This window comes from Vibrio atypicus (genome assembly GCF_009811315.1).
Taxonomy (GTDB): Bacteria; Pseudomonadota; Gammaproteobacteria; order Enterobacterales; family Vibrionaceae; genus Vibrio; species Vibrio atypicus.
In genome coordinates, this window is the sequence record NZ_BLID01000005.1 from 173,015 (window position 1) to 288,357 (window position 115,343).

General features: G+C 44.2%; 100 protein-coding genes, 4 tRNA genes, 1 pseudogene and 2 riboswitches (2 of these 107 running past the window's edge). Of the genes and pseudogenes, 59 read left to right on the top strand and 46 right to left on the bottom strand.

Annotated features, from left to right (window positions below):
• The 8 genes from uvrC to GVO60_RS12615 form a co-directional block, all read left to right on the top strand.
• Positions 1 to 339, top strand: partial view of an excinuclease ABC subunit UvrC gene (gene uvrC, locus GVO60_RS12580; RefSeq protein ID WP_159654536.1) — the end only. It extends 1,497 nt beyond the left edge of the window; only the last 339 of its 1,836 coding nucleotides appear in the window; its start codon lies beyond the left edge, outside the window; the stop codon is at positions 337 to 339.
• A gap of 72 nt (positions 340 to 411) precedes the next feature.
• On the top strand, positions 412 to 969 hold the full coding sequence (pgsA, locus tag GVO60_RS12585; RefSeq protein WP_159654538.1) for a CDP-diacylglycerol--glycerol-3-phosphate 3-phosphatidyltransferase: 558 nt from the start codon (positions 412 to 414) through the stop codon (positions 967 to 969).
• A gap of 243 nt (positions 970 to 1,212) precedes the next feature.
• Positions 1,213 to 1,286 (top strand) — tRNA-Cys (locus GVO60_RS12590).
• Between the two features lie 3 nt (positions 1,287 to 1,289).
• Positions 1,290 to 1,365 (top strand) — tRNA-Gly (locus tag GVO60_RS12595).
• 79 nt (positions 1,366 to 1,444) lie between these two features.
• Positions 1,445 to 1,531, top strand: a tRNA-Leu gene (locus GVO60_RS12600).
• A gap of 15 nt (positions 1,532 to 1,546) precedes the next feature.
• Positions 1,547 to 1,622: transfer RNA gene (locus tag GVO60_RS12605), tRNA-Gly, on the top strand.
• A gap of 202 nt (positions 1,623 to 1,824) precedes the next feature.
• Complete coding sequence (locus GVO60_RS12610; RefSeq protein ID WP_371862458.1) at positions 1,825 to 2,298, top strand: hypothetical protein; 474 nt, start codon at positions 1,825 to 1,827, stop codon at positions 2,296 to 2,298.
• Between the two features lie 18 nt (positions 2,299 to 2,316).
• Positions 2,317 to 3,807, top strand: coding sequence for a sensor domain-containing diguanylate cyclase (locus tag GVO60_RS12615; RefSeq protein WP_159654540.1), 1,491 nt, complete (start codon positions 2,317 to 2,319; stop codon positions 3,805 to 3,807).
• Here the strand turns inward: GVO60_RS12615 and GVO60_RS12620 are convergent.
• Positions 3,804 to 4,886, bottom strand: a complete 1,083-nt coding sequence (locus tag GVO60_RS12620; protein ID WP_159654542.1) for a PQQ-dependent sugar dehydrogenase — start codon at positions 4,884 to 4,886, stop codon at positions 3,804 to 3,806. The two genes, GVO60_RS12615 and GVO60_RS12620, sit on opposite strands and share 4 nt — an antisense overlap.
• Before the next feature lie 222 nt (positions 4,887 to 5,108).
• Between GVO60_RS12620 and GVO60_RS12625 the strand changes: the two genes are divergently transcribed.
• The 5 genes from GVO60_RS12625 (at position 5,109) to GVO60_RS12645 (ending at position 11,771) form a co-directional block, all read left to right on the top strand.
• The gene (locus tag GVO60_RS12625) at positions 5,109 to 5,897 is read left to right on the top strand and encodes a TetR/AcrR family transcriptional regulator (protein WP_159654544.1); all 789 of its coding nucleotides are present in this window, start codon (positions 5,109 to 5,111) and stop codon (positions 5,895 to 5,897) included.
• Positions 5,898 to 6,072: 175 nt separating this feature from the next.
• On the top strand, positions 6,073 to 8,451 hold the full coding sequence (locus GVO60_RS12630; protein ID WP_159654546.1) for an efflux RND transporter permease subunit: 2,379 nt from the start codon (positions 6,073 to 6,075) through the stop codon (positions 8,449 to 8,451).
• Between the two features lie 13 nt (positions 8,452 to 8,464).
• Positions 8,465 to 9,259, top strand: a complete 795-nt coding sequence (locus tag GVO60_RS12635) for an outer membrane lipoprotein-sorting protein (protein WP_159654548.1) — start codon at positions 8,465 to 8,467, stop codon at positions 9,257 to 9,259.
• Positions 9,260 to 9,266: 7 nt separating this feature from the next.
• Positions 9,267 to 10,448, top strand: a complete 1,182-nt coding sequence (locus GVO60_RS12640; RefSeq protein WP_159654550.1) for a hypothetical protein — start codon at positions 9,267 to 9,269, stop codon at positions 10,446 to 10,448.
• Positions 10,449 to 10,637: 189 nt separating this feature from the next.
• A complete protein-coding gene (locus GVO60_RS12645; RefSeq protein WP_159654552.1) occupies positions 10,638 to 11,771 on the top strand; it encodes a GGDEF domain-containing protein in 1,134 nt (377 codons plus the stop codon).
• Here the strand turns inward: GVO60_RS12645 and GVO60_RS12650 are convergent.
• Positions 11,757 to 12,239: a GNAT family N-acetyltransferase gene (locus GVO60_RS12650; protein ID WP_159654555.1), complete on the bottom strand. Its 483-nt coding sequence runs from the start codon at positions 12,237 to 12,239 to the stop codon at positions 11,757 to 11,759. The two genes, GVO60_RS12645 and GVO60_RS12650, sit on opposite strands and share 15 nt — an antisense overlap.
• A gap of 253 nt (positions 12,240 to 12,492) precedes the next feature.
• Between GVO60_RS12650 and pheS the strand changes: the two genes are divergently transcribed.
• Entirely contained in the window at positions 12,493 to 13,476 is a 984-nt protein-coding gene (pheS, locus tag GVO60_RS12655) for a phenylalanine--tRNA ligase subunit alpha (protein ID WP_004413586.1), read from the top strand.
• 18 nt (positions 13,477 to 13,494) lie between these two features.
• Positions 13,495 to 15,900: a phenylalanine--tRNA ligase subunit beta gene (gene pheT, locus GVO60_RS12660; protein ID WP_159654557.1), complete on the top strand. Its 2,406-nt coding sequence runs from the start codon at positions 13,495 to 13,497 to the stop codon at positions 15,898 to 15,900.
• 224 nt (positions 15,901 to 16,124) lie between these two features.
• Here the strand turns inward: pheT and GVO60_RS12665 are convergent, their stop codons facing one another.
• Both GVO60_RS12665 and GVO60_RS12670 read right to left on the bottom strand, forming a co-directional pair.
• Complete coding sequence (locus GVO60_RS12665; RefSeq protein ID WP_159654559.1) at positions 16,125 to 17,099, bottom strand: quinone oxidoreductase family protein; 975 nt, start codon at positions 17,097 to 17,099, stop codon at positions 16,125 to 16,127.
• Positions 17,100 to 17,149: 50 nt separating this feature from the next.
• On the bottom strand, positions 17,150 to 17,563 hold the full coding sequence (locus tag GVO60_RS12670; RefSeq protein WP_159654561.1) for a YybH family protein: 414 nt from the start codon (positions 17,561 to 17,563) through the stop codon (positions 17,150 to 17,152).
• Positions 17,564 to 17,724: 161 nt separating this feature from the next.
• Between GVO60_RS12670 and GVO60_RS12675 the strand changes: the two genes are divergently transcribed.
• The 3 genes and pseudogenes from GVO60_RS12675 to GVO60_RS12685 all read left to right on the top strand — a co-directional run bounded on the left by GVO60_RS12675 (position 17,725) and on the right by GVO60_RS12685 (position 22,667).
• Positions 17,725 to 18,051 (top strand): winged helix-turn-helix transcriptional regulator, encoded by a 327-nt coding sequence (locus GVO60_RS12675; protein ID WP_159654563.1) that lies wholly within the window; start codon positions 17,725 to 17,727, stop codon positions 18,049 to 18,051.
• A 377-nt stretch (positions 18,052 to 18,428) separates the two neighbouring features.
• A pseudogene (locus GVO60_RS22680) lies at positions 18,429 to 18,512 on the top strand (hypothetical protein); the annotation flags it as partial.
• A 444-nt stretch (positions 18,513 to 18,956) separates the two neighbouring features.
• Entirely contained in the window at positions 18,957 to 22,667 is a 3,711-nt protein-coding gene (locus GVO60_RS12685) for an AAA family ATPase (protein ID WP_225874930.1), read from the top strand.
• Here GVO60_RS12685 and GVO60_RS12690 read toward each other — a convergent pair.
• Together GVO60_RS12690 and GVO60_RS12695 are read right to left on the bottom strand one after the other, a co-directional pair.
• Positions 22,642 to 23,100 carry a hypothetical protein gene (locus GVO60_RS12690; RefSeq protein WP_159654569.1) on the bottom strand — a complete coding sequence of 153 codons (459 nt, stop codon included), beginning with the start codon at positions 23,098 to 23,100 and terminating at the stop codon, positions 22,642 to 22,644. The genes GVO60_RS12685 and GVO60_RS12690 overlap by 26 nt on opposite strands.
• Before the next feature lie 37 nt (positions 23,101 to 23,137).
• Positions 23,138 to 24,478 (bottom strand): MATE family efflux transporter, encoded by a 1,341-nt coding sequence (locus GVO60_RS12695; protein WP_159654571.1) that lies wholly within the window; start codon positions 24,476 to 24,478, stop codon positions 23,138 to 23,140.
• Positions 24,479 to 24,582: 104 nt separating this feature from the next.
• On the opposite strand from GVO60_RS12695, the gene GVO60_RS12700 reads away from it, so the two are divergent.
• On the top strand, positions 24,583 to 25,536 hold the full coding sequence (locus GVO60_RS12700) for a LysR family transcriptional regulator (RefSeq protein ID WP_159654573.1): 954 nt from the start codon (positions 24,583 to 24,585) through the stop codon (positions 25,534 to 25,536).
• A 205-nt stretch (positions 25,537 to 25,741) separates the two neighbouring features.
• A complete protein-coding gene (locus tag GVO60_RS12705; RefSeq protein ID WP_159654575.1) occupies positions 25,742 to 27,214 on the top strand; it encodes a C69 family dipeptidase in 1,473 nt (490 codons plus the stop codon).
• A 50-nt stretch (positions 27,215 to 27,264) separates the two neighbouring features.
• Here GVO60_RS12705 and pncB read toward each other — a convergent pair whose 3' ends face one another.
• A complete protein-coding gene (gene pncB, locus GVO60_RS12710) occupies positions 27,265 to 28,506 on the bottom strand; it encodes a nicotinate phosphoribosyltransferase (RefSeq protein WP_159654577.1) in 1,242 nt (413 codons plus the stop codon).
• 266 nt (positions 28,507 to 28,772) lie between these two features.
• Between pncB and GVO60_RS12715 the strand changes: the two genes are divergently transcribed.
• Both GVO60_RS12715 and GVO60_RS12720 read left to right on the top strand, forming a co-directional pair.
• Positions 28,773 to 29,486: an NUDIX domain-containing protein gene (locus tag GVO60_RS12715; protein ID WP_159654579.1), complete on the top strand. Its 714-nt coding sequence runs from the start codon at positions 28,773 to 28,775 to the stop codon at positions 29,484 to 29,486.
• A gap of 18 nt (positions 29,487 to 29,504) precedes the next feature.
• Positions 29,505 to 30,170, top strand: a complete 666-nt coding sequence (locus GVO60_RS12720; protein ID WP_159654581.1) for a cysteine hydrolase family protein — start codon at positions 29,505 to 29,507, stop codon at positions 30,168 to 30,170.
• Between the two features lie 123 nt (positions 30,171 to 30,293).
• On the opposite strand, the gene GVO60_RS12725 is transcribed toward GVO60_RS12720, so the two are convergent.
• Positions 30,294 to 31,979, bottom strand: a complete 1,686-nt coding sequence (locus tag GVO60_RS12725) for an amidohydrolase (protein WP_159654837.1) — start codon at positions 31,977 to 31,979, stop codon at positions 30,294 to 30,296.
• A 119-nt stretch (positions 31,980 to 32,098) separates the two neighbouring features.
• On the opposite strand from GVO60_RS12725, the gene GVO60_RS12730 reads away from it, so the two are divergent.
• Positions 32,099 to 32,992, top strand: a complete 894-nt coding sequence (locus GVO60_RS12730; RefSeq protein WP_159654583.1) for a LysR family transcriptional regulator — start codon at positions 32,099 to 32,101, stop codon at positions 32,990 to 32,992.
• 43 nt (positions 32,993 to 33,035) lie between these two features.
• Here GVO60_RS12730 and GVO60_RS12735 read toward each other — a convergent pair whose 3' ends face one another.
• The 7 genes from GVO60_RS12735 to GVO60_RS12765 all read right to left on the bottom strand — a co-directional run bounded on the left by GVO60_RS12735 (position 33,036) and on the right by GVO60_RS12765 (position 37,916).
• Positions 33,036 to 34,241: a carbohydrate porin gene (locus tag GVO60_RS12735; protein WP_159654585.1), complete on the bottom strand. Its 1,206-nt coding sequence runs from the start codon at positions 34,239 to 34,241 to the stop codon at positions 33,036 to 33,038.
• A gap of 23 nt (positions 34,242 to 34,264) precedes the next feature.
• The gene (locus GVO60_RS12740; RefSeq protein ID WP_159654587.1) at positions 34,265 to 34,819 is read right to left on the bottom strand and encodes a hypothetical protein; all 555 of its coding nucleotides are present in this window, start codon (positions 34,817 to 34,819) and stop codon (positions 34,265 to 34,267) included.
• Between the two features lie 228 nt (positions 34,820 to 35,047).
• A complete protein-coding gene (locus GVO60_RS12745; RefSeq protein ID WP_159654588.1) occupies positions 35,048 to 35,602 on the bottom strand; it encodes a hypothetical protein in 555 nt (184 codons plus the stop codon).
• On the bottom strand, positions 35,569 to 36,309 hold the full coding sequence (locus GVO60_RS12750) for a winged helix-turn-helix domain-containing protein (protein WP_159654590.1): 741 nt from the start codon (positions 36,307 to 36,309) through the stop codon (positions 35,569 to 35,571). Before GVO60_RS12750 ends, GVO60_RS12745 begins: the two co-directional genes overlap by 34 nt.
• Positions 36,310 to 36,420: 111 nt before the next feature.
• Positions 36,421 to 36,591, bottom strand: coding sequence for a hypothetical protein (locus GVO60_RS12755; RefSeq protein WP_159654592.1), 171 nt, complete (start codon positions 36,589 to 36,591; stop codon positions 36,421 to 36,423).
• Positions 36,592 to 36,674: 83 nt separating this feature from the next.
• Complete coding sequence (locus tag GVO60_RS12760; protein ID WP_159654594.1) at positions 36,675 to 37,700, bottom strand: hypothetical protein; 1,026 nt, start codon at positions 37,698 to 37,700, stop codon at positions 36,675 to 36,677.
• Positions 37,701 to 37,706: 6 nt separating this feature from the next.
• Positions 37,707 to 37,916: a cold-shock protein gene (locus tag GVO60_RS12765; protein ID WP_159654596.1), complete on the bottom strand. Its 210-nt coding sequence runs from the start codon at positions 37,914 to 37,916 to the stop codon at positions 37,707 to 37,709.
• Positions 37,917 to 38,121: 205 nt separating this feature from the next.
• Between GVO60_RS12765 and GVO60_RS12770 the strand changes: the two genes are divergently transcribed.
• The 4 genes from GVO60_RS12770 to GVO60_RS12785 all read left to right on the top strand — a co-directional run bounded on the left by GVO60_RS12770 (position 38,122) and on the right by GVO60_RS12785 (position 44,718).
• A complete protein-coding gene (locus tag GVO60_RS12770; RefSeq protein ID WP_159654598.1) occupies positions 38,122 to 39,471 on the top strand; it encodes a TolC family outer membrane protein in 1,350 nt (449 codons plus the stop codon).
• A gap of 26 nt (positions 39,472 to 39,497) precedes the next feature.
• On the top strand, positions 39,498 to 40,592 hold the full coding sequence (locus tag GVO60_RS12775; RefSeq protein ID WP_159654600.1) for an efflux RND transporter periplasmic adaptor subunit: 1,095 nt from the start codon (positions 39,498 to 39,500) through the stop codon (positions 40,590 to 40,592).
• Between the two features lie 5 nt (positions 40,593 to 40,597).
• Positions 40,598 to 43,714 (top strand): efflux RND transporter permease subunit, encoded by a 3,117-nt coding sequence (locus GVO60_RS12780; protein WP_159654602.1) that lies wholly within the window; start codon positions 40,598 to 40,600, stop codon positions 43,712 to 43,714.
• A gap of 212 nt (positions 43,715 to 43,926) precedes the next feature.
• Complete coding sequence (locus GVO60_RS12785; protein WP_159654604.1) at positions 43,927 to 44,718, top strand: hypothetical protein; 792 nt, start codon at positions 43,927 to 43,929, stop codon at positions 44,716 to 44,718.
• Positions 44,719 to 44,802: 84 nt separating this feature from the next.
• On the opposite strand, the gene GVO60_RS12790 is transcribed toward GVO60_RS12785, so the two are convergent.
• The gene (locus GVO60_RS12790) at positions 44,803 to 45,693 is read right to left on the bottom strand and encodes a LysR family transcriptional regulator (protein WP_159654606.1); all 891 of its coding nucleotides are present in this window, start codon (positions 45,691 to 45,693) and stop codon (positions 44,803 to 44,805) included.
• A gap of 160 nt (positions 45,694 to 45,853) precedes the next feature.
• On the opposite strand from GVO60_RS12790, the gene GVO60_RS12795 reads away from it, so the two are divergent.
• Complete coding sequence (locus GVO60_RS12795; RefSeq protein WP_159654608.1) at positions 45,854 to 47,791, top strand: amidohydrolase; 1,938 nt, start codon at positions 45,854 to 45,856, stop codon at positions 47,789 to 47,791.
• Positions 47,792 to 47,827: 36 nt separating this feature from the next.
• On the opposite strand, the gene GVO60_RS12800 is transcribed toward GVO60_RS12795, so the two are convergent.
• On the bottom strand, positions 47,828 to 48,781 hold the full coding sequence (locus GVO60_RS12800; RefSeq protein WP_159654610.1) for an AEC family transporter: 954 nt from the start codon (positions 48,779 to 48,781) through the stop codon (positions 47,828 to 47,830).
• Between the two features lie 221 nt (positions 48,782 to 49,002).
• Between GVO60_RS12800 and GVO60_RS12805 the strand changes: the two genes are divergently transcribed.
• The 6 genes from GVO60_RS12805 (at position 49,003) to GVO60_RS12830 (ending at position 55,047) form a co-directional block, all read left to right on the top strand.
• A complete protein-coding gene (locus GVO60_RS12805) occupies positions 49,003 to 50,538 on the top strand; it encodes an ABC transporter substrate-binding protein (protein WP_159654612.1) in 1,536 nt (511 codons plus the stop codon).
• On the top strand, positions 50,531 to 51,475 hold the full coding sequence (locus GVO60_RS12810; protein ID WP_159654614.1) for an ABC transporter permease: 945 nt from the start codon (positions 50,531 to 50,533) through the stop codon (positions 51,473 to 51,475). Before GVO60_RS12805 ends, GVO60_RS12810 begins: the two co-directional genes overlap by 8 nt.
• The gene (locus GVO60_RS12815) at positions 51,475 to 52,257 is read left to right on the top strand and encodes an ABC transporter permease (protein WP_159654839.1); all 783 of its coding nucleotides are present in this window, start codon (positions 51,475 to 51,477) and stop codon (positions 52,255 to 52,257) included. Before GVO60_RS12810 ends, GVO60_RS12815 begins: the two co-directional genes overlap by 1 nt.
• Positions 52,254 to 53,693: an ABC transporter ATP-binding protein gene (locus GVO60_RS12820; protein WP_159654616.1), complete on the top strand. Its 1,440-nt coding sequence runs from the start codon at positions 52,254 to 52,256 to the stop codon at positions 53,691 to 53,693. The genes GVO60_RS12815 and GVO60_RS12820 overlap by 4 nt, the downstream gene beginning before the upstream one ends.
• 242 nt (positions 53,694 to 53,935) lie before the next feature.
• Entirely contained in the window at positions 53,936 to 54,334 is a 399-nt protein-coding gene (locus GVO60_RS12825; RefSeq protein ID WP_159654618.1) for a DUF6232 family protein, read from the top strand.
• A gap of 158 nt (positions 54,335 to 54,492) precedes the next feature.
• Positions 54,493 to 55,047 carry a sugar O-acetyltransferase gene (locus tag GVO60_RS12830; protein WP_159654620.1) on the top strand — a complete coding sequence of 185 codons (555 nt, stop codon included), beginning with the start codon at positions 54,493 to 54,495 and terminating at the stop codon, positions 55,045 to 55,047.
• A gap of 29 nt (positions 55,048 to 55,076) precedes the next feature.
• Here the strand turns inward: GVO60_RS12830 and GVO60_RS12835 are convergent, their stop codons facing one another.
• The 4 genes from GVO60_RS12835 to GVO60_RS22445 form a co-directional block, all read right to left on the bottom strand.
• Positions 55,077 to 56,558 carry an SgrR family transcriptional regulator gene (locus GVO60_RS12835; protein WP_159654622.1) on the bottom strand — a complete coding sequence of 494 codons (1,482 nt, stop codon included), beginning with the start codon at positions 56,556 to 56,558 and terminating at the stop codon, positions 55,077 to 55,079.
• Positions 56,559 to 56,567: 9 nt separating this feature from the next.
• Entirely contained in the window at positions 56,568 to 57,578 is a 1,011-nt protein-coding gene (locus GVO60_RS12840; protein ID WP_159654624.1) for a Gfo/Idh/MocA family protein, read from the bottom strand.
• Between the two features lie 242 nt (positions 57,579 to 57,820).
• Positions 57,821 to 59,302, bottom strand: coding sequence for a carboxypeptidase M32 (locus GVO60_RS12845; protein ID WP_159654626.1), 1,482 nt, complete (start codon positions 59,300 to 59,302; stop codon positions 57,821 to 57,823).
• A 73-nt stretch (positions 59,303 to 59,375) separates the two neighbouring features.
• Entirely contained in the window at positions 59,376 to 59,549 is a 174-nt protein-coding gene (locus GVO60_RS22445; protein WP_167522340.1) for a hypothetical protein, read from the bottom strand.
• 219 nt (positions 59,550 to 59,768) lie between these two features.
• Here GVO60_RS22445 and GVO60_RS12850 point away from each other — a divergent pair, with 219 nt between their 5' ends.
• Complete coding sequence (locus GVO60_RS12850) at positions 59,769 to 60,407, top strand: LysE family translocator (RefSeq protein WP_174855889.1); 639 nt, start codon at positions 59,769 to 59,771, stop codon at positions 60,405 to 60,407.
• Between the two features lie 69 nt (positions 60,408 to 60,476).
• Here the strand turns inward: GVO60_RS12850 and GVO60_RS12855 are convergent, their stop codons facing one another.
• Positions 60,477 to 61,850 carry an alanine/glycine:cation symporter family protein gene (locus GVO60_RS12855; RefSeq protein ID WP_159654628.1) on the bottom strand — a complete coding sequence of 458 codons (1,374 nt, stop codon included), beginning with the start codon at positions 61,848 to 61,850 and terminating at the stop codon, positions 60,477 to 60,479.
• Positions 61,851 to 61,962: 112 nt separating this feature from the next.
• Positions 61,963 to 62,054: riboswitch (glycine riboswitch) on the bottom strand.
• A gap of 2 nt (positions 62,055 to 62,056) precedes the next feature.
• Positions 62,057 to 62,170: riboswitch (glycine riboswitch) on the bottom strand.
• Positions 62,171 to 62,465: 295 nt separating this feature from the next.
• Between GVO60_RS12855 and GVO60_RS12860 the strand changes: the two genes are divergently transcribed.
• A complete protein-coding gene (locus tag GVO60_RS12860; RefSeq protein WP_159654630.1) occupies positions 62,466 to 62,708 on the top strand; it encodes a hypothetical protein in 243 nt (80 codons plus the stop codon).
• Between the two features lie 80 nt (positions 62,709 to 62,788).
• On the opposite strand, the gene GVO60_RS12865 is transcribed toward GVO60_RS12860, so the two are convergent.
• Positions 62,789 to 63,127, bottom strand: a complete 339-nt coding sequence (locus GVO60_RS12865) for a YggL 50S ribosome-binding family protein (RefSeq protein ID WP_159654632.1) — start codon at positions 63,125 to 63,127, stop codon at positions 62,789 to 62,791.
• Between the two features lie 252 nt (positions 63,128 to 63,379).
• Between GVO60_RS12865 and GVO60_RS22450 the strand changes: the two genes are divergently transcribed.
• From GVO60_RS22450 to GVO60_RS12880, 4 genes are all read left to right on the top strand, one after another.
• Positions 63,380 to 63,538: a hypothetical protein gene (locus GVO60_RS22450; protein ID WP_167522341.1), complete on the top strand. Its 159-nt coding sequence runs from the start codon at positions 63,380 to 63,382 to the stop codon at positions 63,536 to 63,538.
• A gap of 18 nt (positions 63,539 to 63,556) precedes the next feature.
• Complete coding sequence (locus tag GVO60_RS12870) at positions 63,557 to 64,291, top strand: chromosome partitioning protein ParA (protein ID WP_159654634.1); 735 nt, start codon at positions 63,557 to 63,559, stop codon at positions 64,289 to 64,291.
• 186 nt (positions 64,292 to 64,477) lie between these two features.
• The gene (locus GVO60_RS12875) at positions 64,478 to 66,238 is read left to right on the top strand and encodes a putative bifunctional diguanylate cyclase/phosphodiesterase (protein ID WP_159654636.1); all 1,761 of its coding nucleotides are present in this window, start codon (positions 64,478 to 64,480) and stop codon (positions 66,236 to 66,238) included.
• Positions 66,239 to 66,361: 123 nt separating this feature from the next.
• Positions 66,362 to 68,137: a putative bifunctional diguanylate cyclase/phosphodiesterase gene (locus tag GVO60_RS12880; protein WP_159654638.1), complete on the top strand. Its 1,776-nt coding sequence runs from the start codon at positions 66,362 to 66,364 to the stop codon at positions 68,135 to 68,137.
• A 69-nt stretch (positions 68,138 to 68,206) separates the two neighbouring features.
• On the opposite strand, the gene GVO60_RS12885 is transcribed toward GVO60_RS12880, so the two are convergent.
• The 4 genes from GVO60_RS12885 to GVO60_RS12900 all read right to left on the bottom strand — a co-directional run bounded on the left by GVO60_RS12885 (position 68,207) and on the right by GVO60_RS12900 (position 73,254).
• Positions 68,207 to 69,316 carry a M20/M25/M40 family metallo-hydrolase gene (locus GVO60_RS12885; protein WP_159654640.1) on the bottom strand — a complete coding sequence of 370 codons (1,110 nt, stop codon included), beginning with the start codon at positions 69,314 to 69,316 and terminating at the stop codon, positions 68,207 to 68,209.
• 219 nt (positions 69,317 to 69,535) lie between these two features.
• On the bottom strand, positions 69,536 to 70,942 hold the full coding sequence (locus GVO60_RS12890; protein WP_159654642.1) for a YfcC family protein: 1,407 nt from the start codon (positions 70,940 to 70,942) through the stop codon (positions 69,536 to 69,538).
• Positions 70,943 to 71,016: 74 nt separating this feature from the next.
• The gene (locus tag GVO60_RS12895) at positions 71,017 to 72,126 is read right to left on the bottom strand and encodes an NAD/NADP octopine/nopaline dehydrogenase family protein (protein WP_159654644.1); all 1,110 of its coding nucleotides are present in this window, start codon (positions 72,124 to 72,126) and stop codon (positions 71,017 to 71,019) included.
• A gap of 192 nt (positions 72,127 to 72,318) precedes the next feature.
• Complete coding sequence (locus GVO60_RS12900) at positions 72,319 to 73,254, bottom strand: LysR family transcriptional regulator (RefSeq protein WP_159654646.1); 936 nt, start codon at positions 73,252 to 73,254, stop codon at positions 72,319 to 72,321.
• A 366-nt stretch (positions 73,255 to 73,620) separates the two neighbouring features.
• Here GVO60_RS12900 and hppD point away from each other — a divergent pair, with 366 nt between their 5' ends.
• Genes hppD through maiA form a run of 4 tightly spaced genes read left to right on the top strand, consistent with a single transcriptional unit; the run spans position 73,621 to position 77,502 of the window.
• A complete protein-coding gene (gene hppD, locus GVO60_RS12905) occupies positions 73,621 to 74,694 on the top strand; it encodes a 4-hydroxyphenylpyruvate dioxygenase (RefSeq protein WP_159654648.1) in 1,074 nt (357 codons plus the stop codon).
• Positions 74,687 to 75,820: a homogentisate 1,2-dioxygenase gene (locus GVO60_RS12910; protein WP_159654649.1), complete on the top strand. Its 1,134-nt coding sequence runs from the start codon at positions 74,687 to 74,689 to the stop codon at positions 75,818 to 75,820. The genes hppD and GVO60_RS12910 overlap by 8 nt, the downstream gene beginning before the upstream one ends.
• Positions 75,821 to 75,835: 15 nt before the next feature.
• The gene (locus GVO60_RS12915; protein WP_159654651.1) at positions 75,836 to 76,846 is read left to right on the top strand and encodes a fumarylacetoacetate hydrolase family protein; all 1,011 of its coding nucleotides are present in this window, start codon (positions 75,836 to 75,838) and stop codon (positions 76,844 to 76,846) included.
• Positions 76,846 to 77,502 (top strand): maleylacetoacetate isomerase, encoded by a 657-nt coding sequence (gene maiA / locus GVO60_RS12920; protein WP_159654653.1) that lies wholly within the window; start codon positions 76,846 to 76,848, stop codon positions 77,500 to 77,502. The genes GVO60_RS12915 and maiA overlap by 1 nt, the downstream gene beginning before the upstream one ends.
• Before the next feature lie 61 nt (positions 77,503 to 77,563).
• Here the strand turns inward: maiA and GVO60_RS12925 are convergent, their stop codons facing one another.
• The 5 genes from GVO60_RS12925 to GVO60_RS12945 form a co-directional block, all read right to left on the bottom strand.
• On the bottom strand, positions 77,564 to 77,746 hold the full coding sequence (locus GVO60_RS12925) for a hypothetical protein (protein WP_159654654.1): 183 nt from the start codon (positions 77,744 to 77,746) through the stop codon (positions 77,564 to 77,566).
• 169 nt (positions 77,747 to 77,915) lie between these two features.
• Positions 77,916 to 78,950, bottom strand: a complete 1,035-nt coding sequence (locus GVO60_RS12930; RefSeq protein WP_159654656.1) for a tetratricopeptide repeat protein — start codon at positions 78,948 to 78,950, stop codon at positions 77,916 to 77,918.
• Between the two features lie 117 nt (positions 78,951 to 79,067).
• Complete coding sequence (locus tag GVO60_RS12935; RefSeq protein WP_159654658.1) at positions 79,068 to 79,736, bottom strand: YiaD family glycine zipper/OmpA-like lipoprotein; 669 nt, start codon at positions 79,734 to 79,736, stop codon at positions 79,068 to 79,070.
• Positions 79,737 to 79,869: 133 nt separating this feature from the next.
• Positions 79,870 to 80,553 (bottom strand): DUF2786 domain-containing protein, encoded by a 684-nt coding sequence (locus GVO60_RS12940; RefSeq protein ID WP_159654660.1) that lies wholly within the window; start codon positions 80,551 to 80,553, stop codon positions 79,870 to 79,872.
• A gap of 165 nt (positions 80,554 to 80,718) precedes the next feature.
• The gene (locus GVO60_RS12945; RefSeq protein WP_159654662.1) at positions 80,719 to 81,399 is read right to left on the bottom strand and encodes a DUF3334 family protein; all 681 of its coding nucleotides are present in this window, start codon (positions 81,397 to 81,399) and stop codon (positions 80,719 to 80,721) included.
• Positions 81,400 to 81,600: 201 nt separating this feature from the next.
• Here GVO60_RS12945 and ydiJ point away from each other — a divergent pair, with 201 nt between their 5' ends.
• From ydiJ to GVO60_RS12960, 3 genes are all read left to right on the top strand, one after another.
• Entirely contained in the window at positions 81,601 to 84,633 is a 3,033-nt protein-coding gene (gene ydiJ, locus GVO60_RS12950) for a D-2-hydroxyglutarate dehydrogenase YdiJ (protein WP_159654664.1), read from the top strand.
• A 64-nt stretch (positions 84,634 to 84,697) separates the two neighbouring features.
• Entirely contained in the window at positions 84,698 to 85,159 is a 462-nt protein-coding gene (locus GVO60_RS12955; protein WP_159654666.1) for a methyltransferase family protein, read from the top strand.
• Positions 85,160 to 85,272: 113 nt separating this feature from the next.
• The gene (locus GVO60_RS12960) at positions 85,273 to 86,886 is read left to right on the top strand and encodes a S1 family peptidase (RefSeq protein WP_159654668.1); all 1,614 of its coding nucleotides are present in this window, start codon (positions 85,273 to 85,275) and stop codon (positions 86,884 to 86,886) included.
• Between the two features lie 57 nt (positions 86,887 to 86,943).
• Here the strand turns inward: GVO60_RS12960 and hutH are convergent, their stop codons facing one another.
• The 5 genes from hutH to hutC all read right to left on the bottom strand — a co-directional run bounded on the left by hutH (position 86,944) and on the right by hutC (position 93,358).
• Positions 86,944 to 88,476: a histidine ammonia-lyase gene (hutH, locus tag GVO60_RS12965; protein ID WP_159654670.1), complete on the bottom strand. Its 1,533-nt coding sequence runs from the start codon at positions 88,474 to 88,476 to the stop codon at positions 86,944 to 86,946.
• 25 nt (positions 88,477 to 88,501) lie between these two features.
• On the bottom strand, positions 88,502 to 90,199 hold the full coding sequence (hutU, locus tag GVO60_RS12970) for a urocanate hydratase (protein ID WP_159654672.1): 1,698 nt from the start codon (positions 90,197 to 90,199) through the stop codon (positions 88,502 to 88,504).
• 89 nt (positions 90,200 to 90,288) lie between these two features.
• A complete protein-coding gene (gene hutG / locus GVO60_RS12975; RefSeq protein ID WP_159654674.1) occupies positions 90,289 to 91,302 on the bottom strand; it encodes a formimidoylglutamase in 1,014 nt (337 codons plus the stop codon).
• Positions 91,295 to 92,536, bottom strand: a complete 1,242-nt coding sequence (gene hutI, locus GVO60_RS12980) for an imidazolonepropionase (RefSeq protein ID WP_159654676.1) — start codon at positions 92,534 to 92,536, stop codon at positions 91,295 to 91,297. The genes hutG and hutI overlap by 8 nt, the downstream gene beginning before the upstream one ends.
• A gap of 108 nt (positions 92,537 to 92,644) precedes the next feature.
• Complete coding sequence (gene hutC / locus GVO60_RS12985; protein ID WP_159654678.1) at positions 92,645 to 93,358, bottom strand: histidine utilization transcriptional repressor HutC; 714 nt, start codon at positions 93,356 to 93,358, stop codon at positions 92,645 to 92,647.
• A gap of 211 nt (positions 93,359 to 93,569) precedes the next feature.
• Here hutC and GVO60_RS12990 point away from each other — a divergent pair, with 211 nt between their 5' ends.
• Positions 93,570 to 94,313: a sporulation protein gene (locus tag GVO60_RS12990; RefSeq protein ID WP_159654680.1), complete on the top strand. Its 744-nt coding sequence runs from the start codon at positions 93,570 to 93,572 to the stop codon at positions 94,311 to 94,313.
• Between the two features lie 59 nt (positions 94,314 to 94,372).
• On the opposite strand, the gene GVO60_RS12995 is transcribed toward GVO60_RS12990, so the two are convergent.
• Positions 94,373 to 95,146, bottom strand: a complete 774-nt coding sequence (locus tag GVO60_RS12995) for a RelA/SpoT-related domain-containing protein (protein ID WP_159654682.1) — start codon at positions 95,144 to 95,146, stop codon at positions 94,373 to 94,375.
• A 326-nt stretch (positions 95,147 to 95,472) separates the two neighbouring features.
• On the opposite strand from GVO60_RS12995, the gene GVO60_RS13000 reads away from it, so the two are divergent.
• Positions 95,473 to 96,120 carry a thiopurine S-methyltransferase gene (locus GVO60_RS13000; RefSeq protein WP_159654684.1) on the top strand — a complete coding sequence of 216 codons (648 nt, stop codon included), beginning with the start codon at positions 95,473 to 95,475 and terminating at the stop codon, positions 96,118 to 96,120.
• A gap of 73 nt (positions 96,121 to 96,193) precedes the next feature.
• Here GVO60_RS13000 and purT read toward each other — a convergent pair whose 3' ends face one another.
• The gene (gene purT / locus GVO60_RS13005; protein WP_159654686.1) at positions 96,194 to 97,369 is read right to left on the bottom strand and encodes a formate-dependent phosphoribosylglycinamide formyltransferase; all 1,176 of its coding nucleotides are present in this window, start codon (positions 97,367 to 97,369) and stop codon (positions 96,194 to 96,196) included.
• A 375-nt stretch (positions 97,370 to 97,744) separates the two neighbouring features.
• Here purT and GVO60_RS13010 point away from each other — a divergent pair, with 375 nt between their 5' ends.
• Positions 97,745 to 98,950, top strand: a complete 1,206-nt coding sequence (locus tag GVO60_RS13010; protein ID WP_159654843.1) for a cyclic di-GMP phosphodiesterase — start codon at positions 97,745 to 97,747, stop codon at positions 98,948 to 98,950.
• 76 nt (positions 98,951 to 99,026) lie between these two features.
• Here GVO60_RS13010 and cdd read toward each other — a convergent pair whose 3' ends face one another.
• The 6 genes from cdd to GVO60_RS13040 form a co-directional block, all read right to left on the bottom strand.
• On the bottom strand, positions 99,027 to 99,914 hold the full coding sequence (gene cdd / locus GVO60_RS13015) for a cytidine deaminase (protein ID WP_159654688.1): 888 nt from the start codon (positions 99,912 to 99,914) through the stop codon (positions 99,027 to 99,029).
• A 258-nt stretch (positions 99,915 to 100,172) separates the two neighbouring features.
• Positions 100,173 to 100,850, bottom strand: coding sequence for a CidB/LrgB family autolysis modulator (locus GVO60_RS13020; protein ID WP_159654690.1), 678 nt, complete (start codon positions 100,848 to 100,850; stop codon positions 100,173 to 100,175).
• The gene (locus tag GVO60_RS13025) at positions 100,850 to 101,215 is read right to left on the bottom strand and encodes a CidA/LrgA family protein (RefSeq protein ID WP_159654692.1); all 366 of its coding nucleotides are present in this window, start codon (positions 101,213 to 101,215) and stop codon (positions 100,850 to 100,852) included. Before GVO60_RS13025 ends, GVO60_RS13020 begins: the two co-directional genes overlap by 1 nt.
• Positions 101,216 to 101,376: 161 nt before the next feature.
• The gene (gene sbcB / locus GVO60_RS13030) at positions 101,377 to 102,801 is read right to left on the bottom strand and encodes an exodeoxyribonuclease I (protein ID WP_159654694.1); all 1,425 of its coding nucleotides are present in this window, start codon (positions 102,799 to 102,801) and stop codon (positions 101,377 to 101,379) included.
• 149 nt (positions 102,802 to 102,950) lie between these two features.
• Positions 102,951 to 104,324 (bottom strand): L-cystine transporter, encoded by a 1,374-nt coding sequence (locus GVO60_RS13035; protein WP_159654696.1) that lies wholly within the window; start codon positions 104,322 to 104,324, stop codon positions 102,951 to 102,953.
• A 188-nt stretch (positions 104,325 to 104,512) separates the two neighbouring features.
• The gene (locus GVO60_RS13040) at positions 104,513 to 105,172 is read right to left on the bottom strand and encodes an NAD(P)H-binding protein (protein WP_159654845.1); all 660 of its coding nucleotides are present in this window, start codon (positions 105,170 to 105,172) and stop codon (positions 104,513 to 104,515) included.
• Positions 105,173 to 105,890: 718 nt separating this feature from the next.
• On the opposite strand from GVO60_RS13040, the gene GVO60_RS13045 reads away from it, so the two are divergent.
• The 9 genes from GVO60_RS13045 to btuD all read left to right on the top strand — a co-directional run bounded on the left by GVO60_RS13045 (position 105,891) and on the right by btuD (position 114,355).
• Positions 105,891 to 106,502: a flavin reductase family protein gene (locus GVO60_RS13045; RefSeq protein ID WP_159654698.1), complete on the top strand. Its 612-nt coding sequence runs from the start codon at positions 105,891 to 105,893 to the stop codon at positions 106,500 to 106,502.
• Positions 106,502 to 107,536, top strand: a complete 1,035-nt coding sequence (gene cobT / locus GVO60_RS13050; protein ID WP_159654700.1) for a nicotinate-nucleotide--dimethylbenzimidazole phosphoribosyltransferase — start codon at positions 106,502 to 106,504, stop codon at positions 107,534 to 107,536. The genes GVO60_RS13045 and cobT overlap by 1 nt, the downstream gene beginning before the upstream one ends.
• Complete coding sequence (locus GVO60_RS13055) at positions 107,536 to 108,312, top strand: adenosylcobinamide-GDP ribazoletransferase (RefSeq protein WP_159654702.1); 777 nt, start codon at positions 107,536 to 107,538, stop codon at positions 108,310 to 108,312. Before cobT ends, GVO60_RS13055 begins: the two co-directional genes overlap by 1 nt.
• A complete protein-coding gene (gene cobU / locus GVO60_RS13060) occupies positions 108,313 to 108,843 on the top strand; it encodes a bifunctional adenosylcobinamide kinase/adenosylcobinamide-phosphate guanylyltransferase (RefSeq protein WP_159654704.1) in 531 nt (176 codons plus the stop codon).
• Position 108,844: 1 nt separating this feature from the next.
• Positions 108,845 to 109,459, top strand: a complete 615-nt coding sequence (locus tag GVO60_RS13065; RefSeq protein ID WP_159654706.1) for a histidine phosphatase family protein — start codon at positions 108,845 to 108,847, stop codon at positions 109,457 to 109,459.
• A gap of 24 nt (positions 109,460 to 109,483) precedes the next feature.
• Positions 109,484 to 111,274, top strand: a complete 1,791-nt coding sequence (locus GVO60_RS13070) for a M3 family oligoendopeptidase (RefSeq protein WP_159654708.1) — start codon at positions 109,484 to 109,486, stop codon at positions 111,272 to 111,274.
• A 203-nt stretch (positions 111,275 to 111,477) separates the two neighbouring features.
• Positions 111,478 to 112,506, top strand: coding sequence for a succinylglutamate desuccinylase (locus GVO60_RS13075; protein WP_159654710.1), 1,029 nt, complete (start codon positions 111,478 to 111,480; stop codon positions 112,504 to 112,506).
• A gap of 111 nt (positions 112,507 to 112,617) precedes the next feature.
• Positions 112,618 to 113,613 carry a vitamin B12 ABC transporter permease BtuC gene (gene btuC, locus GVO60_RS13080; RefSeq protein WP_159654712.1) on the top strand — a complete coding sequence of 332 codons (996 nt, stop codon included), beginning with the start codon at positions 112,618 to 112,620 and terminating at the stop codon, positions 113,611 to 113,613.
• On the top strand, positions 113,600 to 114,355 hold the full coding sequence (gene btuD / locus GVO60_RS13085; RefSeq protein ID WP_159654714.1) for a vitamin B12 ABC transporter ATP-binding protein BtuD: 756 nt from the start codon (positions 113,600 to 113,602) through the stop codon (positions 114,353 to 114,355). Before btuC ends, btuD begins: the two co-directional genes overlap by 14 nt.
• 445 nt (positions 114,356 to 114,800) lie before the next feature.
• On the opposite strand, the gene GVO60_RS13090 is transcribed toward btuD, so the two are convergent.
• Positions 114,801 to 115,343: the 3' portion of a M48 family metallopeptidase gene (locus GVO60_RS13090; RefSeq protein WP_159654716.1), read on the bottom strand. The gene runs 1,302 nt beyond the window's last position; the window shows 543 of its 1,845 coding nt (coding positions 1,303-1,845); the start codon falls outside the window, past its right edge — the gene reads right to left on this strand; it ends in the stop codon at positions 114,801 to 114,803.

Here is a 115,343-nt window from a genome sequence, read left to right on the forward strand (position 1 = left end):
AAAGGGGTGACACGTAAACCAGGTTTGGAAACTTTGATTACCACTGATGGTGAAGAGTTTCATTTACCGAGTGATGCTCCTGCTTTGCACTTAATGCAGCATATTCGTGATGAGAGCCATAATCATGCGATTGCTGGTCACCGAGCTAAACGTGGAAAAACACGAAAAACCAGTGCTTTAGAAGGAATTGAAGGGGTAGGGCCAAAACGTCGCCAAGCATTACTCAAATATATGGGCGGCTTGCAAGAACTAAAACGCTCTAGCGTAGAAGAAATCGCCAAAGTGCCGGGGATAAGCCATTCTTTGGCAGAAAACATTTATCAAGCATTGAAACAATAACAAAAATCCCGCACCATAAGGGACTGTTTTCAAGCAGTAAACAGCGCGACACGATAAGAGCCACTAATAAATATGCGTTTAAATATCCCTAACATTCTATCTTTGATGCGACTTTTCCTTATTCCGGTATTCGTCGTTGTATTTTATCTCCCGTACAGTTGGGCTCCATTTGCAGCCGCTATGGTGTTTTGGGTCGCCGGATTTACCGATTGGCTTGATGGCATGCTGGCTAGAAAACTAGGCCAAACATCTCGTTTTGGGGCTTTTATTGACCCAGTGGCGGATAAAGTCCTTGTTGCCACGGCACTGATTCTGATTACAGAGCACTATCACTCGATTTGGGTGACGATTCCAGCAGTGACAATGATTGCCCGCGAGATCATCATCTCTGCACTGAGAGAGTGGATGGCAGAAATTGGTAAACGTGCAAGTGTTGCTGTTTCTTGGGTAGGAAAAGTAAAAACAGTCAGCCAGATGTTTGCTTTGTGGGTTCTGATTTGGCGATATGATGACTGGATGGCATGGCTTGGCTTCGGCGCTTTATATGTCGCGACATTCCTCACCTACTGGTCGATGGCTCAATATTTGATGGCAGCAAAAGATGATCTGCTTGATGAAGAACATCACTAAAAGATTTTAAAACGGGCACATGCCCGTTTTTTTGTATCTGAAGAAAGGTATAAATCAATAAACTCTCCCGGATTCAACAGATTAGCGCTATGAAATTGAACAATATGAAGCTTTTTGAACGTTAATTAGACAAACGGTTCAAAAAATTAAAAATAGTGTTGACTCATTAGTTCGAATCCGTAGAATGCATCCCGTACCCAAGAGGAACGCAGAGAAATCAGCGCTAACCTCAAGGGAGATGAAGGCGCCTTGGCAGAGTGGCTATGCAGCGGATTGCAAATCCGTGGACCTCGGTTCGACTCCGGGAGGCGCCTCCACTTGCGACACTAGCTCAGTTGGTAGAGCGCAACCTTGCCAAGGTTGAGGTCACGAGTTCGAACCTCGTGTGTCGCTCCAAATTTTAGATAGCGATATAATCGATATCAGATGGTGTTTTACTTACTTCAGTAAAGGCATCACAAATTTAGATTTGTGTGCCCTGGTGGTGGAATTGGTAGACACAAGGGATTTAAAATCCCTCGACGTTCGCGTTGTGCCGGTTCAAGTCCGGCCCGGGGCACCATCTAACCAAGCTTATGCGACACTAGCTCAGTTGGTAGAGCGCAACCTTGCCAAGGTTGAGGTCACGAGTTCGAACCTCGTGTGTCGCTCCAAATTGAAAGCCCAGCATCATGCTGGGCTTTGTCGTTTCTAGCATTCCACTCCCACGACCTGATGATAAAATACTCAAAAAAGTATTAATTCATTCTCAAATCAAATAAAATGCGCCAAAGTTTATAAATTGCTTATGAGATTATCACTGAGAAGTGAGAGGCGTGTATCAAAAAAGTACTACTTTCGTGTGTAACAGCGTTTATTGCGCTTTGGTCTTACACTGCAAATTCTGAATCTGTGGCAAGTTACCCTCACGGGTGGCAGGATTGGCCTGTGGTTAAAGAATCCATGAACTTACCTGCTGATACCGTTTTACCTGAAGATGCTTCCCTCTTTATTCAGGAATCAGTGAGCGCATATAGCTGGATCAATAATGGCGAGGGCTCTCCACTGACGATTCGGGTCAACCCTAAGAAACTAACTCAATACGAAAATCATGGCCCTTATTCGGATGGGCCAACCGCAGTTGCGATCTCTGAAGTCCAGGGGATAGTGTGGGTGACTGAGCATGTTGATGGGGAAGCAATTTATGGTAGTTACAATAGGCAAGGACAAGACATTAGCTCAACTCACCCAACATTGCAGCCAAGCTTTTGTCAAAGATGCCACACGACCTACAAAGATATCTGCGTCAATGGAACCTGCGCCGAACCTGTATTGAATATGTTTGAGTAGGAGGGAAATTGGTTGAGTATGTCTAGAAAGTTTTATTTTCCTGTACAAAAGCTGACTATCAACCAAATGCTGTTCATTTCTCACATGATTTTAGTTATTACTATCATTTGTGGGTTAAGTTACTCCCGCTATAACAGTGAATGGGAACGCCAAGTTCATTACTCAGCTCTTTTGGCAAAACAATCTATCAACGCGCATATTAACTTCTTCTCTGGGTCTGTCGCGGGCGTCAATTACGCGAATCTTACGATGCCGACGACCAAACAGACTATCTCTTCTTTTGAAGATATTTTGTATTTTGAGATCAACGGTATTTCTGATTACTCGAAAAGAGCCGTTAATATACGTTACCTAGCAGAAACTAAAGAGCTATGGCGTGGTGACGTTACCCTCCAAGAAATTGAGATTATTGAAGATAGAATAGGCGCGCTTGAGTCAAAATTGGCGTCACCTTCTATGGTCAATCCAGTGACTATCAAAAAGTTAAACTATTTACTGAATCGAAAGAAAACTGAGTATTCGTTATTGAGCAAAAGTTTTAGTTTGACGCAGACAACCCAAGTAGCCTGGGGAAAGCCCCATGTTTCGGCACTTCAGTATCAACTTGATACGGAGGATTGTGTACTTCACATTCAAATTCCTCTTACCAATGACAATGGCGGTTATATATGGGCAGTCATTGATGCGAGCAAGCTTTCAGAAATCCAGAATTCACTCATTGAAGAGCTATTGGTTGAAGCTTTATTAGCTTTGTTAGTGTCATTAATTCTTATCTGGTGGGTGACTCATTGGCTTGTTTCTCCCTTGAAAAATTTAGCGAAGAGTATGAACTCGGAAGAAGCTTATAAAAACATTAATAAACTGCCTGAGTTGCAACGAGTAGATGAAATAGGTCAACTTGCTCGAGCTTACAAAGGGCTTCTGACGAAAATTGAAAGCCAATTAAACATATTACGAACTAAGTCAGACACAGACCCTTTGACTGGTCTCGGTTCGCGTTACAAATACACACACACAGTTAGTCCTTTTCTGAAACGACATCTGAATAAAGAGCAATACATAGGAATGATTGTTTGTGATGTAGACAATTTTAAAGCGTTCAACGATCTTTATGGCCACACTGAGGGAGACAATGCGTTAGCGAAAGTTGGTGGGAAAATTGCGGAGCTTGCGAGGGAGAGCGATTTAGCTTACCGCTATGGTGGAGAAGAGTTTGTTATCTTGTGTGCGAGGCCGACGGAATCGCAGCTGTATTACTTTACTGAGCGTTTGAAACTAGAGATTGAAGGGCTTGGAATTGTGCATACCGGAAATTTACCTTATCGCGTAGTGACTTTATCAATTGGTAGCGCGATCGTAAGCGCCAAAGATCTTCCCTCTGTAGTGATTGACTATCGAGAACTCCAGGAGAGGATGTTTAACATTGCAGATAAAGCTCTGTACTCATGTAAAGAGCTTGGTCGAAACCGTGTTCAATGGCGAGAAGCAAAAGAAGATGAGTCGGATTAACTTGGCGGGATAAGCTTGTAGATGTTTCCCTGATCCGTACTAAATATGATGCTCCCATTCGACGTCGTTTCAATATCGCGAATCCTTTCTCCCAAATCTTCTAAAATACGTTCTTCTTTCACTGCATTGTTTTGTGCATCAAGGGTGATGATATTGATATGAGCGCCTTTTAACGCCCCAGCAACCAACTTACCGTTAAGTTGAGGATATGTGCTACCTCGATAAAGAAGGAGCGAGCTTGGTGCAATAGAAGGAATATAGACATGCTTTGGAGAACGGATCCCATCCTTTTCTTGCGCTTCTCCCACTGAAATAGGCCCCCAGTATTCTTTACCATGAGAGGTGATAGGCCAACCATAGTTTTCGCCTTTAATGATTAGGTTGATTTCATCACCACCGCGCGGCCCATGTTCAATAGACCATAGGTTGCTAGTTAAGCGGTCGTAAAAAAGCCCTTGAGGGTTGCGATGCCCATAACTCCAAATCTCTGCCAAGGCGCCTTTTTTGTCTATAAAGGGATTGTCACTAAGAGCAGTGCCATCAAGGTTGATGCGTAATATTGCACCTGCATGCGTTGAGAGATCTTGCCCATTGCTCCGTTCACCTCTATCGCCGACGCTAAAAAAGATGGATGTATCATCAAAAGTCACACGGCTGCCAAAATGTCGGCCACCATCAGAACCAGATCGTGTAACAACTAGGTCTTGCCATTGGGAAAGCTTATTGTCATCGAGTTTCGCACGACTTAACGTGGTTTCGATAGCGTCTCTAACTTGTTTGGCGTAGGTGAAGTAAATCGTTTGAGAGTCGAAAGGTGAACGCGCAATATCCAATAAACCACCTTGACCAGAGATGGTGACATTGGGATGTGAGGCAATCGGAGTATAGTGCTTGTTTGCTAAGTTAAGTATTCCGATTCGGCCATTTTTCTCGCTGATGATGACTCGGTCCTCGCCAATATCGCTTACCCCCCACGGAACATGAAGCCCTGAAGTAATGAGCTCGGCTTTCCATGCGTGTGCCAGAGTAGGGAGTTGAAGTAGAGCTAAGGCAAGTATCCAACGAATCGCGAGTTTCATTTTAGTCATCCTTTCTAAGCGTCTCTCTATCTTAGCATTGCGACATATAATAGCTGTAACAAATCTTTTTTATAAAAAGCCTTGATGTGATCAATAAATGCGCTATTATGACGAAGTGTCAAAAATGACGAGTCGTCATAAAAAGTGATTTATCACGTTATGACTATTCGTGTTACAATTAAGACGTTCAAGGAGTAACGGATAGAGACGGATTGATTCATCATGTTTGGCTTTGGCTGTAAAAAAAGTGATAAGAGTGAGCGAGCGGGTTGTAGTTTTGGTCGAACCAAAAAACAGCAAGCGATCGCAGATAGAGAAGTAGAGCTTACCCTGTTAGCTAAATCCTTAGTGCAAGAGCAGGGATGGAGCAACTTGTCTATGGATAAGCTGACATCTGCAAGTGCCTACTCTAAAGGAACTATCTACAATCACTTTAGTAGCAAAGAAGATGTGATACTCGCACTGTGTATTCATTCGTTGAAAAGCGAAGCGATATTGTTCGCAAGAGCCGCTGAATTTGAAGGCAGCACTCGTGAAAAGATTGTCGCGATGCATGTAGGTTATCGAATCTACGCACGAATGGAGCCGGTATTGTCTACCTGTGCGATCATGGCGAAGAGCCCTTGGGTTCTTGAGAAAGCATCGCCTGAGCGAGTCAAAGAGCTGAATCAATTGGAAGAAAGTGTGATAGGTAGCGCCGATCAATTAGTAAACTTTGCTGTTGAGCAAGGCGATCTCAAGTTTTCGCCTGGGATTGGCTCTGATGCGATTGTTTTTGCTAACTGGTCAATTGCCTTTGGTTCTAACGCATTAACGCAAAATGCGTCGAATAGTCACTGTATTAATCGTCTTCAAGATCCATTTTCAGTCTTACATAACGCGAATATGCTACTCGATGGTCTGAACTGGAAACCGCTTTCAACAGAATGGGATTACAGAAAGACATGGCAGAGAGTTGAAAAAGAGCTCTTTTCTCAAGAAGTAGAGTATCTCACGTCTGTCGGAAGATAAGTCACATGACAGAAAGCCCATAAAGGGCTTTTTAAATCAACGTTAGTGACGATTCGTCAAAAATGACATGCGAACATAAGTTCGATCGATTCATTTGAGTTTTGTTATTTAAATACCAGCATTTGCTGGTTTTTAAATAACAACTTTTGACGAAACGTCACAAACGGAGAGTGTGATGAATACAGAACAGACCAACCCCAATCAACCTTCCAAGTGGTTAACCATGCCAACTCGTGCTAGTTGGTGGGTATTGCTATTGACGATGCTATTGGTTGTTGCGGCAACCATTGGTGGAAAGAACCTCTATTTTAGAGGTGACTATAATATTTTCTTTGATGGCCAAAATGCTCAGCTTCGAGCTTACGATGAGATTCAGACAACGTTTGCCAAGTCAGACAATCTAGCCATCGTAATTGCGCCAAAAAGCGGCAATGTGTTCGAGCCAGAGACACTGACGCTTATCCAACAGCTCACTCAAGATGCATGGCAAATCCCTTTTTCGAGCCGCGTAGATTCCCTTGCTAATTATCAGCATACAGAAGCGTTTGAAGATGATTTGATCGTAGAAGATCTTCTGCTCGATGAATATGCATTTTCAGAGCAACGTATCGCGAAAATTAGGCAGATTGCGTTGTCAGAACCTGTCGTGAAACACTCGCTTATTTCTGAAAAAGGCGATGTCACGGTCATAAATATCACGGTTCAACTGCCTCAGTTAGATGAAACAGCCGAAGCGATGCAAGTAGTCGAGAGTGCGAATCAACTTATTGAGAAATACCAAGCTTTGTATCCAACGATGGAATTCCATAAGGCGGGCATCATTGCGATGAATTACGCGTTTATGGTTGCAGCGCAAGATGATAGCTCAACATTAGTTCCTACTATGTTGCTAGTTATCTTAGTCTTTTTAACCGTTATGCTGCGCTCTTTCCTAAGTGTTATTGCGACGCTGGTGGTGATCATTGGTTCAGTTGCAGCAACGATGGGGCTTTCTGGCTGGGCTGGGATGTTTTTAAGTACCGCGACGGTGAATATTCCAACATTGGTGATGACATTGGCAGTTGCAGACTGCGTCCATGTTATTGCAACGATGCGCCAGAATATGAAAAAGGGACATACAAAACAGTACTCAATTGATCAAAGCGTGACGATTAATTTCATGCCGATTTTGATTACTTCGGTGACGACGGCGATTGGTTTTTTGATGATGAACATGTCTGATTCACCAGTGCTAAGAGACTTTGGTAACTTGGCCGCTTTAGGCGTGATGATTGCGTGTTTCCTATCTGTCTCTTTGTTGCCAGCGCTGCTTAGGTTGTTACCAATTAAGGTCTATGTTGCGAGTGCCGAAGAGGAGAATTCATCAGATATTATGGATAAGCTGGGTGATTGGGTCGTGAGAAACCGTAAAGCTCTGCTACCTATCTCAGCTCTAGTGATCGCCGTTTCTGCTTCGTTATTACCTTTAAATAAAATTAACGATGAATCGGTTAAGTACTTTGATTCGCGTAGTGAATTTCGTCGCGCCGCTGATTTTATGGAAGAACGCATCAGCGGTATGACAAATATCAGCATTGCGATTAAAACCAATGAATCTCAAGGCATTGCCGATCCAACGTTTCTTCAAGCCGTGAGCGATTTTTCACAGTGGCTAAGAGACCAGCCAGAAGCGGATCACGTTGCAACATTGTCTGACGTATACAAACGTTTAAACAAAAACATGCATGGAGATGACCAGAATTACTACAAGCTGCCACTTGATCGTGAGCTTGCGGCTCAATATTTGCTGCTGTATGAGATGTCATTACCTTATGGCTTAGATCTAAACAATCAAATCAACGTTGATAAATCCTCCATCAAAATGGTTGTCACGATTGATAATTTAGGCAGTGTCGAGCTGGTTGATTTTGAAAATCGTGTGTATGAATGGTTTGCGACTCACGCACCACAATATCAAGTCGTGGCATCAAGCCCTTCTCTGATGTTTGCGCATATCGGTGAAACCAATATGGCGAGCATGTTATCGACACTCCCAATCACGCTGATCCTCATCTCTGCATTGATGATATTTGCGCTGCGTTCGATGCGCTTAGGCCTTATCAGCGTCGTGCCGAATATGGCGCCTGCCATCATTGGTTTTGGCTTATGGGCGGTGTTCTCAGGTGAAATCAATCTTGGCTTATCAGTCGTAGTGACCTTAACACTCGGCATTGTTGTCGATGATTCTGTTCATTTCTTATCGAAATACCAGCGTGCACGTCTACAAGGTCAATCTGCGGAAGAAGCAGTTCGCTACGCCTTCCATACCGTAGGTCGAGCATTATGGATCACAACCGTTGTGTTAGTTGCAGGGTTCTCAGTACTTGCTATGTCGAGTTTCAGACTCAATGCGGATATGGGCCAATTGAGTGCTCTAGTGATCTTTATTGCGCTGGTCGTCGATTTCGTCTTCTTGCCAGCACTGCTAATGCGTTTCGATACGGCTAGCTATGAACAAGCCGACTCCTCTCATGCAACGCATTCAGACGAACCAGCTACACAAACTCAAAGTTAATAAGGACATATCTATGAACACAGTTACTAAGACAGCAGTTAAAACCATCGCACTTTCAGTTCTATTAGCTTTGAGTTCTCAGGCTTTTGCTACGCCAGAAAGAGGATTAGAAATAGCTAAGGAACGTAAGAGCCGTGACCAAGGCTGGAAAGATTCCGTCGCAACGATGGAAATGGTATTGAAAAACGCGCAAGGAGAAAGCAGTACTCGCGCCATGCGTTTGAAGTCGTTTGAGGTGGCAGATGATGGCGACAAAGGTTTGACTATTTTTGATCAACCTAGAGATGTGAAAGGGACAGCGTTTCTCAACCATTCTCACACGGTTGATGCTGATGATCAGTGGCTTTATTTGCCAGCGCTTAAGCGAGTAAAGCGCATTTCATCACGCAACAAGTCTGGCCCATTTATGGGTAGCGAATTTGCTTACGAGGATTTGAGTTCGTTTGAGCTAGAAAAATACACTTTTAACTATCTGAATGATGAAGATATTGGTGGGTTATCGGCGTATTTGCTTGAACAAGTCCCAACAGACAAAAACTCAGGTTACACCAAGCAGTTGGTTTGGCTTGACAAGGAACACTATCGACCAATTAAAGTCGAGTTTTATGATCGCAAAGGGGCATTGCTTAAAACACTGCAGTTTAATGATTATAAGCAGTACCTAAATCAATACTGGCGCGCTCACACCATGGCAATGGTTAATCACCAAACGGGTAAAAGTACTCTTCTTACAACCAGTGACTTAGCATTCCAAACGGGTTTAAAAGAGAAAGACTTTGAGAAGAATGTCTTAAAGCGGGTTAAGTAGGGGCGATATGAAAGCAATATTAATCAACGCTGGTCGTCTATCGGCCAGCACAATACTGACAGTTGTTGCGTTACAATGTAACGCGGTTGAGTTGTCTGGCCAAATAAACTTAGAGCACCGGCAGTTTTTCTCAAAAGGCTTGCAAGGACAAGATCGATCGCAAAGTTCGCTGGTGGTAGAGCCAGAAGTCTATTGGGAGTCAGGTGATAGCGCGAGTTTTACATTTGTACCGTTTTATCGAATCGATAGTATGGATAAAGAACGGACCCATGGAGACATACGAGAAGCTCTCTATTTAAACTACTGGGATGACTATGAGTTGCGAGCGGGTATTGGCAAAGTCTTTTGGGGTGTGACTGAGTCAGCACATCTTGTCGATGTTGTGAACCAAGTGGATGCAATTGAGTCATTGGACGGTGAAGATAAATTGGGACAGCCTATGCTTCACCTCACCGCTATCAAGGATTGGGGGACGCTCGCCGCTATGGTTCTCCCTTATTTTCGCGAGCGAACTTTTGCTGGTGAAGATGGGCGCTTAAGGCCTACCGTACCGGTGTCTTCGGATGCAATTTACGAGTCTAGCCGCGAAGAGAAGCATATTGATTTTGCCTTTCGCTACTCACAAATGATAGGAGATTGGGATCTTGGCTTAAGCTATTTTCAAGGGACAAATCGGGATCCTTATTACCAGCTTCATGGAACAGAATTGAAGCCATTCTATGCTCAATCTAAGCAAGTGGGCCTTGATGTACAGGGGATTGTAGGTGATTGGTTATGGAAGTGGGAAAGCATCTACCGTGATAGTCTTGATCATCATACTGGTATCGTCACTGGTTTCGAATACACCTTTGTGGGTCCATTTGAAACGTCTTGGGATATTGGTCTCATTGCCGAGTATTTGTATGATAGCCGCGGAAACAATGCGCAAACTATAGGACAAAATGATGTTTTCTTAGGTACTCGATTTGCATTCAATAACGCGGACAGTACTGAGGTGTTATTTGGTGTGACACAAGACCTCGACAACAGTGATGTTTATAACGCGAAATTAGAAGCTTCTAGTCGTATAACGAACCATCTTTCATGGAAAGTAAATGGCTGGTTATTCGAAAATGATACACCTGACGACTTATTATACTTTGGTCGTAGAGACGATTTTATTGAGGCTTCTCTAGAGTACTATTTCTAAATTGATCGAGATCACCAATTTAAATAGTGATCTCGATTCCAAACGTTTGGGAGCTGATCAAGCTCCCTTTTTTGTTTTTTTATTCGCATTCTATTGAGGAAGATATGTAAAATCCCACATGTTAAGAATGGATATTATAAAGCCTTTGTATATAAGAGGTCTTATAGTCGAACAAGAAGGCTAATGTAGATGAAGTCATTTCAATGGGATACATGCTACGAAACAGGAATTGGTGATGTGGATGAGCAGCATCAATATCTAGTTGAAATTATCAACCGATACGGTGAGTTGATAGCTGAAAACAATATATCGCTAGCGGATATTCGCATGGCGTTATTTGAGCTTTCGCGTTATGCCGAGTTCCACTTCAAGGAAGAAGAGAACCTGATGCGAGAAGCGGGTTTATATGAGAAACATGTTGAGGCGCATATCAAAGTCCATCGCGCATTTATGTCAGACATAGTGAGCATGCAGGCGTTTATAAGCGAAGAGAACATAAAGGCATCTGAACACCTACTAAACTTCCTGATTCATTGGCTGGCGTATCATATTTTGGGCATTGATCAAAATATGTCGCGTCAAATGAAACAGATTGAGTTAGGCGTTGATCCTAAGGTGGCTTATGAGCGAGAGGAAAAAAAACAGGACAGTTCAACTGAACCCTTACTAAAAGCACTGAATGGCCTTTTTGAACAGGTTTCAGAGAGAAATAAAGAGCTACTAGAACTTAATCAATGCTTAGAAGATAAGGTTGAGGAACGAACGAAACAGCTCTCTCAAGCGAATAAACAACTAGAGCAGCTATCGCTGACAGACTCCCTGACCAAATTACCCAATCGACGTAGCGCAATTCGCCAGTTGAAAGCTTATTGGGCTGAGTCTACTCAAAATGACGAGCCTTTAGTTTGTATCATGATTGATGTCGATTATTTTAAGCAAGTTAACGATACAGCGGGTCATGATGCGGGTGATAGACTTTTGGTCGAGATCGCGCAAACATTCTCGGATTCATTCCGTAGTGACGACTTTGTGTGCCGCCTTGGTGGGGACGAGTTTTTTGTGATTTGTCCGAACACCGACAAAGAGGGAGGTGTCCATGTCGCCGAGTTGACACGCCATATAGTCAATCAAATGCTTATTCCGGTCGGTGAAAGTGTATGGACAGGGAGCATCAGTGTTGGTGTTGCTGAGCGTACTCCCGACATGGATGACTACAACGATTTGATAAAAGCGGCAGATAATGCCGTATACATGGCTAAATCAAAGGGTCGAAATCAAGTGGCTAGCATTGAGCTCACTGAGAAAGAGTTAAAAGCGCTTTAACATCCAAACATCACAGGCACTATGCTCTGTACCGTTAAGGGGCTGGTTCAGATGTTCAAAGCCTAATTTTTCGTAGAGTTGAATCGCGGATGTCATTGAGGTGAGTGTGTCTAAGTAGCACTCACCGAATCCTTTTTTCTTAGCGAATGATAAGCACTGTTTGGCCATTCTTTTGCCGAGCCCCAAGCCACGACTTTCTGAAAGCAAGAATAGCTTTTTAAGTTCGCAGACTTTAGCTGAATCATTAAAAGGTGCGATGCCACAGCCTCCTACAATTTTACCATTTAGCGTCGCCACTAGATAAAGGCTCTGCTTGTCATCAGTGTAGTAATGACTCATGGCTAGCACTTCAGGATCTGATGGCCCGAACCCTTCTCCAATAGCCCCAAATTCTGCACCAACAGCTTTGATAATCTGGCAAATTGCTTCATTTTGCTCTGGTTTGATTGGATCGATTTGAACAGACACTTTAGGCTCCTTACGCCGTTTTCCAATTAAATATCTGGGTCTAAAATTCACTTTTATCAAGTGTTAAGCTGAATTTTTACCCAAAGGCGGTAAATAGCGTGATTTCAATTTGGATTTGACCTTGTCATTCGTTACTATGTACAGCTATTTATAGACCCAAGATCCCTGTCGGGTAATCGCAGTTTGCGCTTAACCCAGAATGGACACTACCACTTATGCCTATTGCATGTAGGTGTAGGTAGATGAGGAAACGATGCAACATCTAGAAGAGATCATTGCTAACGCGAACGCCGCTATTGAAGCAGCAGATTCGTTAGTTGCACTTGATGAAGTGCGTGTTCAGTATCTAGGTAAGAAAGGTGAGCTAACGGCTCAACTTCAAAGCCTAGGTAAACTACCACCAGAAGAGCGCCGTGAAGCTGGTCAAGAGATCAACAAAGCGAAAGGCGTTGTTCAACAAGCGATCGCAGCTCGTAAAGATGCACTACAACGTGCAGAGCTTGAAGCGAAGCTAGCAGCAGAAACAATCGACGTGACTCTACCAGGTCGTCGTATCGAGAACGGTGGTCTACACCCTGTTACTCGTACTGTTGAGCGTATTGAACAGTTCTTTGGTGAGCTAGGCTTTAACACTGAGTCTGGTCCTGAGATTGAAGATGCATTCCACAACTTTGATGCACTAAATATCGCAGAAGATCACCCAGCGCGTACTGACCACGACACGTTCTTCTTCAACCCAGATCTCATGCTACGTACTCACACGTCTGGCGTTCAGATCCGTACGATGGAAAATGGCAAACCACCATTCCGCTTCATCGCACCGGGCCGTGTTTACCGTAACGACTACGACCAAACGCACACGCCAATGTTCCACCAAGTGGAAGGCATGCTAGTAGACGAGAACGTAAACTTCGCACAGCTTAAAGGCATCCTGCACGACTTCCTATGTAACTTCTTTGAAGAAGAAGTTGAAGTTCGTTTCCGTCCTTCTTACTTCCCATTCACAGAGCCTTCAGCTGAAGTAGACGTGAAAGGTAAGAACGGCAAATGGCTTGAAGTTCTAGGTTGTGGCATGGTTCACCCGAACGTACTGCGCAGCGTAGGCATCGACCCTGAGAAGTACTCTGGTTTTGCATTTGGTATGGGCGTTGAGCGTCTAACTATGCTTCGTTACGGCGTAAACGATCTTCGTGCGTTCTTCGAGAACGACCTTCGTTTCCTAAAACAGTTCAAGTAATCCAGGGGATACATCACTATGAAATTTAGCGAATCTTGGCTTCGTGAGTGGGTAAACCCTGCGGTATCGACTGACGAACTTACACACCAAATCACAATGGCGGGTCTAGAAGTAGACGACGTACTACCTGTTGCTGGTTCTTTCACTGGCGTTAAAGTAGGTAAAGTGGTTGAGTGTGGTCAACACCCAGACGCTGACAAACTACGTGTAACTAAAGTAGATGTTGGCGCTGAAGAACTTCTAGACATCGTTTGTGGCGCATCTAACTGCCGCCTAGGTATCAAAGTTGCTGTAGCGACTGTTGGTGCTGTTCTACCAGGCGATTTCAAAATCAAAAAAGCAAAACTACGTGGTCAACCATCACACGGCATGCTGTGTTCATTCTCTGAGCTAGGTATTGACGTTGAATCTGATGGCATCATGGAACTAGCAGAAGACGCAGCAATCGGTACTGATTTCCGCGAATTCCTAGGTCTTGATGACGTAACAGTAGACGTAGACCTAACGGCTAACCGCGCTGACTGTTTCAGCATCCGTGGTATGGCGCGTGAAGTTGGCGTTCTAAACCGTGCTGACGTGACTGAGCCTGCGGTAAACCCAGTAGCACCAGCGATTGACGACACAGTTTCTATCGAAGTGAAAGCGTCAGCAGCATGTCCACGTTACCTTGGCCGTGTGGTTAAGAACGTAAACGTTCAAGCTGAAACACCACTTTGGATGCAAGAGAAACTGCGCCGTTGTGGTATCCGCTCTATCGATCCAGTAGTAGACATCACTAACTTTGTTCTTCTAGAGCAAGGCCAGCCAATGCATGCATTCGATCTAGCGAAGATTGAAGGTGGCATCGTAGTTCGTATGGCAGAGCAGGGCGAAAAGCTTACTCTTCTAGACGGCAACGAAGCTGAGCTAAACGCTGATACTCTAGTAGTAGCAGACCACAACAAAGCACTTGCTATCGCAGGTATCTTTGGTGGTGAAGAGTCTGGTGTAACGACTGAGACTAAAGACGTACTACTTGAGTGTGCATTCTTCGCACCAGACCACATCCGTGGCCGCGCTCGTAGCTACGGTCTACACACTGATTCTTCGATGCGTTTTGAGCGTGGTGTGGATTTTGCACTACAAACAAGCGCAATGGAGCGTGCAACAGAGCTTCTAGTTGAGATCTGTGGCGGTGAAGTAGCACCTGTTGTTGCGGTAGAGTCAGAAGCTGACCTACCAAAAGCAAACACAGTAGCTCTACGTCGCGCTAAGCTAGACAGCCTACTAGGTCACCACATTGCAGACAGCGATGTTGTTGAAATCCTAGAGCGTCTTGGCCTAACGGTAGAGACAACAGACGCAGGTTGGACAGCGACAGCACCGACATGGCGTTTTGATATCGCAATCGAGCAAGACCTAATTGAAGAAGTAGGTCGTATCTACGGTTACGATAACATCCCTAACCAAAACCCAGCGGCAGCACTTAAGATGCACGACCACGTTGAAGCGAACATTCCGCTAAAACGCGTTCGTAACCTACTTGTTGACCGTGGTTACCAAGAAGCAATCACTTACAGCTTCGTTGAGCCAGAGCAGCAAAAGCTTGTTGTTCCAGGTGCTGAGCCGCTAATCCTGCCATTCCCAATCTCTGCGGATATGTCAGCTATGCGTCTAGGCCTAATCCAAGGTCTACTAAACACTGTGGTTCACAACCAGAAACGTCAACAGCCACGTGTTCGTCTATTCGAATACGGTCTACGTTTCATCCCTTGTGAGTCTGCTGAAAACGGTATGCGCCAAGAGCCTATGCTTGCAGGTGTTATCGCAGGTACTCGCAGCGAAGAGCACTGGGACATCGAAACCAACACAGTTGATTTCTTTGACCTTAAAGGCGATCTAGAAGCGGTTCTTGAGCTAACAGCTAACGAAGCAGCTTACTCTTTCGCAGCGCTTTCTGCTGAAGACAAAGCAGCGAACCCAGCGCTTCACCCAGGTCAATCTGCAGCTATCATCGTTGATGGCAAGCAAGTTGGTGTGATTGGTACGGTTCACCCAGAGCTAGAGCGTAAGTTTGGTTTAAACGGCCGTACTATCGTATTCGAAGTGGAATGGTCTGCAATCAACACTAAAGTGATCCCTGAAGCAGTGCAGCTTTCTAAGTTCCCATCAAACCGTCGTGACATCGCGGTCGTTGTTGACGAAGCAGTCGCTTCTGGCGACATCGTTGCAGCATGTCTAGAGCAAGGTGGTGAGTTCCTGAAAGACGCGAAACTGTTCGACGTTTACGTTGGTAAAGGCGTTGAAGAAGGTAAGAAGAGCCTAGCAATCGCGCTAACACTACAATCTGTAGAGCGTACGCTTGAAGATGCAGACATCGCTGGCGCGGTTGACGCTATCGTTGCTCACGTATCTGAGAAGTTTGGTGCGTCACTGCGTGACTAATCACTTCTGGTTAGTAGAAAATCAAAGGCCTCGCATTGCGAGGCCTTTTTGTTTGGGGCGATTCAGGAGTCGGGTGTTAACTCATTATTCGACATTTCTGAGTTACGTTCCACAGCCGACTCCAACTTTTTTGATTACTTCTCGTATTGCTATCATGTGGCCAGCCTATGTAGCTAACCAAATTACCTTAGCGACTAAAATCATGCATAGTTCAGTACAGTTTCTTAAAGTTGAAGAGTTAACTTTCCTACCGTATTACCACTTTCTAAATCTTGATGAGCATTTACGCCTTCTTCGAGTGAATAGATCTTGTGAGCTGGCATTTTAATCTTACGCTCTAAAAGCAAGCTCTCGATTGATTTTATCGCCGAGACATTGCCTTGTTTACAGTGGGTTCCTCCATTAAATAATTCAAGCTTAATCGACTTCATAAAGGCATTTTGTAGTGCTGTTTCTATATTGGGGGCTTGATTACTTTCAGCGAAGCCATACCAAATTAAATGTCCATTACTTGCAAGAAGGTCGATATCTCTTGCAATAGAATTACCACCAGTAGCATTGAAAATAGCGTCTATTCCATCTGGATATTCGCTTCTTATAATATTTTGGACACTTTCCTGTTTATAATTTAAAACACGATCTGCTCCCAATGAATGTACATATTCTTTCTTTTTATCAGAGCCGACTAAAGCAATAACTTCATGGTTTTGAGCTTTAAGAAGTTGAACTAGAACGCTTCCCACGCTTCCTGCTCCAGCATGAACGAGAACTTTTTGCGCAGAGCTGCTCAAACGTTGGGTCAAGAGAATTGCAGTTCTTGCCGACATACTGATACTACTTGCTACTAGAGGTGAAAGTGATACAGGGACAGCTAGTTCCCACTCTAATGAGCTGGTAGTGTCGACAACAACGTACTCAGCGTAGGATTGACTGGCTGAAAATGCGACAAGTTGTCCTTCCTTATAACCACTGACTTTAGCCCCCATCTCTTCAATAATGCCTGATCCTTCCATCCCTAAAGTAAAAGGAGGGGTGGGTACGCCTGGGAAGGCACCTTTACGAAGGTACGTATCTGCTAAGTTAATGCCACTATAAGCGACTTTAATTAGTAGTTGGCTTTCGCTTATTTGCGGTTTTTCAACTTGGTTTACGGTTAGCACTTCTGGGCTGCCAAATTCAGTTACTTGTAGAGCTCTCATTTTTTAGTACTCCTAAATAATTTTTAGCATGTTGACGGGGTAGCTAATGTTTAGAAGCCATTGGGGTTATCGATGATATAAAGCCAACCGCCATCAGAATATTTCATTACTTCTAGAGCCATTCCTGTTTGTACATTCGGGATTTCCCAGTCGGAACGAATAAGTGCAGTGTCGCCATTGATATGAATAGACACGCCATGTGTGACCAATTTCACGTCACCTTGCATATAGCCTTTCAAGGTTTGTACGATAGCGTCTTTGCCTCTAGCAAGGTTACCTTCAGCATCTAAGACGAATACTGCATCTTCATGGAATAATGTCGCGAGCCCAGTTGTATCTTTATTTGAAAAATACTTTGCAAATAATTGGTGTAATTCGCTAGGTGTTTGCGGTTTTGTGTAATCTGTCGAGCCATAAGATAAAAAAGAAAAAGCGCTTAAAGCAATCAACCATACAGCTTTCATAATGTTTCCTTCATTTAGTGTTCTGTAAAGATAGTGTGATAGTATTAGAGTTGATTACTAAATAAAATTAGGTACCTAAAAGTAACTAGGTACCTACAGGTAACTTAATAAGGTGCGCCAATTTTAGAAAATGCAATATGAACATATAAAAGGAGTAGACTATGAGCCAGCAAGGTAAACACCCCGAGGGCTATTGTAGTGCGGATCGATACTTAATGTTGATCTCTACGAAGTGGACTGCGCATATTGTTTGGTTAGTCGGTCAGCATAAAGAAATGCGGTTTGGGCAAATACAGAAGCAGTTAGCCTTGGTGTCTAGCAAAGTCCTCAGTGAGCGTTTAAAGCTGTTAACAGGAGAAGGTTTTGTTTGGAGAAGACAAGAACAGACGGTTCCTGTGACAGTTTATTACGGGTTGACGCCAAAAGGAAAAGAACTTGCAGAAATTATCGATATTATTGTAAACAAATCTGACGACTGGGATAGGTGATCGCACTAGATAACGCAGGACAATGATTATAACAAGTAAGTCAAATGAGGCTTAGATTAAATGTGTGTTGCTTGGTCTAAACAAACAATGGGGTAGAAATGAGCTAGTTAAGCCACCACCATTGAAAAGTTATTCATTCAAATCACCATTGACCCGTCTACAACTTCACACTTTATAGTGGCTATATTGATTGAGAGGGGCGCATTCTGTGTTCTCTCTAAAGTAAGTAGAGAGGCACTATAAAATGTTTAATTCTAAACAACACACTTGGTACTCATGGCGCTTGGTAGCATGAGTGCCATGGCTCATTTTACTCAGTTCACCGCTACGTTATACAACCGACTAAGCCTAAGTTGTCTGACAGTTTAGTGAGCGGGGGGTTATTAAATACTGTGGTTCACAATCAGAAACGTCAACAGCCACCTGTCCGTCTATTCGAATACGGCCTACGTTTCATTCCATGTGAGGTTGCACCGTTATCTGAGAAGTTCGGTGCGTCACTGTGTGATTAATCACTTCTAACTAGAAAGTAAAAACCCTGCTCAATCGGCAGGTTTTTTTATGCCAAAATATGCGAATTCAGCGTCATGCAATCTGGGTGAAGGGGCGTAAACCTTTTTCTCATTTTAGTTTAAGTATTGTGACTATGAGCAAAAATCGCACTCCTTTCAAAAAATTGTATTATTCAAGTAACTTATTAATAAATAAGGTTATTAATATTCGGTGTTTATGAGTTCTTCTTTTTGACATTCAGGCGATTGATTAGTTATCGCTTTGAAAAATATTGCTTTTTTTAGAATCAATAATGCAAACTAACTAATTTTTTATTATGACTCGCAAATTGGCGAATGTAATATTTTAGAACTAGCTTATATGTGTTGGTTAGTAAACTAATGGATATAGGTATGAAACTAAACAAAATTTCGCTGGCTCTTGGGCTGGCCAGTGCTGTTGCTCTTGCTGGTTGTGGTGGTGGCAGCTCTTCTTCCGACTCAGACTCTTCTGGTAGTAGTACTTACAGCGTAACTGCTATTGATGGCTACCTTAAAGGGGCATTGGTTTGGCTCGATCTCGATGGTGACTTTGTTCAAGATGACAATGAACCTTCTGCAACTTCCGGCGCTGGTGGCGTTGCTAATCTAGATGTATCAAATGTCGATACCCCTGAGAACTATTCAGTGGTTGTTAAAGCAATACCTGGTCAAACAGAAGATGAAGACAATGGTCCTGTCACTACGGCCTATGTCATGTCGGCGCCTGCGGGTGAAACCGATGTCACTCCTCTTTCTACACTTGTTCATGTCATCCTTGAACAAACCACTGATGACGATGCTACCGATGAAGAAATCGAAGCGGCGAAAGAAGCTGCGGTTGCAGAAGTTGCTGCCGATTTAGGCATTGATGAAGAAGACGTTCTGGGTGATTTCATAGAGGAAGGGCTCGATGATGCAGCTTTTGCGGCAGAAACCATCGTTGAGCAAAATGTATTGCCTGATGACGAAGAAGATCTTGGTGATGCAGCCGAAGGTACAGACGACACATTGCTAGAGTCTGCTGACAGTCTTTCAACGGCGATCAAAGAAGTTAACGACAGTAACCCTGAAGATTATGATGCCATCGATGTTGATACGGATACCGATGGCGATGGTGTTCCAGATCTACTCGACGCGTTTCCTAATGATGAAAACGAACAGTATGACTTAGATAATGACGGAACCGGTGATAACTCTGATGATGATATCGATGGCGATACTGTACTAAATGGCAGTGACGCGTTCCCTACTGATGCAACGGAAAGTGCTGATGCGGACAATGATAACATTGGTGATAACGCAGACCTAGATGATGACAATGATGGTGTTAATGACACCGAAGATGATTATCCGAACGACGACACTCGTGCTGGTGACTCAGATGGTGATGGCACCGATGATCTCTATGATGAATTCCCAGATGATCCTGAGCGTGTAGGCGATTCAGATGGTGATGGCGTAGATAGTGCAACTGATGAATACCCTGGAGATCCGACTCGTGCCGGTGATAGTGATGGTGATGGCGTCGATGATTTAGATGATGAATTCCCTGATGACAACACTCAAGCGGGAGATTCAGATGGTGATGGCGTTGATGGTTTGCAAGATGCCTTCCCAGCTGATCCTAATGAATCTTTAGATACTGATAGTGATGGTATCGGTAACAATGCTGATGACGATGATGATGGTGATGGTGTTCTCGATGAATTTGACTCGGCTCCACTAGATAATGAAACCGCGGAAAGTGACAACGCAAGAGCTGCGAGTTTCTTCTCTAAGATCAGTTACGCATACATTTTCGATGGTGATATTGAAGATGGAATTATCGACATTGAAACCTTAGAAGTTGCCAACGGTATGGCAAACCTAACCGGTGGTGTTACCGTTAACAGCTTTGGCGAATTCAGTTTTGATTTCGATGAAGACGATAATATTGTCTTAACCGCCAATGGTTGGGAAGAAATGGATGGCCTATATACCATTGACTTCTCTGATGGTGACGAAATTATTGCTTACGCGACGAATTATCAAGAGACAGTTAGCTATACAGTGGCAGCTGTTTATGATGATTTAGCCGGTGACAATGTATCAGCCTATGCTGCAGAAGACGAAATCTGGGATGAATTTACTGATACGGCTAAGGTCTTTAGCGAAGGTGCCGAAGAGGTAGAAGCAACAATAACTCCAGAAGAGGATATTTATAACCTCTGGGAAGGTAGTGATGCTTGGGTATTCCGCGGTGATGATGGAGCCTCTGACGGTGAAGCAACATCTTTGGATGATCTCATTGCAGAAACTTCCGTTGGTGAGTCAGCAAGTACTGGTGACTTTGTCGGGGTTTACTTGTCTGGTGATGGTGGAGATATGGCGGCGGCTGTCGAGTTGCTTGATGATTTCACCGCAAACTATTACACCATGGACTGGATAAACCGAGATGAAATCACCAATGATACCTACGCAACTAAAGTAGCAAGCGGAACTTGGTCTGATGGTGGCGTGACTGCTGTCGACTTAATCGAGCTTACTGTTCCTCAAGCCGCACTGACTGAATGGGGCGAATTGTGGGATGAAGAAAGCACCACAATGATTTTCTCTGTTTATGACGGTGTTGTTCTGAAGGGTAGTGTTGAAAAAGCTGGCGTTGCATTGGAAGACGACGAAATTCTCTTTGTTAGTGAAACGGTTAAAGAAGAGATCATCAGCGTACTCGATTTACCATTAGGTGAGTGTTACGCCAATAACGTCGAGTCGGGAGCAACGGACAGTGATTTCTTATTGGCCATCGCTGGTTGTGGCGGTTTGGAAAGTGCAATTACCTCCGAGATGTTGGTAGGTAACACTTTTGAGCGCTATAGAGATGACGAAAGCTCTCGCCAATACACTTTTGCTGAAGAGGGGGCTGTATACGTTGGTAAAAACGGCAAGTACTCATTTGATGCATCATGGGCAATTGAAGGAGACTACCTCGTTATCACATTTGAAGATGGTGGTATTTGGAAATGGGCTCTCGTTGGTAAAGAAACGGAATCTGCCTCTACTGCAGGTACTGTATCGACCTTTGCTGCAGTTGAAGAAGTGGATGCTGTTTGGTCAGTCAAACACTTTGAAACCTATACCAATGATGCTGGTGTCTTAGTTAACGCGATTTGGTCTGAAACATTTGAGTTGATTGATAAGGCTATTTGTCCATTTACAGAGATGGATGCAGATGCGACTCAAGATGACTTTAATACTGCCATTTCTGACTATGAAGCGTGTACAGGGACAACACTAACTGCATCGTCGTTTGATGTTGAAGGTAAAACCTTACTACGTACAAATAGTCGCGGTGAAATGAGAGCCAAAGTCTACAATGGCGATGGTTCAGGAATGTCATATCGCAACGGTGTTTACACTGGAGATTTTGCGTGGTCAATTGTAGATGGTAAGAAAGTTCAAACCACGGATCCAAATAATGCCAGCATGGTTTATGAACAATATGTCATTCTTCAACGTGACGATGGTGAATACCAAATGGTGGTGTTTGAGCTAGAAGATGGTGCGATTTGGTCTGATAGCTATGTAGACAGTTCAATGGAGAATGTACAAGAATGTCAGACTGGCAATACTGAGTGGGATGATGTCAATGATGTGCCACTAACCACTGCCTCGTTTGCTGAGTACTTAGATGCGATTGACGAATGTAAGTCAGATTTAGCAGAAGAAGTATGGTTTAGTAATGAGTTCTTTGATAAGAGTGACCGCCAGATAGTCATTTCTCAGATCGGATTAGAAGCAGACGAAGAGTATACGTTTAATAGCGATGGCTCTGGTTTCTACACTGATTTAGGTGAAGAGCCTGCAGAAAACTACGACTTTACTTGGTCTATTGATGACACCAATAACATACTCGTGGTGACCATCACGGCTGGTGAACTGACGTTTATTGACTATCTCGCCATCGTTGGAACCGACGGTACTAAAGTATCGCTAAAAGCGTTGTCTAAAGGTAATGATACAGGATGGCCTGGTGTAGGCGAAAACGACGAAGGTGATATGTGGGGCGATGTCTACACACTCACTCAGGAGTTTCCTGAACAATAATTCCTTGCAACTTAAATCGTAAGTAAGGATCTTTTTCCTCACTTTGATACCAAGAAGCTGGCATTGCACTCTGCAAGCCAGCTTTTTTTAATGCCTGTTTTTGTACTTTACTGATGGTTTTATAGTGAAGTAAACAATCAAGCACTCGTTTGAGTGTCGTCGGTGTTAACTCACCATCGCGTACATAGCGTTTAATTTCACCCACAACTACTTCGAGTGGAACAACAGGCTCTAAATCAGATTGGCTAAGTGATTCAACTTGCAAAGAACGAGGTGACGATGCGCGAGCCTTTTCCCAATCAGGGTTACCTTTACTAGATAGATAGCCTTCTCGATAACAGAAATAACTGAATAGAAAACGTTCAATTTGATGCCAACGCTCTGCTTTGGCTTCCAAATAGATGTGTTCAAATTCTAGGTCTAGATCTGTCATTAGCGCGTCTCTTAACGTTGAAGCGAGATAATAGCGGCTAACTCGCAGCGACGGCAAGAGGATCTATCGTGCGATGCTTTTGAATCGCAAATATTAGTTGGATCAAGAGTAAGACGCCAGTCACACCAAGGCCAACACCAATGCCTCCCCAAATTCCTGCCAATTCAAATTCAGGCATAAGCAGCCAAGCAGCGGGTAAACCAAACATCCAATAACCAATCGCAGTCATGAGGGTTGGGCCAACGACTATTTTCATACCACGGAGTAGGTTGATCGCTAGCAATTGCCATGCATCGACAATGAAAGAGAGAGCAACCACCCATAGGACTAATGTCAGCAACTGAGTGAGTTCAGCATCAAGATTGAACATACCAGCAATCAGTTCTGGCCAAAGCATAAACCCGCCAGCGAGTACAATACTCAATAGGGTTGTAATGCCAAAACTACGCAGTGCAGTACGTTTGATTCCATCGTAATTTTCGGCGCCATAATCTTGGCCAACTAATATGGCTGCCGCTTGTGAGAAACCAAAGTTAATGTTCCAAGTGAAGCTTAAGCACTGCAGCAATATTTGATGCAAGGCTAATGCAGCGATACTAATGGTGCCGGCCATTAAGGTCCCACCGTAGATCAAGCCGTGCTCAAGTAGTGCTGCCAAAGCGATAGGAAAGCCCATAGCAAGCAAAGGTGTGAGTAAGGATAGCGAGTACTCGTCTCTATTTAACCACGGAGCAAAAGGTGCATACTGAGGGCGTTTAAATACCCACATGCCATAACCTAACATGACAATGAAGGCAGCAAGCGCAGTACCTGCTCCCAATCCAGCAAGGCCAAAATCGAAAGTAAATGCCAGCACATAGCTAATTGGTACGTTTAAAGTGACGGTCAACAATGACATCACCATAATAGAGCGTACATTGCCAAAAGCACTGGTTAGCCCACGAAGTAGTAACAACAATAAAGATGGCAGCATCGCCCATTTTAACGTGTCAACATACTGCATTGCAGGCGCTGCCAATTCGCTAGGTTGATTCGCCAACGCAAGCAGTTGAGGTACAAAAGCAAAGCTAACACTCAGTACAATGGTAAGAATCACCGACAGCAAAACCGCGCCTTTAACCGCTAAGCGGATTTGCTGGTTGCCATATTCAGGGCGAGCAATACGCTGTCCATACGCAATGGCGATCAAGTTGGCTACGCATCCCACCGTGCTACCAGCAATGATGAATACGAAAGAGTACACCGACGCCCCCAATCCTCCTGCTGCAATCGCAGATACGCTGAGTCGCGACATCATCCATACATCGGTAAGTACCAATGCCATAGAGATCATCTGCGAAATAATCAGTGGTATAGCGAGAGAGAGAATTTTGTTCATTAGGAGCCTCGTGATCTTTATCACATTAAAGTACGAGTTATCGGGCTGGCATTCAAATGACATTTATGCCAATCTCACATGAGTTCAGATCATGGGAAGACCTAATGACGCCATATTCGAATTTGCCGTACTCGCACAACAGCTTCAAAGTGTTTGAATCCGTAGCACGCTTGATGAGTTTCACTAAAGCGGCGGATGAGCTAAACGTTACTCAGAGTGCGGTCAGTCGTCAGATCAAACAGCTCGAAACGGAGTTAGGCGCGTCTCTTCTTATTCGCAAACATCGCGCGATAGAACTCACGCATCAAGGAAAAGATCTGTATGAAGTTTTAAGGCAAAACTATCATAACCTGGACTCATTAATTGCTCAGTGGAAAGCGCCAACTAAGAAACGAATCGTGATAAAAAGTGCACTGAGTTACGCGACTCGAGTTTTACTGCCTAACGTTGCGATGCTGAATGAAAAATACCCTGAGCATGAGATCGTGATTATTCCTTCCATTGAGGAAGACCCAATACTGGAACATGAAGATTGCGACTTATTAATTCTGAATACTCGCAAGAGTGAAAGGTATAAGGACAAAGCGGGTGTGACCTTCTTGAGGGCGGAATATATGGCGCCTGTTTACGCTGAGTTACTGTCTAAAAACCATATTCAACTTGAAGATCTACTTACGCTTCCTCATCTACATGCCACATTGGATCATCAAGATTGGAAATTGTGGCTTTCGAACGCAGAGTTGAAGGGGAAAAAACAGGGCAGAGACACCGTGTTTTTTAGTCTTGATTTGGCGTTGAGTGCTTGTTTATCCGGGCAGGGAGTAACGGTCACCGACCTGCTATTAGTATTACCTGAGCTCAAGCGTCAATTCTTAAAATGTCCAGATAGCATTACATTGCAACACAGTGACTGGCAGTATTATTGTTATCAAAAAAACCGAACTCCAATTGCCAACGAAATCTTGCAGTGGTTAGTTGATCAAACTCAGCTAGAGCTGTCGCAACTCAACCAGTTATGCGAAAACTTTTCTTGGGATACTTCAGGTGTTGAGCTTTAACCTCTAGCCGAATTATGCAAAAACTGCATATTTTTCAAATAATTATTCTCAATTATTATTCTGGGTTATGTGATCGATTGGTCAAAAATAACTCACAGACCTCGTTAGACTCCCCTCAACAGCTTTATAAATAATAATAACTGCAAACACATAGTCGAAAGAGCTGAATTCACCCCACATAGATTCCAATACGGAGATAGAAGAGATGAAAACATGGTCTGTGACATTATTGACGAGTGCGATAGCAGTAGCATTGAGTGGTAATGCGATTGCATGTACTGGTTTGATTGTTGGCAAAGGGGCTTCGTCTGATGGCAGTATTATGATTGCTCGAAACGAAGACTTTGGCATCAATAACTGGAACAAATACTTAGAATATCGACCAGCACAAAATAACGAAGCAGGAGAGTGGACGTTGGGCAACGGTCTTGTTGTTCCTATGCCTAAACACTTCTTCGCTTATTCATCAATTCCGGATTGGGATGCGATTACTGTTGATAGTGACGGTAAGTTCTATGAAGAGCGTGGCATCAATGAGCATAACGTCGCGATCTCTGCGACAACGAGTGCAGAGGTAAATGACAAAGCTGAGAAAGCGGATCCGTTAGTTAAAAATGGAGTGATAGAAGCGATCATTCCGACTTTGATTTTGCCGCAAGTTCAAAGTGCAAAACAAGGTGTTGAACTACTCGGAGAATATATTGAAACTTACGGAGCCGGAGAAGGAAATAGCCTCTATATTGCTGACGTGAACGAGGCGTGGCTGTTTGAAATTGGTTCTGGCCATCATTGGATCGCCGTTAAAGTACCAGATGATAGCTATGCCATGATTGCCAACGGTTTACGCGTTCATGGTGTTGATCTTAATAGCCCGGAAGTTTTGCACTCTAAAGGTATGGTTGAATTTGTTCAGCAACATAAGCTGTTAGATAAAGTTGATAAGACGTCATTAAACTTTGCTAAAGCGTTCGGTGTGATAGGCGATGAATACAATATTGATCGCGAGTGGCTAGGGCAGAAAATGTTGACGCCATCTAAACATCAACAAAGTCGACGCGCTCAATATCCGCTCTTTATGAAGCCAGACGACAAAATATCAGTTGAAGATGTCGCTGAAGTATTGAGTGCTACCTTTGATGGTACCGCGCTTGCGGGCAAAGGTAAGCGACCAATCCGGGTTGAGCGTCAATTGGAATCACATATTATTCAGCTACGCGAAGAGATGCCAAAAGAGTTGCAAGGCGTGATCTGGCAAAGCTTTGGCGTGTTGCCAGAATCTGTTTTGGTGCCTTTGTATTCGACTCTACAAGATTACCCGAAAGCCTATCAAGTGGGTGATGATACCTACAGTGATGATTCGGCTTATTGGCAATTTAGAAGCTTGACGGCACTCGCTTCAGCAAACCCAGAGAAGTATCTACCACTACTGAAAGAAACCTGGGATAAAGAAGAGACTCGACTCTACAAACAAGTGAGTCATCTGGATCAAACTCTGAGTGAAATGTATAAAGTGGATAAACAAGCCGCTCTGGATATGGCTTCCGATTACTCTTATGGGCAGCTTAAGCGCACGTTAAGCATGGCGACAGAAATACGCTATAAGATGATGACTGATTTAACGAAGAGTACAGAGAAGAAGTATTCTGAAGAAGAGTTTAAGAAGATCATGAGCTTGTAACGAAAAAGATAAAACGGAGCGTAACGCTCCGTTTTTTGATCGCTTGAGGGTTAACTCGCCTTATCTAGTTGGCTGACTAAACCAAAACTTTGCTTCAAGTGATGAAGAAACTCTGCATCTTCACACATCGCTTTTTCTGGTTCATCACTGATTTTTGCTACCGCAGAACCGTTACATTCGGCCATTTTAACAACCATGGAGAGTGGTTGATAAGCGAGTCCGCCATTAGACCAATTGCCCATGTCATTTGCTAAGAAAGTGCCAATACCAAAGCTGACATTTGCGCGTCCTGCAAAATATTCACAGATTTCCAAAGCTCGGTCGAAGTTGAGACCATCGGTAAAAATCAGCACTTTTGATCTTGGGTCGATGCCGAGAGAGTCATAGTGCGAAATGATTTTATCACCCCAATCAAACGGGCTACCTGAGTCGTGACGAACCCCGGCATAAGCTGCGGCTCTCTCTGCGGTAAAGTCCTGCAGAAATGCATCAATGCCGATGGTATCAGTAAGGGCAATACCTAAACGGCCATCAAAGGTTTGATGCCATCGGTCTAAGGCAATTTGTTGAGATTGTGCCGTGTTGACTAGTTGCTGGTGGGCCATAAACCATTCGTGGGCCACAGTACCAATTGGCGTTAGGCCAAACTGTTTTGCAAGATGGTAATTGCTGGTGCCTGACATTAACTCTGGGGCATTGTGGCGCAGGTAATCCACGACATCATGCTGTACTTGAGAGCTAAAACGGCGTCGGCTGCCCATTTCAGAGAACTGGAAGTTGTGAATATTACGGCGCGTTAACTCTTGTTTAAGCCATGTGATCTTACTTTCTAGCGTTGAGCGAAACTGGGAGTAAGGAATGTCATTCCATCGGCGTCGGTTGCGAACTTCTGAAATGATGCTCATCACTAAGGTTTCGTACAAAATCGTCTCGTGCCATAACCCTCGGATAGAGACACTCAACTGACCATCTGTTACATCGACAGTCACTTGTTGTTTAGGGGAGAACTGGAAGGTCGCTAAATAACTCAGAAACGCGTGGTCGAGATAGCTAGCTTTATGACGTAAATAATCGATTTCATCATGCGTAAACTGACAAGTAGCAAGCTTGGATAATTCGATTTCGACGTCAGCTTTTAAATCGGATAAATCTTCGCTCGAACGTACGATCAACTCATACCGCACCTGAGTATCAGGATAGAGCGTATATGCCGCGCACATCATGTTGATCTTATAGACATCAAGATCAAGTGCACTTTGTATTATGTGATCATTGAAAAGTTTGGCAGTCATTCAGCCATCCTATCTCTTCTTAGGGCTTTGTTACTGCACCGAACTTTAATTAAGCATTGTTGGTTTGTCAAATTGTGTTATTAACCAAAAGTCGTATTGCCAGTTATAGATACATATGCCTTATATTTCCCAAGTGGAACCCTAATTATTTGGGGCTTTATAAGCAATTGATGTTGGTAAGGTTAGTCACAATTGGTTACTTTCATGTTGAACTATTAAGTTTAAATGGTAATGTAACCAGCAATTAAGGATTTAGGATTGATGAGATGATTGTCACGATAGACATGATATGTCTTCGCTTAGGAGAAGAGGGATTAGAGGTGCTTCTTATTAAGCGCAATAATCCAGAGCGACCAGAGCATGGGTTGTGGTCGATTCCCGGTGGGTTTGTATTTGAGCAAGATTTGTCTCATCAAGGTGGACAGGTAGCGGATGAAGATTTTGATGCTGCTCGCCGTCGTATCTGTCGCCAAAAGATCCATACCTATCCTAATTATATCAGTCAGCCTATGGTTGAAGGTAACCCCAAGCGAGATCCTGAAGGGTGGAGTGTCACCATTGCCCACTACGCACTATTGAACGGGGCGAACGTAGAGCAGATTGAAAACAGCGGTCTATGTAAAGATCAGTTGAGATGGTTTGCGTTAAATAGCGTTCTCGATGATGACATTGAGTTGGCATTTGATCATGCCGATTTAATCAAACTGGCGTGGAAAAAGTTAAGAGCGGCAATTGAGTACACCTCTGTAGCACTATTTGCTCTGGAAGCTGAATTCCTTGTGTCAGATATTATCGCTGCCTACGCTAAGTTTGGCGTAGAGATAAATCGTATGACGGTCAAACGCCGCTTAATCGAAACCGGTGTGATAGTGAGTGCGAATAAAATGGCCTCCACCAATAAAGGTAAAGGAGGTAAACCTGCGCAAGTATACAGCCTTGGGCACAAGCGCGTGACCTATTTTCAAACTTGCCTGCGTTAATCGTGAAAGGAATACATCATGTCATTAGAAACAATCAAAATTGATAGAAAAACCACGGCTTCGATTGATGTGGATCCGCAGCAAGGTTTTAGTGAATTGTGCCCAAAAGAATTACCTGTTGTGGGTGCGTTAGAAATTGTCGAACAATTGTTGCTTAACCACACTAAAGCGAGTGTGACATTGGTGTCACGAGATATGCATCCTCCGGGCGCGGCTTGGGAAGCGGAAACTCCTGCTAACATGCTAGAACCTGTCGGTTTGCCAGAAGTGGATATCAAGTGGAATCCGCATTGCGTGGTTGGAACGCAAGGTGTTGAGCTATTGCCAGGTTTACCTGCTATTCGTGAGTACGACTTTCAGATAAATAAAGGCATAGATCCCGATGCACATCCTTACGGAGCTTTCTATCATGACCAAGCAGATACGTTATCGACTGGTGGTATTGAGTTTTTGCAAGCAAAAGGGATAGAAACGGTAATTGTTGGCGGCCTTGCGCTTGATTTTTGTGTGAAGAAATCTATTGAGCAATTGGTTGCATCAAAGTTCAAAGTCATTTTGAATTTAGCCTCAACACGCGCGGTTTTTTCTGAAAATGCGGATGCTATCGCCCATGAATTGGCGAAGAAAGGCGTGATCTTGGTTGAAGACGCCGCGGCAATCTCGCCTTGTGGCGAAGACGAATAAGTTAAGTATCCCCTTCATACTTGAAGCTGCAGCTCCAATTATCTTGGGCATAAGAAAGCAATAAAAAAGCGAGGTATCAAAACCTCGCTTTTTAATCAATGATTTAGGCTTTTATCTATTGAATTAGCCTTGAGTACGTTGGAAAACCGTTTCCCCATCTTTAATCGTTTCCAGTACCTGGATCTGATTAATGTCCGAAGGGGCTACCTCTAGTGGGTTTGAGTCCAATACAACGAAGTCAGCACGTTTACCTACTTCGATCGTTCCTTTGCTTGCTTCTTCAAAGTTTTGATAGGCCGCATTAATCGTAACTGCTTCCAGTGCTTGGTATGGCGTAATCTTATGGTGCTCACCCAGTGTTTGACCACTACGAGTAACACGGTTTACTGCACTCCACATATTGGTCATCATATCTGGGAATAGAACTGGCGCATCCATGTGAATCGTGAACATGAGATCATTCGAGTTTGCCCATCCCATTGGTGAGATGTTCGACGCTCGCCAAGGTCCCAATACTGATTTCTGGTGCCAATCACCCCAGAAGAAAGTGTGCGCCGGGAAGAATGAAGGGATCATTTCATTCTCTTTCATACGCTTAACTTGATCTAAACGTGTTGTTTGCGCATGAATAACCACGGTGCGACGGTCTTCTTTCCCCAGCTTTTCGTCGGCTCGCTCAACTGCATTGAGTAAAATGTCCGCCGAAGCATCGCCATTACTGTGGCTAAGAATCTGCGCATTCATTTTGTAGGCTGTTTCTACCCAGTGATTCATTTCTTCTTGATTCAGTACAGGGTAGCCGTGGTAATCGTAGGCATGGCTATGAGGTGGCTCGTAGTACGGTGTTGATAGGTAAGCGGTTTTACCTTGTGGGGAGCCATCACCGACCATTTTAACACCCGCAAGCGTAAAGCCATTAATAGTCGACTTCATTGGCATTAGCTTTACAGCTTCGTCAAGATCGAGCCATTTCGCATAGGCCAAAAGGTCAATTTTCATTAAGTTGTTTTCAGCCATGCTCTTCATCGCTTTTAGCGCTGGCATGGTTGCTAAACCTTCTTGTGTCGTTGTAACGCCATAGCTTGCAAACATGTCCTGAACTTTGCCAAATTTGCGGATGGCATCTTCTTGATTCATTTGCGGTAGATTACCCAAAATGGCATATACCGCTGACTCTTCAAGGACACCGGTAAGATCGCCATTTGCATCGCGTCGAATCACGCCACCATCGGGATTTGGAGTTTGATTGTTGAAACCAATAAACTCTAAGCCTTTGGTGTTACAGGTCGCTAAGTGCCCTGAAATATGTACGGCGCAGAAGTTGTAATCATCACTAAATTTATTGAGATCTTCTTTGGTCGGGTGGCGATTCTCTTTGAGTTCAGCATCATCGTAGCCAAACGCTACATGAAGAATATCTTTATCGAGATCTGGGCGAGCAAAATATACGGACATCTGTTTGTTGATGTCATCCAATGAATTTACATTGCCCATTGGCGCTGGGTAGAGAAATTCACTTTCAATCAAAGGTAGGTATTGAGCAAAGTGGCCATGGCTATCAATGAAACCCGGTGCGAGCGTTTTGCCTTGAAGATCGCGTACATGAGTCTCTTTGCCTTTTTGCTTGAGGATATCTTGATTTGAGCCAACAGCGACGATATTGCCATCTTTGATTGCGACGGCTTGAGCGCGCTCTGTCTCGCCAGTCACAGTGACAACATCACCGTTGGTTAGAATAAGATCTGGAGCTGCAATCACCATAGGTGAAGCAATGAGAGTAGCCAGTAGAGTAAGGGGAAATTTTTTCATCATGTTCTCTTTTTTGTGCCGAATTAGTGAACTGGCTACAATTCTTTCATGAATCACCCAAACAAAAAAAACGATTATGATAGGATATTCCTAACAAGTGATATGGAAGAGAGTATTAAATGCACACTTTGGAGCAAATTAGTGCTTTTGTGGCGGTTTATGAGCAAGGTTCTTATAGTAATGCCGCAAAACTGTTGGGTAAGTCACGTACTACAGTTCGTGAGCATGTGGTCGCCTATGAAGATTTACTCGGTTATTCGCTATTTGTGATCAATGGCAGAAAAGCCGTTCCTAGCGATAAAGCTAACCAGCTTTATCACCGAGCAAAATTGGTTGAAAAGCAGAATCGGTCGCTCTTTGTTCAAAGTCAGACACTCTACGAAACAGATGTACACACGATCAACATTTGTTACGACGTAATTACGCCACTCAGCCTCATCGCTTATGTAGAGGATAAACTACTTCACTATAATCCGGACATTATCGTTAATTGGCAGCATCGTACTCGCCAGAGGGCGATGGATCTTTTGCTAAGTGAAGATTGTGACATCGCGGTCATGCCTTATCGTGGCCAAGTGATCGCTGAAAAAGACGTGACTTGGCGCTCGATAGGTGCGATAGAAGTCGGCTGTTTCTCCCGTCCCGACTCCCCGCTAGCCCAAACCAGCACTCTCAGAATTGAAGAGTTGATGTTGGATACCCAATATATTACGGAGAACTTTGCTACTTTAAGTCCTAATTTCGCCACAGTTAAAGTGTCACCAAAAGCTCACATGGTCAGTAATAATGATCTTCTGTGTGAACTAGTGACGAAAAATGGTTGGGCTGTGATGCCAAAACACTATATGAAGCCGTGGATAGATAGGGGGGAGTTAGTGGAGTTAAGTCTAGAAGAAGTGGGTAAAGATGTAACGTTCGGCCTAAATGCATTTTTCTGTTTTGGAAAATCGGATATTGAAGTATTTGCTCGTATCCTTGACTGGATGACCGAATGGTATCTTCAGCAAAGATAAAAAGCGGCGGTTAAGCCGCTTTTTATCGAATCAATCCGCTTTATTAGAAACGAATATTAGTGCGCAAACCCAATAACCAAGTGTCTTCTTGCGTACTGACTGCCGGTGTTAAGTATTGAACATCTGCGGTAAAGGTTAACCAAGGCATGGCTTGATAGCTGTAATAGGCTTCGAATCCATGCTCATTTTGGAATTTGTCTGCGATAGGTAGGCTATTTACACTGTCTTGCAGATCGTTAGAAAGATCATAGTAGTAGTAGCCTAAACCCCAGCTGTCCATTGGTCTATTAAAGAAGAGGGCACTTCCGCCTATACCACCGACCAAAGTTGCATCAATAATATTTGGATTTCCATCGGCAATCGCGGCTCTAATATGAACTCCCCAAGCATCTCTAGAGTTTTGTTCTGATTCAACTAAGTTGTGAGATAACTGCGCTCTCGCGTTGTACTTGTATTTAGAATTGGTTGTGAAACCGACTTCTGGATCAAGATAACGGTAATCTATTCCCTCCTCAGTGCTGTATGTATAAGCGAGTGAGAGTGATGTACCTCGATCAAACCATTGCGTATTGTGAGTCGCAGAGACACTAACATTTACCCCATCTTCAAAAAGACCACTGAAATCTAGGTCATTCGTGTAGCGATCTCTAGGGTCATACACCATTGCTGAAAGTCGAGTACTACCAATAGTGCGGTTAGCGATAGCGCCAACAAATGAAGGTGGAGTAACACCGCTTGGTGGGGCAGCAAAGGCAATGTTTAAGAATCCATGACGAGTGGCACCGCCATAAAATGGAGCGTGTCTTAGCAATTCAAACGCATCAATTTTACCTGCCAATAAACTGGTATTCGAAGAAAACTGATGTGAGTAATAGAATGACGAGAAGAATAGCGAATTATCTTCACCGTACTGACCTGAGTTTGCAAGGGACAGGTAATGGATACCAAAGTCATTCGCTTCGCCTCCACGAGCGACGACTTGAGTATGCAGTTTGCCACCACTCCAGCCTCCTAGCTTTTCGATATCAAGGCTAGCAAGTAGGTCAAATCGGTGAGACACATTGGTCCCATCGCCACCACTCACTGCTGATTGAACGACATTTGTGTATTCGCCTTGCAAACTGAGTCCATAATCATCGAGAGCCGTTCGATTGCCAGCCCAATCACCAGTCAGTGTATTGGGAGCTGCAACTGCCGCACTGCTCAAAATAAGGGTCGTAAGAAGCGTCACTTTTGGATAAAAGTTCATAGTTATATCTCTGGTTATTGTTGTTATGCAGCAATGGATCTCGATGTGGTCGTGCGAGATGCATCCACTTGAATAAGTTGAAGTTTCTTTTTGCATGCGACGAGAGCTTCAACGGCTTCCACTGCTTCGCTAAAGTTAAGCATTCCTGCTAAATAGGCTTTGGTGATTGGAACGCTATTACCGGTTTGAATGGTGGACGGGCAGTCAATAATGCGTTGATAAAGTAAGTACTCAGTGAGTCTTTCAATGCTTGCATCATTCTGCATTTTTGGTGCTTCAAGCACCGTTTGTAAGGTGTTGATGATTTGGCTCGCTCGTTCAATATCGCGACCAAAATGGCTAAAGCGTTCTAAGTTAACGACTAGAGCAAGTCGTTCTATGATAGCCAGAGCTTCTGAGAGCGCGATTTGATCAACTTTCTTCGTCATAGACACATGTTGAAAAAGGTCATCCGCTCGATCGAGTAGCGTAAGCTTTTCTTTTGGAAGAATGGTTACTCGTTCTTCTCGGACACTTGATAGAATCTGTCTCATCAAAGAAGTGAGATCGTCAATATTGGCAAGTTGGATACTGAACATAGACATCGCCTTATCGTGTTGATGCTCAGTAGTGTAGGGAATCCAAGTTGAGAAAAACTAAATTAGCTATTTTTAGAAATCTTATAAGTGTTTGAATTTTAGTTTAATTCATCTGATTTCAGGCGCGATTGTGTACGTTTCATGATTAATAATAGGAATAGAAAATATGCAACAGCAACAAATGTCTATGAGGGAGGCTACTTATTATCAGTAGCCAATTGGGTTGAGTTAGTTTTGGATGAGGTGGGCTGTTGAGGTCGGAGTTAGTCGGATAATACCAAGATAAGGAACATCGACAATCAGCATAGTATTGCTTGCAGAGATGACCTCTCTCGGAACTTGATACATGTTGTGGACCATGTCGTAAAGGTAGGTATGTAGCGCGTCTAAATCGAAGCCGTTAGATGCAGACGTAATTTCGATTGTAGAATCAATGACAGAAATATCGAGCTTTTGCCCCTCGGATTGCCAGTTTAAATCGAACTGCAAAATGAATTCACCCAATAGTCCATGATCATCAAACATTTTAAATTCGATGGCTTGCGTTGCGAAATGTTCGTCGGTTTGAAATTGCGAGTGAATTTCAATAATACGCAGCCCCCATTGATGACTTAGATAACCAAATTGACTTGGGTATCCTCGGTGCTTAAATTCCCATATTGGATTGGAAAGGGCGATTTTATCTGGTGCAAAGTTGTCGTAATAAACGTAACTTACGCTGGCACTGAGTATGGCAACAATAGCAAGGGCTATAGTGATGGCTTTGTGGAAGGCATGTGACATATCAACATCTCTTTCGATTCGTTAGCCCAAGTTAAGTTTGGGGAGTTCGGGCGCGGGTTTTCTTGTGTGATGGGCAAAAACAGCAGTTTTGAAACTTGTTGAGCATCAATCGCCAAAGCGTTGCAAATATTGTAAATAGATTGGTGTGAAAGCTCATTTTGCTCCGTTTGTATGACCATCGGAACAATGGCATGAGACTCCGATGTTGCCGAAATAAACTCAAAAGCGCCGCTCATATAAAGCAGCCGAATCGAGAAAATGATGGTTGCTAAACTAATCACATTGATTATGCACAAGGTGCAAACTTTGCGGTGCTTCTTCAGATTGCGTTTAAGAGTTGAGGTGATTGTGTCATTGGCTCGTATTGCTTGATCAAATTCAGATTTAGTGAGCGGTTTTACCGATGCAATGAACACATAGCCCGTCATGACTTGGGTTTGAATATAGCGAGGTTGATGAGCGCCATCTTCGAGCTGGGCTCGGAGGTTTTTGATCGATGTTGTTACACTCGATCTTGCTCGTTTGTTCTGCCATATGCTTTGAAGGATCTCATCACGCGTGATGTCTTGCCCTTCGCGTGAGACAAATAGTTGTAGTAGTTTCCATTCGTTAGAACGTAACTGCTTTGATTTCTTATTCCCTGTAAAAACGATTTTCCCTGTCAAACTGTCAAAAAGGACGGTTCGATTCAGAAGATAGTAGCTCATTAGTTTAAGTAACGGACTCCTGTAAACAGATAAACGCTATGGTTGATAGGCGTAAACACAGGTCATTTGTTGTTGTGCGAATGATAATGTGCTGAGTTATGCCGTGGCGACTTAACGGGAGCGATAAATGGCCAAATCATAGATATGAGAAACAGAGGCAGCGTCTGCTTCGTATGAAAGCGTATTAGATTCGGCAAAAAGTGCGATGATTTGCGCGAACAAACTGGGGGTAAAAATCAGCAGCGTAATTAGAATGAAAAACTGAGCAATAGAGTGTTTCATAAGCGCCTCCTATGGATTGAGAGGCACTTTAGCAAGTAATTTTCGTTAATAAAAAACAGTTATGTTTGGTTTTTACGTTCAAACTAAGAGTTGGGATGAGACAGCTTTACTAAGTGCGCCTCCAATTTCGAAATCTTCTCAACGAGCTTACGTATCTTTTGCGCCTTTGTTTCTGGTCTTCTGCCTCTTTTAACTCGACCAGTGGCTGCTAGAGGTGTTTGATGTTCATTCATACAGCGGAGCTTATCTAGTTTCTGTTGATTGCTCGCCAACAACCGAGCGGTTTTTTCTTTCTCGCTTAGACTAGGCCGCCCAACGTCACTCTTCTCAAGCACAGTTTTATGCTTATTCCATAGTTGCTCTGGTGTCAGTTGGATTAACTGTCTCTGACGGTAAAGCTCACGTAAATCTATATAATGTTCGATTAGATTCTGTTCTTCTCGGTTAAGCAAAATGGGTATTGGTAATGTTGGTCGCCCGGCTTTGGTTTGACTTGCGTTTTGGTATAGCAAGCCGAGTCGATAATGGCGAATCAGTTGCAATGCTGCGCGTATTAATCGGCGGATGATTAGCGTCGTGTTTTTATCAAATGTGTTTAGTAGCGAAGATTGTATTTCTTGAATCAAGGCATATAGGTAAATGGATTGGGTCGCGGAAGACTGTAAGTTAAGGGCGTTGATCTCTTCTATCGTCGCTTCAACCTGTTTCAAATCGATCACAATCTTGTGTTGATGCGCATCTCGGGCTGAGAGAACCCAATGATAGCGAATGGCCATATCATTGATGGTGTTAGAAATACTTTCACGCTTGAGTTTGAGCTGCTCGTTGAATCTAGGGCTCCGCTGTAGCCCAAGCAGTAAGCCATCAACTTTTGACCAATAATTATACTCTTCTGCAATAGAAAAGATGGGTTGGCTCAGCTCATGGTATTGGTTTTCTGATAGTTGCGGATACTGCATCTCCAGAACTTTTCGAAATTCGGCGCGCCACGTAATGACGCTGGCATAACTGCGCGCAACTGCTTGCTCAAGGTTTAGCAAAGGATCACGTTTTGGCCTGCCAGGTTTAGCCGGGGTCAATGGGTTTTTCATTGCGTTATCTTGTGTCATTACGTGTTACAAAGGCACGACGCTGATGGCTTGATACGCGCCATCTTGGTCTTGTTCAACTTCCAAATAGACTCGTTGATTCGTGCTGAGTGAGATGGACTGATTCTCAAGTTGTGAAGTATCGATCAATACGTCAATTGCAATGATATCCGGAACCGCAAAGCCAAATCCTTTCTCACTGTTAAACCAACTTATCTGCGCTTTTAAACCAATCATATTGAGCTCAATGTGGAATTAATAAGTAATAAATTAATTATCAAAATTGACTGATGGAGTCCACGGAAAAGCGGGCGTTTAGCAACAAAAACTGATCTGGAACAATAACTGCGCCTAACTGAATTACGTTGATCCATGCTCGTCGGGTACAAAGCGGCAAACACTGTTGGCTTTCAACAGTAATGACCAATGAGATGGGCCGTATATGAAAAACAAATCACTGATAGCCATAGGACTTGGAGCTGCATTGACCACGCACTTCGCGTCAGCACAGTCTGTGAACCTGTCACAACTCTATTCTGATTCTTTGGACAATAATCCCGCTTTAACTCGCGCTGCGCTTGAGATTGATAGTGTGAGCAAGCAACTGGAACAAGTAAAAGGGTTATACCGACCGCAAGTTGATGTAAGCGTTAGCTATGGCGCACTGCGTAATGACTGGACCACCTTGACTCAGACGGATGGACAAGGTGCGGAGGTGGGACTCTCTGTTGGGCAAAATCTATATAACTCTGAGTTGAACGCGACGAAAGGATTGGTTAATCAGAAGCAAGCATTAACGCACGCTCATTATCAAGTGGCATTAGAAGGGTTACAGCTGAGTGTAGCAAAAGGCTACTTTGATGCACTGAAAGCGCAAGAAAACTTAACTCAAGTAGAAGCCACGAAGAAGGCAATTGGTGAGCACTTAAGCCAAATGCAACATCGCTTCGCCAATGGTTTAGTTCCTGAAAACGATGTAAAGGAAACTCAAGCACAATATGACTTAGCGACAACTTCGGCGATATTTGCCCAAAACCAAGTCGAAAAAGCACTGGACTATTTGTATGAGCTGACAGGTCACTCTTACACGAAAGTAACGCCACTTGCTGCTCAATTGCCAGAGCTTTCTATTCCCAAACCTTATGGGGTCTCTCAATGGGAAGAGCAAGCGCAGAAAACTAACCCGCAGATGCAAATTCAACAACACCTAGTGACCTTATCACGAGAGCAAATCGCCTTGGCTGAAGCCGGTCATATGCCATCACTAGGTTTGGTTGCTGAGTATCGATACGCGTTTGCCGCTCAATCTCGACTCAAGCCTATGGGAACCAGTGGAGGGAGCTTTGACAACCTTGATAACAACGCCACGGTGTTTGCCGGCGTAGCCATGACCCTACCGGTATACAAAGGTGGGAGTACAACCAGCAAGGTAGAGCAGGCGAGTATTCAATATGAACAAGCGCGCCAACTGCAAGAGCAAACATGGCGAGAAGTCACGCGGGATATTCGTAGTACTGAGAAAGACTTGCTTGCCTTGAAGAGTGCGCATTCGGCTTATCAGCAAGCCGTTATTTCAGCAGAGGCAGCCCTACAGGCGACTGAGCAAGGTTTAGAGCTCGGTTCTCGAACCATTGTTGATGTTCTAAATGCGACGAAACAACTCTATGGAGCGCGACAAGCGTTGACGGAGTCACACATTGATTTTCTATTTGCGCTGCTGCATCTGCGGTTCTTAGTCGGAGAGTTAAGTGCAGAAGATTTAGTCGCAATGAATACCTTGTTAGCCGTGTAACCCTTTAAAATAAAAAGAGAAATATCATGAAAAAATCACCTTTATACATAGCAACAGCATTAGTCCTTGCTGGATGTGGTGGTTCAGCGGAAACCAATTCAGCAAACTCACAAAATGTTGCGGCTCCCCAAGCGACACCTGTTTCTATTGTTGAAGCGGCATCATTCCAACATAGCCCAACAACTTATTATGTTGGTCGCATGCAGGCGATTGAGTCTGCGCAGCTCACCCCTAGAACCAGCGGTTACTTGCTTGTTAAGCATTTTGAAGACGGCGCAACGGTAGAAAAAGGCGACATCTTATTTGAAGTTGACCCTACGTCATATCAAGCGGCGCTAGACTCAGCAATGGCAACTCTGAATGAGGCTCAGGCTGCATTAGAGCTCACTAAGCTTAATCATAGCCGTACAGAAAATATGCTATCCACAGGTGGCGTTTCTCAAGCTCAACTCGATTTAAGCTCTGCGGAACTCACCATGGCGAAATCTCGATTGCAATCTGCGAAAGCGAACGTTGTCGTACAACGAGATAACTTAGACCAAACGAAAGTGCGTGCACCTTATGGAGGAAAGCTAGGAAAAAGTCGTTTCTCTATTGGTGATATGGTTGGGCCAAACTTTGGTCCATTAACTGACATCGTTCAGGTTAGCCCAATGGAAGCGAGCTTCTCTTTAAAAGAGTCAGAGCTATCGCATCATCAATTGACGGGATCAAACCAAGCGCAAGTTGCGTTAGAAGTTGAAGGCGAAATGTTTGAAAACCCTGGTCGTATTTCATTTGTCGATAACAAAATCAACCCGACTAGCGGCACGGTAAATATCGCTGCCGAGTTTGATAACCCCCACGGTGACTTAACACCAAACCAATACATTCGAGTTGCGCTCAGTCCTTCTGAGCCGATTGATGGCGTTAAAGTACCTCATGCCGCGATTCACCAAGACCACAGCGCCCAATACGTATTTACGATAGAAGAGGGGCAAGCAGTTCGACGCAATGTTGATGTGGGTGATCGTATTGGTCAAAAAGTATTTGTTATAGCTGGCCTGGATGCCAATGAACCTGTGATTGTTGGTGGCCTACAGCGGATTCGTGAAGGTGCACCTGTCGTAGTAGCGGAGTAACGTCTATGTTGAGTCAGTTTTTTATCAACCGACCGAAATTTGCCTTTGTCATTTCGATATTCCTGACATTGATTGGTCTCATCGCAATCAAAACGATGCCGATTGCTGAATATCCGAGCGTGACACCTCCGCAAGTCCGTGTGGTGGCATTTATGCCCGGAGCCAGTGCTGAAACAGTTAAAGAGGTGATTGGCAACCCAATTGAAGAAGAGGTCAACGGTGTAGATGGCATGGTTTACATGCAGTCGCGTTCGACCAATGATGGCCGTTACTTTCTGAATATTACCTTTGAAAACGGTATCGATTCAGATATGGCGATGGTGAACGTGTCTAACCGCGTAGCTGTTGCTGAGAACATGCTGCCGTTTGAAGTTCGAGCGCGAGGCATTCGAATTCGTAAGGCTGCTCCGGATGACTTGTTAGCGGTGGCATTTTATTCACAAAACGGATCCATGTCTGAACTCGAGTTAAACAGTTGGGTTGAAGCGAACTTTATGGAGCGTATTGCTCGAATCTCTGGCCTTGCAACCAGTGATTTGATCGGTGCGACTTACGGCATGCGTGTGTGGCTCGATATGGACCGTATGGCGTCACTTGGTGTTAGCACCATTGAGGTGAAAAACTCGATTCGTGAGCAAAATGCAGTGGTACCCGCTGGCCGTATCGGTCAAGGCCCAAGTCGTGAAAATAGTGCGTTGCAGTTTAACTTAATTACTCAAGGACGCTTAAGCAGTGCACAAGAGTTTGAGCAGATCATCGTTAAGACACTTCCTGATGGTAACCATGTTTATCTTGGTGATGTCGCTGAGTTAGAAATTGGCAGTCAATTTTACGATGCGTATGCGACCTATAATGGTGGAGAAGCAGCATTAGTTGCGATGCAAGCAAATCCAGATGCGAATGCTCTAGATACGGGTAGTGAAGTCAAAGCCGTGTTGGAAGAGATCCAATCCATCATGCCAGAGGGAATGACTTACACCATTCCTTACGACACAACGTTATCGGTAGAAGCGTCCATTCGAAGCATTGTCGAAACCCTATTCTTAGCCGTGCTATTAGTGGTAGCCGTAACTTATCTATTTTTAGGTAATGTCCGAGCGACTTTGGCTCCAGTGGTTGCGATTCCAGTTTCGCTGATTGGTACTTTTGCTTTCATGCAGATGGGTGGTTTTAGTATCAATACCGTCACGCTATTTGGCTTGATTCTGGCGATTGGTATTGTGGTCGATAACGCGATTTTGGTCGTCGAAAACGTCGAACGAATCCTCAATGAGAATCCAACATGGAGTGCGAAAGAGGCAACGATCCAAGCAATGAAAGAGGTGACGGGTCCGATTGTCGCGTCGACCTTGGTCATGCTAGCGGTATTCATTCCTGTGGCATTGCTTCCGGGGATCACTGGGCTGATGTTCGCTCAGTTCTCAATCACTATCTGTATCGCTTTAGTTCTGTCTGCGATCAACGCATTAACGCTATCACCAGCACTTTGTGCATTGGTGATGAAGAGAAATCCGACACCGGCTAAATGGTTCGTTCTTTTTAATCGTGCATTTGACAAGCTAACAGTGGGTTATGGCAAAGCCGTGTCACTGATGGTTAGAAAAGCCGCTGTTCTCATGACGACTTTTGTATTGGCGATTGGTGCGGTCGTTTGGATGAACGATAAGCTACCAACTGCGTTCGTGCCAGCCGAAGATAAGGGCGTACTTGCTCTCGCGATGTTCTTACCTGATAACGCATCAAAAGAACGTACAAACGCACTCATTAAGCAAGCAGAAGCGATCTTAGAGCAAGATCCTGCGATTGAGGATTTTGCAGGTGCTATCGGTTTTAATGCTCTAACGGGCGGTGTTGCCTCTAACTCGGCGACCATGTTCATCAATCTAAAAGATTGGGATGAGCGTTTAGCAATGGAAGGCGATCATTCTCAACCCGCAGTGGCACAACGCCTGAATCGTCAGCTCTACTCAATTGATAAGGCAATGACGATTGCGATGGGTCTTCCGCCAATTCCGGGTATCGGTATCGGTGATGCACTGGAGTTTATGGTGCAAGACACGGGTGGTCGCAGCGCACAAGAGCTTGCTCAAATGACGTATGCCTTGATGGCTGCGGCAAATCAAGCGCCTGAAATCACCAATGCGATGACCACTTATCGCGCGAATGTACCGCACTATCATGTCGAAATTGATCGTGAGAAAGCGCGTCAAATGGGGGTAACTCTTGGTGCGGTTAATGATGCGATGGCAACACACTTAGCCTCATCATACGTGAATGACTTTGCACTCAATGGGCGTAGCTACCGAGTCTTTGTTCAAGCGAAAGGTGAACAACGTAATGATCTGAATGATGTACTTCGCATCCACGTTCCTTCAATGGCAGGCGAGCAAGTACCTCTATCGACGATTGCATCCATTACGCCAACTTTGGAGCCGGATCTTGTCACTAGCTATAACATGTTACCAGCCGCGAGACTGCAGCTAAATCCTGCGCCGGGCTATTCATCGGGTGAGGCGATTGCCGCAATGGAGCGAGTGGCTGCGCAAGTATTGGCTGCGGGTTACACCTATGAGTGGACCAATATGGCTTATCAAGAGAAACAAGCGGGTGGTACAGCGCAAATCGCATTGGTATTAGCGTTAGTCTTTATCTACTTGTTCTTGGTGGCGCAGTACGAATCTTGGACGCTACCTGCTGCGATTATCATCGTTGCACCGACAGCGGCTGTAGGGACATACGCGGCGTTGCTACTCGGCGGTCAAGCGCTTTCTATCTATGGTCAAATTGGATTAATTCTTCTCATCTCGTTAGCGGCTAAGAATGCAATCCTGATGGTTGAGTTCTCTAAGATTAAGCGCGAACAAGAAGGACTGCCTATTGAAGAGGCGGCGATTCAGGGCGGTAAGATGCGCTTTAGAGCCGTGAACATGACGTCTTGGTCATTCATTCTGGGCATCTTGCCACTGGTCTTTGCTTCAGGGGCTGGAGCCGTTTCTCAGAACACGACCGGTCTTGCTCTATTGGGTGGAATGCTAGTGGTATTGGCTGTGGGTTCAATCATGACTCCTGGTTTCTATGCCATATTCCAGAAACTGCGCGAGCGATTCAGCGCTTCTAAATAACGGATTTCTCTGGCCACTCATATTCAAAAAGAGGCGTTTGAATAGACCTGGGTGGTCAGAGAACCTTTCTAATACCGCTAGGAAGTAATGTTAGGTTTTCCCCATCAAAATGAACTTTTTAGTGTGTAACTTTCAATATAAATTGGTGTTCAACCGATTCATCCACTGCGGGAAAGGAAGCTTGCTAGTAGGATTCTTACTAAGGAACCTTTATGAAAAAAACATTGTTAGCAACAGCTTTATTATCGTTGGCTTCTACGCCTGTTTTCGCTGATGAGCCAGAGGTGATTGATCCATCTGATCTGACTCGCGTGTATACTCAAGCTGCTGTTTTTGTTACTTCTGACGCAGATGTTCGTGTGTCATCTATGTTTACCGGAGCATGGAGCGAAAACATTCAGTTTGCAGGCTTTGTAGAGGGTAGCTTCGGCAACGACAAAGCTAAGCAGCAAGGCAAAGATAAATTTGGTGTTGATTATCAAAAGAGTCGCGCGCAGTACTTCCAAGTACACGCGATGGATAACCCGTTGATGCCACGAGTGGGTTTATCGACCGATCTGATTCATCAAAATGGTAGCGCTGGTCTACTGAAAGATCTGGGTTACAAAGATACGACTCTGCTTTCTGTCGGTGCGGTCGGCCTTATCAACCCGCAATACACCGCAGGGGCGATGGTCTTTCCTAACGTCGCATACACGACTGGTAAAGTATTTGGAGAATCGGCTGACGGCTATATGCTGAACTTGTTTGTTACTCAGCAAATTGGTGATAGCGGCGCATTTGTTCAAGCCTGGCCTGAGTATTTTAAGGTTGAAGGTGACACCGTTGAGATGGAGTCTAGCTCTTTTAATGTCATGTTTAATGCACCCATCAAATCCGACCGTACTCAATGGTTGATGACAAAACTTGAGTATGGCAGCACAGATATCGTTACTCCGGATGGTTTCGAAATAGACGGTGACGTAGAACTGAAAGCCGAAATTGGTGTGAAGTGGTTCTTTTAAAAACATCACTGCTTCATTTTACGGATAAGTTCGCCCAAGGATGGGCATTTCCCTTCCTCAAAATTAATGCTGTTTAGTCTAGCGTTAAGTTAAATTTTCTCTCGCGTAACTCTTCAATGTCTTCACTATCCCATCTAGCTCTTTTGAATTTTTTAAGGTGAGAGGGTAGTAAAAAGACAAACCAATTTTAAGCGTGTTTGTCATCTCTTTTATCGGCAGTACCGTCAGTTTTTCAGCTTGGATAAATGGCTGAGCCAAACTATTACTTAGAATGGCCCAACCGTCATGTTGTAGTAGTTTTAGCAGTACATCGTTGTTGCTGATTAAGCATCGGTTAGCCGATACATGGAACACTTCAGGCATGGTGTAATAGTGGTTTTCACTGATGTACTGTTTTGCTAGCTCTAGATCACCGATGGTGACTTGTGTCAGCTCAGTTAATGGATGTGTAGGGCGGCAATATACAGAGAGTTCATCCGTACCCAAGTTAATATAGTCGTAAGCTTTTTCGGGGCTATTTACGAGTCTATTTTGCATAATGGCGAGCGCACTTTTTTCTGTACATATTCGCTCGATGATTTCATCTCGGTTTCGATGCAGCCAGTTAATTTGGATGTGAGGGAATGCTTGAGATATGTATTGCTCTAAATGCAGAATGAGTTGGTTCGGAACCAAAATATCGTGGTAAATATCGAAGTGGGTATGTTCCGTTTTGTAACTATCCATCATCCTAGTATGCAGTTGTTCACTATTACGAACGAGCAGTTTTGCTTGACGATAAACGGCTTCACCTTCCTCTGTCGCAACCGCTTTCTTACCTTGAATTTCAAACAGATCAACGGCATAGCTGTCTTCTAAAGCTTTGATCTGCTCGCGGATGGTTGTGCGATCTTTGTTAAGCTTCTTTGCTGCTTGGCTATAGCTTCCTTCTTCTACAGTTGCGCAGAACGAAGCAAGGTGTTCGTAAGAAAACATAAGGCTCCAAATGATGGATTTCACCCATCAATATGTATTATTTAGAACGAATATAGCTTGTTAAAGTAACGCCATCGAGGATAAGGAAGCCACCTTTAGAGTCAAATCACGCTCTAAATAAAGATAGGGACAATAAATCCAATATTGAAAGGTGAACAAGATGAAACAGGTACTTCGATATAGCGCATTAGCGGCAAGCATCGCTTTGGTAGTAGGGTGTAGCCAAACTGAATCTAACAAAGCGGAAACAGCACAGGCTGGTTTATTGTCAGATGCGCCTGTAACGGTCTTTGTTGCAAAAGATCTTCTCACGATGGCGGATAATACTCCGGAAAGCGCGAACGCTGTGGCAGTGCAAAATGGTGTTATTTTGGAGGTGGGTGAAAAAACAACCTTAAGTCATAAATATCAGCACCTTGATGGTTACACTTTAGATAAAACTTTCTCCGATAAGGTGATGACTCCAGGTTTTGTTGAACCTCATATTCACCTTTGGATGAGTGCTATCTTCCTCAGTACAGATTTTATCACTCCCGCAGATTGGAACTTCCCTTGGGGTGATGTGAAAGGTGTGCAAGGTAACGAAAGCTATTTCGCTCGCTTAAATGAACTGAATGACACTTTGCCTGAAGGTGAACCCTTGTTTACTTGGGGATATCACAACTATTTTCATGGTAATGAAATGAGCCGCGATTTACTTAATCAAGTATCTAAAGAGCGTCCAATCATCGTTTGGCATCGCAGTGCTCATGAGTTCTTCATGAATGATGCCGCGATATCAATGCTAGGCTGGCAAGAATCCGATTGGCAGGGTAGTGGTGCAGGCTATGATCAGCTTGATTGGGAACGTGGTCATGCTTACGAAAATGGTATGAAGGTGTTACTGCCGAGTGTTCTGAAGTTTGTGATGGAAAGTGGTCGTTTTGCAACAGGGTTGGAACGAACCAAAGATTATGTTCATTCAGGTGGGATTACAACGGCAGTCGATCCAGGTGTTGTTATAACCCCAGAACTGTACGAGCAAATGGTGTCTATCTTGTTAGATGACAGCCTCCCTATGGACTATTGGCTAATTCCCGCGGGAAATGTTGCTTACATGATGAGCGAATTTGATGCTGATAAAGGTAAAGCGATGGCCGAAGCACAAACGCAAATGATGGCTGGGCAAGAGCAAATTCAATGGTTACCCAAATTCGTAAAACTGTTTTCCGATGGCGCAATGTACAGTCAGTTGATGCAGCTAAAAGATGGCTATACCGATGGGCATGAAGGGGAGTGGCTTCAAACACCTGAGCAACTTGAAGACAGCATGCGCCCATACTGGAATGATGACTACACGATTGCGATTCACGCTAACGGAGACTTAGGCTTCTCAGCCGCACTTGATATTGTTGAGATGCTCAATGAGGAGAAAGCGAGAGAAGACCACCGCACGAGTTTTCATCACCTTGGGATCACGGATAAAGACGATATTCCGCGAGCAGTAGAGTCGGGAGCTAATTTTAGTGTAAACCCATATTACACTCATGTGTTGGCAGAATTGTATAGCCAAGAAGGGGTCGGCGAAGAGCGTGCTGCGGTGATGTCTCGTGGACGATCTTTTATTGATGCAGGCGGTATACTCTCTCTTCATTCTGACGCGCCAATGGCACCGGCTCAACCATTGAGTTTAGTGTGGGCTGCTGTAAATAGGATTGGTTTATCAGGAGAAACCGTGATGGGAGCAGAAGAGCGGATTACGGTTGATGAAGCAATGAAAGCTATCACAATTAACGCGGCTTATACCGCTAGGTTGGAGGACAAAGTAGGAACAATAGAAGCTGGAAAGTACGCAGACTTCACAGTGCTGGATGCCAACCCTTATGTTGTTTCACCAGAAACAATCAACCAGATTGGAGTGGAAGCGACTGTTTATCGTGGCGTGGTCGCACCTATCAATTCTGGTCAGACTGGGATGTTATTGAATGAAAACAATCGATACGTCCTGAATAAGTTGAATAGCCACAGTCATCATCAGGGTCATAACCATCACCACGATCATGATGTGTGTGAAACGAGCTTGTATATTCAACAGGTATTATCAGAGCAATATAAGTAAGTAATCATAGAAAGAGCGAGGATTTCCTCGCTCTTTTTAAATGAGATGCCAAAGCGTCAGCAATAGAAGCCCAAAAGTACAAGTCAATGTGGAAAGTATCGTGGTCAGCGCAATAATGTTCGCCGCCAGTACCGCATTGCCATTCATCGCTCTTGCCATAATGTAGCTGGCGGATGCGACAGGCGCGGCGTTCATAAAGAAGATGATTCCAAGCTCCATACCCTCAAACCCTAACCAATACGCGCACCCAGTAATGAGTACCGGCGCTGCCACCAACTTAAAACCACTTGCGGCCCAGGAGGGCGCTTGCTCTTTCTTAAGAGAATTTAAGTTCAGTGATCCTCCGATACATAAAAGTGCAAGAGGTAGTGTCATTTTGGCAAGGTAATTACCCGCATCAATCGCAATGGTTGGTACAGGAATGCTCAGAACATAAAACGCGATGCCGAGCAAAATAGAGATAATAAGAGGATTTTTAGTCAATGTAGCCGCCATCATTTTACCTACTTTCTCTCCAGACTCTTGATGCTTGGGAGTCAGGCAGAGTACAGCCAATACGTTGTAAACCAATGTGGTTGCGGCGACGAAAATCGCTCCTAACGCAATGCCTTGTTCCCCATAAGCATTCGCGACGTAAGCAATACCTATGATGCCGGTATTAGAGCGAAACCCTCCTTGGATAATGACCCCTTGATCGGGTGAAGAGGGAAACAGCGCTTTGACCGCAAATGAAGTAAACAGAAAAAAAGCAATGCTGGATAAGACACCGTATAAGATGAAATGACTGGCGGCAGCAATATCATGTTCAGACACTACAATACTTAAGAAAAGCATGGTTGGAAGCGTTACCTGAAACACCAGCTTAGATGCGACTTCGATGAAATTTTCGTTAATAAGGCCAATGCGTTTAAACAAAATACCCAGAACTAGCATTAAACAGATTGGGCCTGTAATTGAAATCGAAAATTGCAATTGGCTGAGTATATCCATTCGAGTCATCCCGCAAAAAATCATCCTTTCCCAACACTTTATCAGAGAGTTACATCAAATGAAGCAGTGACTAGCATTTAGTTGAGAATGTCTTGTAACGGAGGTTTTAGTTTTTTAGAAGGTGGTATGTTCAATCTTTATTGAGAGTAATTATCATATTGATTGAACTAATTGTTATGTTATAACATACCTTTAATTTCATTCTCTAAGGACATCACTTGATGAAAAACAGGATTGTTGGCGTGGCAGTAGTCGCTGCTATTGCCGTATTGGCGTTTAATCAACTCAAGCCATCTTCAGAAACTCCGCCGCTTAGAATTTCAGGGCCATTCGAGTTTAGTAGCCAAGATCTTTCTAAAGATGGCTATATGTTTACTCGTATGCAGGTAGTAGAAGCGCTGGTGGCGATCAATAAGAAAGGTCAGGTAGAACCCCAATTAGCAACGCAGTGGACAGTCAGCCCTGATGACTTGACTTGGACTTTTACGCTGCGCGATGGGGTGACATTCCATGATGGTGCTCAACTGGATGCCGCTGCTGTTAAAAATGCGCTAGTTAATGCGATGAATAAACCAGGAGTTATCAAGCGTGTGCCGATCGAGTCGATAGCGGCAGAGGGAAATGAGCTTACGATTCAGCTGTCAAAGCCCTATAACCCAATGCTGACTGTGTTGGCTCATTATACCGTTGCGATTGCGTCACCAGGGAGCTATGACGAAAGTGGCGTGGCGACATCACTTGCAGGTACAGGGCCATATAAAATTGAGCAGTTGGTTCCGCCACACAAGATTCATGTCACTCGAAATGAACAATATTGGGGAGAGCCTGCCAAGATTGAAAAAGCGCATTATCTTGCTGGGCACCGTGCGGAGAGCCGTGCACTGCTCGCTCAAAGTGGGCAAGCTGATATTGTTTACACGCTTGATCCGGCAAGTATCGCGCCGTTACAACAAACCGAATCGGTAGAGATAGTACGTGAGTCCATTCCGCGCACTATCTTACTCAAGCTCAACAATGAGCACCCATATCTCAATTCTTTCCAGACGCGACAAGCCTTGAGTCTAGCGCTGGATCGCTCGGGCATTTCGCAGCAAATTATTCGTATGCCGGGCTCTGAAGCATACCAACTCTTTGCCCCCTCACTTGGTGCATGGCATATAGAAAAGCTTGCTGAAACATCGCGTGATCTGGAAAAAGCAAAACAGTTGTTAGCATCACAAGGTTGGGATGAGAACGCGCAAGGTATGTTAGAGCGTGGTGATGAAGCCTTTGTTATTAATCTAACCACTTATTCGGATAGACCTGAATTACCCGTTGTTGCCACGGCGATTCAAGCTCAGCTAAAGGAAGTTGGTATTCAGGTGGATATCTCGATTGATAACTCCAGTGCAATCCCAGCTAAACACCAAGATGGAACCATCGAGCTTGCTCTTGTTGCCAGGAATTTTGGAGCAACGGTTGATCCGCTTGCGTTACTACTCAAAGATTTTGCTGAACATAAAGGCAGTGATTGGGGCCCAACGAATTGGTCATCTACTGAGTTTAACGCTTTATTAAACAGCTTGAGTGCGACCAAAGATTCAAATAGCTACCAACAACAAGCACAAAAAGCATCTCACATCTTGGCGAAAGAGATGCCGCTGATTCCGATTACGTTCTACACCCAACTTGTCGCGGTGAATGAGAAAGTGGGTAACTTTAGTTTCGATCCGTTCGAAATTAACTACCGCATCTCAGAGATGACGTTAAATGATTAACATATTGATGAGGCGTTTACTCCAAGCGGTTTTGGTCGCTTGGAGTATCGGCACGCTGACATTTATTCTAATGAGATTGTTGCCTGGTGACTTTGCTTTTCGGATTGCAGCTGGTCGATATGGCTATGACTATGTGGATGCTGAGGCTGCAAGAGCGGTCAGTGCTGAATTAGGCTTAGACAGGGCAGGGTACGAGCTTTACTTCCAATGGCTTTGGGATCTAATGCATTTTGATTTGGGCAATTCCCTTATTAGCGGAATGCCCGTCATGACGGAGATCCAACATCAACTCGGTCACTCGTTGTTATTGGCTTTAGTTGCTTTGGTTTTGTCGGCGCTCATTGCGGTTCCTGTTGGTGTTTATTGTGGTAAGCGAGCAAATTCTACGTCGGATAAATGGGGGTTAATGACATCGGTATTTGTTCGCGCTCAACCAGTGTTCGTGATTGGCTTAGTGCTGACTATCGTATTCGCGCTGCACTTAGGCATGTTTCCCGTTGCTGGCTTTGGTACGCCTGCGCATCTGTTTTTGCCTGCATTAACCTTGGCGTTATCGTTGGCTGCTATGTCAAATCGATTGATTCGCAATGTAACTCAACAAACATTATCGACGCCTTACTTTAAATTTGCTCGCCTTAAAGGGCTGAGTTTTGATCAAGCTTTTGAGCATCACGCACATCGCCATATTGCGATACCGATCGTTACCTTTTTAGCCATTCAAACCATTGGCTTGATGGAAGGAATCATCATGATTGAGTCCCTTTTCTCATGGCCTGGTATTGGCCACGCACTCGCACACGCGATATTTGCAAGAGACATTCCGATGATCCAGGGAACGGCCTTGGTGATGGGGCTGCTGTTCGTTGCGATTAACACCTTTATCGACTTGGTGACTTATCAGCTTGATCCTCGACAACAAACGGAGGCGATGGCGTGATGGCACTAAATAAGCAAACTATTGGCGCGCTGCTTGTCGGCTTAGCGCTTTTACTCGTTGCGTTGGAAAAGCTGTTTTTCCATTCGGATTCCGCAGAGCAGAACTTGTCATTGGCATTCGCATCACCAGACTGGATTGAGCCGCTTGGCCGAGATCACTTTGGACGTAGCAACATCGCTAGATTGAGTGATGCTATTGTGACTTCACTGGTGCTTGCTTGGGTCAGTGTTGCTACTTCTGCTTCATTGGGTGTCGCAGCTGGTGTTTTAGCTGGATGGAAGCGTGGCTGGTGGGATCGCATGTGTTCATTTTTGATGAACATCATTCTTGCAATGCCAGGGCTGATCTTAGTACTGCTTTTTGCGGCTTTAGTACCCGGGTCATTCTTGATTTTATATGTCGCGATCGCTTTGATTCTATGGGTGGAGTTTTTCCGCGTTGTGCGTAATCGAACTTTGTCGCTAATTCAGTCTCCGGAAGTTGAAGCTTCCATTTTGTATGGTTTTGGTGATTGGTATGTGTTTAAACGACATATTTGGCCGCATTGCAGACAAGATGTCTTCACTTTGTGCTGCTTTGGTGCTGGAAATACCATTTTAGCGCTCGCTTCATTGGGCTTTCTTCATGTCGGGCTTAAGCCTCCGGAAGCGGAGTTGGGCTTGATGATGGTAGAGCTGTTTCGTTACTACCAAATGGCCCCTTGGGTGTTAGCACAACCGTTAGTTACTTTATTTATTCTAGTACTCGGTTTTCATTTACTGGCGAGCGGAGAAAAATCATGACGGATTTGGTTAAAGTCGAGTCGCTGACTGTTAAAAGCCGCGAGCAAGTACTGGTTGAGCCGATCAGTTTCTCAATTCAAACTCGCCGTCCGCTGACTATTTTAGGTGAAACAGGCGCTGGTAAGAGTTTGATTGCTGCTGCGCTAACGGGAACCTTACCCAAAGAGCTAATGAGCCAAGGCTCGATCTATTTAAAAGGGCAGAGGGTAAATAAAAAAGCGCTACAGCAGACGTGGGGGCGGGAGATAGCCTTACTTCCTCAAGAACCTTGGTTATCCCTAGACCCGATTATGCGTATTGAACGCCAAATTTCGGAGGTTCATACCTTAGTAAACGGCGTCACCAGCTCTGAGGCTACTTCTCAAACGGTTAGTGAACTGAGCAAGATGAACTTAGCACATGCTAAGCAAAAGTATCCGTTTCAGTTGTCGGGTGGTATGGCCCAACGAGTCGCTTATCTGTGTGCTACACAGGCGGGTGGGGAATTGTTGCTAGCGGATGAGCCAACAAAAGGACTCGATCGTAAACACTGCCAAATTGTTGCTGACTTACTCGCTTCGCACAGCAAACAAGGGGGCTTGCTTACTATCACTCATGATATTGAACTTGCTGAAAGGTTAGCGGGCGATATTATCGTAATGAAAGAAGGTATTGTTGTAGAGCGTGGTGAAGCCAAGGCTGTACTGGCAAACCCTGAATCTGACTACACACGGTCTTTGATTAATTCGAATCCTAAGTACTGGCAAAAAAGGCGATCGACGCATAGTGGATCTTCGTTACTCTCTGTAGAAAATCTGGCAATTCAGCGCAATGCTCACACCTTGTTTGAAAAGCTCTCTTTTCAGTTAAATCAAGGAGAGGTTCTTGGGTGGTGTGGTCAAAGTGGTTGCGGGAAAACAACGTTGGCTGACGCCGTTTTAGGTTTATTGAAGCCGTCTCAGGGATCAATAGAATTCCAACAGCCCATTTCGATAGGCCAAAAGCTTAAGCTCTATCAAGATCCTCCGAGTGCATTTCCATCTCACGTTACTTTGAAGAAGCTGTTAGAGGACCTACGCCAAATTCATGTTTTTGATTTGGAGCGTGTTCCACAACTTATGCGTCGTTTAAAGCTAGATTCGGGGTTACTTGAGCGAACATCTCAGCAAATTTCAGGTGGGGAGTTACAACGATTCGCTATTCTACGAGCACTACTTATTAACCCTAAGTTATTGATTGCCGATGAACCCACTTCACGGCTTGACCCAATTACATCTGCTGAAACACTCAAACTTTTGACTTCATTAGCAGCTGAAGAAGCGTGCAGTTTGATCATTATCGGCCATGACGAAATCGCATTGGAAAAACTGTGCGATCAGGTGATCAACCTTAATAATTACTCGTTAGAAAATGAGCAGAAACAAGTCGAAGAGAGGAGTTACGTCTCCGCTGTTTAGGTTTAATTGCCAACATGTTTGATAAGCAAACGTTTTCTTATTTTTGGGGTTTAAAATGTTTGAAATTCGTCACGCAATTGCTCTGGAGATATTGGCTGTATGTATGGTTATATAGCGGCAGATGGAGTTTATAAATAAAAAAGATTTTTCGACTTTTCAACAAGATAACTATGATATTTGAATCATGAGCTACGACTTGTACTCGATTTGTTTTGCCGTTTTAACTAGTACAAGGTGAAAGTATGTATAAAGAGTCAGATATCCGTGTTGAAAATCGTCAACTCTGTTTTAAACAAGACGCTTACCCTTTAGCGAAAATAAACAACATCAGAGTAAAAAAGCTGACTATGTTAGACAACCTCGGTCAGATTGCCTTTTGGGTATTTCTGTTTTCTGGAGCAGTTTGGGTAACTCTACCTGAGTTTAAACAAGAGCTCAGTTGGTTACCGATATTAGCAGTCTGCTTGACGGCAGTTGGTCTTCTGTTTGCGCTTTTTCGTTGCGCGCGTTATGCGTTGCAAGTGGAGTTTAGACACATTGATGAAACCGGCTTGCAGTGGGTTAATGTTGCTAAGTCCTACTCGCATCAGGACGGCGAATTGTTTGAACAACAAGTCGTAAGAGTAAAGAAGCTTCTGTAGTCAGAACATAAAATAGCCTCAGTTGAGGCTATTTTTTATCTTCAAATTCATTTGGTTTGGTAATTATTAAAACCGGAACCAAACCCGTTCAGATTTTCTCTTTTTAATTTTCTTTTTAGGCGTACATTATCTTTATCAATTAAATCGGGAGACTATCTATGACTGAGTTCGAGAAAATGATGTCCGGTCAGGTGTTTGATGGTGCTGATCAAGAGATTGATTCAATAAGAAATGCAGCAACCGAAACGTTACAGCAGTTGAATACATGCCTCGATGATGAGCAGAAACGGGCATTGAAAAAGCAATTGTTTGGTCATATTGGAGAGAGTTTTGTTCAGCCGCCATTCCATTGCGAATTTGGTAAAACGATCTCTATTGGTGATGAAACCTTTATCAATATGAATGTCGTGATGTTAGATGGCGCAGCGATAACTATTGGTAACCATGTCCTGATTGGCCCCAGTGTCCAGTTTTACACGGCCTCGCATTCCCTAGACTATTTAAGCCGCCGAAATTGGGAGACATATTGCTTGCCGATCACCGTCGAAGATGACGTTTGGATAGGTGGGAATAGCGTTATCAATCAAGGCGTGACGATTGGAGCGCGTTCAGTGATTGCTGCAAACTCAGTAGTGAATAGTGATGTACCGCCTGATTGCTTGTTTGGTGGCACTCCAGCGAAGCTGATTCGAAGGCTAAATAGTGATGAGTAACCAAGTCATTAACTGCTGTTACTGTCAGTTTATCGATCGGCAATCAACAATGAGTTTAGTTCGCACCAGCCGAACCCGTTAACAGTGCAGCCTTTTAAGCGGTCAGATATTTCTAACTGAAAAGGCTCGGTTTTAAGTTCTTTAATGATGCCTTTTTCTATCAACCAGGAGCGAAGTTGAGATAGCAAACTCTGCGCATTAGCGAGCACATTTTCTTTTCTAATGTTATTTAGTTCGGCGGTAATGTACGAAGTTACCTCCTCATTTAAGCCTAATTGTTCAAATGAAAAGGTAGAGAAGAATGACATCCAGCTGGAAAAAGAATCATTTTCTTCGATAACACTGCACAAGGTGTCACCGTGGATCATCGAGTAATTGCCATATTCTAGGTACAAAGCTTGACGATCATCACCGATAAGTTGTTCGAATAGCCTTCTTGATTCAGAGGTATCTTCGACATAAATCGGTCGAGTCTGTGATTCTGCGGTTGGGTTTTGCACTAACAAGAACGTTGAGTGGTGATCACTGTGCAGTGTTTTTGTGTTTTCTGGCATCTGTAAACGGACTTGGTTGTGGGCGCAAACCTTACTAGAAGCCCAATCTGGGTAAAACCAAACTTCAACCTTGTCTAAAATTGGGTTTTGGTCGCTGTATCGGGCGTAGCGACTTAAGCGCATCATATGGGTTGAAAACACGTCTAAGGAAAAGGCACCAGAGCCGACTAACTGTGTCGAAGAACTTTTAAAAATTGAAGATTCAACATTTGCTAACAAGCGGGGCAAGTGCCAGTCAGCATGATGCAAGCTGATTTCGATGGAATCTTCTGATGGGGCGTTGATGTTTTTGATATGGCGATAGCCTCCTGCCCAACGCGCATTCTGTATTACACTTGTTAAACATCGAACGGCATCTTGAGCGACTAACTTGTGACCGTGGTGAAAGTACACGTCATTGCGGATCTGAAAATACCACTCAGTTCCGCTGTTATTACTTTGCCAGTGATAAGCGAGATCGCCGACTACTTCATTATTGATAATCTTGGTCAAACGTTGGTAAATCTGGGTAATTAGGAAGCGCTCGGTTCTTCTTAGTACACGCTGAGGGTGGAGTGGCTCTAGCTCACGATGAAAGGGAATGTAGACTTCACGTTTACCACTACGATTGGTATCGCTGAGGAAAGACTGCAGTTCTTGACCTGCATCTCTTCCGCCAAAAGCCAAAAGTTTTATAAGCTCATCAACTTGACCAGATTCTGCTAAGTTGTGACAAAGTGCATAACACGCATCAATGGGTTCAACGCAGCAGGTTAGGCGTGCCTTTTTGTTTCGACCTGATTGCCCTTGCCACTGTACCCAGCCTATATCTTCCATTGTTTTAAGTAAGGTGAAGACGTAGCGCTCACTGACACACCACAGAGATGCCAACTGACTAACCTGACAACGGGATTCTTTAGGGCCGAATGTACGAAAGAGTTGTTCGTATAATTCCAGTTTGCGTTTAGCGTTTTTCATATTTTGTTTTTAATTGTTTGTGCGAGTTAAGTGGCCAAAGCCGGAAATGACCAAAGAACTCTCAATGGTGGATAAAACTTGTTCCGTGACTTGATGTAAAAGAATGTTTGATTCAGTTTTTCCATCTTTGACCAGTTCAGAGAAGTGATCAATTTCAAACTCAAATCCATTTCCACTTATTGGGGCGTGGATTCGAATACGCTGACTATTGTGCTCAATATCGATGACTTGCGGGTTCCACCATTTTTCTTGGATTGTGATGGTGATGTTTTTGCCTTTCAGTACCGCATGACGTGGCAAGTTACGATTGATTGAAGCTGATATTTCTCCTTTGACACTGCCCTCGAAGAAAAAGCGGGCATAGGTGTCGACATTGCATTGCTCAAGTTCACCAACAATCTTGCTTGCTGGCGTGGTAACAGGGACTTCCATGAACTGACACAAGTCATAGTAAAACCATAAGCTGTAAACCCCAACATCAAGTGTTGCGCCGCCAGAAAGGTCTGGGTTAAAGATGAAAATATTAGGGTCATATTCGTTTTGATTGCCAAATCCAGCCTCGATGGAGGTCAGCTGGATATGATGCTCTTTAAGGTATGACTTTAACTCAATGTAAGCGGGGAACGTGACCGTTTTCATCGCTTCCAATAATAAGACACCTTGGCGCTTTGCTAACGCTTTCATTTCTAACCAATCGTTAAGGTTCGTAAAAGCTGGCTTTTCAACCAAAACATGCTTTTGGTGAGTTAAAAATAACTTGGCCAAAGGTTTGTGATACGGGTGAACCGTTGCAATATAGACCGCTTCAACGTTGGGATCTTGTGCCATCTCCAGATAGGTATCGTAGCTGACGTGAGCACCGTATTGCTCAGTAAATTCTTGAGATCTTGCTTGGGATCTCGATGCAACGCCATACAGTTCCCCATGTTCACAATGTTGAGTCAATGCTGTCGCAAAGCGCTGTGCGATATTACCTAACCCAGCGATTCCCCAACGTATTTTTCTTGTTGTTAAGCTCATTTCTTACCCCTGAAATAACTGTTGGCAAGGATACAAAGAATAGAAGAGAGTAAATAGAGTACAAATATTCAAATCTGTTCATGGTTTTTCTTTCGCGTAGTTGATGATTTGTTTCGAGCTAAACGGAGAGCAATTGCGCAAGATAAGAATGCGCTTTGGGGTATAGAGTGGAAGGTCATGCGACGAAAAGACACCAATAAAAAAGAGCAGCCATTGAGCTGCTCTGATTATTTTGCTTGTTCTTATAAGTATCGACCTTTTAAGTGGTCTTTAAAGAACTGCGCATTGAGGGTTTCCCCTGTTGCTTGCTTGACCAGTTCATCGGTTGTTAGCAAGCTGCCTTTGCTCCAAATGTTTTCAGAGAGCCAAGTGAAGATAGGGGTTAGATCACTAGATTGAATAGCGCCATCAACATCGACAGTCAGCTTCATCGCTGCCATAAACTGCGCTGCGTACATAGCACCGAGAGTATAGGAAGGGAAGTAGCCAAATGCGCCGTCTGTCCAATGGATATCCTGCATACAACCATTTTTAAAGTTGCCTTCGGTTGATAAACCTAAGTACTGTTGCATCTTCTGATTCCACAGCTCAGGTACATCCGTATGCTTTATCTTGCCATTAATGAGGTCGCGTTCGATCTCATAACGCAAAATAACGTGGGCAGGGTAGGTCAGTTCGTCTGCATCAACACGGATGAAATCTTTCTTCACTCGAGTGTACAGCTTTTGGAAGTTTTCTTTTGAAAACAGGCCGGTGTCATTCCCAGTGAAATGAGTACCTGCTAAGCGAGAAAGGTGTGCAATGAATGCATCACTGCGGCCTACTTGCATCTCAAAAAAGAGCGATTGAGACTCGTGAATTCCCATAGAGCGCGCTTCGCCTGATGGTAATCCGGCTAATGCTTTTGGTAAGCCTTGCTCGTAACGCGCGTGGCCGGTTTCGTGAACAATCCCCATTAGTGATTGAACAAATTCATTCTCATCGTAACGTGTGGTGATGCGGACATCAGTTGGTACACCGCCGCAGAATGGGTGAACGCTTTCATCGAGTCGGCCGTGGTTGAAATCAAATTGAAGCAAATTCATCACATCCAGACCAAGCGCTTTTTGTTTCTCGGTCGAAAACTTGCCTTGTGGTTCAATGAATTGTTCGGATGACTGCTTTTCGATCACTTGATCAATGAGCTCAGGTAGCCAAGTTTTCACATCACTAAATAAAGTGTCTAGTGAAGCTGATTGCGTACCCGGCTCATAGATATCAAGCATGGCATCGTATGGAGACAGACCCGTCGCATCGGCGCGAATTTGAGCTTCTTCTTGAGATAACTTGACTACTTCTGCCCAATTTTTCTTGAAGCCGGTCCAGTCGTTTTCGCCACGTTGAGTTCGCCAAGCATGCTCACATTTCGAACCCGCAAGAGATTTAGCCTCAACCAAGGCTTCTGGGAGTACGTTAGCTTGTTGCCAGTTACGTTTTAATTCACGAAGTGTCGCGTTATCTTGCGTGGATAAAGACTCTTGCTCTGCCTCAGCAAACCATTCGGCGAGTTGAGGTTGTGTTTGTAGATTATGCATGTGAACAGAGAGTTCTGCCATGGCTTCACTGCGAGCTTGGTTTCCGCCGCTTGGCATTACTGCAGCTTGATCCCATCCGCAGATAGCACCTAAATGTGCAAAGCGAGAGATTTTTAGAGAATGTTCGGTAAGTTTTTTGAATGCGCTCATTGTTCGCCTTCCGTGACTAGGAAAAGCGAAAGTCTACCAACCATTAGCTAGTAGACCAAGCGTCGCTGTTTAATTAGCCGTTTACGATATGTAAATCAGTATGTTCCGTTTCATGAGCGAGCAGTTTTACCGGCCAGCCATAGCTTTTGTACTCTTTGACAAGTGCTTTTGCCACGTCTCCGCTGACATGAACTTCCGTCCAATTACCAATCCCCATGACTTGATAGCTAAGCTTTACAATATCCATAGACTTCCCCGAAATAGCGTGTTTAATGTACGATTATTATTATGAGTTGAATATTAATAAATCATTTACGGTTTGTCATTCTCTAAATTTGCGCAATGAAATAAATGTGATCTTCCTTGTTGAGGCAGGCAATTCACGGCTCTATGGCTAGTTTTAATTGAATGAGGTTGTAAAGTGTGATTAAACGTTAACTATATTTTGCGATTTTCAATGGAACTGATTTTGATCGATAACTTTGAAGCATTTTTAATTGCTATCACTATTTTGACGCTGACCCCAGGGCTTGATACCGCGCTTGTGATTCGTAACTCCTCGAGAGGTGGCTTTTCTGATGGTGCAACGACGAGCCTCGGAATTTGTTTAGGTTTGTTTGTGCATGCCACGTTTTCTGCGATTGGTATTTCTGCCATTCTGGCTCAATCTGCAGAACTCTTTAATGCCGTTAAGATGATTGGCGCTGCCTATCTTATCTATTTAGGCTTGAGCAGCTTAAAGGGATTGATGAGCTCTCATGCTCAATCTTTGGGGAACGAATCGGCGAGTCAAGCGGTGGGTAGGCGTAAAACACAATCGTTACGAGAAGGTTTTTTGTCTAATGTTCTAAACCCTAAAACGGCGGTATTTTACTTGGCATTCTTGCCTCAGTTTATTAATCCTGAAAGCTCCGCTTTTTTACAATCACTTTTGATGGCGTCCGTTCATTTCTTGATTGCTATGGTTTGGCAATGTGGCTTGGCTGGTGCGCTAACCAAAGCTAAGAGTTTGCTTCAAAGCCCACGTTTTATGCATTGGATGGAAGCGACAACTGGCGTGGTACTCGTTGGTCTTGGTGTTAAGTTGATGCTAGAAGATCGATAGCAAAAATCTATAAATAAAAACAGCGACCTATATGGTCGCTGTTTTTATTTACGAGGAATAGAACACGAATTAGTTTTGAGGTTGTGCTGTTTTCATCGAATTGAATTGAGTAGCAAAGTAAAGTTTGGTCTCTTCAAGAACCACGTGGCGCAGCATGATCAAGCCGATCAGGTTTGGAATTGCCATTAAGCCATTAACGATATCAGCGATAATCCAAATCATATCTAAGTGTAAGAAAGCGCCTGAAGCAACCAGTGCAACGAAGATAAATTTGTATGGCAGCACCGCTTTTGTACCAAACAGAAATACGACACAGCGCTCACCGTAGTAGTTCCAACCTAATATTGTCGTAAAGGCAAAGAAGATCAAACCGATAGAGACAAGCATTGGGCCGAACGTATCTGCATTTAGGCCTACTGCAAAGGCGTGCGTGGTCATTGCAGCACCTGCAAAGTCACTTTGCCATGCACCAGTAAGGATCAGCGCAAGACCGGTCATAGTACAAATGATAATGGTGTCGAAGAAGGTACCCGTCATTGAAATCAAACCTTGCTTAACACAAGAGTCTGTTTTCGCTGCCGCCGCCGCCATCGGTGCACTACCTAGACCAGATTCATTTGAGAACACACCGCGAGCGATACCAGATTGGATTGCTAACATAATGCTCGCACCTAAGAAACCACCAGTGGCTGCGCTTGATGTAAAGGCTGAAACAATCACAAGTTCAATCGCATCGAGTAGTTTATCTGCGTTCATAATGATGACGCTTAAACATGCCAATACGTAAAACAGTGCCATAGTTGGAACGACTTTACCTGCTACTTTAGCGATGGATTGAATACCGCCAAGCGTGACAAAAGCAACCAGAAGGGTAAGTACGCTTGCAGAGATTTCACGAGAAACACCAAATGAGATTTCAGTTGCATCGAGAATGGCATTAACTTGAGGGAAAGTACCAATACCAAAACAAGCCACACCCAGAGCAAACACTGCAAACATGATCGCCAGCGCTTTTGAACCGACACCATATTGCAGGTAGTACATCGGGCCACCAACCATTTGGCCTTTGTCATCAACCTTACGGTATTTCACCGCTAGAAGACATTCAGCATACTTGGTCGCCATACCAAATAACGCTGCCAGCCACATCCAGAATAGCGCGCCTGGGCCACCTAACTTAATTGCGGTTGCAACACCAACGATATTACCCGTACCAATGGTTGCCGATAGGGCAGTACATAAAGCGGCGAAGCTTGAAACATCGCCTTGTTTTTTAGAGTCATCTTTACTAAACACCATTTTAAGTGCAGTCGGAAGGTGTCGAAACTGGATTAAGCCAAGGCTAAAAGTGAAGTAAACACCTGTACCCACGAGCAAAATTAAAAGTGGTGGACCCCAGACAAAATTGTCGATGGTCTTAAGTAAAGATTGTAGGTTATCCATGATTTCCCCTTAAGTGATAATGCTTATTTAAGGAGAAGAGAGAAAAGCAGAGATCAAAGATCTCAAATAGCAATCAAGACAGGAAGTCTATCGCTGGTTAGTACTTTCCACTCCTCTGTCCTTTTGCCTGAGAGTTTCACTTAACCTAAAAACTCGGGTTAAGCTTGCTCCTTCGGCGACCGATTTAACGGTTCTCTCCAGAGGTTCCTCCAACTACAGTCCCTGCTACCTAGGTAGCACCTGAAATAGTTAATTCTTCGGCGGGTTACACTAACCAAATGTTAAATTTTGGTTATTAACCTCTCTCCTGCAGTCTTCATCGGAACAATTACTCAATCGAATGAGTAAAAGATGGTCAATAGTTCTGTTTTATTGACGAGTGAACTTTATCATAAAATTTAGGTAATTCAATCGCGATTTTGATGAAATATAACAACAATAAAATAAGAGTCTATATGACTCGGCAGTGTGATTTTTGATTGATATTGTTCGTGTCATTATGACATGGTATGGCGAGGTGTTTCTTTTTATTGTGTTGATTTTATAGGGTTTATTAGGTTGGTATGAAAGGTGCTATATAAACAAAAAAGACAACAATAACTAAGTGAGGTCCTTATGCCAGCTCAACAAAACGACAATATTTTTCTTCGATTACTGAAATTTTCTAACGTGGCATTAGTGGTAACGTTCTGCGCAATGGTCGTTAGCGTTTTGATTTCTTATCCTTATGCAGACCTATTTAGTCTACCAACCCAGATCTTTGCACACATCAGCACTATTGTAATAGCCGCATTTTTGAAAGTCAGTTACGTGACTCGTTGCTTGGCACAATATAATCTTGGGCTAGAAGTCCGCTAGAAAGTCGTTTGGCATGTTTACCATTGTTTAATCAAAAAAATAGCGCCAATCGGCGCTATTTTTCGAAACAACTTACTGGGTTAGAAGTAGTTTGCATCTAGCAGTTCGCTAGTTTCTACAGATGTGATATCTGCGCGAGCTTCTAACCATGCAATTACTTGAGCTTTTTGCTCTTCTGTTGCATTTACATAGCGTTTTTGTGCGCATAGGAAGCCTTCAAATACTTCAAGACCACCACCGCCAAAACATAGGCCTAGGCTGTCGATGTAGTCGATGAATTCGTCTACAAATGCATCGTAGTTATCAAAGTCTTTGATGGTTGTTTCGCAGCTAAGCTCAAAGCCAAGCATTGCGAATTCACCCAAGTAGAGCTTTTTCATGATACGACGTTTTTTGTTATCCAATTTAAATGGTTTCATTGTATAGCCTCGGTTAGTTTTACTGGCCCTTTATACCTTGTTTCTATGTATCTACCAAACATTATTCGGCGAAATTTATAAGGCTCTGTGCTTTGCTGATTACAGAGTAGCCATTCGATTTTCATTCAATCAAATATTAGACTTATTAATGAAGAAAACTACCTCACTCTGACCATTTAGAGCAATTTAATGGTATAAATGAAAGAGTTAACGTTTAGAAATTTTGAAGTGTAGTTTCGCTAAGGAGAGCGTATGACTCGATTGCTTGCAATTGCGTTTTTGATAGCATTAGCATTTGTCCTAATTCGTTATCGCACCAGTGAAAAGCTACAGAAGTACGTTGTCGTCACTTTATTGTCCAGCTTTTTCATTTATACCGCCATTTTGATGGTAACAGAGTTGATCCGCTAATCGGTTAGGAGCGAGCAAGTGAATAAGCAAACTGAGATTGAAGAGAATGAAGACGTTGTCGTGATTGAAGAGCGCGATAGACGAAGCTATCTCTATATTGCTATTGCAGGTGTACTTGGCTTAGCTGTGGGTGGTTTGATTGGTTCGTCGTTGACGGCAAGTAAGTGGGAATCGGCGTACCAAGACATGGAGCAGAACTATCAATCTCTGGTTGAGGACAAGCAACAGCTGGTTCAGCAGGTTGAAGTTCGAGTGGCCAATGTAGACTCTGAAGTCGAAGATAAATTACGCAAGGCGTTAGAGGTTCAAACCGAAGAAAATCAGCAAGCGCTGGAAGCTCTTCAGTCTCAAGTTGCGGAGCTTGAGAAGGTCAACCTCTCTTTAGAAGAGCAAGTGAACAAACAGAAGCAAACCTTGGCAGAGGCAAATAAAGCCAACTCTCAACTCAATAGACAAGCGGACATGCAAGCTACAATGTTTGAGCGCTCTCGTGAATTGTTCCAACAAGAATTGAAAGTCAAAATGGAATTAGAATCGTTGGAAAAAGAGCGCGAGTCTTTACTACCAAAGATTGATGCACTGAAAGTCGATTGTGATGCTTATCTGGAAGGTACGTCATGGGATGCCAAGTCTGATTCTTGTGATAAGCAAGACGAAGCCAATTCCCGTTTAAGTCAGGTGAATCAGATGATTAAAGTTCACCAAATGGACTTGAAACAAATGAAAGAGCTATCTGAACAGCTCGGACTTTAGATATGTGAGTGAATCACATTTGATTTATGCGATTCACTTCTGACTTATATGAACTAGTCTTAATAATTGTGTCATTTTTATCGGCAAGGCTTATTAAAAGCTTCTATAGTTAATCGATGTTAATTCATTCTTTAATTTGAACTTTTTGCTGATATTCCGTTCGCAGAGTTGAGACGAGTTCTAAGGTTGGATGTGCTAGACGAAACCGTACCTAAATCAGTGAAGCGAGTCGTGCAGCTACTATACGTACTTGCAGTGATATTGATTACCCATACATTGCTAACAGAGCATGAAGTGTGGAAAGAAGTCTATATTCTTTTTCCAATATGTATGGCGGCTGCTCTATTCATCCCTTCATATAAATTGAAATGGGCCAGCGCAGCTCTTTCTATCGCAGTTATCTTTATAGGTGGATTAGTTGAGCCATTAGAGCTTGACGCCATCGAAGAGAGTTTCATTCTTCTACCTCTATGCTACATCATCATTTTTCCTGGAACCATCTTTCCCATTGTTGTCGCTGTCCTTTTAATTCTCAGCTATCTCTATAACTTACCAGCAGAGGAGTTTGAGGAGTTTGTAGAAGATGCGATTGAAGTCTTTGCTATTACAGTTTTAGCGACCATCATGACCTACTACTACGCGAAAGCGAAACAGCAGGCGCTTGCCTATAGAACTAATAGCTTCACCGACTTTTTAACTAAATTGCCAAACCTTGATGCTTTTTATGCTGACATTAGTGACGTCACTGTTGAGAATGCTTCGGAGTATGGCGTGGTCCAGATTGGACTGATTAACTTTAAAAGTGTTAACGATAGGCTCGGTTATCGAAATGGTGATGAGTTACTACAGGTTTTTTCTAAGCATATTCAAACCAAGGTTCCTGAATTTGCGAAATTTTATCGCTTAGGTGGTGATGAATTTGTTTTCCTTGTTGTTTCTGACGACCTTAAGGCTAAACTTGATGAGTTAGTAAGTGTTTTAAAAAGGCATCATGCTGATCTGTATGTGGTAGGAGACACATCACATCGTCTTTCCTACAGTCTTGGTGTCGCAATAGCAAGTGATGCGGGTGCCAACATTGCGCTATGGGGCAAAAATGCGGATCTTGCACTCTTCACTGCTCGTCAGAGTGAGGCAGGAACCGCTTGTTGGTACGATGATAGTTTAATTGATGAAACTGTTCGGCTTCACCAAATAGAGGCTGAGCTGCAAAATGCATTAGACACCGATTGTTTTATATTGCACTTTCAGCCTAAAGTCTCCATTGATCAGCGCCAGATCGTTGGAGCTGAGGCACTTGTGAGGTGGATTCATCCTCAGTTAGGTATGGTTTCGCCAGCGGAGTTCATCCCTGTTGCTGAACGAACAGGTAAGATTGTTCCATTAGGACGGTGGGTCGCTCAAGAGGCGTGTCGTCAGGCCAAAGTGTGGCATGAGCAGGGTATATCTATTGTGATGTCTATAAACGTATCTAATGTACAGTTTGCTCATGATGACGTGCATGCATTTGTATCTGAAGCGCTAGACGAAAACCAACTCCCGCCGCATTTGCTGCAAATTGAAATTACTGAATCCACTTTAATGCAGCAGCCTGAATATGTTGTTTCAGCTTGTGAGCAGCTTCAAGCCCTTGGTGTCTCAATCGCAATCGATGATTTCGGCGTGGAGTATTCTTCACTCAACTATCTAAAACAACTGCCTATTGATGTGCTCAAAATTGATAAATCATTTGTTGATGATTGTGTGACGGTACATACCGATCACATGTTGGTAAGAACGATTATTCAGATGGGGCACAACCTCAATAAACGAGTCATTGCGGAAGGGGTTGAGGACGAATCTCAATTGGCGTTACTCGAAAGTGAAGGATGCCATGAGATTCAAGGTTACCTGTTTTCGAGACCGCTACCCGCGGATGAATTTAAGGCTCTAATCGATTCAAATTAGCAGAGAGTTTATCTCGATGTAGTACTTTTTTAGTAGACTTCGCGCATCTATATCATTATGGACTAAGGTTTATATAGAACTTGCTTCAAAGTATGTCCGATCAATAATGAGTTAGGGATGGTTATGCGCCTAAACCAACTATCAGATGGTCTGCAGGTTATGGGTTACCTAGCGTACTTGTGCTCGGTTGGTTGGGTGACTTACACATTAACCACGGTGCCACATACCTGGAATCACTTTTTTTACCTGTTTCCGATCATGATGTTTGTTGCTCTCTACGCTAGAGAGATATCAATTAAGCATTTCTTCGCATTTTCTTCATTGGCGCTATTTGTTATTGGAGGGCTTATCCAGCCTTTTGAATTGAAGAATATTGAAAGCTGTCTCTTATTGCTGCCCCTTTGTTATATCGTGCTATTTCCTGGAACACTATGGCCAGTTGCTGTCGGTGCAGCGTTGATCAATAGCTATTTGTACCAGTTAAATGTGGAGGATTTTGAGGCATTTGTTGACGTATCGATTGAAATTACTGCCATGACGCTCTTTGTCACCTTAATGGTCTATTTCTACGTAAAAACCAGTCAACAGGCGGCCAAATTTCATAAAGAAAGCCTCATGGATTACCTTACGAAGCTGCCCAATGCCAATGCCTACCACGAAGAAACTAAGAAGGTGAACAAATCCAATATGGTGAACTTTGGTTTAATTCATGTTGGTCTAGAGGGATTTAAAAATGTTAACGATAGACTAGGGTATCGACACGGTGATGAGCTGCTGATTGCTTTTTCTCGCCATTTGAGAGACCTGATTGGGGATAGCGGCGAAGTCTTTCGTTTTGGTGGTGATGAATTCGTTGTCTTAGTTGAGAGTAAAACGTTAGAAAACACACTTGAAAATCTAGTTAATGAGTTGGCTAAGCATCAAAAAATGATGTTCAGCATTGATAATACCTCTCACCGATTAGAGTACTGCGTCGGGGTGGCAATGGCACTGGATGCCAAAGGGAATCGCGAACTTTGGGCCAAAAATGCTGACTTTGCTCTCTACAAAGCTCGAACAAATGGGGCTGGCAGTGTGTGTTGGTTTAACGATGAGTTGCTAGAGGAGACGATTCGTCAACATCAGATTGAAACAGAAATCCGCGATGCATTAAGTAGTAATCAGTTTGTGCTTCAATATCAGCCCAAAGTGTCTATTGATGGGGCTCATATTCTGGGTGCGGAAGCTCTTGTACGTTGGTTGCATCCTCATTTAGGAGCCGTGTCTCCAGCAGAATTCATCCCTGTGGCAGAGAAAACAACACAAATAGTGCCCTTAGGTAAATGGATCATCTATCAAGCTTGTCGTCAGGCTAAAGAGTTGCACGAGCAAGGCTTGGAGGTGTGTATTGCTGTTAATGTTTCTACTGTTCAATTCGCTCACGCGGACCTTTTTGATGTGGTTTGTAAGGCATTAAAACAAACGGAGTTACCTTCCCACTTATTGCAAATAGAGATTACGGAATCCACGCTGATGAGTGACCCAGAGCATATCACTGATATTTGCCGGCAGTTACGAGCCATTGGTGTCACGATAGCCATTGATGATTTTGGTGTTGAATATTCGTGTTTGAAGTATCTAAAACAGCTACCAATTGATGTGTTAAAGATTGATAAATGTTTCGTTGATGAGTGTTCGTTTAGTCATTCGGATCGGGTGTTAGTCAATACTATGGTGCAAATGGGGCACAGCTTGGGCATCAAAGTGGTTGCTGAGGGGGTTGAGTCAGAAGACCAACTTGGTGTTTTACAAGAGTTAGGTTGTGATCAATACCAAGGGTATCTGTTTTCTCAGCCTCTTTCCTATGAAGAGTTTTCTTCCATGCTACTGCAAGAGAGCATAGAGGCGAGTTCTGCTTAAAACTAAGCCGCGCAAAAATAGTTGAGCGGCTTAGGTATTCGATTATAACAGTGGGGATGATTGACGAGTTTAAGCGTTGGTTAAGTAGTGCTTAACAAACTCGGTAATTTTAACCATGTCATCAATGGCGATGAACTCTTCCGTTGTATGTACTTTTGCCATACCAGTTGAGACATTAACCGTAGTAAGGCCTTTCGCATTGAAGTTATTTGCGTCACTACCGCCACCAGTCCCTTTTGTAAAAGGTTCAGCGCCTATCGCTTCGAATGAGGCTTTAACAGCATTAATGTGTGGGTGATCATCTGCGACAACGAATGCGTTGTAAGCACGAGTTGACTCGATCTCTACTTCAGCACCGTGCTTTTTCGCTACCGTTTCAAAAGTTGAGATCATATGTTCAACTTGATTATCTAGTTTAGCCGCATTCAATGAACGTGCTTCGGCAACGATCTTTAGTTCAGGCATGACAATGTTGGTCGCATTACCACCTTCTACAATACCGATGTTCGCCGTTGTTTCGTCATCAATACGTAGTAGCTTCATCTGGTTGATTGCATCCGCCGCGACTTGAATTGCACTGATGCCTTGTTCTGGCGCTAGGCCTGCGTGTGCTGGTCGGCCTTTGATATCGACAACAATTTTTTGCTGGCCAGGTGCTGCATTTACGATCGTACCAATAGGACCGCCAGTATCAAGGACGATAGCTTTGTCCGAAGTGATGTTGCTCATGTCGAAGTATTCAGAGCCGAATAAGCCACCTTCTTCATGCACAGTGAACGCGATCTCGATGGTCTTGTGTTCTAGGTTTTCAGCTTGGATACAGCGTACTGCTTCCATAATTGCAGCAATACCCGATTTGTCATCACCACCAAGGATGGTATTGCCTTTCGAGCGAATAATACCGTCTTCGATGATTGGCTCAATGCCGATACCCGGTGTTACGGTATCCATATGGCAGCTTAAAACGATGCTGTCTTCTAACTTACCCTCTAAGCGAGCGTAAACGTTGAAACCGTTAGAAACCTCTTCTGGAACGGGCAGTTTTTTTACGCTAAAGCCTAGCTCACCAAGTTGTTCTGATAGAGCTTCAGCAATCTGTTTTTCATTGCGAGATTCGCTATCAATTTTGACCAGTTGAATAAAGTGCTCAACAAGACGGTCACGGTTAATTAGAGTCATTGTAAAACCTCAATTGGGAACAGAGGCGGTTACCTTATCGCTGTTTCTCTTTCTTAAGACTGCGTTAAATCAATCTATCAGCAACTCTATATGCAATTTTGTCACTATTCATGAATGAACAAATAAACAAAGTTCACCTCGTATGGGGATAGCCAACCCCGAGATGAACTTTACTCTATAGCTAACTGACTTTGATGTTGGGTGTATGCTTCAGTCTAGTTAGCCGATTACAACGCCAATACTTAGCAGAATCATCACCATGGTACAAAGCACGACAAGCAGTGGACCGATGAATTTTAGCCAAGATGAGTAAGCGACTCGTCCGATGGCTAGGCCGCCCATCACCACGCCAGAAGTCGGGGTAACAAGATTTGGTAAACCTGAAGCTGATTGATAGGCAGTCACCACTAATTCGCGACCCACGCCAGCAAAATCAGCGAGTGGGGCAAGCACGGGCATTGAAAGTACTGCTAGACCTGAAGACGAAGGAACCACCAAACACATCACGGCTTCAACCCAGTAAATGGCGTTAATAAAGGCGATTTCGTTTAGCCCACCTAGTAAGCCTTCCGCGTAGTGCAAGATGGTGTGAGTAATGTTGCCATTGTCCATCACAACCACAAGACCGCGAGCAATAGCGATGATCAATGCCACACCAAGTAGATCGCGAGCGCCGTTTACGAAACTGTCGGTAATTTCAACTTCTGACATTCGAGCCACAAAACCAACAAGAATGCTTGAGCCAAGGAATAAAGCAGAGAGTTCAGCCATCCACCAACCTGCAATAGAGACTCCCCACATCATCACAGCAAAGGTTAAACCGAAGATAGCTAACACAGCTTTACGGGTATTGTTCAGTTCTGGTGTTTCTTGCTTTTTGCTATGAAGGAAATACTCTAAATTCGATTCTTTCTGATGAGCAACGATTGAAAGCTCTGGGTTGTTTTTGACTTTTTCAGCGTAACGCATGACGTAGACGACACAAACGATCCAACCAAGAACGAGGATGACGGCGCGAAGGGCGAAACCTTCCATAAAATTGATTTCAGCGGCGTTAGATGCAATAACCGTCGCAAAAGGGTTAATGGTAGAGCCCAAACAGCCTATCCCTGCGCCAACCATAATGATGGCAACACCAACGATACTGTCATAGCCTGCAGCGATCATGACGGGAATCAATAGGGCATAAAATGGGATGGTTTCTTCTGCCATACCATAAACCGTACCGCCCAATGCGAATAAACCCATTAGAATCGGGATCATCCATTTTTCTCGGCCTGCTAGGCGCTTCATGGTACCTGCTATGCCGGCATCAATTGCGCCAGTCTGGGTTACTACAGCCAAAAAGCCACCAATGACTAATACAAACAGGGCGACGTCAACAGCGCGTGCCACGTAGCTACCTGGGTCATAAAAGCCTTGAATCGGTGCCATCAAAATATCAACGATACCTTGAGGGTTTGAATCAACGGTTTGATATGTGCCCACCATCGGCACCATGCGTCCCAATGTTTCGTTGGTTTCCATCTGATACTGACCGGCTGGGATAACCCAAGTTAAAATAGCCATGAGTACGGTCAGGATCATCAAAATTGTGTAGGCAGAAGGGAATTTAAACTTTGTCATTGCGATGTCCTTTTGTTCCTTATGGGGCCGAAGCCCCATTGATTCGGATTTAGCCTAAAGGCCGTTCCTTCACGTTAATTAACGAATTCCATGATTTGTTGGGCTGACATATCGCCAAGTCCCATTTGTTTTAATGTTCTTCCGGATTCGAAATAGTTAGTCTCGTTGTAGGCGTTGTCGATGTGCAGGCATGACGTCACCATAGGCGTATCAATACCGACCAACTTACCAAGTTCGTAACAAGGGACGAGTAGGTAAGCAGCATCTTCGGTGATATATCTATTGCTGGCTGAGTTAGGTGCACTGTTGAGTTTGCCGTGGGTTTCTGACGTGCGGTTAACCTCATATACGCTTTCACACTTCATATCGTAAAGGGCGTTCATCGCTTGCAGTTCAGGTAATAAGTCTAACCCTAGTGCTTTACCTATTGATTGGCGTTCCGACTCCATAACAGCCGCGGCTTTTGCTGTGGAAACAGAGCAGCAATCCTTGTAGTAATTGAACTGACCATCAAAGTTTTCAAGTAAACCGATATTGAGTGTCGTCAGTAGTGGGTGTCCGCCAAAGTTGATGTTTTCCAATCCGGCTTCAATAACATTATTCAATGGAGTTAAAGGTAAAGGCATCACGGCTTGTAAGGCTGCAATAGCCTTTTCAGTGCGGTGCGCAGGATAAGCCGCGACAGGAAGGTATTTTTTCATCCCTAAAATCGCGATCTCCGCTGGCCCAACAATTCGGGTAGCCCAAGGAATGGAAATTGCGTCTACAAAAGTAATATCTAAATGGGCAAACCCTTGTTCATTTTTAATTCGGTTTAGCACGAGTGAGCCATAGTTACCCGGCATCAGCATGATAATTTGACCATCGCGCAAATGAGGCAGCATTTGCGTGAAAAGGGGTTCTTGTGCAAATGACGGCACCGGTAAGACGAGTAAGTCAGCATATGCGACTGTCTCTGCTAGATCGCGACTGATCTTGTCACACGCTTGGAAGCCACTGTAAGTCAATTCAACATCGTTAAATCTATCAAGTGCACAGATCCCACCTCGTTGTTCGATGTCTGCCAGAGGATGATCAAAACCAGGCGAGCCATACAGACAGACATCCGCACCTTGCAAAGTAAAATGATAGGCCGCTGTTAATCCAGCATTACCGGAGCCAATCACAGAGACGCGCGTATTCATAATTTCTTCCTTATAGATTTTTGTTTTTCTGATTGAGATGTTAAGGAAGAAGACATCTTTCTCGCCAATGACGAAGCTGGAGACTAGTATGCAAAAAAGGAATGCTTACTGGTTGTTATCTTTTTAATCTACTGATTTTTAAGGTTTAAAATTCAATTTCCACATTCGACCAATCTCACTTTAACTGTGAGCTTACTCCGAATCATATTCACCAAGGTCGCGCATCGGCCCGATTTTTAATTGGATATCCATTGAATCGGCTTGTAGAAGAAATTGCTCTATGAACTGTTCTGCATTTCGGTGGATGGGTTTTAATGCCGGATAGAGAATATCGAACTCGAAAGGGAGGCCGAACACCAGCGGTTTCATGACAACCTTAGGGTGCTCACTTTCCATGTAAGCTGTAAATGGGTCAGTGATTGCGATACCAACCCCTTCTCGAACTAAGGTCGCGGCAGTGCTTGCTAGTGAAACTTCGATTTGCTCAATCGTCGAGAGATCATAACGGCGCAGTAGGGCGTCAATTCTTCTCTGAGTGATATCCTTTTCGTGGCGGATAAGGACCTGGCCTGCGATATCGTAGATGTCTATGACTGAACGTTTGGCTAGTGGAGAATCCGATGGGATAAGGCAGACGCACTCGCACTCTACTTTTTGCGCTTTTACTCCCGCGAGATGTTCATCGATAAACGCGAAGCCAATGTCTGTCGTCTGACTTTGCACCCGTTGAATCACTTCTTCAGAGCGATATGTTTTAAACCCGACTTTGACTTTAGGTGCTTGTTTTAGAAACACCGCTAAAATTCTAGGCAAAAAGGCATTAGATAAGAGGGGCATAGCCGCGATATTCAACGTGCCAAAGTGTCGAGAGCGGATCGAGTGTGCAGCGTGGTCAAGGCTAGAAACTGCATCAAAAACTTTGGCGACTTCAATATAAAAGGCTTCACCTTCGTTGCTGAGTTCTAAGCGATTTCGTTTACGAATAAAAAGCTGAAAGCCAATTCGTTGCTCTAAACTGGCTAGCAATCGACTGACTGCAGATTGACTTAGTGATAAACGTTCGGCTGCCGCGGTGACGGTCTGACATTCGACGATAGCTTTGAATGCATTGAGTTGGGTTAACTTCATAACATGCGGTTCTAGTGGTAAGTGCTGGAGACGTTACCAGAAGGCGAATTGGAATACCTTGAACTGCTATTGATAATCATCAGTTAAATCAGAATTCAATATGAGGCTTATGTTGATGATTATAATCTGTTTAAAACGGCTCTAAACCCAGTTGTGTACTCAGATGATAACTTATGTAAATAAAATGTTACTCATTTTTCTTTTGTTAACTTGTTGTTTTTAAGTGCTAATTTATAAGTGTAAACACATGCTTTACACTATTTGTTATTAAGATGTTCTTTTTTGAACTTGTGTGTCGAGGTTCCTTTTCTCGCGTGAATCAGCAAATCTAAGGATAGACACGCTGAAACAGAAGAGGGAACCAGAATGAACGAAGCGTTTAACCCATTGGGCACTGATGGATTTGAATTTGTTGAGTATACAGCAGCAGATGAAAAAGGAATTCAAGCTCTGAAAGAGCTTTTCAATTCGTTAGGATTTGCAGAAGTTGCAAAACACCGTTCAAAGGATGCATGGTTGTATCGTCAAGGTGACATCAGCTTTATTGTTAATGCACAGCCACACAGCCAAGCAGAAGAGTTTGCAAGAGTGCATGGCCCATCGGTGTGTGGCATGGCTTTTCGCGTAAAAGATGCGTCGGTAGCGCTGTCTCATGCGCTTGAGAACGGTGCGGAAGAGTATGTGACACAAATTGGCCCAATGGAGCTGAGCATTCCTGCCATTTTGGGTATTGGTGAGAGCCTGCTGTACTTTGTCGATCGCTACGGTAAGCAAAGTATCTACGATGTAGATTTCAAGTTCTACTCAGACGCAGAAGAGCGCTTGGCGAAAATGGATGTGGGCATGTACGAAATTGACCACCTTACGCACAACGTTAAACAAGGCAATATGGATGTTTGGTCTGGTTTTTATGAGCGTATTGGTAATTTCCGAGAGATCCGCTATTTCGATATTGAAGGTAAATTGACCGGCCTTGTGAGCCGAGCAATGACGGCACCTTGTGGCAAGATCCGAATTCCAATCAATGAATCTTCTGATGATAAATCTCAAATCGAAGAGTTTATCCGCGAGTACAACGGTGAAGGCATTCAACACATCGCATTGACGACCGATGATATCTACCAAACCGTACAAACGCTGCGCGACCGTGGCATGGACTTTATGCCAACGCCAGAGACTTACTATGAAAAAGTAGATAGCCGAGTCGAAGGGCACTCTGAGGATGTGAGTCAACTGCGCGATCTTCAGATCTTGATTGATGGTGCGCCGATGAAAGATGGCATTTTGCTGCAGATCTTCACTCAAACGGTTATCGGGCCCGTGTTCTTTGAAATTATCCAACGTAAAGGTAATGAGGGCTTTGGTGAGGGTAATTTTAAAGCTCTGTTTGAATCGATTGAAGAAGACCAAATTCGCCGTGGAGTACTAAACGATGCATAAATGGATCACATTCCCTCACCGGGAGGGAGTGTGCTCCAAGCAAGCACATGCAGACTTTCCGGAAGAGGCTATCTATGAACGTGAAGCAGGCCGAAGTGGCTTCTTTGGTCCTGCTGCACATTTCCACCATCAGCACGCTCCGACAGGCTGGAGCGAATGGGAAGGAGAGTTACGCCCACGTGCTTTTAATTTCAACTTAGTCGACAAAGCGAGTCAGATTTCCCCTTGGGCAGTACCGCATCTGTTGCACAATGCGCAGTGTAAAATTCGTATCTGGCGCATGGATGAAAAAATGGAGTTTCTGGTTCGCAATGCGGATGGAGACGAGCTGCTGTTTATCCACCAAGGTAAAGCTGATCTATACAGTGATTATGGTCATCTAGAAGTGAGTGAAGGGGATTATGTCGTGATCCCACGCTCGACGAACTGGCGCCTAGAGCCTTCTGAGCCAATGTTCATTTTGATGGTAGAAAACACCGACGCTGCGTACACCCTGCCAGACAAAGGTATGGTCGGGAATCACGCAGTATTTGATCCTGCAGTTATGGAAGTTCCATCCATCAATGACAAATTTAAGGCTCAGTACTCAGAGCAACAAACGCAAGTTCAAATTAAGCGCCATGAGCAAGTTAGTGTGGTGACTTATCCATTTAACCCACTTGATGCGATTGGGTGGCATGGTGATTTGGCAGTGGTTAAGGTCAATTGGCGCGATATTCGCCCGCTGATGTCTCATCGTTATCACCTACCGCCATCTGCTCACACAACCTTTGTTGGTGGTGGGTTCGTCATATGTACTTTTGTTCCTCGCCCAATAGAGAGTGATCCTGGCGCGTTGAAAGTCCCGTTTTATCACAACAATGATGATTACGATGAGGTGCTTTTCTACCACGCAGGGGATTTCTTCAGTCGTGACAACATAGAAGCGGGCATGGTGACTTTCCATCCGGCTGGCTTTACTCATGGACCGCACCCTAAAGCATTCCAAGTTGGTCAAGAGTATAAGAAGAAATTCACGGATGAAGTCGCGGTGATGATAGATACCCGCCATGCACTTAACTTTGGTGATGAAGCACTCGCAGTTGAGAACAAAGAATACGTATATAGCTGGAAAGTAGACAAATAATAAAAGGGACAGATTATGAAGTTAGCAACCCTAAAGAATGGTCGTCGAGATGGTTTACTGGTGGTGGTCAACAAAGCACTCACCAAATGTGTTGCTGTACCAGAAATCGCGGAGACTTTGCAATACGCATTGGATAATTGGGAAAAGTTAGAGCCTCAATTGAACGAAGTGTACATCGCTCTTAACGAAGGCGAGTTAACGCAAGAGATGACATTTAGCCAATTGCAATGTGAATCGCCATTGCCGCGAGCTTATCAGTGGGCGGATGGTAGTGCCTACGTTAATCACGTTGAGCTTGTTAGAAAAGCGCGTGGTGCTGAAATGCCACCAAGTTTTTGGACCGACCCTCTAATGTATCAAGGTGGATCAGACGCGTTTATTGGTCCTAGAGATGATATTCCTTTAGGTAGCGAAGAGTGGGGCATTGATTTCGAAGGTGAAGTTGCCGTCGTGACAGGTGATGTGCCGATGGGCGCGTCATTAGAAGAAGCGGCTTCGGCGATTAAATTGGTCATGTTGGTGAATGATGTATCGTTGCGTGGATTAATTCCTAATGAGCTCGGAAAAGGTTTTGGCTTTTTCCAATCAAAACCATCTTCTGTTTTCTCGCCTGTTGCTGTGACGCCAGATGAGTTAGGTAACGATTGGGATGGGGGAAAACTGAATCTTCCGCTGTTTTCACACTATAACAATGAGCCGTTTGGCAAGCCCAACGCAGGCGTCGATATGACGTTCGAGTTTCCGCAGTTGGTCGCACATGCTGCGCAAACGCGTCCACTATCGGCTGGTGCGATTATAGGGTCGGGCACCGTGTCGAATAAGCAAGGTACGGATCACGGCACCGCGATTTCTGAAGGTGGTGTTGGTTATTCTTGTATTGCTGAAGTGCGAATGATTGAAACTATCCGAGATGGGAAGCCATCGACTAGTTTCATGAAGTTTGGCGATCGTATTAAGATGGAAATGTTGGACAGCCAAGGTGAGTCTATTTTTGGCTCGATTGATCAGCAAGTGGTGAAGTACTAATGTCTAAACTGACTCTCTATGGATATTGGCGCTCATCTGCCGCATACAGAGTTCGAATCGCACTGAATCTTAAGCAGCTCGCTTATCAACAAAAATCAGTGCATTTGGTTAAAGGAGGCGGAGAGCAACACTCCGCTGACTTTCAAGCATTAAACCCTAGCGAACTCGTCCCTGTATTAGCCGATGGAGATGTGCGGCTTAATCAATCGTTAACGATCATTGACTACCTTGATGAGCAATACCCTAATGTGTTGCTAACGCCAGTAGATAAAGAAAGACGTTACTTGGTTAAAGCGCTCGCTCAAGATATTGCGGTTGATATCCACCCACTGAATAACCTACGAGTATTACAGTTTTTGACTCAACATCTTGATGCGCCAGATGCTGTGAAGAAAGAATGGTATCGCCATTGGATTGAAGTTGGTTTCGCAAGCCTAGAAAAAAAACTGGCAACGGCACATGGCCTTTATTGTGTCGGGGATGAAATAAGCTTGGTCGATGTTTGTTTAGTCCCCCAAGTTTATAACGCTGAGCGCTTTGAAGTGTCAATGAAGCCATATCCTATCATTCAAAAAGTGACGCGGTCACTCGTTCAGCACCCTGCATTTGAGCAGGCAGCGCCTGAAAACCAACCTGACGCGATCGTATCTACATAACCCTCACAACGCAAAAGGCCACCTTAGTGGTGGCCCAGTTTCCTGATAGCAGATGCAGTTTTTAGCGCATCGCTTGCTGACGTTCTCTCTGTGCGAGTTCAGCGATATTAAATTGACGAACATCCAGTGTCGCTAGGTCATTGCACTCTTTACAAGAGTGGTGACGCAAGCCGTCAACATAATCGTGCGAAGTTAGTAGGCTTGGTTTCTTACACCAATCGCAAATGCCTTCGATAGTAAACATAGTGTTCTCCCCACCTTTATACTTAGGTGTCATTATCGCGGCGTATTATGACATGAGGAGTCTTGTTAAGTTAACTATTTGTTATGGTTAATGGGAGGGTGATCGATTGCGCAGCCCTGTAATTTCGAGTGTGTCGGAAAAAGCAACAACAACCAATGACTGTTTGTAACTATTTATTAACAGTGTTGAGTATCACTTTAAGCGCACCATTTAGCCGTTTCATATCTTCTTCACTCCCTTTAAGGTCTGGGTGGTAAATTTTGCACAGCTGTTTGTAACGCACTTTAATTTGTTTGCTATCTGGAATTGAATCAGGCTTATAACCAAACAATGCGCACGCCAACGCCAATTTTTGATTTTGTGGGGAGACTGGCGCTTTTTGCACTGGCTGTGAGGAGATCGCTTGTTGCTTTTTAAACTGTCGGTAAAGTGTTTCCAATTGGCGTTTTTGCTGCTTAAGCGTGGATTCGTACTGCCTAATCTTGTCCTCAAGCTGTTTTTTCTGCTTCAGTTCGTCTGACTGAGACGAGAGTGAGTTCTGAGCCATTTTTCGAATGCTCTTCAAGTGCCAGAAAAGTAAGCCGATGAAGGCAAAGCCAAGTGTAATAGCAATATAAATGATTGAGTTACCGCTGCCACTACTGGCATTCTTTGATTGGGCAATAGGGCTTAACTCTATCGAACTATCATCAAATGCGACTTCCAACTGGTCAATTGAAGAAACCTGTTTTGCTCTTTGAGCGTTGAACTGTTTTTCGAGAATTCGAGCATACCCTTCTTCCGCTTCGCTACTATTTGGGGCAGATAATTGGTACCAGATCTCCGCGAGATCGAGATTGGATGGTGTACTTTGAGTCGTCTCATAAAACTTTGCTAAGGCGACTTGAGCTTGAACATTATCGTTAATGGCGAGCTGAGTAAGCCAATAGATTGCTTTTTCAGGCTGGCTCTTATTTGAGGAGCTGTCCAAGTAAAGATTCGCGAGATCAATAGCGGCGATTTGGCTACCGGATTGCGCTGCTTGCTCTAGCCAATAGATAGCATCAGCACGAGAAGCCGCAACACCGTCACCATTGGCCAGCTTGTTGCCAAGAATGATTTGTGCTTCGACATTTTGGTTTTGTGCTTGCGTTGTTAGCGCCTCGATAGATTCAGCGAAACTGAATTGAGAAATGCAAAGTAAAAAGAGGGCAACAAATTTCAAGGTATTCCCTTACAGCGGATAAGCGTTTAATTCTATAGTTTAAATCATTTGGCGCACAAATAAAAAAAGCGGCTTCCAAAGAAGCCGCTTAATTGATTGAAACTTGTTATACCGCGATTACTTGAGAGGTAAAATCTGAATTTCAACTCGACGGTTACAGGCACGACCTTCAGTCGTCTTATTTGTGCATAATGGGTAGCGTTCGCCGTTACCACGAGCAATGGCACGTCCAGCGGCAACACCTTGACCGACTAGGTATGAACGTACTGATTCAGCGCGGCGCTCAGACAGGATTTGGTTAGTTGTATCGCTACCTGTGCTGTCGGTGTGACCTTCGATCACTAGACTAGTATCTGGGTATTCAACAAGAATACGAGCCACACCGCGCAGTGTTTTGTGAATACTTGGATCTAGGTCGTAAGAGCTTGAGTTAAAGCCAATACCGTTCTCTAAACGTAGCAGTAGTTGGTTTTCGCCAACACGTTGAACTTGCACGCCAGAATTCATTAGCTCTTCACGGAGAGCAGCTTCTTGTTGGTCAAAGTAATAACCAACGCCGCCGCCAACAGCTGCACCACCAGCGGCACCGATTAGTGCGCGCTTACGACGATCTTTCGCGTCATCACCTGTTGCAACACCGATTGCTGCACCGGCAATAGCACCAATGATCGCACCAGAAGTTGCTGAATTAGTTTCAGACTCACCAGTTGTAGCGTTTTGACGTTGAGTTGCCTGACAACCAGAAAGTGCGATAGCAACAGCAAGGGCTAGTGTAATTTTTTTCACAAAAACATCTCCATGTATCCTGCTTCTAATAAAACAGCATTTTTAATTCGAGGGGGAATAAACCCTATAGAGCTCTGTATGTCAATAGTGGAGAGTTTATTTGACTAAACCTTAACGCAAGCTGAACGAAGCCTTAACGAAGCATTTTCGGGGCTTGAGCGCCGTCAATTGGGCGGTTAACAGAAACCGTTCGACCTTTTTTTAGACCTACTTCGTAGTCTTCAGTCAGGTTTTTCATCGCTTCACGAAGCTGTTGCTTAAAGGTTTCTCTGTCGATGTTTTGGAATTCTTTGTCGATATAATCATCTATTTTTTTCGCAGATTCTTCATCTGGACTAATGATTGGTAGCTTTTCTAGTGCACCTTCAACCCAACCTGAAAGGAAAGAATTGACGCGACGTGTCACTTCAGCCGAAGAGGTACCTGTACCTGCAAAACTGTTACGGAATCGACCAGTTTGCTCGTTCATCTCTCGGTAGATAATGTCAAAGGCAAAAGCAGCAAAGATCGCGCGATCAGCTTCGCCGATGAATTCAGCACGTTTAAGGCCTTTGTGGTTAAGCAATACCGCTTCCACGCCAAATTTCGTGTTGATACCACGGATAATGCGCAAAAGGTTTGAACCGATGTTGGCAGGCAATAGGTGTGTCGATTGAGTTTTGCCCATTTTGATAAACTCAATATCGTCTTTATCAAGACCATATTTAAGCATCAGACTATGCGCCATTTTTATTGCATTGGCAGCTTCATTAACGTTAGCTGAGTTTCCAAGCTCTAAACATTTGGCAATTTTTTTAAGGGCTTTTTGCTTATTCATCGACAACTGCGAAGTACCTATATTTTTCGAAGTCGACCATTTTAACGTGTTCTGAGGAAAAACGGAAACAAGATGAAGAGATATTGGAAATGAGAGTCTGAATTGAAGGAAGGAAAATACCACCGAAAAGCGGTGGTATTGGATATTTGTTTTTGTTGGTTAACGTTAGATACCTAGTTCATCCAACAAGTCACTGGCGTTGTCGTTGGTTTCTTTTTTTGGTTGCTCTTTTGGAGTCATGCTTTCGCGAGCTTTCTCTAAAATCGTATCCGGACACTCATCTTCAACAGTTTCGAACTCTTCTAGTTGAATAAACTCTGTTTTATCCATAGCAAGCTCAAGATAGAAAATATTTCCTTTCTCGGTAGAGAAGGTCACGCGGCGCGCTTGTGGGCGGTCAAGATTCGTATCGACAGACAAGATCACTTGTTTGTTCAGGGTTAACATTTTTGGTTGGTTCTGAGTGATGTGAGTTTGCAGATCTTTACGTACTTGGTTAGTAAAATCACCCACCAGTTGGTTCATTAGTTCACCCAAAACATCCGCCACTTCATCTGAAGTATGCAACACAGCTAGCTCTTCTTCTGGCATGCCCATGTTGCGCATGTAGTTTGTGTAGACTTCCAAGGCAGCTTTGGCAGTAAAGTTGATGACAACCAAACCAGAGAATCCGCCATCAAACAGCACGAAACAACCAAAGTCTGGTTTTAGGCTTGTCTTTGTTATTTTCTGCACCATTGCAGAATAGTTTATTTGCGAACTAGTTGCTGAAGTCAGTACGCCTGATACCGATTGGCAAAGCTTTAATAAGATGTCTTCAGTTGTGATAATTTTATTTTTCTTCATTGATGATTCGCTCATAAAAGCACTCTAAATCAAGTCCATGATTTCTAAGTGTGGAAAAGAATTGCAATAAGTTCCAATTTGACACTGCATTTCTGTTTTGATCACCCTTTTAAATGTTGTAAAGTGACCTAATTCAAAAATTATAACTTAATGTATAGAACCCAATGCTGATTGGATCAGCGTAGTAGGGGCAGGAAGCAAATGTTACCAAGATTACACTCTCAAGCAGATGTCGATCCCATCGTTCTCAAATTTCTGGATAAATTACGCCAATCTGGCTTTACCGGAGATATTGAAAATCAATACTCGAGCCGTTTAGCTGTCGCGACCGATAACAGCGTTTATCAACAATTGCCGCAAGCGGTCGTTCACCCCAAATCAACACAAGATGTTGCCCTTATTGGTAAGCTTAGTTGCGATCCAGACTATGAGCGCATTACCTTCTCACCTCGTGGTGGTGGCACCGGAACGAATGGACAGTCACTGACGAAGGGTATTGTTGTTGATCTTTCTCGTCATATGAATCAAGTGCTTGAAATCAATGAGCAAGAAGGTTGGGTTCGTGTTCAAACAGGCGTGGTGAAAGATCAGCTCAATGATGCTGTTCGTCCATACGGTTATTTCTTTTCTCCGGATCTCTCGACCAGTAATCGCGCAACGTTAGGCGGCATGATCAATACGGATGCTTCTGGCCAAGGTTCTTTGAAATATGGCAAGACTTCTGATCACGTGTTATCTCTGCAAGCGGTTTTTGCCGATGGTTCGATTCTAGAATCAGATCTGTCACATGGGCAGCCGGAAGAAGGCGAGTACGCTTATGAAGCACTTCAAGTCACAGAGCGTGTTTGTCGTGAGAAAAGACCGCAGATCAATGCTAAGTTTCCTCCCCTCAATCGATTCTTAACCGGTTATGATTTAAAAAATGCACTGGATGAAGAGTCTGATCAGTTTGATTTAACTCGTGTCTTGTGTGGTGCCGAAGGTTCACTTGCTTTTATCACTGAAGCAAAGCTCAATTTGACACCGATCCCTAAAGCGCGAACTTTGGTCAACGTTAAATACAACACCTTTGACTCAGCATTAAGAAATGCTCCGTTTATGGTCGATGCAAAAGCTCTTTCGGTGGAGACAGTCGACTCAAGGGTTTTGAATCTAGCTAAGCAAGATATTGTTTGGCATACAGTGAGTGACCTACTAACCGATGTACCTGGCAAAGATATGCAGGGCATTAATATGGTGGAATTTGCGGGTCAAGATACCGAAGAGGTTTCTGAACAGGTCTCTGCACTAACAGCACGCCTCGATGAAATGCTTGAACAAGGTGAAGCGGGCATTATTGGCTATCAAGTGTGTGATGATTTGCCAAGCATTGGCCGTATCTACAACATGCGTAAAAAAGCTGTGGGTTTGTTAGGGGCGGCCAAAGGTCGTGCTAAACCAGTCGCATTTGCTGAAGATACCTGTGTACCGCCAGAAAACCTTGCTGATTTTATCGCTGAATTCCGTGTACTGCTTGATGAAAAGCAACTTAACTATGGCATGTTTGGCCACGTTGATGCTGGTGTTCTCCATGTGCGCCCAGCTTTGGACCTATGTGATCCTCAACAAGAAGCTTTAATGCACGAGATTTCTGATGAAGTGGTTAAGCTGGTGACCAAATACGGTGGCTTAATGTGGGGGGAACACGGTAAAGGTTTCCGTTCAGAATATGGGCCAGAGTTTTTTGGTGAGGAGCTGTTTACTGAGCTGAGAAGAGTGAAAGCGGCTTTCGACCCTCATAACAAGATGAACCCGGGTAAGATATGTACGCCGCTTGATAGCGATGCTGAGCTGGTTAAAGTGACCGACACCAAGCGTGGTTACTATGATCGTCAAATTGATGTGAAAGTTCGCGACAGCTTTAAGCAAGCGATGGAGTGTAATGGTAACGGCTTGTGCTTTAACTACGATACGTCTTCACCTATGTGCCCATCAATGAAGGTAACTGCTGATCGCAGGCATTCGCCGAAAGGCCGTGCTGGTCTAGTTCGAGAGTGGTTGCGTCAACTGACAGAACAAGGCATTGATATTCTCGATCTCGAAAAACAAGCGCTTGAAGATTCTTCTTCCATTAAATCCATGCTAGATCGAGTACGCAATACGTTTAATAAGCGCCACGAGTATGACTTCTCGCATGAAGTTCATGAGGCAATGAATGGATGTTTAGCGTGTAAGGCGTGTGCGAGTCAGTGTCCGATTAAGGTTGATGTACCAAGTTTCCGTTCGCGTTTTTTGAATATCTATTACTCACGCTATCAGCGTCCTGCGAAGGATTATCTCGTTGCGAACATTGAGACAATGTTACCGCTGATGGCGAAAGCGCCAAAAGTGGTTAATGGCGTCCTTAAGCAGAAGTGGGTTCAAGATTTAACAGCATCAACAGTTGGATACGTTGATGCCCCTCTGATGTCAGTGCCAACATTAACTCACCGCCTGCAAGGTCTTAAAGCGTTTGATTTACAAGCGCTAGCTGCTTTATCAAGTGATGATAAACGTAACCATGTGGTGATTGTTCAGGATCCATTTACCAGTTACTACGATGCTGAGGTGGTGGAAGATTTTGCTAATTTGGTGATTAAACTTGGTAAAACCCCAGTGTTGTTACCGTTTAAACCAAACGGCAAAGCGCAACATGTAAAAGGCTTCCTCAAGCAGTTTGCCAATAATGCTGCAAACACGGCAATGTTCTTACAACAGGTAGCGGATCTCGATATTCCTCTGGTTGGCGTGGATCCTGCGCTGGTGCTCTGTTATCGAGATGAGTACACAGAATCGCTTGGTGATAAACGCGGGGACTTTGAAGTGCTGACTGCACATGAATGGCTGGAGCCACGTTTAAGCGAGTTCGACTTATCTTCCGAGAATGATAGTGAGCCGTGGTATCTATTTGCGCACTGTACTGAAAAAACCAAAATGCCAAACGCGGAAAAAGAGTGGGGCGCAATATTTGCTCACTTTGGCGCGCGTTTAAATACAGTGCCTGTTGGCTGCTGTGGTATGGCGGGGACGTTTGGTCACGAAGTCGATAAACTAGAGATGTCGAAGGATATCTACGGATTGAGTTGGAAGCCAAACCTTGAGCAGTTACCACAAGATCGCTGCTTGATCACGGGATACTCTTGCCGAAGTCAAGTGAAGCGTTTTGAAGGAGTGAAAGCTAAGCATCCTGTTCAAGCTTTGCTGACTTTAATTTAAATCGACATAGCCCAGTGAGAAACGCTGGGCTATTTTGTATGGAAACAAGGAGTCGATGAAACCTATGGATAAGTTAGAACGTAAAATCCCACCTGTGGGGGTCTTTGTTATTTTGCTTGTCGTTATCAATAAGGTAGCGCATGAGTTTATTCAACTTAACGTCGCTCTGCCCCTACCTTCTATTGTATTTGGCCTATGCTTCGTTGTAGCCGGTATTATTGGGCTCGCAGGCGTGTATGAATTTCGCCGTGCAAAAACCACAGTTAATCCGGTAAAAGTTGAAGACGCATCATCCGTTGTTGATACCGGAATCTTCGCCTATACCCGAAACCCTATGTATTTAGGTCTATTTCTACTGTTGCTTGGTTATGCCTATTGGCAGCAAAATCTACTCGCTGTTGCCTGCTCGTTTTTATTTGTGCTGTATATGAATCGATTTCAGATTCGCCCAGAAGAGCAAGCACTTGAAAAATTATTTGGCGCTCAGTATCTAGATTACATGCAACGAGTCAGACGTTGGATATAAGTACGTCGCAAAATTACTTTTTGAAATAATTCACCATGCCTTGGCGTATTTAGTGAACAAGATTTAGTCCGTATCATCGAACCAATGTATATGATGTAAAAGGATAATTGTTCATGATACGTATATTAGCAACTCCGATGATTGGGGCAGCGGCGCTCCTCTCTCTTCCAGCTCAAGCTCAAGATATTACGCCAAGAATTATAGATGGTGTGGAGGCATCTCAATCTGATTGGCCTTATATGACAGCGCTTGTATCTAAAGGTCAATCTGCGACCGATGGTCAGTTTTGTGGTGGCAGTTATATTGGTGACCGATATGTATTAACTGCAGCACACTGTGTTGAACAAATAACCGCAGGTGATATAGATGTCATCGTAGGTATTAATGATTTAAAGAAGGAAGGAGCGGAAGGATCCCGCCTTAGTGTTAGTAAGATTTATCTTCATCACGAATACACTGCCAATTCATTAGAAAATGACGTAGCAATCCTAGAACTGCCTCGAAAGCTTAGTGCCAATGAGGCAATCCCTGTTGAACTGGCGAATGTGAATACGCGTGGTGAAACATACGTAGGCGCTCCGCTTACGGTAGCTGGATGGGGCTCAACGACCCCAGAATATGGAAATCACACTGCGACAGATCAGTTACTTGAGGTGACAGTACCAATGGTGAGCCAAAGTGAGTGTGCTACGGCTTTCCCTTGGGTTTTGAATGATGAGAACTCAGCCAAATTCTGTGCAGGCACAAACACGGAGGGGTATGACTCTTGCCGTGGTGATAGTGGTGGGCCACTTGTCGTCGAAAGTACTGGTATCCAATTAGGTATTGTTAGCTATGGCTCTTTGAGGTGTGGAGAGCAAGGTAGCTATGGGGTTTACAGTAACATTAGTTACTTAAATAATTGGATTGAACAGCATAGTTCTGGCTTTAGTTATGTTCGTGAGGAGTTTGCAGGTTACCGCACTCCGGGATCTTTGGAACATGATTTTGTCTTTCAAAACTTCTCCAATGACGCTGTTGTATACAAAGGTGTAGCGCGCAATTGGTTATCTTCAGATTTCACCATTGTAGCCAACTCATGCCGCGAGGATACGCCGCTTTCTTCAGGCTCGCAGTGTGTCGTGAGAGTATCAAAAAACAATCCTCACGATTATGGAGAAACAACACTTTCTGTTGATTTTTCATATGAACAGAATGGTAAGAGATATACGGTAGATTCAATTGCACATTTTGAGGTGGCTGATGAGTTGCACGAATCATTGGCAGATGCATTGTCACTCTCTAATGGTGAAACGCTCTATTCGAACGAGCACCCTTGGCAGGTTACTTCTAATGGTTTGCGCTCAGCGCCAATTAATGACAATGAACGTTCGACGTTAATCATTGACGGGTTGGCACCTGGTATTTATTCGTTTGACGCAAGAATATCTACAGAGTTTGTAGACTACGTTTATCTTTATATCAATGGTCAGATAATCGATGGAATTGGAGGGGAACACAATTTCAATCAGCAAATTCAGTTATTCAATGAGTCAAATCGCATTAAGTTTGATTACGTTAAAGACGGCTCTATTAGCGAAGGAGATGATGCTGTTTATATCACTAACTTCCGAAAAGGTGTTAAGACTTCGTCAGGAAGCACGAATACGAGCGGTGGAGGCGGTGGTGGTAGTCTCGGTTGGCTGTCACTCCTTGCTCTTCTGCCTTTACTTCGCAGACGCCAGTAAAACTAAGCCCCTCAATTGAGGGGCTTATTCGTTGTTACGTCAGGAACTTTTCTTTGGTTAAATGCTTGGCAGAATTGATTCTGGCATCAGGTGATTATGTACCGCTAACTTTAAGAGTGCGTTAGCTTTCTCGATATCTGGCGCGAAGTAGCGATCTTTATCGTAGAAGGTCACTTTCTCACGTAGGATTTGCTTCGCCTCTTCAACGCGAGGTGAAGATTTTAGCGGTGCTCGGAAATCGATTCCTTGCGCGGCAGAAAGGTACTCTACCGCTAAAATACCGCGAGTGTTTTCTGCCATGTCTCTGAGTCGGCGACCCGCAAATGTGGCCATTGAAACGTGATCTTCTTGGTTCGCAGATGTTGGCAGGCTGTCTACTGATGCAGGGTGGGCGAGTGTTTTGTTTTCACTCGCTAACGCTGCAGAGGTGACTTGAGCAATCATGAAACCTGAGTTAACTCCACCATTATCAACCAAGAATGGTGGCAGCTTACTTAATGCACTGTCAATCAACAGAGCCATGCGGCGCTCAGATAAGCTGCCTACTTCTGCAATGGCGAGAGCAAGGTTATCGGCGGCCATTGCAACAGGCTCTGCGTGGAAGTTACCACCCGAGATAATATCGCCATCTTCAGCAAACACCAGAGGGTTATCAGATACAGAGTTTGCTTCAATCTCTAGGATGTCTGCCGCATTACGAATTTGTTGTAGGCAGGCGCCCATCACTTGCGGTTGGCAACGAAGTGAGTATGGGTCTTGAACCTTTTCACATCCTGTGTGCGATTCACCAATTTCACTCTTAGCGTCGAGCATGTGACGATACGCAAGCGCGGCGTCCATTTGACCTCGATGACCACGAACGCGATGAATGCGAGGATCAAACGGTCGGCGACTACCTAAAGCAGCCTCAACCGACATAGCCCCACATACCGTTGCAGAAGCAAATAAATCTTCAGCCGCGAACAAGCCTTCTAAAGCAAACGCGGTAGATGCTTGAGTACCATTGAGTAGAGCCAAGCCTTCTTTAGGGGCCAGTGTAATAGGTTCAAGGCCAGCAATTTGAAGCGCTTCTAAGCCAGAGATGATCTTACCATTGTGGCGTGCTTCCCCTTCACCAAGTAGAACTGTGCTCATGTGGGCTAGCGGGGCTAAGTCACCTGAAGCGCCGACAGAGCCTTTCTGTGGTACACATGGATAAACTTGTGAGTTGACCAAGTCTATCAAGGCTTGAATGACTTTCAGACGAATACCTGAGTAGCCACGAGATAGGCTATTGATCTTAAGGACCATCATCATGCGCACCGTTTCATCTGACATCAGTTTGCCGATGCCTGCCGCATGAGAGAGAACAATACTTTTTTGCAGCGTCTCTAAATCTTCTGGCGCAATGCGAGTATTGGCGAGTAGCCCAAAACCTGTGTTGATGCCATAAACTGTTCGATCTTCGGCAATCACCTGTTCAACAACTTTGGTACTCTCGTCAATCGCTGGAATCGCCTTTGGGTCGAGTGATAGATTGACAGGGGAGCGGCTAACCTGACGCAGTTCTTTTAAGCTAATCTGTCCTGGCTTTAGCTGTAACGTTAACATCTTCATATTCCTTACTTCAGGTTGCTTACTTAAGCTTTTTGAGTTCTTCGTTGAGCATCGGCAAATCTAAACCTTGCTCAGCTGCGCAATTTTTCGCGATGTCGTAACCCGCATCGGCATGGCGCATAACGCCAGTTGCAGGGTCATTATGTAGGACGCGAGCGATACGTTCGGACGCATCGTCACTGCCATCACAACAGATCACCATGCCAGAGTGTTGAGAGAAGCCCATGCCAACGCCGCCGCCGTGGTGCAGGGATACCCAAGTTGCACCGCCTGCCGTGTTGAGAAGCGCATTCAATAGCGGCCAATCAGAAACAGCATCGGAACCGTCCATCATGCCTTCTGTTTCACGGTTAGGGCTTGCAACTGATCCCGAATCTAGGTGGTCACGACCAATAACGATTGGCGCTTTAAGCTCACCATTTTTAACCATCTCGTTGAAAGCTTGACCAAGACGCTCACGATCTTTCAGACCAACCCAGCAAATACGCGCCGGTAAGCCTTGGAATTGGATACGCTCACGAGCCATATCTAACCAGTTATGCAGGTGAGGATTGTCAGGGATCAGCTCTTTTACTTTCTGGTCTGTTTTGTAGATGTCTTCTGGATCGCCAGATAGGGCTGCCCAACGGAACGGTCCAACACCTTCGCAAAATAAAGGTCGAATATAGGCAGGAACGAAGCCTGGGAAATCGAATGCATTTTCAACTCCTTCCTCTAAAGCCATCTGACGGATGTTGTTGCCGTAATCAAGGGTCGCTGCGCCACGTTCTTGAAGCTCTAACATTGCTTTCACTTGCACTGCCATCGATTCTTTTGCCGCCTTCACTACCACTGCTTCATCTTTTAGACGCATCTCAGCGGCGTGTTCCATTGACCAGCCAAGAGGTAAGTAGCCGTTAAGGGGATCGTGTGCAGAGGTTTGGTCTGTCACCACATCTGGCGTAATGTTGCGCTCAACCAGTTCAGGGAAGATGTCTGCTGCGTTTGCTAATAGACCCACAGATACTGGAGTCTCTGATTCGTAGATGATTGCCAAAGCTTCATCTAGGCTTGTCGCTTTTTTATCGACATAACCAGTGCGGATGCGGTAGTCGATACGTGATTCGTCACATTCAACCGCGATCATTGAGAAGCCTGCCATGGTTCCTGCGAGAGGCTGAGCACCACCCATGCCGCCAAGACCACCCGTTAGGATCCAACGCCCTTTTGGCTCGCCGTTAAAGTGCTTTTTAGCGACAGAGACAAAAGTCTCATAAGTGCCTTGAACAATGCCTTGAGAGCCGATGTATATCCAACTACCAGCCGTCATCTGGCCATACATCATCAGGCCTTGTTTATCGAGCTCGTTAAAGTGCTCCCAATTAGCCCAATGTGGCACCAAATTTGAGTTGGCGATCAGAACGCGCGGCGCATTTTTATGGGTTGGAAAGACACCGACAGGTTTACCAGATTGCACTAATAAAGTCTGATCATCTTCAAGACGCTCAAGTACTTCTACGATCTTGTCATAACATTCCCAGTTGCGCGCTGCGCGACCAATGCCGCCATAAACAACCAAGGCGTGCGGGTGCTCCGCTACATCTGGATCTAGGTTATTCATCAACATACGAAGTGGGGCTTCCGTTAGCCAAGATTTCGCTCTTAGAGTGGTACCGTGCGGAGCACGAATAGTGCGGCTGGTATCAAGGCGCTTATCTTCAACTTGGCGCTGTGTCATGGTCAGACTCCTTGTGATTCACGTTATTTAAGTAGCAAGAGCTCTTCCAACCCAAGCGAACTCGGGTTAGGCCCACTACTTATTAATGGTTATTTTTCTGAAAAAGCGTTGGCAATATCCCAGCAAAGTCGAGCAGCTAACCTCGCGGTTTGGCTATCTACGTCATAGGTAGGGTTGTACTCGGCAATATCGGCGATAACCAACTTTTGTTTGTAATGCAAAATTCTGTCTAAGAATGGGGCAATGGTGTCAATGCTTACCCCTCGGGCCGCTGGCGCACTCACTCCAGGCGCGGTTGCAGCAGGAAACACATCCAGATCAATGGTGAGGTAGATGTAGTCGCACTTGTCGATGAAGTGCTGCAATTGAGTTAGGTGATAAATGTGGTTTAAGTGGGCAAGATCTTTATCTTCCACAAACCAAACATTGAGTTCTTCGGCGCGCTGAAATAGCGCCTGTGTATTGCTGGCGCGGCTAACGCCTAAGCATGCGTAATGAAATGGCCAATCGTGTTTTACGCAATAATCATGGATTTGATTAAACGGGGTACCAGAGCTGGGTTTAACATCGGCATGGCTGCTTTCAAATGCTCGTAAATCGAAATGAGCGTCAAAGTTGATGATACCTATCTTCGGTGGTGTAGCTGGGTTCAAATAATCAAAGTAGCGGGCAAGTCCTTGAAATGACGCCCATGCTACTTCGTGGCCGCCACCTAAGGTAATGACGGGTGTTGAACGCAGCGCCATTGCAATTACATCGGCACATTCAGATTGGTATTGCTCAAGCAAGTCATCTTCACAGACAACATTACCCAAATCGATGAGTGCACTTTGTTTGTGCCAAGCCATGTTAGCCAAAGCGCGACGGATCAAGTCAGGAGATTTACGTGCGCCAACTCGGCCCTTGTTTCGAGCGACCCCAGCATCACAGGCAAAACCTAATAGGCTAACTGCATTTCGATACGGTTCTAGTTCACTCACGGGGATCTGTTTTATAACATGATGAACTCGCTTTCCCATTGCGCCATCTTCCGCATCATGGCGGCCTTGCCAATGAAACTCTTGGATAGTCGATGGACATTTAGATTGGTTGAGTTCAGACATGATCGATTTCCCCTTTAATTATGCGAGCGGAAAGTCTTGATACGCCTTGTTGATAGCTGAAATCGGCTGGTTGAGTCACATCCCAAATGGCGATATCTGCATCATATCCAAGTTGTAGCTGACCTCGGCTCTCGCCATAACCTAATGCTTTTGCTGCATGACAGGTCACTCCGCGAAGGGTTTCTTCAGGTGTGAGGCCAAATAACGTGCAGCCCATATTCATCATCATAGTCAAATCTGCGAAAGGTGAGGTGCCTGGGTTTAAGTCTGTCGCAAGTGCCATTGGGATATTGTGTTGGCGTAGGAGCTCAATCGGTGGTCTTTGTGTCTCTTTTAAAAAGTAAAAAGCGCCGGGTAGAAGGGTGGCAACGGTGCCTGATTGCGCCAGTGCTTCGACTCCGTGTTGATCGAGATATTCAATATGATCCGCGGATAAGCCGGAGTATTGAGCCGTGAGAGTGGTTCCTCCTAGGTTGGAAAGCTGCTCAGTGTGGCCTTTAACTTGGAGTCCATATTGATGGGCAGCAGCAAATACGCGTTCAGTTTGTTCAAGATTGAAGCCAATGGACTCACAGAATACATCGACGCTGGTGGCCAAGTGTTCTTCGGCAACTAAAGGAATGATCTCTTGGCAGACTAGGTCGATGTAGCTATCGGGTTTGCCAGCAAACTCTGGTGGAACTGCGTGAGCCGCCAGCAAGGTTGTAGATATGCGGATTTTACGATGATCGGCAAGTGCTTTGGCAGCCCTAAGCATTTTGATTTCGTCTTTAAGCGTTAAGCCGTAACCAGACTTTACTTCAACGGAGGTCGCGCCCGTTCTTATCAAACCGTCTAAACGAGGTAAAGCAAGTTCAATGAGTTGCTCTTCGCTTGCTGCTCGGGTGGCTCTAACGGTCGATAAAATACCGCCACCTTGTTTGGCGATCTCTTGATAGGGCACACCATTGAGTCTCATTTCGAACTCATTTGCGCGATTACCGGCAAAGATGAGATGAGTATGAGCATCGATAAACCCTGGAGTGATCAACTGGTTTCGGCAGTCAAAGCTATGGTAATCTGAAGCGTCAATATCGCCAATTGCTGCGATTTTACCCGCTTGAATAGCAAGAGAGGTTGGTTCACTGACTTGATAGCCTTGCTCGCCACGCACCATAGAAACGATTCTGGCATTGATAAGCACTAAATCGTAAGGAGTAGAGGCTTGCAGATGTGAATGTGTGTTTCCAACCATGTATCAAAATCCATTGATTTAAATGTATATACAAATATTGATTCAGGATGATCAATTGATCAAGTTGGATGTTGCAAAAATGTGATCGATGAAAAAGTATGAAATGCTCTAAGAAAGTAAAACTTTAGAACTTAATTTGTAACGAGTACCGGGGTGGTAGAGTAATGCTGAGCTCACTAGCTTATCATGGCTCCAAGTTCTTCGGTTGAGGAGCAAACAAGGTTCGTTGGCCCCAAGTCTAAGCGCTGAACGCACGTGGTCGTCTGCAACGATAGCTTCTACAGTATGCTCGATGGCGCTCAAAGGGCAGTTCTCTGATAGATATTGGTTTGGCGTCATTTGAGTGAAATCTTGCTCAAGATAGTCTGGCGCGTAGTGTGCATTGACCCAACGAAGCTCAAGTTGGATCGGAGATTTATCTTCAAAGTGGATGATTTCACTATAAAAAATGTCTGTGTTGAGCATCACGCCCAATTTGGTTGCGATAGCCTCATCTGCTTTTTTAGCAATTTGATGAATAACCTTACTTGAGTAATCTTTCCCTCTTTGCTTGACCTCTTCAGCGATATTGCGAATATCAAGCAGCGGAGATTCCGCTTTTTCATCTGCTGAGCATACAAAAGTCCCGAGCCTTGGTTTGCGTTGTAGCTTTCCCTCTGCCACTAAATCGCGGATTGCCTTGTTGACTGTCATACGACTCACATTGAATTGTTTGGTCAGTTCAATTTCAGTGGTAATTCGATGACCTATCGGCCATTGCCCCGATGTGATTTTTTCATCGATATACTGTTTGATTTGCAGATACAGAGGAGAATTGCTCATAAGGTTCGATCATTTCTATTTATTGACTATACAAATGGTTATACATTTGAGCTGCGATTGCAAGGACGTGGTGAGTAAAGTAAGAAAAAGTAAGTCTTAGGAAAAGTGAGAAACAGCTACTAATTCGTCACTATTCAGTAAGAAAGCACTTGCCATCTGCGTTAGTGACACGTTAAATCAATGCAAACAATGATAATCATAAGGGAAAGAGATGTTCGGTAAATTGAAAGCTTCTTTAGGTATTGGCGCAGCAAAAGTCGACACTGTGCTAGAGAGCATGTCTGTATTTCAGGGCGAAATGCTTAAAGGTGTTGTTCATATTCAAGGTGGAGACGTTGAGCAACATATTGATGCGATCAACTTAAAGCTGTGTACGGAAGTTAAAGTAGAAAGTGACGACAGTGTAAGTTATCAAGATTTCATTCTGGGTAAACTTGAAGCTGTGCAGCCTTTTACTATTCAACCGGGTGAAAATAAACAGGTGCCTTTTGAGCTAAAGTTGGATGATGAAGCGCCAATCACTGCCCTTAACGCGAAGAAAAACCAATGCCACGTTTGGGTTGAAACAACCTTAGACATTGATTTTGCTATCGATCCAAAAGACCGTGACTTTGTTGAAGTGAAACCGCTGCCAGTAGCCGCTAAGGTTATCTCTGCGATTGAGCAGGCTGGTTTTGGTATGGTGAAAGCAGATGTAGAGAAAGGCCATTTGCGTGGTGGTAACTTCACGTCAAAGTCAGGCTGTTACCAAGAGATTGAATTTCGCAACAACGGTTTTATTAACAAGAAAGAGATTGAGTTATCTTTCATCCTTGATGGCCGTGTAATGCACTGTTTAGCGGAAGTGGATCGCTCACTAAGCATGCGTGGTGATCAATATGTGTCGTTTACGCTTTCTTTAGATGCCAGTGACGCAGAGATTATGTCTGCGGCAAACAGAGTGCTTTCTGTATAGAAGCATGCAGCGTTCATAAAAAAGAGCCCTCATTTCGATGAGGGCTCTTTTCGTTTAGGTTAAGCTGCGCTTAGGTGAGTCGTTAAGTAGGGCTGCCAAGCTTGTTGATATAGCTCTTTTGACTGGCTGCGCATGTTTTTGATTTGCGCGACTTCGAATTCGTTGAAGCTTCTACGCTCTGCAGCCGCTTTGCGCTCAATTTTTTGAATTTGTTCGTAAAGATCGTGCTCTGGGCCACTTTTCACATCCGCAATGGCTTTCAAGTGAACTTGCACTTCAGCCACTAGGTTTGTTTTTGGTAGTTGAACCAAAAGATTCAGGTCACGGTAGCCTGACGCGCCTGGATTTTTAAAGCGGTTTTTCACTTTAACTATCGTGGTCTCACGATTTAGAACTTCGTAGGCAGACATTAGGCTTTCAATATCATCCGCTACGATGGTCGCTCTCGCTAGGTCAGTAATACGCTCGGTTTGACCGTCTAGCTCGTATGCGATCTTCTCTTTTGCTCTCTCTGCTGATTTTACGCCAGCAAAGTAAGCTTCTGTTGAGGTTAGAAGGGCAGTACTTTTACAGATGGTTTCGAGTTCGGCTTGAGCTTGATGCGCTTTGCTGTAAAGAATATCAAAATCAGAATATGGCTGAAGTGGCGTTGATGAAATTGGTTTAATGCCGTAAAGGCCACTTAGGTTATGTTTGAATGCTTGAGAACAGACTTCGTTCTGGTTCGCGGGACGATTTTCTTCACTGCCTGGTGCAGGTGGAACAGCGGCAAACGCGGGTGCTCGGCTGAGCATCAAAAGCATTAGGGCCGTTGTACGCAAGAATAGACTCATTCACTCTCCTTAGATTCGTAGTAGCTTAGGAAAAAGGTGTCAAAAAAGGTTTTGTCACTAAGTTCTACTTATCTCTAATCATTATCTTGGGGCTAATTCCGCTATTCCAATAAGGTTTTTCTGTTCCATTTAGAATATTTGAACTGGCTCCCATTTCATTGGAGTTCCTAGTTTCGCTTTAGTTCATCCTTAAGTTGTAAGTAAGTATAAAGTAGTTATATGAACCTAATCTGAATCGCTTCTTCAGTAACTCGTGAGAGAGGATTTTCTTATGAGTTACTTTCAGATAGGCTATGTGACCTACAAGTCAGAAACAGAGAATAGTTATGAAGGATCGTGAGTTTTGGCACTCTAAGTGGGCGGCAAACCAGATCGGGTTTCACCTAGAAGATGTGAATCCATTACTAATTGAATACTGGTCGCATACCTTACCAACACCTGAAGACACAGTGTTTGTTCCTTTGTGTGGTAAGTCAGAGGATTTAGTTTGGTTAGCAAGTAAACACCAAGATGTGCAAGGTGTTGAGCTGAGCAATATCGCAGTTCGTGCCTTTTTTGCTGAACATTTCTATACGCCAATGGTGATGCCTGTTAACGGCCAACATGAATTGTTCCAGTTCGATGAGCTGTCTATTTACACTGGTGATTTCTTTACCGCGCCCATCAAGCCTGTCGATATCGTTTACGATCGAGCATCTTTAATAGCATTGCCAAAAGAGATGCGAGAGGAATATGTAGAGAGAGTGAAATCCTTGCTCAAGCCAAGAGGCCGTATCCTATTGGTCACGTTGGATTACGATCAGGATCTCATGCCGGGTCCACCATTTGCGGTCCCTGAGTCAGAGGTGCGAGCGCTATATTCTGGTTTTAAGATCACCAAACTAAACAGTGATGAGGAGGCTGAGAAGCATCCGAAGATCGCGAAGCATGAATCAGCACGTTTTGCTGAAGAAGTGTACCTAATCGAATCATAATAAAAACAGCGTTGGGTTCTTGAATTAGAAAGAATGCCAACGCTGCTTTTTTCAAGATCTAGTTGCCAATCGGCTAGTAAACAATGTTCACTTTTGCTGCACTTGCAACTGCATCTTCTATCGCTTGCTCGATCGAATCACGTCGCGTGATAGCAACACCTAGTCGACGGCGTCCATCAATATCTGGTTTACCAAATAGACGAACCTGTGTTTGTGGTGCCTCTAGAGCTTGTTCTAAGCCTTCAAAGCGAATGTTCTCTGATGTTCCTTGACCTAGAATGACTGCCGAAGCCGCTGGACCATACTGAGTGATGCTTGAAATTGGCATACCAGTAAATGCACGTACATGTAGTGCGAATTCAGAACTGTCTTGGGACATTAAGGTGACTAGGCCAGTATCGTGTGGGCGAGGGGAAACCTCGTTAAAGATAACTGTGTCGCCTTTGATAAAGAGTTCTACGCCAAAAATACCGAAGCCTCCTAATGCGTTGACGACCTTACCAGCAGCTTCTTGAGCGGCTTTCAATGCATTGTCTGACATAACTTGAGGCTGCCAAGACTCTCGGTAATCTCCATCTTCTTGACGATGACCGATTGGTGCGCAGAAATGAACGCCATCAACTGCACGTACTGTTAATAACGTGATCTCGTAGTCGAAGTCGATGAAGCCCTCAACAATAACGCGACCAGCTCCAGTTCTGCCACCTTCTTGCGCATAGTCCCAAGCTTTTTGTACATCATCAGCGGTTTTGATTACGCTCTGACCTTTGCCTGAAGAGCTCATTACCGGTTTACAAACGCAAGGAATGCCCACAGCTTCAACAGCGGCAGAAAACTCTTGGTAACTATCGGCGAAACGGTACGGGGAAGTGGTTAAGTTTAGTTCTTCTGCAGCTAGACGACGAATACCTTCACGGTTCATTGTCAATTTGGTTGCGTTGGCAGTTGGAACAACCTTGAGTCCTTTTGCTTCTAGTTCGACTAGCTTATCTGTCGCAATTGCTTCGATTTCTGGTACGACGAAATCTGGCTTTTCTTTGTCAATGATGGCTTGGAGAGCATCGCCATCTAACATATCCAGTGTATAGCTGCGATGGGCGACTTGCATTGCAGGTGCATTTTCATAACGATCGCAAGCGATGACTTCTAAACCAAGACGCTGACATTCAATCGCCACCTCTTTGCCAAGTTCACCAGAACCAAGAAGAAGAACGCGAGTGGCATTAAGAGCAGTAGCCGTACCAAACATAGGAAACCTTTCTAATTAAGTGGATATGAGTCTGGTGGGGATAATACGGATTAAAATAGAAAAAGCAAACGTTTGCGCAAGTTTGAAGGAGCAATTACTCGCTACAATGAATTATTAATGGCGTCAAATAACTTAAAACTTTGTTATGTGACGAAAAAATCTTCCCCAATAATGATAATTTTGACAAAAGCTGCAAAACAAAAAAGGAAATAGCAGAAATAGCTATTATAATCTTAAACATATAGATATCGTGTATTTTATAAATAATAACAGCCGCAACCATTTGAAATGTATGGAAAGCTTCGTCTCAGCATTGAGACTAAAGCCTTTGTATTGATCGTTTGGACGAGTGGCCAGATACCAGAAGTTGAACAGATGCAGTATGACCCAAAACAGTCGATCAAAATTCCTATTGATACGCTTACAGTAGGGATGTTTGTTACGGCGATAGAAGATAGTAAACGTGTCAATCTTGCGAATGCCGGTCGAGTACCAACCAAACAGGCTATTGGTCAGTTGATTAAAAACGGGGTTAAATTTGCCTGGGTAGATCAGAGTTTGTCCGTTAAAGGCAGTGTTTTTAAACCGGTTTCCATCGAGGTGGTTGCTGAAGAGGAAAGCAGCAGCTTAAAACCGATCAAACGCAAAAAAATGAGCCGATTTTCCCAGCAAAAGAAAGCATCGAAAATCATCCGTGATGCGAAAGGCTTAGCGCAGAAAATCTTAAATCAAACCTTTGAAGGTAAGGCCATTCATGTCGACGAGCTGGATGGTTGGGCTGATGACTTGATTGAATCCGTGCTTATTGATTCCGATGCACTTCATTGTGTTTCTGCGTTACGCAGTAAGGACGAGTATTTACTAGAGCATTCTGTTAACGTCGCGACGTTATTAGTTTCATTTGGTAAGCACTTAGATCTTCCTAAAGATACGTTAAAACAGATGGCGATCGGCGGAATCATTCATGATGTTGGCAAGATCAAAGTGGATGATAAAGTGCTACATAAGCCTGCGCGTTTGACACCCGACGAATTCGAACACATGAAAATGCATCAAGTTTACGCTGGTGAAATCATCACGACGGTGACAGGCCTAAGTGATATTAGTCGCGATGTATGCTTAATGCACCATGAAAAGCTGGATGGAACAGGTTACCCCAATGGACTAACCGCTGAGCAAATTCCTATTCATGGGCGAATGAGCTGTATTGTAGATATCTACGATGCGCTTACAGCGGATCGCTGTTATAAAAAAGGCATGAGCTCTGCCGAGGCGTTTAAAATTCTCTTGAGCCTGACACCTTTTCACCTTGACCGCGAATTGGTTTATAAATTCATCAATTGCATTGGCGTCTACCCCGTTGGGGCATTGGTTGAGCTGAGCGATGGTCGAGTCGGGATTGTTTGGACTTCGAATACCGCTGAACCTCTTAAACCTGAGGTGAAGTGTTTCTATTCTAGAAAATATAAGCGCTTTATTGATGTGGCTTTTGTTGATACCAAATCAAGCAACGCTAAGATTGAAAAGGCGATCGCACCGACGAGCTTAGAGGTGGATCCAAAACCTTTCTTCGATATTTAGGTATCTAAGGTTTTCAATTCAAACGAACTAAAAAGGCGCTGTAAATAAGTGCCTTTTTAGTTTTCACAAGTTCTTGCTATACAGCCAAATAGCTAACGGGAATGTCTGGGTTAATCGCTTCTAATGTGGCTTGGGTATCTGCTAAATGACTAATTGTACCATCCGCCATTTCAGTTAATGCAGCAGCTTCAATATCAAACAAAGACTTACCATCCAGAAGTAGCTGGATCATAGCAACTTGAAGTGGCGGTAAGCTTGGATTAAACGCTGCATTTTCAGCGTAGGCACCTAAGTAGACTTTGCCGCCTTTGAGTTTAATAGCAACACCACTTAAATTCTTAGTATAAGGCGCATGGCTGCGATTAAGTGCGCTCATGGCATCGACGACCAAAGCATCACTTTCTTCACATTGCTTACCATGATCGACTTTCGCCATCAGACCAGATTCAATACCAAGGTCAGAAGGACCAAACGACTCAGGCAGGTATTGCTGGAGTGTCATTTCGTCACGCTGAGGAAGCTGAATGACTAACTCTTTTGCCGACGTTAATTCATTCATAAACTGGCGACAGTGACCACAAGGGCTGAAGTTGATGGTGATGTCTGAGATACCTTCTTCGCCTTTCATCCAAGCGTGGCTAATAGCGGACTGCTCTGCGTGAACGGTTTGGCCTAGCTGAGCGCCTAAGATCTCTACGTTTGCACCGAAGTATAGGCGACCCGATAAGCCACGGACGATCGCGCCGACGTAGAAGTTTGAGATTGGAGCATAAGAGTATGCGGCCGCAAAAGGAAGTAGAGCGACACGAAGCTCGTCATCTTTTAAACCAGTAAGAGAGAGCATTTCGGAAAACTGCTGCGCTGAAAGAGTCGCGTCAAAGTTGTCGGCTAGCAGAATAGGGGAAAGGTACTCAGCTAGTTGGCTTGGCGCATCTGTTAGCGCTTGTTCAATGCGGCTTCTCATGTTGAATCCTTGTATAAACTTTAAATGATATCGTTGCGACAGCCTCTTTGAATAGTACAGCTGCGCTTTGATACTGGTATTTCATTTTAGGCGAAGTGAAGAACATTACCGTGCATTTGATCACACTAAATAATGTAATGGAATTGTTGGTTACATATTTTGAGTGAGCTCACACATGAAAACGATTGCAAGGAGTAATTTAGTGAAGTGAGTCGGGCTGATGTTGAAATCAGCCCTTAGAAGCATTGCTATTTCTATTTACGCAGATAACCACAAGGCAAACGCGAAGAACGAGGGCGCTAAGATAGAGGTAATCACGCCGCAAACGACCAAAGCCAATGAGCTAAACGCTGCATCTTGAGGATCTTTCTCTGCACATGTTGCTGTCCCGAGAGCATGGGAGACAGTGCCCATGGTAAGTCCTTTCGCAATAGGGTGAGTGATATTAAGTAGGTTGTAGATCGGATAAGCTAAAATGGCGCCAAACAAACCGACAATCAAAACTAGGATCGCTGCAATCGCAGGCTCTCCGCCTAAGTGGCTCGAAACTTCCATAGCAATAGGTGTTGTCACCGATTTACCCAGTAAGCTTGCTATTAAGGTGATATCTGCTTGCATGTAAACGGCAATTAAACTGGAAGTCAGCATCGACATGACACTGCCGACACCACAAGCGAGCATGATGATTCGCCAATTCGCTCTGATTTGTGGAAGCTGTTCATAGAGTGGATAAGCAAGGGCAACGACAGCGGGTTGCAATAGATAGTTGATCCACTGATTGTCTGCGTAATAGATTTCAAATGGCACCTTGAGATAGGTGAGCATTGGAATTAACACGGCTAAACTGACTAACAATGGGTTCATGAATGGGCTATTGAACTTTTGACACAGCCAGCGTGCTGAAAAGAAGACGATGATAGTTGCGAGAATCCACATTACTTGTGTCCTCCTTTCAGCATTCTATCCAGCATAAGCCCGAGAAGAACCAACACGATAAAGGTGCCTCCGACTGCACTGGCAAGAATAGGCAATGCATTAGCAATTAACATATCAAAATGCTCCATTAAGCCAACGCTAATCGGAACAAATAATAAAACCATGTAACGGATAAATAAGCTGGCACCTGGTCGTACCCATTCAACAGGAACGAGCCCACTTGCTAACAAGGAGAATAAAATCAGCATGCCAATGATGCTGCCCGGTATCGAAATATCGAGAAGAGTTTGTAGGTTAATGCCAGCCATGAGACATAAGAAAATCAGTCCCATAGAGACGGCGTATTTCAGTAGTGTTTTCGCCATGTGTCGTTGTCGTCCGAAATGTAAAAGCCCGTTGCAAGCATGCAACGTCCAATACCAGGTGTAAGACCGGTATGATTCCAATCGTCTTGATGTCAGCGCCTCATCACTGATTATCTATTTATATGTTCATGAGGCGACTGTAGGGTGCAGGCGTTAGGGTATTAAGATACTAGCTTTTGAACGTATTGATAAATGGATTTTAAAATAGCCAGTTTCTTTTCATCACTTTCATGTTCGTGAACTAAGTTTTCCAAATTTAGGGTGTACTCTTCAATACGACTTTCGAAGTACTCGTGACAATGTACAGCCCAGCGCTGTTGTTCACTTTCATCTAAAGTCCATGGGAAGTTTCTCGCACGGTATCGGAATAGGAGTGGGACAATGCGATCATCATTAAATGAGATATCCAAAGCCGCTAGATTATTCGGATCGGTACCGCGGATAATATCCATCGATGCTTTATCCGCCGGAGAGAAAAAACCGTCATAAAGCATACTATCGACGTCATTGTCTTTGGCGTACTCTTTTTCAATACTGTATAGCCCAATCAGTTTCTCACGCACTTCTGGATTTTGACGTAGAAGAGCAAGATTTTTCAGGCACTGCTCGCGGTCAATACCAATATTCTCCGCATTTTCTGCGGTTAGTGTTTTCGCTGGCGCTAAAATCGGGCACTTATTAAGGTGGACTAGTTTTACTGGAACCGGTAATTCACCTTCTTGTAGATCGACCCGTTTGGTATAAAGGCGCTCGTTCAGTTGTTCCACATCGAGCTCAAGTAATGGCTGAGGATCTTTTGCCAGATCAACCATGATGACGGCATTTTTATTGGTCGGGTGCCAAGCTAGCGGTACCATCCAGCTAGTGTAGTTGCACTCTTTGCCCAGCATTCCTGAAACGTGCATCAGTGGCGTCATATTAACGATATCGATCAAATCATTCAGTTTACGCTTATGACGCATATTCATGAAGTAATCGAACAACTTAGGTTGCGCCGCTTTGACTTTTTTGGCCATCTCAATCGTTGCGATAACATCTGCCATTGCATCATGGGCGTTAGCGTGCTCAATCCCGTTGGCGACAGAAAGGTGCTCCAGTTTAAAGCTAATAAAGCCTTCGTCGTTTTCTGGCCACTCAATACCTTCAGGTCTCAGCGCGTAACAGGCGCGCATCACATCTAAAAGATCCCAACGTGAGTTACCGTTTTGCCAGCTCCACGCGTATGGATCGATAAAATTGCGGTAACAAGTGTAGCGTGTCACTTCATCATCGAAGCGAATACTATTGTAACCAAGGCTAGTGGTATTGGGCGTTGCCATTTGTTCATGGATTTTGGCAATAAACTCAGGCTCTGGTAACCCTTTTGATACAGCCGTTTGTGGTGTTATGCCAGTAATAAGCGCGGCTTCCGGAGAAGGGAGGTAATCAGAAGGTGGCTGACAGTAGATGACAAGAGGTTCACCAATGATATTGAAATCCATATCGGTGCGAACACCTGCGAACTGACACGGGCGATCTTTAGCAGGGCTAGTTCCCCACGTTTCGTAGTCGAAAAAGAAAAACGTAGGTTGATGCTCTTGTTGCATTATCTGTTTACCAAGGGTTTGAAAATCACTTAGGTATTAGACCATTGCAAGCTCGGCAAGGCAATCAACAAGGGAATATATGGTTTTGAATGGTATAAAAATGGCCGACTATTTGCCGGCCAAGTAAAATGTGTATTCGTTTGCAATGCTTAAGCTTGCTGTGTCTCTAATTCTTCATCAGAAGCTTTTTGTCCAAGCAAGCGGCTTGTGATGGTACCAGCAGTCATCGCACCAGATACATTGAGCGCGGTTCTTGCCATATCAATCAATGGCTCAATTGAAATCAGTAAAGCCGCGATGGTAACAGGTAAGCCCATTGCCGGTAATACGATTAACGCCGCAAACGTTGCGCCGCCGCCAACACCCGCAATGCCAAATGAACTAATTACAATCATGGCAACTAACGACAAAATGAAGTTGATTTCCATTGGGTCGATGCCAACAGTCGGCGCTACCATAACCGCTAACATGGCAGGGTAGATACCCGCACAGCCGTTCTGGCCAATGGTTGCACCAAAAGAGGCGGATAAGTTAGCTATTGCTGGCGGAACTTTAAGTTTGTTGATTTGCGCTTCTACGTTTAGTGGAATGGTTGCAGCAGAACTGCGAGACGTGAATGCGAATGTCAATACAGGCCAAATTTTCTGGAAGTACTCTTTCGGGCTTACGCCAACAAAAGAAACCAGTAGACCGTGAACAACAAACATTAAAGCGATGGCAACATAAGAAGCGACAATGAAACCTAATAGACTAAGGATGTCACCGGCACTTGATGTCGCAACCACTTTAGTCATTAACGCTGCAATACCATAAGGCGTTAGCGCCATGACCATCTTTACTAGTCGCATAACGATAGATTGCATCGCTTCAACAAAAGTGCGAATTGGCGCTTCTAGTTCTTGCTTCTCAGCCATTACTTTACGCGCAGCAATTCCCGTTAAAACGCCGAAAATGACGACTGCAATGATAGAGGTAGAACGAGAACCAGTCAGATCTGCAAACGGGTTGGTTGGAATGAAGCTGACGAGCATTTGGGGAATTGTTAGGTCGCTGACACGATCAGCTCGGCTTTCTAACACGGCAATTCGAGCGGTTTCTCGTGCGCCTTCTGTTAGACCTTCCGCTGAAAGTCCAAATGCCTGAGTCACCATAATGCCGATGATCGCGGAAATCGCCGTTGTCGCAAGTAACACAGAGACAGTAAGCCCTGAAATTTTTCCGAGCGAGCCACCTTTTTCTAGTTTGACAACTGCTGCGATCATAGAGACCAACACTAACGGCATAATGATCATTTTAAGTAAGCCAACGTAGCCTTTACCTACAATATTGACCCATTCAAGCGTTTGCGCTATGACAGGGTTGCCTTCACCAAAAACAAGTTGGAGAGCAAGACCGAATGCACTGCCTGAAACTAAACCGAATAATACGAGACGAGAGAGGGTATTTTCTTTGCGTTGCTGTCCGTAAAGCAAAAAGAGAATACCGACAAATATTGCTAAAGAAGCCATTGCCGCCGCTGACATAATAGATATTCCTTATTAATTACATGTATCTCATTAACCACTTAAATGGATACGGAATTTAATTCTGTAAGGGAGGGTAGTGATTTGTTTGAAGTGGGAGAAATGAAAAATCAGAATGGCTTATAGCAAAAAGTTATTTCGCTGTAAAAGCAAGCAGATACAGCTCATTTTGAGGGTGGTTTGCTCAATTATTGGTATCGCTTCAGTAACTTACGCATTGCAACACTGTCGAGAATTTCCACCTTCTTCGAGGTGTGAGCGAATAGACTATAGAGCATAGCTTTGGAAACGTGTTCCGCCTTGATAGGAATCAGCTTAGCCAAGGGGCCAAGCATTAGCGGTCTGAGTAGTTTAAAAGTTGCCTGAATGATACGTTCATTTGTCCTTGGTTGCTCGCGAAGCCCGACTAATGGGCCGGGTCTAACAAACACGACTTGCTCAAATCCCATCCTTTCAATGGCCATCTCCATTTTACCTTTACATCGTAGGTAGTGTGAAAGGGAGTGAACAGAAGCCCCCATACTTGAGACGATACAAAGACGTTTTACGCCAACCACTTGCATCTGTTGCGCCACTTTGCATACTAACTCGTAATCTATTTGTTCTAACGCTTGCTTACTACCCGCTTGTTTTTTTGTCGTACCTAAGCAGATAAAGCCATAATCAGGTGTTGGGTTGGATTCTTCCCATTGAGTGATTTCTAGTTGGCTATTTTTGATGACTTGAAGCTTAGGGTGATAAAACGCGAGATCTTTTCGGCTGAGCGCATAAATATGAGTGATTGGCTGTTGCTCGAGCATTTGCTTAATGAGTTCAGTACCGACAAGCCCTGAGCTGCCCGCTGTCATAACAGTAAGATTGGTTAGATTATACAATATAATGCACCATTAGTTTCAAGAGTTGTGTTCGTTGGTATTTTGTACAACAAGCATACGCGGTGAGGATCTCTCAATTGATTATGAAAGTCTATGATCAACGCATTACTTGTTGATTAAGGTCATGCCGCGAAGGCAACTACACCTCTTTCAACTAGTTTTATCAGGTTTCAATAAACCAAAGTCCAAGGTCTATCTGGTGAGGAAATTAAACAGAAATCATGGTTTGGGATAGTGTCGAACGCGCAATTGTTCGCAGCGTTCGTTTATTATGCGGTTTTTAAAGACCTCGCGACATGCGAGGTCTTTTTTATTGCCGTTAGGCAGACGTGGAGGTTAGGTCATCGACAAAGGAACTCGTCTTTGAGTTTTGTTCTGATTTTTTGTCGGCTTCTGTTTTCTAGATTTTTGATTGGCAAACATAGCAATCTCCTCTGCTATCCAATTAAGCGCTTTCACGCTGTAACAAATTAGGGTATGCATGCTTTATGCCCGCTATTTCTCTCTTTAACTTTCAATTAATTACCCAAAAGAAAACTTGTTACCTCTATAAAGATAGCGCGAAATCGAAAATTCTTTCATTTTGAGAGGACATTTGCGTCGCTGTGATAGGGGAAAGTGGGTGTTAAGCTGAAGAATTCGAGATACACTCTTGTTCCCAAAGGAATTTAGTCAATTCAAAGGATTTGCGATGAACATTGATCTGAGTACGCTTGCCCCCACTCAAATTTATCACCTAATGACTCAAACTATTGTTCCAAGGCCGATCGCTTGGGTTTTGACTGAGTCTGGTGAGCAAAACTATAACCTAGCGCCATTTTCCTATTTTACCCCTGTCTCAAGTAATCCGCCTTTAATGATGTTCTCAGTAGGTAAAAAGCCCACAGGTGAGATCAAAGACACCACTCGTAATACGTTAGAAACCGGAAAAATGGTTGTTCATATCGCAAGCGTTGATTTAGCTGAGCTTGTTACTCAGACTGCCGCAACGCTTGACCACGGAGAGTCTGAGGTTTCTGCCAATGATATCGAGTTGACTGAGTTTGAAGGTTTCGAATTACCAAGAATCAAAGCCTGTCCGATAGCCTTTGGTTGCAGCTTATTTGAAGTTAAAGAGCTTGGGGAAACGCCTCAAAGCTTGATCTTTGCGCAAATAGAGGCGATCTACATTGATGATTCTGTGCTCGGTGATCGAACAGATAGAGTGGTGGTCGATGCGATGAGTGTGAATCCACTGTCGCGATTAGGCGGTAGTGAATATGCGGTATTGGAAAAAACTTTCTCTGTTGCGAGACCAAAATAATGACCCATCTAGATAATTGCTATTCAGACGCTATTTGGCATCGTATTAATCAAAAAACCAAACCATTAGGTGCACTTGGGCAGTTAGAACAAGTGGCGCACCAACTCGCGCTGATTCAAAGCAATGTGAATGGGGCGCTAGTAGAAAAAATCAATATCAACCAGCCGACCGTGATTGTTTTCGCCGGTGATCACGGCATTGCAGATGAAGGTGTCAGTATCGCGCCAAGTGCGGTAACTCAACAAATGGTGTTGAACTTTTTGGCAGGTGGCGCGGCGATTAACTGCTTTTGCCGTGCCAACCAAGTCGATTTAAAAGTAGTGGATTGCGGGATATTGCTTCCTATAGCGAACCAAGACAAAGCCCTTGTCGTACAGCGCCTTGGCGAGCGTACTGAGAATTTATCAAAGCAAGCGGCAATGACTAATGCGCAGGTCACACAAGGCTTGGCGTTTGGGCGCTCTATTGCCTTAGAGGTTATAGAATCCGGTTCAACGCTGTTGATGTTCGGTGAAATGGGGATTGGTAATACCTCTAGTGCCTCTGCGATTTTAGCTGCGGTATCACAACGAGAGGTTGCCTCTTGCGTGGGTTTAGGGACTGGTATCACAACCGAGCAATTAACCAAGAAAACTCGCTTAATTGAACAAGGTGTTTCTCGTTGTAAAGGCGCTGACGTACACACTATTCTCGCCGAAGTGGGTGGATTTGAAATTGTTCAAATGGTTGGTGCTTACCTTGCCGCACCCGAAAAACAGATCCCAGTACTAGTAGATGGATTTATTGCCACAGCGGCAGCGTATGCGGCTTGTCAGATAGAACCTGCGTGCCGAGACTTTTTGATTTTCGCTCACCAATCTCATGAGTCTGGCCATAAATATCTGCTTGAAGAAATGAATGCAGAGGCTCTGCTTGACCTTTCGCTCCGACTCGGAGAGGGAACTGGCGCTGTGCTTGCCGTGCCACTTGTTCGCGCTGCAGCAGAGTTTTATAACAACATGGCGAGTTTTGAGCAGGCTGGAGTGGTTGTGTAATGTTGCGCTCGCTTCAATATCAAGTGGAACTGTTTTGGTTGGCGTTAGGCTTTTTCTCTCGCTTACCGATACCGAGTAATACGCCATACTCTGAGCTGCGAATGAATCAAGCTGGCCGCTATTTCGCGCTTGTGGGCTTATTGCTAGGGAGTTTATGTGCCGCACTAGTGTGGGCAATGAGCTTGGTGTTAAGCAATGACGTTTCTATCTTCTTGATGATGGTGTTTAGCTTATTGCTCACCGGTGCATTTCATGAAGATGGCCTGACAGATATGGCCGATGGAATCGGTGGTGGTATGACGCTAGAAAAGCGTCTCACCATAATGAAAGACAGTCGAATCGGCACGTATGGGGCTAGCGCGTTGGTTATGGCTTTGCTGGGTAAATTTGTCTTACTCAGTGAACTCGCTCAATTAGATCAACTTGTGCCAGCGGTGATAGCAGCTTATGTGGTGAGCCGCGCACTGGCCGCCTCACTTATTTACGATATGCCTTATGTCTCTGATAGCGATACCAGTAAGAGCAAGCCATTAGCAAGTCGTCAAACAAAGCTTGAACTTGCGGTGTTGATTGCAAGCAGCTTAATTCCTGCTTTGTGGCTAGATTTGGGACTGATGGTGACAATATTTGCGGTAACTTTACTGTTTCGAATGGGCTTTAAAGTTTGGTTAATTAAGCGTATTGGCGGATTTACTGGCGATTGCTTAGGGGCGGCGCAGCAATTGATGGAGCTACTGAGCTATCTTGTTATGATCATCTGGTTTGGAGTGTATTAAATGTCGGTGCATTTGATTTTAGGCGGCGCTCGTTCTGGCAAATCAAGCTTTGCCGAAACACTTGTTCTTAAGGCCGAGGCTAAGCTTACGAGACACTATATCGCAACGGCTCAGCCATTTGACGAGGAGATGGAGCGTCGTATTGCTCATCATCAAGAACGCCGCGGAGAAAGTTGGACCGAACACGAATGCCCAATTGCGTTGGCTGAGCTAATTAGTCAGTTTCAAGCTACGGATATTGTACTGGTGGATTGCCTGACTTTGTGGATGAACAACGTCATTTATAACCAAGGTAATCCAGTAACAGAAGATCAAATTCGCTCGCAAGTTTTGCACTTGGTTGAGGCGCTAAATGCGTCTGACGCGAAGATTGTGTTAGTGTCCAATGAAGTTGGATTAGGTGTTGTTCCCATGGGAGAAGTGACGCGTCTTTTTGTTGATCATGCTGGTTGGATGAACCAAGCAGTGGCTAAAGTGGCTAAACGGGTTACGTTTATCGCGGCCGGCTTACCCTTGGAGTTAAAAGGCTAGCATGTCGAAAACGATTAATATCTATCTATTGCGTCATGGTAAAACCGTTGGTGAGCCTGCATTGTATGGCCATACCGATGTGGAAGTTGATGAAGCGTTGCAACAACAAATCTGTGATAAATTACTGTCGCAACAATGGGCGATAGAGCAGATCGTCACGTCACCACTTAAACGCTGCAAAGATCTTGCGCTGAAAGTGTCTGACGCGCTACCTCAGGCTTCGCTCAGTGTTAATCAAGATTTTAAAGAGATTCATTTTGGCGATCTCGATGGAAAACCTTTTGAGAGCGCCAAGCAATACTGGCCAGAACTGGAGTTGTTTTGGCAAAACCCTGCTCAGCATACACTGCCTAATGCAGAGAGCTTGCAGGCGTTTAATCAAAGAATCACCAAGAGCTGGGAACAGCTCGTATTAGATGTCGAAAAAGACACGTTAGTTATATGTCACGGCGGGACCATTCGTATGATTTTAGCTTCATTGCTGCCTATAGATTGGCAAAGCAGTGCGCTTTATTCAGTGATGCAAATTGGTCATCAGTCGTTTAGTCACATTCAGATCATTAAAGCCGATGCGATTTATAAGCGGGTATGCTCAATTGCGAGTCCGCTTGTTTAAATCGTTGGAGCAAGGAATATAACAATGACCACACCAAATTGGGATTTATCTATCGCGTATCAAGGATTAAGTGATAGCAAAATTACTCAAGATATTGAACTAATCCAACAATGTATTCAGACTCTTGTCATTCACGCTGACTCACGTTCTTCTGTGTTGGTGGTGCAAAATGCAATTCAAACCAGTGAAGCGGCAGGAAAACTACTTTCGACCATTAACACCTTTGCTCAGTGTCATGCGTCCACTGACGCGACAAACAGTGAAGCGAAAACGTTAGTAGGTCGCGTAGCAAAATTAAGCTCGGAACTGAGCCAAGCTTTTACACCTTATCAAGATGTGCTGCTGACAGCGCCAGAAAGCTTTATTGACGATGTTCTAAACCATGCCAGTGAAGACGTATCAGGGCAGAGCTTTTCCATTCAAGCAATGAGAAAGTTGGCAGACACAAAGCTGAGTATTGCTGAAGAGCAATTGTTATCTGCTATGCAAGTGGATGGCAAAGATGCATGGGGCCGTTTGTATGACAATATTACTGGCTCTTTGCAGGTGACGTTAGAAGATGGCATGCAAACTAAAGTTGGCTTTTCTCAAGCGGCAAGTTTGCTTTACGGCACTGAATTTGAAGCACAAGAACCCGCGTGGCGTGGCGTTCAAAATGCGATGCGTGACAATCAAGAATCCTTTGCTGCGATTTTAAACGCTCTGTCAGGTTGGCGTTTAACCGAATATCAAAAGCGTTCAAAAATCCAAGATGTTCATTTCTTAGATCCGAGTTTACATGAGAGCCGAATTCAAGCTGAGACACTGGACGCCATGATGGAAACGGCGAAGGCGAATCGTCATGTTGGTCAGAAAGCCGGAAAGCTCATGGCTCGCGTACACGGCTTGAATAAAATGACACCTTGGAATCACCTTGCTGGGATGCCAAGTCTCACCGATGGAGAACCTAAGAATTACCCATTTGACGAAGCGATTGAAATCATACGTTCTGCGTTCGCGTGCGTTGATAGTGAGATGGCTGAATTTGTGACCTTGATGGTCAAAAATGGCTGGATTGACGCAGCACCAAGTGAAAACCGTCGTTTGGGTGCGTACTGTACAAAATTTGCCGCGACTCGCACGCCATTGGTCTTCATGACATGGGGAGGCAGCCGTTCGGATCTGCTGACGCTAGCTCACGAGATCGGCCATGCATTCCATAACTGGGTCATGCGCGATATGCCACTTTGTCAGACTCGCTACCCGATGACATTGGCAGAAACGGCATCGATTTTTGCGGAGAATATCGTTCGCGATTACTTGCTAGAGCAGGTTGAGACACGCGAAGAGAAGCTAGAGATGCTGTGGGAAGAGTTATCAAGTTGCTATGCGTTGATGGTGAATATCCCAGTGCGCTACGAGTTTGAAAAAGGTTTCTATGAGAAGCGTTCGGAAGATGAACTCGATGCTAATCAACTGTGTGAATTGATGAGCTCAACATGGCAAGAGTGGTACGGGGACTCGATGTCTGAGCCGGATCCATACTTCTGGGCGAGTAAATTACACTTCTCTATTTCTCAGGTGAGTTTTTACAACTACCCATATCTGTTTGGTTACTTGTTCAGTATCGGTGTGTATGCGCAGCGTGAGAGCAAAGGTGAACAGTTCTATCAAGATTATGTGAACCTGCTAAGAGATACAGGGTCAATGATGGCTGAAGATGTGGTTAATAAACATCTTGGCATGGACTTAACTGCAAGAGAATTTTGGCAGCAAAGCATTGATAGAGTAGAAAATAAGATAGATGAGTTTGAATCGTTGCTAGATCAAAAATAGACGATTCCCATTTATGATATTATCCCAATGCCGAGTGAGAGCTCGGCTCATTTGTATCGCGAGTGCTTTCAGTTAACACCACGGTGTGACAATTTGATAAATTACGATGCGGCACATGTTTTGTGTCAATAAGTGGGATCGCTTCTACATAATTTGTCAGAACAATTCATTAACATACTCGCTGTGCAATAAAGGAGTAGCGCATGACGAAAAACCTCTTTCGCCAATCTTTTCTTTTTGACAGCTTAGACTTAGAACAAGAAATGCCCGCTGGAGAAACGACAGTGGCTGGTGGAACTGTCTTCAAATTACATCAACGCGGTGTACTTGAAGTGATCCCTGCGAACATTTCGCCGGAGACAAAACATATCATTTTTTCTTGTGGCATTCATGGTGACGAAACCGCGCCGATGGAGCTCGTCGACAAGATTGTTGCAGACATTCAGTCTGGCTTTCAGGCTGTAACGGAACGACTTTTATTTATCATTGCTCACCCAGCAGCAACGAATGCTCACACACGTTTTCTTGATGTTAACCTCAATCGTCTGTTTGATGATAAAGAGTATGAGCCTTCGGTTGAACTTGATATTGCGCAAGATCTAAAGCGTATCGTAACCGAGTTCTATCAAGACACAACAGAAGCTCAGCGTTGGCACTTAGATCTGCACTGTGCAATTCGCCTTTCTAAGCATTACTCGTTTGTGGTTAGCCCTAAGACACGTCATCCCGTCCGCAGCAAAGCGTTGATGGATTTCGTTGCAAGTGGCCATGTTGAAGCGGTGATGTTTTCTAATGCGCCATCGAGTACGTTTAGTTGGTTTAGCGCTGAAAACTTTGGTGCGCAAGCATTGACTGTTGAGTTGGGCCGAGTGGCTCGTATTGGTGAAAACGAACTAGATAAGCTGGTCGCTTTTGATTTGGCGATGCGTGATTTGTTAAGTTCATCAGAAGCTGAGCACTTACCTCGTAAGCCGGTGATGTATCGCGTAAGCCGTACCATTGTTCGATTACATGATGACTTCGATTTTATGTTTGATGACGATGTCGAGAACTTTACTGCGTTTAAGCATGGCGAAGTGTTCGGCCATGACGGTGATAAACCGCTTATGGCGAAGAACGAGGGCGAAGCGATTGTCTTCCCTAATCGTCGTGTTGTGATTGGCCAGCGCGCTGCTTTGATGGTATGCCCGGTCAAAACTCGTTATGAAGAAGGCCAAGTTGTCTACGACTAGAGCTTTAATTGGTTAATCGAGTTCAACAGACTTCCTATTTCAATGGCTTAACGGTATCGTTAAGCCATTATTTTTTCCAACAGGAACCGGCTTTGCCAACGTTTTCGTTACATGGAATTTAGTCAGTTACTTTCTCGCAAGCAGCGACGCTGGAACTTGTTCACAATCATCATCAGTTCCGCATTACTGATCCTTAGTCTGTTCTACTTAATGGTGGGTGAGTTATTTATCTCACCGTTTTCTGAAATCACGCCATTGATGGAACAGCTTGTCACTCAACTTCGATTACCTCGCTTAATTACCGCTATTGCCATTGGTGCTTCATTAGCTGTCTCTGGCGCAGTACTACAAGTTTTATTGAGCAATGTTCTTGCCGAACCGGGCGTGCTTGGCATTTCGGGTGGTGCAAGTGTGATGATGGTTTTAGTGCTGTTTTTCTTACCCGCCTTTGCTACGCCGATTGGTTTTATGTTGGCGGCCGTTGTAGGCGCTTTGTTGTTTACCTTGCTTCTGGTCTCTTTTGCTAAGGCTGCGAGGCTGACCACGACCAGATTGCTGCTTGTTGGCGTTGCTCTAGGTATATTGAGTGGTGCAGTTGTCACCTGGGCTTTTTATTTCAGTGATGATCTAAGTCTAAGACAGTTGATGTATTGGTTGATGGGAAGTGTGGGTGGAGCAAGTTGGCATCATCATATTTTAACGCTCTGCATGATTCCGGTATTAGTTTGGCTCTGCTTAAAAGGGCAGGTGCTGGATAAGTTGATGATGGGCGAACTGCATGCGAAACAGCTCGGCATAGATGTAGATGCAGTACGCTGGAAGTTAATACTCGCCGTATCGATTCTTGTGGGCGGGGCAGTCGCGTTAGGTGGCGTGATTGGCTTTGTTGGTTTAATTGTCCCTCATTTGCTCAGGCTTTCATTAGGTAGTGAGAATCGCTATTTGCTTCCATTATCTGCTTTGAGTGGCGCAGCGCTGTTAGTGTTTGCAGACATCATCGCCAGAACGGCTCTAGACTCAGCGGAACTGCCGCTAGGGGTTGTGACCACAAGCATTGGCGCTCCTATTTTTATTTGGATGTTGGTGAAGAATCATGATTCGCGTTAATAGCTTGTCGGTTGGCTCTCGATTACTTCCTCTTTCTTTGGATGTCGATAAAGGGCAGACTTTGCACGTAATTGGCCCTAACGGCAGTGGCAAAAGTACTTTCCTATCTGCTATCGCGGGTTTATTAGATTGTACCGGAGAGGTTTATTATGGTGATTTGTCGGTAAAAGAGTCATCAGTTGCTCTTCTGGCAAGTTATCGCGCGTTTTTAAGTCAAAGCGATCGGCCTGCATTTAACTTGATGGTCGCGCAATACTTGGCTTTATCGGTTCCCAATTCAGCTCAACATGATTCCCGAACTGTCGATGAAGTCGTTGTAGAACTTGCGACCTTGTTAGAGCTGCAAGATAAACTGCACCGCCCAATTCACCATTTGTCAGGGGGGGAGTGGCAAAGAGTGCGACTTTGCGCGATATGTTTGCAAGTGTGGCCATCGCTTAATCCTCATGCTCAGTTATTGATATTAGACGAGCCCGCTGCACCGCTAGATATTGGCCAAGAAAGCTTACTTTATCGGCTCATTAAAAAAGTATCGGATATGGGGATTACTGTTGTTATGTCCAACCATGATCTCAATAGAACATTGAGTTACGCCGACAAGGTGCTGTTATTGAATAAAGGTGTTGTGCAGCAATATGGACCGGCAGATGAAGTCTTATCAGAAAAGCAGCTCTCTAGTGTGTTTAACACAGAGGTAATCAAAGCCACTGTAAATGATAAACCTGTGCTGATTTTCAATTAACGACGTGGCAGTTTGGTGCAGGGCGCACTCTTTGAAAGCACTGTAGGCTAGTTAATCCAATTTTTAGTTCTATGACTCTATATAAATCAGTGGGTTAGAGTTAATTATGAAGTTGGCATATCAATCGCAAGAACATAAGGGATACATTCTCGTTCTTGTTAGGCTTGACGATAAGGATAGCCTCTTTTTTGATAAAGCAGCTTCCGTCACTTAGGGGATTCCTTAAGTGGCGGCTTTTTACTTGTCGTCGTTTTTAGCTCGTACTTTAACAGCTGCTCCTCCTGTCTCTGTTCATGTGTTAGATACTAAAGCTAAAATAAGCAACAGTTAAATCGCTATCTATTTCCTTCGTCCAACCATCAGTTAATAAATATACTTGAGCTGAAACAAGCCGATAGATACAAAAATGCCAGCGATGATCGCTGGCATTTTACGTTTCGTATATCTATATCGAAATAGTTAGCGGCGGCTCTGGCACTTCAAGGAAACACGCAATTACTCGATAAAGTTCACCTTCTGCGACTGTGATTTTCCCATCGGATTCAATTGCTAAACGGCACGCTTTTACAAACTGGCGTCGTTGCTCCGGTTTAAGCTGAAGTAGCAACTCCAAGGCTGTGCGACTTAATCGCCAGTTATTGTTGGCACTTTCTAGCGTGGTCTCAGCAAACCCCAAAGAGGAGAGGGCGGTATTAAATGCACGTTGGGCGTCTTGGCACTCAGAGTGTGTCACCCACGCCAACTCACGCAGCAGCCAATGTGCGCTTTCCTCTAGCTGTTTTAATGTCTTGTTTTGACGAGTGGAGCCGAATGGAGCGATTAGTTGCTTTTCTAGCAAGTTAATGACGCACCACTCACCTAATGAGTAGTGATTGTCAGTTTGAGATAACTCACGTAGCACTTCACAAAGGCGACCCTTTTGTCCCTCGCTTAGTGCTTTAAGCGCTGGTATGGCCAACTCTAGCAGTGGAAGGCGCAAGTGAAGGGG

Bases quoted from the DNA above. Each gene is read 5' to 3' on its own strand.
- pgsA (WP_159654538.1), top strand. From the start codon at position 412: ATGCGTTTAAATATCCCTAACATTCTATCTTTGATGCGACTTTTCCTT.
- GVO60_RS12615 (WP_159654540.1), top strand. From the start codon at position 2,317: ATGTCTAGAAAGTTTTATTTTCCTGTACAAAAGCTGACTATCAACCAA.
- GVO60_RS12620 (WP_159654542.1), bottom strand. From the start codon at position 4,886: ATGAAACTCGCGATTCGTTGGATACTTGCCTTAGCTCTACTTCAACTC.
- GVO60_RS12625 (WP_159654544.1), top strand. From the start codon at position 5,109: ATGTTTGGCTTTGGCTGTAAAAAAAGTGATAAGAGTGAGCGAGCGGGT.
- GVO60_RS12630 (WP_159654546.1), top strand. From the start codon at position 6,073: ATGAATACAGAACAGACCAACCCCAATCAACCTTCCAAGTGGTTAACC.
- GVO60_RS12635 (WP_159654548.1), top strand. From the start codon at position 8,465: ATGAACACAGTTACTAAGACAGCAGTTAAAACCATCGCACTTTCAGTT.
- GVO60_RS12640 (WP_159654550.1), top strand. From the start codon at position 9,267: ATGAAAGCAATATTAATCAACGCTGGTCGTCTATCGGCCAGCACAATA.
- GVO60_RS12645 (WP_159654552.1), top strand. From the start codon at position 10,638: ATGAAGTCATTTCAATGGGATACATGCTACGAAACAGGAATTGGTGAT.
- pheS (WP_004413586.1), top strand. From the start codon at position 12,493: ATGCAACATCTAGAAGAGATCATTGCTAACGCGAACGCCGCTATTGAA.
- pheT (WP_159654557.1), top strand. From the start codon at position 13,495: ATGAAATTTAGCGAATCTTGGCTTCGTGAGTGGGTAAACCCTGCGGTA.
- GVO60_RS12665 (WP_159654559.1), bottom strand. From the start codon at position 17,099: ATGAGAGCTCTACAAGTAACTGAATTTGGCAGCCCAGAAGTGCTAACC.
- GVO60_RS12670 (WP_159654561.1), bottom strand. From the start codon at position 17,563: ATGAAAGCTGTATGGTTGATTGCTTTAAGCGCTTTTTCTTTTTTATCT.
- GVO60_RS12675 (WP_159654563.1), top strand. From the start codon at position 17,725: ATGAGCCAGCAAGGTAAACACCCCGAGGGCTATTGTAGTGCGGATCGA.
- GVO60_RS12685 (WP_225874930.1), top strand. From the start codon at position 18,957: ATGAAACTAAACAAAATTTCGCTGGCTCTTGGGCTGGCCAGTGCTGTT.
- GVO60_RS12690 (WP_159654569.1), bottom strand. From the start codon at position 23,100: ATGACAGATCTAGACCTAGAATTTGAACACATCTATTTGGAAGCCAAA.
- GVO60_RS12695 (WP_159654571.1), bottom strand. From the start codon at position 24,478: ATGAACAAAATTCTCTCTCTCGCTATACCACTGATTATTTCGCAGATG.
- GVO60_RS12700 (WP_159654573.1), top strand. From the start codon at position 24,583: ATGACGCCATATTCGAATTTGCCGTACTCGCACAACAGCTTCAAAGTG.
- GVO60_RS12705 (WP_159654575.1), top strand. From the start codon at position 25,742: ATGAAAACATGGTCTGTGACATTATTGACGAGTGCGATAGCAGTAGCA.
- pncB (WP_159654577.1), bottom strand. From the start codon at position 28,506: ATGACTGCCAAACTTTTCAATGATCACATAATACAAAGTGCACTTGAT.
- GVO60_RS12715 (WP_159654579.1), top strand. From the start codon at position 28,773: ATGATTGTCACGATAGACATGATATGTCTTCGCTTAGGAGAAGAGGGA.
- GVO60_RS12720 (WP_159654581.1), top strand. From the start codon at position 29,505: ATGTCATTAGAAACAATCAAAATTGATAGAAAAACCACGGCTTCGATT.
- GVO60_RS12725 (WP_159654837.1), bottom strand. From the start codon at position 31,979: ATGAAAAAATTTCCCCTTACTCTACTGGCTACTCTCATTGCTTCACCT.
- GVO60_RS12730 (WP_159654583.1), top strand. From the start codon at position 32,099: ATGCACACTTTGGAGCAAATTAGTGCTTTTGTGGCGGTTTATGAGCAA.
- GVO60_RS12735 (WP_159654585.1), bottom strand. From the start codon at position 34,241: ATGAACTTTTATCCAAAAGTGACGCTTCTTACGACCCTTATTTTGAGC.
- GVO60_RS12740 (WP_159654587.1), bottom strand. From the start codon at position 34,819: ATGTTCAGTATCCAACTTGCCAATATTGACGATCTCACTTCTTTGATG.
- GVO60_RS12745 (WP_159654588.1), bottom strand. From the start codon at position 35,602: ATGTCACATGCCTTCCACAAAGCCATCACTATAGCCCTTGCTATTGTT.
- GVO60_RS12750 (WP_159654590.1), bottom strand. From the start codon at position 36,309: ATGAGCTACTATCTTCTGAATCGAACCGTCCTTTTTGACAGTTTGACA.
- GVO60_RS12755 (WP_159654592.1), bottom strand. From the start codon at position 36,591: ATGAAACACTCTATTGCTCAGTTTTTCATTCTAATTACGCTGCTGATT.
- GVO60_RS12760 (WP_159654594.1), bottom strand. From the start codon at position 37,700: ATGACACAAGATAACGCAATGAAAAACCCATTGACCCCGGCTAAACCT.
- GVO60_RS12765 (WP_159654596.1), bottom strand. From the start codon at position 37,916: ATGATTGGTTTAAAAGCGCAGATAAGTTGGTTTAACAGTGAGAAAGGA.
- GVO60_RS12770 (WP_159654598.1), top strand. From the start codon at position 38,122: ATGAAAAACAAATCACTGATAGCCATAGGACTTGGAGCTGCATTGACC.
- GVO60_RS12775 (WP_159654600.1), top strand. From the start codon at position 39,498: ATGAAAAAATCACCTTTATACATAGCAACAGCATTAGTCCTTGCTGGA.
- GVO60_RS12780 (WP_159654602.1), top strand. From the start codon at position 40,598: ATGTTGAGTCAGTTTTTTATCAACCGACCGAAATTTGCCTTTGTCATT.
- GVO60_RS12785 (WP_159654604.1), top strand. From the start codon at position 43,927: ATGAAAAAAACATTGTTAGCAACAGCTTTATTATCGTTGGCTTCTACG.
- GVO60_RS12790 (WP_159654606.1), bottom strand. From the start codon at position 45,693: ATGTTTTCTTACGAACACCTTGCTTCGTTCTGCGCAACTGTAGAAGAA.
- GVO60_RS12795 (WP_159654608.1), top strand. From the start codon at position 45,854: ATGAAACAGGTACTTCGATATAGCGCATTAGCGGCAAGCATCGCTTTG.
- GVO60_RS12800 (WP_159654610.1), bottom strand. From the start codon at position 48,781: ATGGATATACTCAGCCAATTGCAATTTTCGATTTCAATTACAGGCCCA.
- GVO60_RS12805 (WP_159654612.1), top strand. From the start codon at position 49,003: ATGAAAAACAGGATTGTTGGCGTGGCAGTAGTCGCTGCTATTGCCGTA.
- GVO60_RS12810 (WP_159654614.1), top strand. From the start codon at position 50,531: ATGATTAACATATTGATGAGGCGTTTACTCCAAGCGGTTTTGGTCGCT.
- GVO60_RS12815 (WP_159654839.1), top strand. From the start codon at position 51,475: ATGGCACTAAATAAGCAAACTATTGGCGCGCTGCTTGTCGGCTTAGCG.
- GVO60_RS12820 (WP_159654616.1), top strand. From the start codon at position 52,254: ATGACGGATTTGGTTAAAGTCGAGTCGCTGACTGTTAAAAGCCGCGAG.
- GVO60_RS12825 (WP_159654618.1), top strand. From the start codon at position 53,936: ATGTATAAAGAGTCAGATATCCGTGTTGAAAATCGTCAACTCTGTTTT.
- GVO60_RS12830 (WP_159654620.1), top strand. From the start codon at position 54,493: ATGACTGAGTTCGAGAAAATGATGTCCGGTCAGGTGTTTGATGGTGCT.
- GVO60_RS12835 (WP_159654622.1), bottom strand. From the start codon at position 56,558: ATGAAAAACGCTAAACGCAAACTGGAATTATACGAACAACTCTTTCGT.
- GVO60_RS12840 (WP_159654624.1), bottom strand. From the start codon at position 57,578: ATGAGCTTAACAACAAGAAAAATACGTTGGGGAATCGCTGGGTTAGGT.
- GVO60_RS12845 (WP_159654626.1), bottom strand. From the start codon at position 59,302: ATGAGCGCATTCAAAAAACTTACCGAACATTCTCTAAAAATCTCTCGC.
- GVO60_RS22445 (WP_167522340.1), bottom strand. From the start codon at position 59,549: ATGGATATTGTAAAGCTTAGCTATCAAGTCATGGGGATTGGTAATTGG.
- GVO60_RS12855 (WP_159654628.1), bottom strand. From the start codon at position 61,850: ATGGATAACCTACAATCTTTACTTAAGACCATCGACAATTTTGTCTGG.
- GVO60_RS12860 (WP_159654630.1), top strand. From the start codon at position 62,466: ATGCCAGCTCAACAAAACGACAATATTTTTCTTCGATTACTGAAATTT.
- GVO60_RS12865 (WP_159654632.1), bottom strand. From the start codon at position 63,127: ATGAAACCATTTAAATTGGATAACAAAAAACGTCGTATCATGAAAAAG.
- GVO60_RS22450 (WP_167522341.1), top strand. From the start codon at position 63,380: ATGACTCGATTGCTTGCAATTGCGTTTTTGATAGCATTAGCATTTGTC.
- GVO60_RS12880 (WP_159654638.1), top strand. From the start codon at position 66,362: ATGCGCCTAAACCAACTATCAGATGGTCTGCAGGTTATGGGTTACCTA.
- GVO60_RS12885 (WP_159654640.1), bottom strand. From the start codon at position 69,316: ATGACTCTAATTAACCGTGACCGTCTTGTTGAGCACTTTATTCAACTG.
- GVO60_RS12890 (WP_159654642.1), bottom strand. From the start codon at position 70,942: ATGACAAAGTTTAAATTCCCTTCTGCCTACACAATTTTGATGATCCTG.
- GVO60_RS12895 (WP_159654644.1), bottom strand. From the start codon at position 72,126: ATGAATACGCGCGTCTCTGTGATTGGCTCCGGTAATGCTGGATTAACA.
- GVO60_RS12900 (WP_159654646.1), bottom strand. From the start codon at position 73,254: ATGAAGTTAACCCAACTCAATGCATTCAAAGCTATCGTCGAATGTCAG.
- hppD (WP_159654648.1), top strand. From the start codon at position 73,621: ATGAACGAAGCGTTTAACCCATTGGGCACTGATGGATTTGAATTTGTT.
- GVO60_RS12910 (WP_159654649.1), top strand. From the start codon at position 74,687: ATGCATAAATGGATCACATTCCCTCACCGGGAGGGAGTGTGCTCCAAG.
- GVO60_RS12915 (WP_159654651.1), top strand. From the start codon at position 75,836: ATGAAGTTAGCAACCCTAAAGAATGGTCGTCGAGATGGTTTACTGGTG.
- maiA (WP_159654653.1), top strand. From the start codon at position 76,846: ATGTCTAAACTGACTCTCTATGGATATTGGCGCTCATCTGCCGCATAC.
- GVO60_RS12925 (WP_159654654.1), bottom strand. From the start codon at position 77,746: ATGTTTACTATCGAAGGCATTTGCGATTGGTGTAAGAAACCAAGCCTA.
- GVO60_RS12940 (WP_159654660.1), bottom strand. From the start codon at position 80,553: ATGAATAAGCAAAAAGCCCTTAAAAAAATTGCCAAATGTTTAGAGCTT.
- GVO60_RS12945 (WP_159654662.1), bottom strand. From the start codon at position 81,399: ATGAAGAAAAATAAAATTATCACAACTGAAGACATCTTATTAAAGCTT.
- ydiJ (WP_159654664.1), top strand. From the start codon at position 81,601: ATGTTACCAAGATTACACTCTCAAGCAGATGTCGATCCCATCGTTCTC.
- GVO60_RS12955 (WP_159654666.1), top strand. From the start codon at position 84,698: ATGGATAAGTTAGAACGTAAAATCCCACCTGTGGGGGTCTTTGTTATT.
- GVO60_RS12960 (WP_159654668.1), top strand. From the start codon at position 85,273: ATGATACGTATATTAGCAACTCCGATGATTGGGGCAGCGGCGCTCCTC.
- hutH (WP_159654670.1), bottom strand. From the start codon at position 88,476: ATGTTAACGTTACAGCTAAAGCCAGGACAGATTAGCTTAAAAGAACTG.
- hutU (WP_159654672.1), bottom strand. From the start codon at position 90,199: ATGACACAGCGCCAAGTTGAAGATAAGCGCCTTGATACCAGCCGCACT.
- hutG (WP_159654674.1), bottom strand. From the start codon at position 91,302: ATGTCTGAACTCAACCAATCTAAATGTCCATCGACTATCCAAGAGTTT.
- hutI (WP_159654676.1), bottom strand. From the start codon at position 92,536: ATGGTTGGAAACACACATTCACATCTGCAAGCCTCTACTCCTTACGAT.
- hutC (WP_159654678.1), bottom strand. From the start codon at position 93,358: ATGAGCAATTCTCCTCTGTATCTGCAAATCAAACAGTATATCGATGAA.
- GVO60_RS12990 (WP_159654680.1), top strand. From the start codon at position 93,570: ATGTTCGGTAAATTGAAAGCTTCTTTAGGTATTGGCGCAGCAAAAGTC.
- GVO60_RS12995 (WP_159654682.1), bottom strand. From the start codon at position 95,146: ATGAGTCTATTCTTGCGTACAACGGCCCTAATGCTTTTGATGCTCAGC.
- GVO60_RS13000 (WP_159654684.1), top strand. From the start codon at position 95,473: ATGAAGGATCGTGAGTTTTGGCACTCTAAGTGGGCGGCAAACCAGATC.
- purT (WP_159654686.1), bottom strand. From the start codon at position 97,369: ATGTTTGGTACGGCTACTGCTCTTAATGCCACTCGCGTTCTTCTTCTT.
- GVO60_RS13010 (WP_159654843.1), top strand. From the start codon at position 97,745: ATGCAGTATGACCCAAAACAGTCGATCAAAATTCCTATTGATACGCTT.
- cdd (WP_159654688.1), bottom strand. From the start codon at position 99,914: ATGAGAAGCCGCATTGAACAAGCGCTAACAGATGCGCCAAGCCAACTA.
- GVO60_RS13020 (WP_159654690.1), bottom strand. From the start codon at position 100,850: ATGTGGATTCTCGCAACTATCATCGTCTTCTTTTCAGCACGCTGGCTG.
- GVO60_RS13025 (WP_159654692.1), bottom strand. From the start codon at position 101,215: ATGGCGAAAACACTACTGAAATACGCCGTCTCTATGGGACTGATTTTC.
- sbcB (WP_159654694.1), bottom strand. From the start codon at position 102,801: ATGCAACAAGAGCATCAACCTACGTTTTTCTTTTTCGACTACGAAACG.
- GVO60_RS13035 (WP_159654696.1), bottom strand. From the start codon at position 104,324: ATGTCAGCGGCGGCAATGGCTTCTTTAGCAATATTTGTCGGTATTCTC.
- GVO60_RS13040 (WP_159654845.1), bottom strand. From the start codon at position 105,172: ATGACAGCGGGCAGCTCAGGGCTTGTCGGTACTGAACTCATTAAGCAA.
- GVO60_RS13045 (WP_159654698.1), top strand. From the start codon at position 105,891: ATGAACATTGATCTGAGTACGCTTGCCCCCACTCAAATTTATCACCTA.
- cobT (WP_159654700.1), top strand. From the start codon at position 106,502: ATGACCCATCTAGATAATTGCTATTCAGACGCTATTTGGCATCGTATT.
- GVO60_RS13055 (WP_159654702.1), top strand. From the start codon at position 107,536: ATGTTGCGCTCGCTTCAATATCAAGTGGAACTGTTTTGGTTGGCGTTA.
- cobU (WP_159654704.1), top strand. From the start codon at position 108,313: ATGTCGGTGCATTTGATTTTAGGCGGCGCTCGTTCTGGCAAATCAAGC.
- GVO60_RS13065 (WP_159654706.1), top strand. From the start codon at position 108,845: ATGTCGAAAACGATTAATATCTATCTATTGCGTCATGGTAAAACCGTT.
- GVO60_RS13070 (WP_159654708.1), top strand. From the start codon at position 109,484: ATGACCACACCAAATTGGGATTTATCTATCGCGTATCAAGGATTAAGT.
- GVO60_RS13075 (WP_159654710.1), top strand. From the start codon at position 111,478: ATGACGAAAAACCTCTTTCGCCAATCTTTTCTTTTTGACAGCTTAGAC.
- btuC (WP_159654712.1), top strand. From the start codon at position 112,618: ATGGAATTTAGTCAGTTACTTTCTCGCAAGCAGCGACGCTGGAACTTG.
- btuD (WP_159654714.1), top strand. From the start codon at position 113,600: ATGATTCGCGTTAATAGCTTGTCGGTTGGCTCTCGATTACTTCCTCTT.